General features: G+C 57.3%; 102 protein-coding genes and 1 tRNA gene (2 of these 103 cut by a window edge). 50 read left to right on the top strand and 53 right to left on the bottom strand.

What is annotated here, in order from left to right; all coding sequences use genetic code 11:
* Nucleotides 1-399 carry the beginning of a ketol-acid reductoisomerase gene (gene ilvC / locus OS189_RS01085; RefSeq protein WP_267165431.1) on the bottom strand. It extends 624 nt beyond the left edge of the window, so the window shows 399 of its 1,023 coding nt (coding positions 1-399); its start codon is at nucleotides 397-399; its stop codon lies off the left edge, out of view.
* Nucleotides 400-532: 133 nt separating this feature from the next.
* On the opposite strand from ilvC, the gene OS189_RS01090 reads away from it, so the two are divergent.
* From OS189_RS01090 to OS189_RS01105, 4 genes are all read left to right on the top strand, one after another.
* Nucleotides 533-988: an Lrp/AsnC family transcriptional regulator gene (locus OS189_RS01090; RefSeq protein ID WP_267166043.1), complete on the top strand. Its 456-nt coding sequence runs from the start codon at nucleotides 533-535 to the stop codon at nucleotides 986-988.
* Entirely contained in the window at nucleotides 985-1,440 is a 456-nt protein-coding gene (locus tag OS189_RS01095; RefSeq protein ID WP_267165432.1) for an Lrp/AsnC family transcriptional regulator, read from the top strand. The genes OS189_RS01090 and OS189_RS01095 overlap by 4 nt, the downstream gene beginning before the upstream one ends.
* A gap of 136 nt (nucleotides 1,441-1,576) precedes the next feature.
* Nucleotides 1,577-2,701 carry an aminotransferase class V-fold PLP-dependent enzyme gene (locus tag OS189_RS01100; RefSeq protein WP_267166044.1) on the top strand — a complete coding sequence of 375 codons (1,125 nt, stop codon included), beginning with the start codon at nucleotides 1,577-1,579 and terminating at the stop codon, nucleotides 2,699-2,701.
* A 160-nt stretch (nucleotides 2,702-2,861) separates the two neighbouring features.
* Complete coding sequence (locus tag OS189_RS01105) at nucleotides 2,862-3,764, top strand: glutaminase (protein WP_267165433.1); 903 nt, start codon at nucleotides 2,862-2,864, stop codon at nucleotides 3,762-3,764.
* A gap of 36 nt (nucleotides 3,765-3,800) precedes the next feature.
* On the opposite strand, the gene OS189_RS01110 is transcribed toward OS189_RS01105, so the two are convergent.
* Nucleotides 3,801-5,177, bottom strand: coding sequence for a M20/M25/M40 family metallo-hydrolase (locus OS189_RS01110; protein WP_267165434.1), 1,377 nt, complete (start codon nucleotides 5,175-5,177; stop codon nucleotides 3,801-3,803).
* A gap of 203 nt (nucleotides 5,178-5,380) precedes the next feature.
* On the opposite strand from OS189_RS01110, the gene hemA reads away from it, so the two are divergent.
* The 3 genes from hemA to ispG all read left to right on the top strand — a co-directional run bounded on the left by hemA (nucleotide 5,381) and on the right by ispG (nucleotide 9,245).
* Nucleotides 5,381-6,604 (top strand): 5-aminolevulinate synthase, encoded by a 1,224-nt coding sequence (gene hemA, locus OS189_RS01115; protein ID WP_267165435.1) that lies wholly within the window; start codon nucleotides 5,381-5,383, stop codon nucleotides 6,602-6,604.
* 123 nt (nucleotides 6,605-6,727) lie between these two features.
* Complete coding sequence (locus OS189_RS01120) at nucleotides 6,728-8,014, top strand: helix-turn-helix domain-containing protein (protein ID WP_267165436.1); 1,287 nt, start codon at nucleotides 6,728-6,730, stop codon at nucleotides 8,012-8,014.
* Between the two features lie 109 nt (nucleotides 8,015-8,123).
* Nucleotides 8,124-9,245, top strand: a complete 1,122-nt coding sequence (gene ispG, locus OS189_RS01125) for a flavodoxin-dependent (E)-4-hydroxy-3-methylbut-2-enyl-diphosphate synthase (RefSeq protein ID WP_267165437.1) — start codon at nucleotides 8,124-8,126, stop codon at nucleotides 9,243-9,245.
* Here the strand turns inward: ispG and OS189_RS01130 are convergent.
* A complete protein-coding gene (locus OS189_RS01130; protein WP_267165438.1) occupies nucleotides 9,242-10,438 on the bottom strand; it encodes a UbiH/UbiF family hydroxylase in 1,197 nt (398 codons plus the stop codon). The two genes, ispG and OS189_RS01130, sit on opposite strands and share 4 nt — an antisense overlap.
* Nucleotides 10,439-10,450: 12 nt before the next feature.
* A complete protein-coding gene (locus OS189_RS01135; RefSeq protein ID WP_267165439.1) occupies nucleotides 10,451-11,095 on the bottom strand; it encodes a pyrimidine 5'-nucleotidase in 645 nt (214 codons plus the stop codon).
* A 98-nt stretch (nucleotides 11,096-11,193) separates the two neighbouring features.
* On the opposite strand from OS189_RS01135, the gene OS189_RS01140 reads away from it, so the two are divergent.
* Nucleotides 11,194-11,859: a GntR family transcriptional regulator gene (locus OS189_RS01140; protein ID WP_267165440.1), complete on the top strand. Its 666-nt coding sequence runs from the start codon at nucleotides 11,194-11,196 to the stop codon at nucleotides 11,857-11,859.
* Here OS189_RS01140 and OS189_RS01145 read toward each other — a convergent pair.
* Both OS189_RS01145 and carA read right to left on the bottom strand, forming a co-directional pair.
* Nucleotides 11,856-13,733: a glycosyltransferase family 2 protein gene (locus tag OS189_RS01145; RefSeq protein WP_267165441.1), complete on the bottom strand. Its 1,878-nt coding sequence runs from the start codon at nucleotides 13,731-13,733 to the stop codon at nucleotides 11,856-11,858. The genes OS189_RS01140 and OS189_RS01145 overlap by 4 nt on opposite strands.
* A gap of 88 nt (nucleotides 13,734-13,821) precedes the next feature.
* The gene (gene carA, locus OS189_RS01150) at nucleotides 13,822-14,994 is read right to left on the bottom strand and encodes a glutamine-hydrolyzing carbamoyl-phosphate synthase small subunit (RefSeq protein ID WP_267165442.1); all 1,173 of its coding nucleotides are present in this window, start codon (nucleotides 14,992-14,994) and stop codon (nucleotides 13,822-13,824) included.
* Nucleotides 14,995-15,231: 237 nt separating this feature from the next.
* On the opposite strand from carA, the gene OS189_RS01155 reads away from it, so the two are divergent.
* Nucleotides 15,232-15,693 (top strand): GatB/YqeY domain-containing protein, encoded by a 462-nt coding sequence (locus tag OS189_RS01155; RefSeq protein ID WP_267165443.1) that lies wholly within the window; start codon nucleotides 15,232-15,234, stop codon nucleotides 15,691-15,693.
* An 11-nt stretch (nucleotides 15,694-15,704) separates the two neighbouring features.
* Here OS189_RS01155 and OS189_RS01160 read toward each other — a convergent pair whose 3' ends face one another.
* The 3 genes from OS189_RS01160 to ctaD all read right to left on the bottom strand — a co-directional run bounded on the left by OS189_RS01160 (nucleotide 15,705) and on the right by ctaD (nucleotide 18,535).
* Nucleotides 15,705-16,187, bottom strand: a complete 483-nt coding sequence (locus OS189_RS01160) for a DUF2244 domain-containing protein (RefSeq protein ID WP_267166045.1) — start codon at nucleotides 16,185-16,187, stop codon at nucleotides 15,705-15,707.
* A gap of 55 nt (nucleotides 16,188-16,242) precedes the next feature.
* On the bottom strand, nucleotides 16,243-16,653 hold the full coding sequence (locus OS189_RS01165; RefSeq protein ID WP_267165444.1) for a hypothetical protein: 411 nt from the start codon (nucleotides 16,651-16,653) through the stop codon (nucleotides 16,243-16,245).
* A 208-nt stretch (nucleotides 16,654-16,861) separates the two neighbouring features.
* On the bottom strand, nucleotides 16,862-18,535 hold the full coding sequence (ctaD, locus tag OS189_RS01170; RefSeq protein WP_267165445.1) for a cytochrome c oxidase subunit I: 1,674 nt from the start codon (nucleotides 18,533-18,535) through the stop codon (nucleotides 16,862-16,864).
* A gap of 289 nt (nucleotides 18,536-18,824) precedes the next feature.
* Between ctaD and OS189_RS01175 the strand changes: the two genes are divergently transcribed.
* Both OS189_RS01175 and OS189_RS01180 read left to right on the top strand, forming a co-directional pair.
* Nucleotides 18,825-20,111, top strand: a complete 1,287-nt coding sequence (locus OS189_RS01175) for a PAS domain-containing sensor histidine kinase (protein WP_267165446.1) — start codon at nucleotides 18,825-18,827, stop codon at nucleotides 20,109-20,111.
* Nucleotides 20,108-20,539: a response regulator gene (locus OS189_RS01180; RefSeq protein ID WP_267165447.1), complete on the top strand. Its 432-nt coding sequence runs from the start codon at nucleotides 20,108-20,110 to the stop codon at nucleotides 20,537-20,539. Before OS189_RS01175 ends, OS189_RS01180 begins: the two co-directional genes overlap by 4 nt.
* 9 nt (nucleotides 20,540-20,548) lie before the next feature.
* On the opposite strand, the gene lipB is transcribed toward OS189_RS01180, so the two are convergent.
* Entirely contained in the window at nucleotides 20,549-21,214 is a 666-nt protein-coding gene (gene lipB, locus OS189_RS01185) for a lipoyl(octanoyl) transferase LipB (RefSeq protein ID WP_267165448.1), read from the bottom strand.
* 28 nt (nucleotides 21,215-21,242) lie between these two features.
* Nucleotides 21,243-21,917, bottom strand: coding sequence for a DsbA family oxidoreductase (locus OS189_RS01190; protein ID WP_267165450.1), 675 nt, complete (start codon nucleotides 21,915-21,917; stop codon nucleotides 21,243-21,245).
* 195 nt (nucleotides 21,918-22,112) lie between these two features.
* Between OS189_RS01190 and OS189_RS01195 the strand changes: the two genes are divergently transcribed.
* Nucleotides 22,113-22,198 (top strand) — tRNA-Leu (locus OS189_RS01195).
* 442 nt (nucleotides 22,199-22,640) lie between these two features.
* The gene (locus OS189_RS01200; protein WP_267165451.1) at nucleotides 22,641-22,859 is read left to right on the top strand and encodes a hypothetical protein; all 219 of its coding nucleotides are present in this window, start codon (nucleotides 22,641-22,643) and stop codon (nucleotides 22,857-22,859) included.
* Between the two features lie 540 nt (nucleotides 22,860-23,399).
* Here the strand turns inward: OS189_RS01200 and OS189_RS01205 are convergent.
* Nucleotides 23,400-25,301 (bottom strand): calcium-binding protein, encoded by a 1,902-nt coding sequence (locus OS189_RS01205; RefSeq protein ID WP_267165452.1) that lies wholly within the window; start codon nucleotides 25,299-25,301, stop codon nucleotides 23,400-23,402.
* A 78-nt stretch (nucleotides 25,302-25,379) separates the two neighbouring features.
* Complete coding sequence (locus tag OS189_RS01210; RefSeq protein ID WP_267165453.1) at nucleotides 25,380-29,333, bottom strand: calcium-binding protein; 3,954 nt, start codon at nucleotides 29,331-29,333, stop codon at nucleotides 25,380-25,382.
* A 335-nt stretch (nucleotides 29,334-29,668) separates the two neighbouring features.
* Between OS189_RS01210 and OS189_RS01215 the strand changes: the two genes are divergently transcribed.
* The 4 genes from OS189_RS01215 to OS189_RS01230 all read left to right on the top strand — a co-directional run bounded on the left by OS189_RS01215 (nucleotide 29,669) and on the right by OS189_RS01230 (nucleotide 35,664).
* Nucleotides 29,669-29,908, top strand: a complete 240-nt coding sequence (locus OS189_RS01215) for a hypothetical protein (protein WP_267165454.1) — start codon at nucleotides 29,669-29,671, stop codon at nucleotides 29,906-29,908.
* 263 nt (nucleotides 29,909-30,171) lie between these two features.
* Nucleotides 30,172-30,897 (top strand): ImuA family protein, encoded by a 726-nt coding sequence (locus OS189_RS18750; RefSeq protein ID WP_267165455.1) that lies wholly within the window; start codon nucleotides 30,172-30,174, stop codon nucleotides 30,895-30,897.
* Nucleotides 30,788-32,332 carry a Y-family DNA polymerase gene (locus OS189_RS01225; RefSeq protein ID WP_267165456.1) on the top strand — a complete coding sequence of 515 codons (1,545 nt, stop codon included), beginning with the start codon at nucleotides 30,788-30,790 and terminating at the stop codon, nucleotides 32,330-32,332. Before OS189_RS18750 ends, OS189_RS01225 begins: the two co-directional genes overlap by 110 nt.
* Entirely contained in the window at nucleotides 32,332-35,664 is a 3,333-nt protein-coding gene (locus tag OS189_RS01230; RefSeq protein ID WP_267165457.1) for an error-prone DNA polymerase, read from the top strand. The genes OS189_RS01225 and OS189_RS01230 overlap by 1 nt, the downstream gene beginning before the upstream one ends.
* 154 nt (nucleotides 35,665-35,818) lie before the next feature.
* Here OS189_RS01230 and OS189_RS01235 read toward each other — a convergent pair whose 3' ends face one another.
* From OS189_RS01235 to OS189_RS01245, 3 genes are all read right to left on the bottom strand, one after another.
* A complete protein-coding gene (locus tag OS189_RS01235) occupies nucleotides 35,819-36,043 on the bottom strand; it encodes a hypothetical protein (protein ID WP_267165458.1) in 225 nt (74 codons plus the stop codon).
* Nucleotides 36,044-36,198: 155 nt separating this feature from the next.
* Nucleotides 36,199-37,476, bottom strand: coding sequence for a flavin-dependent oxidoreductase (locus OS189_RS01240; RefSeq protein WP_267165459.1), 1,278 nt, complete (start codon nucleotides 37,474-37,476; stop codon nucleotides 36,199-36,201).
* Nucleotides 37,477-37,538: 62 nt separating this feature from the next.
* Nucleotides 37,539-38,576, bottom strand: coding sequence for a TRAP transporter substrate-binding protein (locus tag OS189_RS01245; RefSeq protein WP_267165460.1), 1,038 nt, complete (start codon nucleotides 38,574-38,576; stop codon nucleotides 37,539-37,541).
* Between the two features lie 341 nt (nucleotides 38,577-38,917).
* Between OS189_RS01245 and OS189_RS01250 the strand changes: the two genes are divergently transcribed.
* Complete coding sequence (locus OS189_RS01250) at nucleotides 38,918-40,720, top strand: autotransporter assembly complex protein TamA (protein WP_267165461.1); 1,803 nt, start codon at nucleotides 38,918-38,920, stop codon at nucleotides 40,718-40,720.
* Complete coding sequence (locus OS189_RS01255) at nucleotides 40,720-44,874, top strand: translocation/assembly module TamB domain-containing protein (RefSeq protein ID WP_267165462.1); 4,155 nt, start codon at nucleotides 40,720-40,722, stop codon at nucleotides 44,872-44,874. Before OS189_RS01250 ends, OS189_RS01255 begins: the two co-directional genes overlap by 1 nt.
* A gap of 41 nt (nucleotides 44,875-44,915) precedes the next feature.
* Here OS189_RS01255 and OS189_RS01260 read toward each other — a convergent pair whose 3' ends face one another.
* The 4 genes from OS189_RS01260 to acs form a co-directional block, all read right to left on the bottom strand.
* Entirely contained in the window at nucleotides 44,916-45,446 is a 531-nt protein-coding gene (locus tag OS189_RS01260) for a flavin reductase family protein (protein ID WP_323380209.1), read from the bottom strand.
* Between the two features lie 86 nt (nucleotides 45,447-45,532).
* Complete coding sequence (locus OS189_RS01265; protein WP_267165463.1) at nucleotides 45,533-46,048, bottom strand: DUF421 domain-containing protein; 516 nt, start codon at nucleotides 46,046-46,048, stop codon at nucleotides 45,533-45,535.
* Between the two features lie 9 nt (nucleotides 46,049-46,057).
* Nucleotides 46,058-46,708: a DUF998 domain-containing protein gene (locus OS189_RS01270; protein WP_267165464.1), complete on the bottom strand. Its 651-nt coding sequence runs from the start codon at nucleotides 46,706-46,708 to the stop codon at nucleotides 46,058-46,060.
* A gap of 124 nt (nucleotides 46,709-46,832) precedes the next feature.
* Nucleotides 46,833-48,785, bottom strand: coding sequence for an acetate--CoA ligase (gene acs, locus OS189_RS01275; RefSeq protein ID WP_267165465.1), 1,953 nt, complete (start codon nucleotides 48,783-48,785; stop codon nucleotides 46,833-46,835).
* A gap of 276 nt (nucleotides 48,786-49,061) precedes the next feature.
* Here acs and OS189_RS01280 point away from each other — a divergent pair, with 276 nt between their 5' ends.
* The 3 genes from OS189_RS01280 to OS189_RS01290 all read left to right on the top strand — a co-directional run bounded on the left by OS189_RS01280 (nucleotide 49,062) and on the right by OS189_RS01290 (nucleotide 52,211).
* Complete coding sequence (locus OS189_RS01280; RefSeq protein ID WP_267165466.1) at nucleotides 49,062-50,078, top strand: C4-dicarboxylate TRAP transporter substrate-binding protein; 1,017 nt, start codon at nucleotides 49,062-49,064, stop codon at nucleotides 50,076-50,078.
* A gap of 103 nt (nucleotides 50,079-50,181) precedes the next feature.
* Complete coding sequence (locus OS189_RS01285) at nucleotides 50,182-50,811, top strand: TRAP transporter small permease (RefSeq protein WP_267165467.1); 630 nt, start codon at nucleotides 50,182-50,184, stop codon at nucleotides 50,809-50,811.
* Complete coding sequence (locus OS189_RS01290; protein WP_267165468.1) at nucleotides 50,811-52,211, top strand: TRAP transporter large permease; 1,401 nt, start codon at nucleotides 50,811-50,813, stop codon at nucleotides 52,209-52,211. Before OS189_RS01285 ends, OS189_RS01290 begins: the two co-directional genes overlap by 1 nt.
* Before the next feature lie 21 nt (nucleotides 52,212-52,232).
* On the opposite strand, the gene OS189_RS01295 is transcribed toward OS189_RS01290, so the two are convergent.
* A complete protein-coding gene (locus OS189_RS01295; RefSeq protein WP_267165469.1) occupies nucleotides 52,233-53,321 on the bottom strand; it encodes an AI-2E family transporter in 1,089 nt (362 codons plus the stop codon).
* A 180-nt stretch (nucleotides 53,322-53,501) separates the two neighbouring features.
* Here OS189_RS01295 and OS189_RS01300 point away from each other — a divergent pair, with 180 nt between their 5' ends.
* Genes OS189_RS01300 through OS189_RS01310 form a run of 3 tightly spaced genes read left to right on the top strand, consistent with a single transcriptional unit; the run spans nucleotide 53,502 to nucleotide 57,766 of the window.
* Entirely contained in the window at nucleotides 53,502-54,641 is a 1,140-nt protein-coding gene (locus OS189_RS01300; protein WP_267165470.1) for a metallophosphoesterase family protein, read from the top strand.
* Nucleotides 54,638-57,280 (top strand): AAA family ATPase, encoded by a 2,643-nt coding sequence (locus OS189_RS01305; protein ID WP_267165471.1) that lies wholly within the window; start codon nucleotides 54,638-54,640, stop codon nucleotides 57,278-57,280. Before OS189_RS01300 ends, OS189_RS01305 begins: the two co-directional genes overlap by 4 nt.
* 36 nt (nucleotides 57,281-57,316) lie before the next feature.
* Entirely contained in the window at nucleotides 57,317-57,766 is a 450-nt protein-coding gene (locus OS189_RS01310; RefSeq protein WP_267165472.1) for a lysozyme inhibitor LprI family protein, read from the top strand.
* Between the two features lie 61 nt (nucleotides 57,767-57,827).
* On the opposite strand, the gene OS189_RS01315 is transcribed toward OS189_RS01310, so the two are convergent.
* Complete coding sequence (locus OS189_RS01315) at nucleotides 57,828-58,802, bottom strand: NAD(P)H-binding protein (protein WP_267165473.1); 975 nt, start codon at nucleotides 58,800-58,802, stop codon at nucleotides 57,828-57,830.
* Between the two features lie 100 nt (nucleotides 58,803-58,902).
* A complete protein-coding gene (locus OS189_RS01320) occupies nucleotides 58,903-59,331 on the bottom strand; it encodes a YbaN family protein (protein ID WP_267165474.1) in 429 nt (142 codons plus the stop codon).
* Nucleotides 59,332-59,579: 248 nt separating this feature from the next.
* Between OS189_RS01320 and OS189_RS01325 the strand changes: the two genes are divergently transcribed.
* Together OS189_RS01325 and OS189_RS01330 are read left to right on the top strand one after the other, a co-directional pair.
* Entirely contained in the window at nucleotides 59,580-60,245 is a 666-nt protein-coding gene (locus OS189_RS01325) for a YoaK family protein (protein ID WP_267165475.1), read from the top strand.
* A 151-nt stretch (nucleotides 60,246-60,396) separates the two neighbouring features.
* Nucleotides 60,397-61,104, top strand: a complete 708-nt coding sequence (locus OS189_RS01330; protein WP_267165476.1) for a phosphatase PAP2 family protein — start codon at nucleotides 60,397-60,399, stop codon at nucleotides 61,102-61,104.
* A 34-nt stretch (nucleotides 61,105-61,138) separates the two neighbouring features.
* On the opposite strand, the gene OS189_RS01335 is transcribed toward OS189_RS01330, so the two are convergent.
* The 5 genes from OS189_RS01335 to OS189_RS01355 form a co-directional block, all read right to left on the bottom strand.
* Nucleotides 61,139-63,670: a cation:proton antiporter gene (locus tag OS189_RS01335; RefSeq protein ID WP_267165477.1), complete on the bottom strand. Its 2,532-nt coding sequence runs from the start codon at nucleotides 63,668-63,670 to the stop codon at nucleotides 61,139-61,141.
* Nucleotides 63,671-63,760: 90 nt separating this feature from the next.
* A complete protein-coding gene (locus OS189_RS01340) occupies nucleotides 63,761-64,897 on the bottom strand; it encodes an ABC transporter permease (RefSeq protein WP_267165478.1) in 1,137 nt (378 codons plus the stop codon).
* The gene (locus tag OS189_RS01345; protein ID WP_267165479.1) at nucleotides 64,894-66,087 is read right to left on the bottom strand and encodes an ABC transporter permease; all 1,194 of its coding nucleotides are present in this window, start codon (nucleotides 66,085-66,087) and stop codon (nucleotides 64,894-64,896) included. Before OS189_RS01345 ends, OS189_RS01340 begins: the two co-directional genes overlap by 4 nt.
* Before the next feature lie 5 nt (nucleotides 66,088-66,092).
* Nucleotides 66,093-67,091 carry an HlyD family secretion protein gene (locus OS189_RS01350; protein WP_267165480.1) on the bottom strand — a complete coding sequence of 333 codons (999 nt, stop codon included), beginning with the start codon at nucleotides 67,089-67,091 and terminating at the stop codon, nucleotides 66,093-66,095.
* A 125-nt stretch (nucleotides 67,092-67,216) separates the two neighbouring features.
* Entirely contained in the window at nucleotides 67,217-68,296 is a 1,080-nt protein-coding gene (locus OS189_RS01355; protein WP_267165481.1) for an AI-2E family transporter, read from the bottom strand.
* A 214-nt stretch (nucleotides 68,297-68,510) separates the two neighbouring features.
* On the opposite strand from OS189_RS01355, the gene OS189_RS01360 reads away from it, so the two are divergent.
* The 4 genes from OS189_RS01360 (at nucleotide 68,511) to OS189_RS01375 (ending at nucleotide 72,191) form a co-directional block, all read left to right on the top strand.
* Entirely contained in the window at nucleotides 68,511-68,945 is a 435-nt protein-coding gene (locus OS189_RS01360) for a hypothetical protein (protein ID WP_267165482.1), read from the top strand.
* Between the two features lie 236 nt (nucleotides 68,946-69,181).
* Nucleotides 69,182-69,949 carry a 7-alpha-hydroxysteroid dehydrogenase gene (gene hdhA / locus OS189_RS01365; protein WP_267165483.1) on the top strand — a complete coding sequence of 256 codons (768 nt, stop codon included), beginning with the start codon at nucleotides 69,182-69,184 and terminating at the stop codon, nucleotides 69,947-69,949.
* A 10-nt stretch (nucleotides 69,950-69,959) separates the two neighbouring features.
* Nucleotides 69,960-71,606, top strand: coding sequence for a serine hydrolase (locus OS189_RS01370; RefSeq protein WP_267165484.1), 1,647 nt, complete (start codon nucleotides 69,960-69,962; stop codon nucleotides 71,604-71,606).
* A gap of 21 nt (nucleotides 71,607-71,627) precedes the next feature.
* Nucleotides 71,628-72,191, top strand: a complete 564-nt coding sequence (locus tag OS189_RS01375; RefSeq protein ID WP_267165485.1) for an HdeD family acid-resistance protein — start codon at nucleotides 71,628-71,630, stop codon at nucleotides 72,189-72,191.
* Nucleotides 72,192-72,281: 90 nt separating this feature from the next.
* Here the strand turns inward: OS189_RS01375 and OS189_RS01380 are convergent, their stop codons facing one another.
* From OS189_RS01380 to hmgA, 17 genes are all read right to left on the bottom strand, one after another.
* On the bottom strand, nucleotides 72,282-72,638 hold the full coding sequence (locus tag OS189_RS01380; protein ID WP_267165486.1) for a DUF5368 domain-containing protein: 357 nt from the start codon (nucleotides 72,636-72,638) through the stop codon (nucleotides 72,282-72,284).
* 13 nt (nucleotides 72,639-72,651) lie between these two features.
* Complete coding sequence (locus tag OS189_RS01385) at nucleotides 72,652-73,683, bottom strand: NAD(P)/FAD-dependent oxidoreductase (RefSeq protein WP_323380210.1); 1,032 nt, start codon at nucleotides 73,681-73,683, stop codon at nucleotides 72,652-72,654.
* Nucleotides 73,565-73,960, bottom strand: a complete 396-nt coding sequence (locus tag OS189_RS18635) for an FAD-dependent oxidoreductase (RefSeq protein WP_323380211.1) — start codon at nucleotides 73,958-73,960, stop codon at nucleotides 73,565-73,567. Before OS189_RS18635 ends, OS189_RS01385 begins: the two co-directional genes overlap by 119 nt.
* Before the next feature lie 42 nt (nucleotides 73,961-74,002).
* Nucleotides 74,003-74,152, bottom strand: coding sequence for a cytochrome bd-I oxidase subunit CydX (gene cydX / locus OS189_RS01390; protein ID WP_267165487.1), 150 nt, complete (start codon nucleotides 74,150-74,152; stop codon nucleotides 74,003-74,005).
* Between the two features lie 15 nt (nucleotides 74,153-74,167).
* Complete coding sequence (gene cydB, locus OS189_RS01395) at nucleotides 74,168-75,328, bottom strand: cytochrome d ubiquinol oxidase subunit II (RefSeq protein WP_267165488.1); 1,161 nt, start codon at nucleotides 75,326-75,328, stop codon at nucleotides 74,168-74,170.
* A gap of 5 nt (nucleotides 75,329-75,333) precedes the next feature.
* On the bottom strand, nucleotides 75,334-76,947 hold the full coding sequence (locus OS189_RS01400) for a cytochrome ubiquinol oxidase subunit I (RefSeq protein ID WP_267165489.1): 1,614 nt from the start codon (nucleotides 76,945-76,947) through the stop codon (nucleotides 75,334-75,336).
* A gap of 113 nt (nucleotides 76,948-77,060) precedes the next feature.
* Nucleotides 77,061-78,665 carry an amino acid ABC transporter ATP-binding/permease protein gene (locus tag OS189_RS01405; protein WP_267165490.1) on the bottom strand — a complete coding sequence of 535 codons (1,605 nt, stop codon included), beginning with the start codon at nucleotides 78,663-78,665 and terminating at the stop codon, nucleotides 77,061-77,063.
* On the bottom strand, nucleotides 78,662-80,329 hold the full coding sequence (locus OS189_RS01410) for an ABC transporter ATP-binding protein/permease (RefSeq protein ID WP_267165491.1): 1,668 nt from the start codon (nucleotides 80,327-80,329) through the stop codon (nucleotides 78,662-78,664). Before OS189_RS01410 ends, OS189_RS01405 begins: the two co-directional genes overlap by 4 nt.
* A 418-nt stretch (nucleotides 80,330-80,747) precedes the next feature.
* Complete coding sequence (locus OS189_RS01415) at nucleotides 80,748-81,713, bottom strand: pirin family protein (RefSeq protein ID WP_267165492.1); 966 nt, start codon at nucleotides 81,711-81,713, stop codon at nucleotides 80,748-80,750.
* Nucleotides 81,714-81,803: 90 nt separating this feature from the next.
* On the bottom strand, nucleotides 81,804-82,103 hold the full coding sequence (locus tag OS189_RS01420) for a GNAT family N-acetyltransferase (protein WP_267165493.1): 300 nt from the start codon (nucleotides 82,101-82,103) through the stop codon (nucleotides 81,804-81,806).
* Nucleotides 82,104-82,147: 44 nt separating this feature from the next.
* On the bottom strand, nucleotides 82,148-82,843 hold the full coding sequence (locus OS189_RS01425) for a pirin family protein (protein ID WP_267165494.1): 696 nt from the start codon (nucleotides 82,841-82,843) through the stop codon (nucleotides 82,148-82,150).
* Between the two features lie 33 nt (nucleotides 82,844-82,876).
* Nucleotides 82,877-83,485, bottom strand: a complete 609-nt coding sequence (locus tag OS189_RS01430) for an alpha/beta hydrolase (RefSeq protein WP_267165495.1) — start codon at nucleotides 83,483-83,485, stop codon at nucleotides 82,877-82,879.
* Between the two features lie 10 nt (nucleotides 83,486-83,495).
* Nucleotides 83,496-84,428 carry a VOC family protein gene (locus OS189_RS01435; RefSeq protein WP_267165496.1) on the bottom strand — a complete coding sequence of 311 codons (933 nt, stop codon included), beginning with the start codon at nucleotides 84,426-84,428 and terminating at the stop codon, nucleotides 83,496-83,498.
* Nucleotides 84,429-84,882: 454 nt separating this feature from the next.
* Entirely contained in the window at nucleotides 84,883-86,133 is a 1,251-nt protein-coding gene (fahA, locus tag OS189_RS01440; RefSeq protein WP_267165497.1) for a fumarylacetoacetase, read from the bottom strand.
* A gap of 10 nt (nucleotides 86,134-86,143) precedes the next feature.
* Nucleotides 86,144-86,776 carry a maleylacetoacetate isomerase gene (gene maiA, locus OS189_RS01445; protein ID WP_267165498.1) on the bottom strand — a complete coding sequence of 211 codons (633 nt, stop codon included), beginning with the start codon at nucleotides 86,774-86,776 and terminating at the stop codon, nucleotides 86,144-86,146.
* Nucleotides 86,773-86,970 (bottom strand): hypothetical protein, encoded by a 198-nt coding sequence (locus tag OS189_RS01450; protein WP_267165499.1) that lies wholly within the window; start codon nucleotides 86,968-86,970, stop codon nucleotides 86,773-86,775. The genes maiA and OS189_RS01450 overlap by 4 nt, the downstream gene beginning before the upstream one ends.
* On the bottom strand, nucleotides 86,967-88,322 hold the full coding sequence (gene hmgA / locus OS189_RS01455; protein WP_267165500.1) for a homogentisate 1,2-dioxygenase: 1,356 nt from the start codon (nucleotides 88,320-88,322) through the stop codon (nucleotides 86,967-86,969). The genes OS189_RS01450 and hmgA overlap by 4 nt, the downstream gene beginning before the upstream one ends.
* A gap of 165 nt (nucleotides 88,323-88,487) precedes the next feature.
* Between hmgA and OS189_RS01460 the strand changes: the two genes are divergently transcribed.
* Nucleotides 88,488-88,988 carry a MarR family winged helix-turn-helix transcriptional regulator gene (locus tag OS189_RS01460; protein WP_267165501.1) on the top strand — a complete coding sequence of 167 codons (501 nt, stop codon included), beginning with the start codon at nucleotides 88,488-88,490 and terminating at the stop codon, nucleotides 88,986-88,988.
* Nucleotides 88,989-89,139: 151 nt separating this feature from the next.
* Here OS189_RS01460 and OS189_RS01465 read toward each other — a convergent pair whose 3' ends face one another.
* Nucleotides 89,140-90,000: an IclR family transcriptional regulator gene (locus tag OS189_RS01465; RefSeq protein WP_267165502.1), complete on the bottom strand. Its 861-nt coding sequence runs from the start codon at nucleotides 89,998-90,000 to the stop codon at nucleotides 89,140-89,142.
* A gap of 61 nt (nucleotides 90,001-90,061) precedes the next feature.
* On the opposite strand from OS189_RS01465, the gene OS189_RS01470 reads away from it, so the two are divergent.
* From OS189_RS01470 to OS189_RS01485, 4 genes are all read left to right on the top strand, one after another.
* A complete protein-coding gene (locus tag OS189_RS01470; protein WP_267165503.1) occupies nucleotides 90,062-91,921 on the top strand; it encodes a TRAP transporter permease in 1,860 nt (619 codons plus the stop codon).
* A 25-nt stretch (nucleotides 91,922-91,946) separates the two neighbouring features.
* Complete coding sequence (locus OS189_RS01475) at nucleotides 91,947-92,978, top strand: TAXI family TRAP transporter solute-binding subunit (RefSeq protein WP_267165504.1); 1,032 nt, start codon at nucleotides 91,947-91,949, stop codon at nucleotides 92,976-92,978.
* Between the two features lie 68 nt (nucleotides 92,979-93,046).
* Nucleotides 93,047-94,675, top strand: coding sequence for an alkaline phosphatase family protein (locus OS189_RS01480; RefSeq protein ID WP_267165505.1), 1,629 nt, complete (start codon nucleotides 93,047-93,049; stop codon nucleotides 94,673-94,675).
* Nucleotides 94,676-94,742: 67 nt separating this feature from the next.
* The gene (locus OS189_RS01485) at nucleotides 94,743-96,518 is read left to right on the top strand and encodes a SulP family inorganic anion transporter (RefSeq protein WP_267165506.1); all 1,776 of its coding nucleotides are present in this window, start codon (nucleotides 94,743-94,745) and stop codon (nucleotides 96,516-96,518) included.
* A gap of 92 nt (nucleotides 96,519-96,610) precedes the next feature.
* On the opposite strand, the gene wrbA is transcribed toward OS189_RS01485, so the two are convergent.
* Entirely contained in the window at nucleotides 96,611-97,201 is a 591-nt protein-coding gene (gene wrbA / locus OS189_RS01490; protein WP_267165507.1) for an NAD(P)H:quinone oxidoreductase type IV, read from the bottom strand.
* A gap of 749 nt (nucleotides 97,202-97,950) precedes the next feature.
* Between wrbA and dusA the strand changes: the two genes are divergently transcribed.
* The 4 genes from dusA (at nucleotide 97,951) to OS189_RS01510 (ending at nucleotide 101,074) form a co-directional block, all read left to right on the top strand.
* A complete protein-coding gene (dusA, locus tag OS189_RS01495) occupies nucleotides 97,951-98,967 on the top strand; it encodes a tRNA dihydrouridine(20/20a) synthase DusA (protein ID WP_267165508.1) in 1,017 nt (338 codons plus the stop codon).
* A gap of 30 nt (nucleotides 98,968-98,997) precedes the next feature.
* Nucleotides 98,998-99,822, top strand: coding sequence for a sulfite exporter TauE/SafE family protein (locus OS189_RS01500; protein WP_267165509.1), 825 nt, complete (start codon nucleotides 98,998-99,000; stop codon nucleotides 99,820-99,822).
* Nucleotides 99,823-99,874: 52 nt separating this feature from the next.
* Entirely contained in the window at nucleotides 99,875-100,723 is an 849-nt protein-coding gene (locus OS189_RS01505) for an EamA family transporter (protein WP_267165510.1), read from the top strand.
* Between the two features lie 120 nt (nucleotides 100,724-100,843).
* Nucleotides 100,844-101,074 carry a hypothetical protein gene (locus tag OS189_RS01510; protein ID WP_267165511.1) on the top strand — a complete coding sequence of 77 codons (231 nt, stop codon included), beginning with the start codon at nucleotides 100,844-100,846 and terminating at the stop codon, nucleotides 101,072-101,074.
* Between the two features lie 5 nt (nucleotides 101,075-101,079).
* Here OS189_RS01510 and OS189_RS01515 read toward each other — a convergent pair whose 3' ends face one another.
* Genes OS189_RS01515 through ccmI form a run of 3 tightly spaced genes read right to left on the bottom strand, consistent with a single transcriptional unit; the run spans nucleotide 101,080 to nucleotide 103,031 of the window.
* A complete protein-coding gene (locus OS189_RS01515; protein ID WP_267165512.1) occupies nucleotides 101,080-101,316 on the bottom strand; it encodes a DUF1289 domain-containing protein in 237 nt (78 codons plus the stop codon).
* A 3-nt stretch (nucleotides 101,317-101,319) separates the two neighbouring features.
* A complete protein-coding gene (gene ruvX, locus OS189_RS01520; RefSeq protein ID WP_267165513.1) occupies nucleotides 101,320-101,805 on the bottom strand; it encodes a Holliday junction resolvase RuvX in 486 nt (161 codons plus the stop codon).
* The gene (gene ccmI, locus OS189_RS01525; RefSeq protein WP_323380212.1) at nucleotides 101,802-103,031 is read right to left on the bottom strand and encodes a c-type cytochrome biogenesis protein CcmI; all 1,230 of its coding nucleotides are present in this window, start codon (nucleotides 103,029-103,031) and stop codon (nucleotides 101,802-101,804) included. Before ccmI ends, ruvX begins: the two co-directional genes overlap by 4 nt.
* Before the next feature lie 237 nt (nucleotides 103,032-103,268).
* Between ccmI and OS189_RS01530 the strand changes: the two genes are divergently transcribed.
* From OS189_RS01530 to OS189_RS01565, 8 genes are all read left to right on the top strand, one after another.
* Nucleotides 103,269-104,513 (top strand): sarcosine oxidase subunit beta family protein, encoded by a 1,245-nt coding sequence (locus tag OS189_RS01530; protein ID WP_267165514.1) that lies wholly within the window; start codon nucleotides 103,269-103,271, stop codon nucleotides 104,511-104,513.
* A 109-nt stretch (nucleotides 104,514-104,622) separates the two neighbouring features.
* Nucleotides 104,623-104,880, top strand: coding sequence for a hypothetical protein (locus OS189_RS01535; RefSeq protein ID WP_267165515.1), 258 nt, complete (start codon nucleotides 104,623-104,625; stop codon nucleotides 104,878-104,880).
* Between the two features lie 132 nt (nucleotides 104,881-105,012).
* On the top strand, nucleotides 105,013-105,336 hold the full coding sequence (locus OS189_RS01540; protein WP_267165516.1) for a sarcosine oxidase subunit delta: 324 nt from the start codon (nucleotides 105,013-105,015) through the stop codon (nucleotides 105,334-105,336).
* A 64-nt stretch (nucleotides 105,337-105,400) separates the two neighbouring features.
* Nucleotides 105,401-108,418 carry a sarcosine oxidase subunit alpha family protein gene (locus OS189_RS01545; RefSeq protein WP_267165517.1) on the top strand — a complete coding sequence of 1,006 codons (3,018 nt, stop codon included), beginning with the start codon at nucleotides 105,401-105,403 and terminating at the stop codon, nucleotides 108,416-108,418.
* Nucleotides 108,411-108,980, top strand: coding sequence for a sarcosine oxidase subunit gamma (locus OS189_RS01550; protein WP_267165518.1), 570 nt, complete (start codon nucleotides 108,411-108,413; stop codon nucleotides 108,978-108,980). The genes OS189_RS01545 and OS189_RS01550 overlap by 8 nt, the downstream gene beginning before the upstream one ends.
* 381 nt (nucleotides 108,981-109,361) lie before the next feature.
* Complete coding sequence (locus OS189_RS01555) at nucleotides 109,362-109,961, top strand: superoxide dismutase (RefSeq protein ID WP_267165519.1); 600 nt, start codon at nucleotides 109,362-109,364, stop codon at nucleotides 109,959-109,961.
* Between the two features lie 155 nt (nucleotides 109,962-110,116).
* The gene (locus tag OS189_RS01560; RefSeq protein WP_267165520.1) at nucleotides 110,117-110,245 is read left to right on the top strand and encodes a hypothetical protein; all 129 of its coding nucleotides are present in this window, start codon (nucleotides 110,117-110,119) and stop codon (nucleotides 110,243-110,245) included.
* The gene (locus tag OS189_RS01565) at nucleotides 110,242-110,697 is read left to right on the top strand and encodes a host attachment family protein (protein WP_267165521.1); all 456 of its coding nucleotides are present in this window, start codon (nucleotides 110,242-110,244) and stop codon (nucleotides 110,695-110,697) included. Before OS189_RS01560 ends, OS189_RS01565 begins: the two co-directional genes overlap by 4 nt.
* A gap of 21 nt (nucleotides 110,698-110,718) precedes the next feature.
* Here the strand turns inward: OS189_RS01565 and OS189_RS01570 are convergent, their stop codons facing one another.
* Complete coding sequence (locus OS189_RS01570) at nucleotides 110,719-111,288, bottom strand: LOG family protein (protein WP_267165522.1); 570 nt, start codon at nucleotides 111,286-111,288, stop codon at nucleotides 110,719-110,721.
* 122 nt (nucleotides 111,289-111,410) lie between these two features.
* Here OS189_RS01570 and OS189_RS01575 point away from each other — a divergent pair, with 122 nt between their 5' ends.
* Complete coding sequence (locus OS189_RS01575) at nucleotides 111,411-112,484, top strand: LysM peptidoglycan-binding domain-containing protein (protein ID WP_267165523.1); 1,074 nt, start codon at nucleotides 111,411-111,413, stop codon at nucleotides 112,482-112,484.
* A 56-nt stretch (nucleotides 112,485-112,540) separates the two neighbouring features.
* Nucleotides 112,541-114,403 (top strand): ABCB family ABC transporter ATP-binding protein/permease, encoded by a 1,863-nt coding sequence (locus OS189_RS01580; protein WP_323380213.1) that lies wholly within the window; start codon nucleotides 112,541-112,543, stop codon nucleotides 114,401-114,403.
* Nucleotides 114,404-114,450: 47 nt separating this feature from the next.
* On the opposite strand, the gene OS189_RS01585 is transcribed toward OS189_RS01580, so the two are convergent.
* Both OS189_RS01585 and OS189_RS01590 read right to left on the bottom strand, forming a co-directional pair.
* Complete coding sequence (locus OS189_RS01585) at nucleotides 114,451-114,906, bottom strand: DUF302 domain-containing protein (RefSeq protein ID WP_267165524.1); 456 nt, start codon at nucleotides 114,904-114,906, stop codon at nucleotides 114,451-114,453.
* A 96-nt stretch (nucleotides 114,907-115,002) separates the two neighbouring features.
* Nucleotides 115,003-115,343 carry the 3' portion of an efflux RND transporter permease subunit gene (locus OS189_RS01590; RefSeq protein ID WP_267165525.1) on the bottom strand. It continues 3,487 nt past the right edge of the window, so the window shows 341 of its 3,828 coding nt (coding positions 3,488-3,828); its start codon lies beyond the right edge, outside the window; its stop codon occupies nucleotides 115,003-115,005.

Consider the following 115,343-nt stretch of genomic DNA (forward strand, 5'->3'; position numbering starts at 1 on the left):
GGGGCCTTTGGGGGCCATCATGATCACGTCAACGCCTTCTTTTGGCTCGATCAGGCCAAAGTGGACGTTCAGACCGTGGGCAAACGCGATAGCGGCGCCTTCGCGGATGTTGTCATGGACATATTTTTTATATGTGTCTGCCTGAAGTTCGTCGGGCATCGTGAACATGATCACGTCAGCCCATGCTGCGGCTTCTGCGATGCCCATTACTTCCAGACCTTCGCCTTTGGCTTTTGCAGCAGAAGGCGAGCCTTCGCGCAGCGCTACGACGAGGTTTTTTGCACCTGAATCACGCAGGTTGAGGGCGTGGGCGTGACCCTGCGAGCCGTAGCCGAGGATCGCAACCTTGGCGTCCTTGATGAGGTTTACGTCGCAGTCACGGTCATAATATACGCGCATGGGTTTGTTCCTTTGATATGGGTTCTGTGGCGGACACTATCCGAAGTCAGGCGTGATTGAAGTGTAGTTACATGGATATTTACAGCCAAAAGAAAAAGAGTTATGCGTGAAATTCAATAACTTTGGAAAAATCATGCTTGATGACGATGATCGCCGCTTGTTGCGTTATTGGCAGGCCGAGCCGAGCCTTAGTCAGGGCGAGTTGGCGGAAAGGGCGGGGATGACCACTGGCCGTGCGACACGTCGTATCGCGCGGATGCAGGAACTGGGTGTGGTGAAAGGCGTCGGCGTTGTTATCGACTGGGCTGCGTTGGGCTATGCGGTCGAAGTGTCGTTGCGGGTCACTTTGGACAAAACCCAAGGCAACGCCTTTGATGCCTTCATGGCGCAGGCGCGCAACGTGCCGGAAGTGATAGAATTGCAGACGTTTCTGGGGCGCGTGGATGTGCGCCTGTCGATCATTGCCCGCGATATGGCGCATTATCAGGAAATCTACCGCAACCAGATTTTAATGCTGCCGCATATCTCCGAGATCGAGGCGTTGATGCATGTGGCGCGAATAAAGACCAGCCAGGGGGTGCCGCTGTGACCCGACTGGATGATACCGATGCAAGACTTCTGCGGGCGCTGGCGCGGGACGCAGGGCAAAGCACCGCCGCTTTGGGGCAGCGGTTCGGGTTAAGCCAGCCAGCGACCTGGCGGCGCATTCGGCGTCTGGAGGAAGCAGGGGTGATCCGTGGCCGTCATCTGAAGCTGGATGCGGAAAAGCTCGGCTTTGGCGTGACCGTCTTTCTGGGCGTAAAGCTGGCATTGCGGGGGCGCGTCAGCCTTGAGGATTTTGAACGCGCGGTGACCGCAATCCCCGAAGTGCAAACCGTCGAGCATGTGTTGGGCCTATATGATTATCGATTGCGTGTCGTGGCGCGCAACCTGCCCGATTTCGAGCGGGTGTTGCGGCGGCGGATAATGACGCTGCCGGGAGCGGGGGAGGTAGAGGCCAACGTGCTATTGAGCGAGGAACGACTGGCGGGGCCGCTGTAGCGTTCGCTAAAGGAAACTTTGTTCCGCAGTCGGGCGTGGAGTGGGCGGAATATGGTCACGGTACACCCAGATAGACTTTGCCTTGTATCTGCGCAGTTCCTATTCAGAAGACCAATTGTTGATGAAAGGTCTGAATATGGCGTTGCTTGATACGGTAGACCCGCAAGGGTTAGAGGAATTTTCGGTTGTTTTCACGGATCGCTCTCTCAATTCGATGAGCGGTACGTTCCAGCAGGTGATGCGCGACATTCACGCGATGCTGTGTGAAGTCTATGGCGCGCAATCGGCTGTGATCGTTCCGGGTGGCGGATCGTACGGGATGGAATCGGTGGCCCGCCAGTTCGCCCGCGGCGAAGAGGTACTTGTGGTGCGTAATGGCTGGTTTTCCTATCGTTGGAGCCAGATCATCGAGACCGGTGGATTGACCGGTAAAGCGACAGTGCTGAAAGCGCGTGCGCAGGGCAATGCCACCCCTGCACCCTATGCGCCTGCGCCGATTGAAGATGTGGTCGAGGCGATCCGGAAAGAAAAACCGAAAGTTGTTTTTGCCCCGCATGTAGAGACATCGGCGGGCGTGATCCTGCCCGATGACTATATCACCGCGATGGCGTCTGCGGCGCATGATGTTGGCGCATTGATGGTGCTGGATTGTATTGCCTCCGGTTGCGCATGGGTGGATATGAAGGCGCTTGGCGTTGATGTGCTGATCTCGGCCCCGCAAAAAGGGTGGAGTGCGCAGCCCTGTGCGGGTTTGGTGATGCTGTCAGAACGCGGCGTTGCGCGGCTGGGCGAAACGCAATCCGACAGTTTTGCGCTTGATCTGGCCAAGTGGCATGCGATCATGCAGGTCTATCTGGATGGCGGACACGCCTATCACGCTACAATGCCGACCGATGCGCTGCGCGTATTCCGCGACACCATGATCGAAACACAAGAATACGGTTTCGACCGCTTGAAAGAGGCGCAATGGAAGCTGGGGGATGGCGTGCGGATGATGATGGCCGAAAAGGGTATCACATCCGTCGCTGCCGACGGTTACGGCGCACCCGGTGTTGTCGTTTGTTATACAGATGATCCTGACGTGAAGTCGGGCAAGGCGTTTGCCGCTGAGGGCATGCAGATCGCTGCTGGTGTCCCGCTGCAAGTGGGAGAGCCTGACGGCTTCAGCACTTTCCGTCTCGGGTTGTTCGGGCTGGACAAGCTCTACGATGTCGATGCCACGCTGGGGCGGCTTAAGGCGGTTGTGGACAAGGTGTTGTAGGTAACGCAAGCAACGCGGCCGAGATCGGTGCGTTGCCATGACATCGCAGCGAGACACTTGGGCTTGTGCCGCTGATCCGGTACAAGCCATCTATTAGCCGGTTCTAGATGTCTGCGCGGCTCGCGCTGCGCCTGAGAATTATTTGCGCAGGGAGACTGACTTGGAAGAATTGCTCAAACCTATCGTGGCCGAGATTTTTGATCAGAACGATTGGGGGCAACCTGCGCAATACATCCCCGAACTTGCGGGCATTGACCCCAAACAGTTCGCAGTTAGCGTTTGTCTGGCTGACGGCCGCACGGTCAGCGCCGGATCGGCGAGCAAGCCGTTTTCGATCCAGAGTATTTCCAAGGTTTTCTCGCTGATGCTGGCGCTGGGGCGTGTTGGTGATCAACTCTGGAGCAGGGTGGGAAGAGAGCCTTCGGGAACTTCGTTTGACTCGGTTGTGTTGCTGGAAAAAGAGCGGGGGCGTCCGCGCAATCCGTTCATAAACGCCGGCGCGATTGTTACCACGGACGCGCTGCTGTCGGGGCGCGAACCGCGCACGGCACTTGCCGAGATACTTACCCTGGTCAAGGATATGTCGGGATCGGAGGACATCTATATCAATGAATCAGTTGCCGCGTCGGAGCAGGAAACGGGATCGCGCAATATGGCGCTGGCCTATTATCTGAAATCCCATGGCAACCTGTCATGTACTCCCGAGCAGACGCTGGGAACATATTATCACCAGTGCGCAATCGAAATGACAACCGAGCAACTGGCAATGGCGGGGCGGTCGCTGGCAGGATTTGACGGCGCACCGAAAATTATCTCGCACGAGCATATCCGGCGGGTGAATGCTTTGATGATGACCTGTGGCCATTATGACGGATCAGGTGATTTCGCCTTCAGGGTCGGCCTGCCGGGGAAAAGCGGTGTGGGCGGGGGGATATTGATCATCGCGCCCAATGTTGCGTCTATCGCGATCTGGTCACCGGGGTTGAACCATTACGGCAATTCAAATGCGGGAACGCGCGCGGCCGAGATGCTGTCGCGCGCGACCGACTGGTCGGTGTTCTGATTGCACGGCGTGGTTTTGCACGCCGTGCAGAGCGGGTCAGGTAATGGCGTCCAGTATCCGTGCCCAAGAGCGGATCCCTTTGTGGAAACTTTCCATATCATATTTTTCATTGGGAGAGTGGATTTGGTCGTCGTCCTTGCCAAAGCCGATGAGCACAGGAGGGGTGCCAAGAATTTCCTGAAACAGCCCCGCAATGGGAATTGATCCGCCACAGCCGATGTAGGCTGCGGGAACTTCCCATTCATCACTCAGCGCCTTGAGTGATTTGGCAAAAACCGGATCATCGGTCGGGGTGCTGGAGGCGCGTCCGGTGCCGTGATCAGTCCATTCAACGGTGCAATCAGGCGGCAGCATGTCGGCCACCATTTTGCGAAAATTCTTGCGGATCGCATGGGGGTCCTGATCGCCGACAAGGCGGAAGGAGATTTTCGCGCTGGCCTGCGAGGGTAGTACCGTTTTGAAACCGTCCCCCTGATAACCACCACCAATGCCGTTGACCTCGCAGGTGGGGCGCGACCAGATCATCTCAAGCGGGGTGCGGTCCTGCTCGCCTGCGGGAACGGACAGGTCAACATCGCCCAGGAATTTGGCATGATCGAATGCAAGCCCCTGCCACTGCGCCTCCAGCTCGTCCGACAGTTCCGGCACGCCGTCATAAAAACCCGGTATTGTGATGCGGCCTTGATCGTCGTGCAGGGCTGCGATGATGCGTGAAAGCACGCGGATCGGGTTCTGTGCGATGCCGCCGAACATGCCGCTGTGAAGATCTTTGTCCGGCGCGGTGATGGTCAGTTCCTCGCCCAACAATCCGCGCAGCATTGTCACAATCGAGGGCGTACGGCTTTGGAACATGCCGGTGTCGCAGATCATTGCAAAGTCGGCGCGCAATTCGTCGGCATGTTCCTTCATAAACGGAATCAATGAGGGCGAGCCTGATTCTTCTTCGCCCTCGAAAAAGAAGGTAATGCGGCAGGGCCAGTCGCCTTTTACATCTTTCCAAGCGCGAAAAGCTTCAAGAAACGTCATAAGCTGGCCTTTATCGTCCGCTGCGCCGCGGCCACGGATGACGGGGCCTGCATCTGTCTGCTCTACTGCAGGATCAAACGGGTCGCGATCCCATAGGTTTAGCGGATCAACAGGCTGCACATCATAATGGCCATAAAATAGCAGATGCGGCTTGCCGTTTTCCGGCCCCACATGCCCCACAACCATCGGATGGCCGGGTGTGGCGCGCTTTTGTGCATCAATCCCAAGGCTTTGCAGGTCTGCCACCAGCCAGTCGGCGGCCTCATCACAATCTTGTTTGAAGGCAGGATCGGTCGAGATCGATTTGATCCGCAGCAGGTCCAGCAGGCGTTCTGTAGCGGCGGGAAGATCTTCGTCAATTCTGGCAAGGACAGCGTCAAGCGACATTGGGTAGCTCCTGGAAAAAGGGAATTTGGGGCGACCCTAACAGGCGCGAATGTCTTGTCCAGTGGCGGGGTTTTCCGATGGGAAACATGGCCTGCGACACTAAGCGCGCCTTTGCGTATTGAAGCGCTTGGAACCATTCTATATTCGACACATATACCTGTTAGATGCCCGCGCGCGGCGCACTACAATGACGGAGATGCGCAATGACCTACTCGGAACAGCTTGATCGGGCACTGACCCGCCTTCACGATGAGGGGCGTTACCGCACGTTCATCGATATCGAGCGCCGCAATGGCAACTTCCCCCATGCTGTCTGGACCAAACCGGATGGCACCGAACAGGATATCACTGTCTGGTGTGGTAATGACTATCTGGGCATGGGCCAGCATCAGGTTGTGCGCGAGGCCATGCACGAGGCGATTGAGGCCACAGGTGCGGGTTCTGGCGGGACGCGCAACATCTCCGGAACCACAGTCTATCACAAGCGCCTTGAGGCCGAGCTGGCCGATTTGCACGGCAAGGAATCGGCGCTGCTGTTTACGTCTGCCTATATTGCAAACGATGCTACACTCTCAACGCTACCGAAGCTGTTTCCGGGGCTGATCATTTACTCGGACGAGCGTAACCACGCCTCCATGATCGAAGGGGTGCGCCGCAACGGCGGTGCCAAGCGTATTTTCCGCCACAACGATCTGGATCACCTGCGTGAGTTGCTGGAAGCGGACGACAGCGATTTGCCCAAGCTGATTGCGTTTGAATCAATCTATTCGATGGACGGTGATTTCGGCCCGATCGAGGAAATCTGCGATCTGGCGGATGAATTCGGCGCGCTGACCTACATTGATGAAGTGCATGCTGTTGGCATGTACGGCCCGCGCGGGGCAGGGGTGGCCGAACGGGACCGCCTGATGCACCGGCTGGACATCATCAACGGAACCCTGGCAAAGGCTTATGGCGTCATGGGCGGATATATCGCCGCATCGGAAAAGATGTGTGATGCGATCCGCTCCTATGCGCCGGGTTTCATTTTTACCACGTCCTTGCCGCCTGCGGTGGCAGCAGGTGCGGCGGCGTCGGTCGCCTATCTGAAGCGCGCGCCGGAACTGCGGGAAAAACACCAACAGCAAGCGAAAACGCTGAAACTTCGGCTTAAAGGGCTTGGTCTGCCGATCATCGATCACGGCAGCCATATTGTACCGGTTATCGTGGGCAATCCTGTCCATACCAAGCTGCTATCGGATATGTTGCTGGATGAATATGGCATCTACGTGCAGCCCATCAATTTTCCCACCGTGCCGCGCGGCACCGAGCGGCTGCGGTTTACACCGTCACCGGTTCACGGCCCAAGTGAAATGGATGCGCTGGTACAGGCGATGGACGGGTTGTGGGCGCACTGTGCGCTGAATCGCGCCGAACAAGCGGGATAAGTCGTCAATATCTCGCTAATTTATTTGCACTGTGTTACGTTTTGCCTAACAAAAGCCATGACGAATCATGTTATATGGTAGTTAAAGGGCATACAGGCACAAATAGTTGACTAGGGCATTGATATGATTGGACGTTGGGCCATCAAGACCGCCGAAACCGAAGCAGTCAAGCCTTCCGGGTTCGACGGGTTTGAACTGCGGCTTGGTGATTTGATGCGCGGAGAGCGTGCCACGCTCGGCAAGTCATTGCTTGATGTCCAACGCGAATTGCGGATCAAGGCATCCTATATCGCAGCGATTGAAAATGCCGATCCCGATGCTTTTGATACCCCCGGATTTATTGCAGGTTACGTGCGCTCCTATGCGCGCTATCTCAACATGGACCCTGACAAGGCGTTCGATGCGTTTTGTAATGAAAGCGGGTTCAGCGTGGCGCATGGCATGTCTGCCGAAGCCTCTGTTGTCAAAAAGCCCACACGCGAAGAACGGCTGAGCCGTCAGACCACAGAGCATGATATTTTTTCCCGTCCGGTGCTGCCTTTTGCACCAAACAGCGATGGTTTCTTTTCGCGGATCGAACCCGCGGCGATCGGTTCAACGCTAATCCTTGTTGCGCTGATTGGCGGCATCGGTTTCGGTGGCTGGTCGGTTTTGAAAGAAGTGCAGCGTGTGCAGGTATCGCCTGTGGATCAGACGCCTGTGGTTCTGTCCGATCTTGATCCTTTGCAAGCTGGTGCGTCCTCGCAACCTGCGCAGGATGGCAATATCGAAACACCAGCTGCGCTGGAGGATGCTCCGCGCGTGGAAGCGCTGGACCGATTGTACCGTCCTGCTGCCCTTGACGTGCCTGTGCTCGTTGCGCGCGATGCGCCCATAGCCTCGCTTGACCCGCGTACCAGTGGCTATTTTGATTCTCCTGTTGCACTGGCCGCTAATCAATCCGTGGACCGTGCTCCAACGTCATTTGCCAGCGCCGTGGACGGGGCGGTAAATGACGCAATGGAAACGCCCGTTGCCACGGCAGGTATGACCGTACCGCAAGTTCTGGAAGGCCCTGCGCCGGCAGTGCAGGTTGTCGCCACCGGTGAAACCTGGGTGCGCGTGACCGCAGCTGACGGAACCAACATTTTCGAAAAGGTCATGCAGAAGGGCGACACATTTGATGTGCCCGCGCTGGAAGAAGCCCCTGTGCTGCGCACAGGTCAAAGCGGCGCGGTGTATTTCGTGATGAACGGCGAATTTTTTGGTCCCGTTGGCGGGCGTGGTAGCGTGACCTCCAATGTCCCCCTGCAACAGCAGGCGTTGGCAGAACGGTACGAACCTGCCCAGCCCGGTCAGGACAGCGCGCTTGAAACGCTGGTCGCCGAATTGCGCGCAGGTGCTGCTGCATTACCCGAGCAGGGCCAGTAAAAGATCGCGGCACGAACGGTCACATCATCGTATTTTCCCCAGCTTCGCATTGCAGCTGCGTGTTCGCATAGCTAGGTAGAGCATGTCTGAACTGTCTAGTGAGGCTCACATGTCGCTCAATCATATCCGTCCATGGCGCAATATATATCGCCGCAAATCGCGTCAGATTATGGTGGGTAATGTGCCTGTTGGTGGCGATGCACCGATTACTGTGCAGACCATGACGAACACGCTCACCACTGATGCGCGCGCAACGATTGCACAAATTCAGGCCGCCGCCGATGCGGGTGCCGATATCGTGCGGGTTTCGGTCCCTGATGTGGACAGTTCCAAGGCGCTGAAAGAGATCGTGCGCGAAAGCCCTGTGCCCATCGTGGCCGACATCCATTTCCACTACAAGCGCGGGATCGAAGCCGCAGAGGCAGGCGCGGCGTGTTTGCGCATCAACCCCGGCAACATCGGGGATGAAAAGCGGGTTAAAGAAGTGATCAAGGCCGCGCGCGACAACAATTGTTCGATCCGTATCGGTGTGAATGCTGGTAGTCTGGAAAAGCACCTGCTCGACAAATACGGCGAGCCATGCCCCGATGCGATGGTTGAATCCGGTATGGATCACATAAAAATCCTGCAAGACAATGATTTCCACGAATTCAAGATCAGCTGCAAAGCCTCTGACGTGTTCATGGCCGCCGCCGCCTATCAGCAGCTTGCCGAAGCGACCGACGCGCCGATCCACCTTGGTATTACCGAGGCGGGGGGGCTGATATCGGGCACAGTGAAATCTGCCATTGGCATGGGCAATCTGCTGTGGATGGGCATTGGCGACACGATCCGCGTGTCTCTGTCTGCCGATCCGGTGGAAGAAGTGAAAATGGGTTTCGAAATCCTCAAATCGCTGGGGCTGCGGCATCGGGGCGTGAATATCATCTCTTGCCCGTCGTGTGCGCGGCAGGGGTTTGACGTGATCAAAACGGTTGAAACGCTGGAACAACGTCTGGAACACATCAAAACCCCGATGAGCCTGTCGATCATCGGCTGTGTCGTGAACGGCCCCGGCGAGGCGTTGATGACAGACGTGGGATTCACCGGCGGTGGCGCCGGTTCGGGTATGGTGTATCTGGCGGGCAAACAAAGCCACAAGATGGACAATGCGAAGATGATTGATCACATTGTCGAGCAGGTGGAAGCGCGCGCCGAATTGATCGAGGCAGAGAAGGCCAAAGAGGCCTAGCGCATTCCCAGCCCCATCTGCATCAGTAATCTGCGCACGGGCGCCGCGCCATAGAGCGCGCTCAGCCCCGCTGCACGGGCATCACGGGCGATTGTGCTGCTGGCCTGACTGGCGCGGTTCAACAGATCGATGCCGCGCACCCGTAGCGTAATATCGCCGTAACGGGCCTTGTGATACGCCTCCAGCATCTCGGCATCGCCCAAGCCGTCGGGGCGCTCCTGCGCAAGGTCCAGCAGGGTCGCGATATCATTAAGTGACATGTTCAGCCCTTGCGCGCCAATGGGGGGCATAACGTGTGCAGCCTCTGCAATCAGCGCGACACGCTCGGCGTTCAGCCGTTCGGCGTGTTGGGTGATGATGGGCCACGACTGGCGGCGGCTTACCAGTTTCAGGGCGCCGAAATGGTGACACGAACGCAGGGTCGCTGCTGCCTCGAACGCCTCGGTGTCCATATCCATACGGTCCTGCGCCAGACGCGCGTCATCCATCCAGACCACGGCCGAGCAGGGCAGCCCGTTGTGATCAGGTAGCGGGACCAGCGTAAACGGCCCACCGGTGCGGTGAATCTCGGTCGAGACGTTCTCATGCGGCACGGAATGGGTTGCGGCAAACACCAGCGCCCGTTGACCGTAGCGCTGGGTGTGCACGCCAATCCCAGCCGCCGTTCGCATCGCAGATGCGCGCCCGTCTGCCGCGATTACCAGTCGCGTGTCGATGCGCGCACCATCGCTGAGCGTGACCTTCGCGCCACCCACACGGGTAAACAGCCGTGCCGTGCCAATGCCTGCGCGAAAACTTACTGTTTCAAGCTGGTCGATGCGGGCCAGCATCTCGCGCCGCAACAGCCAGTTGGGGAAGTTCCAGCCGAACGGCTGGTCCGAAATCTCGGAAGCATCAAATTCGCGGATGACACGCGGTGCGGGCTCCGCGCCACCTGCATCAATGATCCGCATGATCTGAAGCGCGGCTGCGTGCGGTTCCAGCGCGTCCCAAAGCCCTGCACGTATCAGCAAATCCCGCGCCGGTTGCAGCATCGCAGTCGAGCGCAGATCGGCACCCTCGGCCCCGCCATCGGTAACGGGCGGTGTCGGATCGACGCAAATCACCTTGAACCCTGCGCTACCGAATGCAGCGGCTGCCGTAAGGCCTGCAATGCCGCCGCCGGAAATCAGAATGTCACAGGTATTACGCATCGCGTGCCTCGTTCAGGTCAGGGTGTCCAGAAACACAGATAGATCGTCGGTATGAAATTGCACATGCGGCGCGTGCGCACGGATGGGGGCTACATGTACGGTGCGCATGCCCAGATCGTGCGGCACTGCCAGATTGCGCGGATCGTCCTCGAACATTGCGGCACTTCGCGGGGTCAGCTTGTCTTGGGTAAAAATGGCGTCAAACGCGCCGCGCTCGGGCTTGGGCAGGAAACCTGCGTGTTCAACTCCGTAAATTGCATCAAACAGGCCCGACAATCCGCGCGCGGCCAGCACACGCTCGGCATATGGCGCGCAGCCGTTGGTATAGACAATGCGCCGTCCGGGTAGGGCGCGGATGCGCGCGGCCAGCAGCGGGTCCGGCGTGAGGCTGTCCATTGATATGTCATGCACATCGACAAGATAGGGGGCAGGGTCGACGTCATGCTCGCGCATCAGTCCGGCCAGTGTGGTGCCATGGGTGTGCCAGTAATGCACGCGCAGGCGGTCGGCCTCTGCACGGTCTACGCCCAGTGCGTCCATCACCCATGCGGTCATGCGCACCTCGATCAGATCGAACAACCGCGCCTCTGGCGGATAAAGCGTGTTATCCAGATCAAAGACCCAGGTATCTATATGGGAAAAAGCTTCTCGTGACATGGGGGCTGTGGTAGGCTGACCGGCGATGTTACGCAAGGGGTAGGCGCGCGGCGCGGCATTCGCTAGGGTGCCGGAAAATCAAGAGAAAGGGCTTTGTCATGCCCCCCGCAACTGCCAGCAGCCGCACGGGTAACACCGATGCTTATTCGATGATACTTGACGCGATAGATACCGGCGTCTATCGCCCCGGCGACCGGTTGGTCGAAAGCGAACTGGCCGACAGGTTCGGCGTGTCACGCACCCCGATCCGCGAAGCGTTGCAGCGTCTGGAAACACAATCCTTGCTTGCGCGGGACGGGCGCAGCCTGATCGTGGCCTCGCTGGATCATAACCAGATGGCGGAATTGTACGTTGTGCGCGGAGAGTTGGAAGGCCTTGCGGCCCGTCTGGCCGCCCGAAACGCCACCGAAGAAGAGGTGCGTTTGCTGCGCGAAATGGTAGAGGCCGATAACGCGCTGAAGGATCATCCGGCGGCGCTGGCGCGTGCAAACAGACGGTTTCACAAACAGATTCACCTCGCCTCGCATAACCGTTTTCTGGTTCAGCAGCTTGATCTTGTGCATCGCTCTATGGCGTTGATGGCGACAACATCGCTCGCGGTGCAGGGGCGGGGTGAAATCGCGCAGCGTGAACACGACAAGATCGTATCGGCGATCGAGGCGCGCGACGGCGATGCCGCAGATGCCGCATTGCGCGCGCATATCTCGGTGGCATTTACCACGCGCCTGAAGCAGGAGGCGGAGCAGCGCGAGGCCGAAAGTTAATCGGTATGAGAGGTGACACCGTGTTGGGTCTTGTCCCAATAAAACGGCGCGGCAACCATTTCTTTCAGCGCCTTGTAGGCTGACAGGGCGGCCATCGGGAAATAAAATGGCAGGGTGAGAACATAGCCCATTAGATGACGGTGCTCTGCGCGCGACACGGCGACCATTGAAATCAAAAGGTTTAAAACCGCCGAAAGCAAAAACACCCATGCCATGACATTGGCCGTCGGCGCACCCAGCGTGAGGGCAACTGGATGATTGAACCCCGCGAGCGTGATCCAGAACGACCACAGCAACGGGGCGCAGGCAAATTGTGCAAATGTTGCAAACAGCAACGTCTGAACCCCGAGGAAGCGCATAAACCCCAGATCACGTAACAGCGCACGGGGCGCGCGCATGTGAACAATCCACGTAATCAAAAACCCCTTCAACCAACGCGAGCGTTGTTTCACCCAAGGCCAGGCACGGCAGTTTGCCTCCTCGTAGGTGACTGTCGGGATCAATTCGGTCACATAGCCGTGGCGCGCCAGACGAACGCCCAGATCGGCATCTTCGGTGACGTTATGCGCATCCCATCCGCATAGCTTTTCCAGAATACTGCGGCGAAAAAACAGCGTTGTTCCGCCCAGCGGAATCACCAGACCCAATTGCGCAATGCCGGGCAGTATCATCCGCCACCATGTTGCATATTCTATGGCAAAACAACGCGATAGCCAGTTCGCCTTTGGGTTGTAATAATCGAGAACCCCTTGCAGACAGGCGACATTTTCAGGCGCGTCCTGAAACCGCGTGACAACTTTCTCAATTTGGTCCGGCTCCGGCGCGTCCTCTGCATCCCACACGCCGATGATCGAACCACGGCAGAAATCCAGCGCATAATTCAGCGCGCGCGGTTTTGTTGTAAGGTTGTTGGCGCTCGGCACTTCGATAACGCTCATCCAGTTGGGCATATCCGTGCGCGCGATGGTGTCGCGTGTGACGGTGTCATCTGCCTCCAGCACCAACACCACTTCAAGCAGGGATTTCGGATAGGTCAGACGGGTCAGGCGCTGGATCAGTTTTCCCGCGATCTCCTTTTCCTGTAAAAGGGGTACAAGCACGGAAACCTTTGGCAGGGGAAACGGCGGGCTCCTGCGGTCAACCGGTGCTGCGTCCACCTGCACCAATTTCGATATCTGCGCGATAAATGCGGCCAGTTTCAAAACGGTGCTGAAAACGAGTGTGGCGAATGCAAACAGCATCCCGATTGTGATGGTCCACAAAGGTGCGATAAACAGCGCTGCAAGCAATGCGCAGACCACAGCTACTGCCACCGGTTTGCGCAGGGGGGAGCTCGGGTTCCAACCGCGGCAGCTTTGGGCCGCAGGCACGCGCGTTGCTGCGCGCTGCGCCAGTTCTGCGCCGTATAACGTGCTGATATGGCTTCGGATCTCCAACTCGTCCACGAGCACAGGCAGCATCCGGCGGCCACGCTCTCCCATGCAGGCGCGCAGTCTGTTGAAATCAGCGGGGTGGTTTGTACCCACAAGCAGAACATCACCAATGCGCAGCCATGGAACACAACGATGTGCCAGACACAGGCTTGACGGCAGGCAGGCGCTTAATCTTGGATCGGGCGGGTCGGCTGTCAGATCGGCGACGGGGATATTGTGCTGCCGCGACAGCATTTGCAGCACGTCATCTGGGTCCGCCAAGCCTTCGGCGACAAGGATTTCGCCCAATGGCGCATCGATATGGCGCTGCAAATTCAATGCATGCTCCAGATCGCTTTGCGTAATGATACCTGCATTGACCATGACCCACCCCAGCGGCATCTGCTCCACTGGAGGAGTCGCTGCCATCGGGTCGGGCAGACGCAAGTAAAGGTCGCTCATCGCGGGCCTGCCTGAAATCGTTTCGAACCAGTTTGAACAATTTCAGATAAAACTTAACGATAAGTTAATTTAAAACGATATCAATTTCTTATGCGGGTTCCTTGGCACTGCGCTGCGCCATCGCATCGGCAAAGCGTTCGAACAGATAATAGCTGTCCTGCGGTCCGGGAGATGCCTCGGGGTGGTGCTGTACGGAATAGACCGGACGCCCCTCCATCCGGATGCCACAGTTTGATCCGTCAAAAAGCGAGCGGTGGGTTTCGAGCACACCATCGGGCAGAGACTGGCTGTCCACGGCAAATCCATGGTTCATCGAGGTGATTTCAACCTTGCCTGTGTCCATATCCTTTACCGGATGGTTGGCCCCGTGGTGGCCGTGGCTCATCTTGGTGGTTTTTGCGCCAAGGGCGAGGGCAAGCATCTGGTGCCCCAGACAAATCCCGAACACAGGCAGGTCGGTCTTTGCAATCACGTCCTTGATCATCGGTACGGCGTAGGCGCCCGTGGCCGCCGGATCGCCTGGACCATTGGACAGAAACACGCCATCGGGCTGATGCGCCATGATATCGTCATAAGTGGCCGTTGCAGGCAAAACGGTAACATCGCAACCCGCAGAGGCGAGACAGCGCAGAATGTTGCGCTTTGCACCATAGTCAATCGCAACAACCTTGTGCTGCGGTTCCGTCTGCTCGGCGTATCCGTCAGGCCATGCCCACCGCATTTCGTTCCAGCGGTAAGACTGCGCACAGGTGACATCCTTTGCCAGATCCATCCCTTCAAGTCCCGCAAACCCGCGCGCGGCAGCGACCAGAGCTTTCACGTCAAAGTTGCCATCAGGATCATGGACCAGCGCGGCATGGGGCGCGCCCTGCTGCCGGATCGCGCGGGTCAGGCGGCGTGTATCAATACCACCGATCGCGATACGTCCCCGCGCGGCCAACCACTCGGAAAGGTGCTGCGTTGCGCGCCAGTTGCTGGGGTCGGTCGGCATCCACTTCACGACCATTCCCGCCGCAACAGGATCGGCGGTCTCGTCATCTTCGGGGTTGGTGCCTGTATTGCCGATATGGGGGAAGGTAAACGTAACAATCTGCCCGGCATAGGACGGGTCTGTCATAATTTCCTGATAGCCTGTCATCGCGGTGTTAAAGCACAACTCGGCCACAGTCTGGCCGGTGGCACCAAAGCCCATCCCGTAAAAGACTGTTCCGTCACTGAGGGCAAGGCAGGCTGTAGGGTGGGCAGATGCAGCGGTGGCCATGATCAAATCCTTTGCGGGGGTGAGGGCCGCATTGCGGCCCGTGGACAAATAAAAACGTGACGCACGTCTTTTGGCAAACGACTGCAACCTATAGCGGCCACGGGGGAGGGTCAAGATTCGGAAATAATTGAATATCTATTCCAATCAGATACTTAACGTTCTTTGATCCGCATTGCATGTAGGGGGGCGATTGGGTAGTGTCCAAACTCTTGTGATGACCAAATGTAAGGGATCCCCATGGACCTTCGGACACGTATCAGTACCTCACTTAAACAGGCGATGAAAGACAAGGCGGCGGACAGATTGTCGACCCTGCGTCTGGTGAATGCGGCGATCAAAGACAAAGACATTGCTGCACGCGCCGAAGGCAATGAAGACGGCGTTGGTGATGATGAAGTGCTGGCGATCCTTGGCAAGATGGCCAAGCAGCGTGTCGAATCCGCGCGCGCCTACGAGGAGGGCGGGCGTCTTGATCTGGCAGAGCATGAATTGATGGAAATCAAGGTCATCGAGGAGTTTCTGCCCCGCCAGCTGGATGCAGACGAAACAAAAGCGGCAGTAGATGCTGCCCTTGCCGAAGTCGGTGCGACATCCATCCGCGACATGGGTAAGGTGATGGGCGTTTTGAAAGCCAAATACACCGGCCAGATGGATTTTGGCCGTGTAGGGCCAATGCTGAAAGATCGCCTGTCGAACTGACGGGAGGGCCCTTAGCGCCGTAGGGCGCGCTGCAAGTCGTCATAGAGCGCGATCCTCTCCTCCTCGCTGAGGAATGCGCCGATCTCCACTTCTCGGCCTTTGCCGCGCAGTGTGATGTAATGGGGAACGGGACCTTCGTCATCGTATTTGGTGACTTGGGTCCAGTAGCGGTCGCAATCCCATTCCTGCACGTCGCCTGTCGGGTTGGTGCGGGTCAGAGACGCCATCGTTTTCCCTAGCACCAGATGTTCATCAATCTGGCGGGCTTTGTGGTTGCGTTGCAGCGCCCAGTATATCCCCCAGACCGCCGCCAGCGTAAATGGCAACAGACCCCACAATAGGGGAGAGCCGAGAAGCGCCAGAACCGGAATCAAAATCATTGTGAAGGTGCTGAGCACAAAGGCCGCCATCCCGCGCGCGGGGAGTGAATTGTGCGGCCACAGATGCATGGTCTGTGGTGTGCTGTGGGGCGGGGAAGTCCATTCATACGGCATGATTGGATAATAACCCACCGCTGCGCGGGATCAATGCGACAAACTGCAATTGCATCTACGTCTGTCTGTCTCGATGCGCAAGCCGCCAGATCGCACAGACGAGCATTGCAAAGACGAAGCAACACGCTGTGCCTTCGACAAGATAGAAAGTTGAGTGCCTCATACTGCCCCAGATCGCGCCAGCGGTGGTTATGGCAAGACCTTGTGCGAGTATTATTTCGACCTGAAACTCGGCGTCTGGGTGGCAATGCTCCACCACCCAGAACAGCGGCATCACCAGAACAAGGCCGAACACCGCATAGCCAAGCGGCGCAATTTGTAGCGTATAGGTGACCATCTCTGCTGATACCGTGTCGTCTAGCGAATTATATCGTGTCCCCTCCGCATGCGGCAGTGGCAGGTTGCCAAAGGCACTGGACAAGATAAAGACGCTTACGGTGCACAGGCTGAACAGCAGCAATGTCAAATGCGCAGCTGGTCTGCATCTGCGAGAGTGTGCGACCAGTTGTGGTAGCAACAATAGCCCAAGAACAAAAAAAGACGACATAGGGTGCGTATCCTGAGGGGGGTGAGTAGCAGCTACACTGTGGGGCTGACCGCTGCCATTGGTAGAATGTAAAAAGGGCCCCAACCGCCGTTGGAGCCCTTTTCTTGTTTCTTATATGGTCAGGCGGTTAGTGGCCTGGCTGTTTGTCCCAATCCGACTGCTTTGGAAGCTGCTCGAACGTATGCTCGGGCGGCGGGGAGGGCAGGGTCCATTCCAGTGTGTCCGCAAATTCGTTCCACGGGTTGTTCGCTGTCGCGCGCGCGCCGCGTGTCAGTGTCCAAGCCATTACACCAAAGAAGAAGATGAACGAACCAAAGGACAGGAATGCGCCGAGGCTGGACCACCAGTTCCAGTATGCAAATGCATCCGGATAGTCGATGTAACGACGTGGCATGCCCTGACGGCCAAGGAAGTGCTGTGGGAAGAATGTCAGGTTTGCACCGATGAACATCGCCCAGAAGTGCAGCTTGCCAGCCCATTCAGGGTACATGCGGCCTGTCATCTTGGGCAGGTAGAAGTAGATACCGGCAAAGATGGCAAACACAGCGCCCAGCGACATCACATAGTGGAAGTGTGCAACAACGTAGTATGTGTCATGGTAGTAACGGTCTACTGCAGCCTGTGACAGAACGATACCTGTAACGCCACCAACGGTGAACAGGAACAGGAAGCCGAACGCCCAGAGCATCGGAGTCTTGAACTCAACAGAGCCGCCCCACATTGTGGCGATCCAGCTAAACACCTTCACACCTGTCGGAACCGCGATAACCATCGTTGCCAGCATGAAATATGCCTGCTGGTTGAGCGACATGCCCACAGTGTACATGTGGTGTGCCCAGACGACAAAACCCAACGCGCCGATTGCAATAATCGCCCAGACCATCGGCAGATAGCCAAAGATCGGTTTGCGCGCGAAGGTTGCAATCACGTGGGAGATGATACCAAAGCCCGGAAGGATGATGATGTACACTTCGGGGTGACCGAAGAACCACAAGATGTGCTGGTAGAGAACCGGATCACCACCGCCAGCGGGGTCAAAGAACGCAAACCCGAAGTTACGGTCCATCAGCAGCATGGTGATTGCACCCGCCAGAACAGGCAGGGACAGAAGGATCAACCATGCGGTTACAAAGATCGACCACGAGAACAGCGGCACTTTGAACAAGGTCATGCCGGGGGCACGCATGTTCAGGAACGTTGTGATCATGTTGATCGCGCCGAGGATTGAGGATGCACCGGACACGTGAACCGCGAAAATCGCGAAATCCATGGACATGCCGCCCTCTTTTACCGAAAGCGGCGGGTACAGAACCCAACCTACGCCCGATCCGGACTGTCCATTACCACCAGGCAGCAAAACAGAGCAGATCGCCAGCGATGTACCGGCAATGTACAACCAGAAGGACAGGTTGTTCATCCGCGGGAACGCCATATCCGGCGCGCCGATTTGGAGTGGCATGAAATAGTTGCCAAAACCGCCGAACAGGGCAGGAATAACAACGAAGAACATCATCAGAATACCGTGACCGGTGATGAGGACGTTCCACAGGTGACCGTTTGGCGTACAGGTGGCCGAGGAATCAGCGATAAAGCGTGCGCCTTCCATACACATGTACTGGACACCAGGGTTCATCAATTCAAGGCGCATATAGATGGTGAATGCGACCGAAATGAATCCGACAAAGGCGGAAACGATCAGGTACAGAATACCGATGTCTTTATGGTTTGTGGACATAAACCAGCGCGTGAAAAAACCGCGCTCGTCTTCGTGATCATGCCCGTTAATGGCTGCGTCTGCCATGCGGTGCCTCCTTGGCTTGGATTAAAATGCAGGCGCGTCTGTTGGCAAAACGCACTGCGGACTGCTGTTGCTTCTAAAAGTAAGTCGCGCACAGGGCAATGGGCACGATGGTCGCAGGAGCAAGTATTTTCAAGAGCCTTGATCATAATTGCCCGTGTCGGTGTGCTGCGGCGGCGTTGGCGCTGTTATGGCAAATTTGAACTATCGGCTGTCTTGCGGGGCCGTGGAAATTAACACTCTGGTAAACCTCTTTCGCAATCATAGCACGCGAACAGTCAGGTAATACTTTGTGTCAGATTCAATGCGGCTTTCCCAATCCGACGATATTGAAAAGACGCCGCGTGGTGCGGCGGACTGGGTTGGCCCCGTGCCCTCTATTGATCGCATAATGAGCCTGATGCCGGGATTTGTATATGTTTTCAATCACCTGACTTACGCGAATGACTATACGAACCAGTCCGTCGGTGAGCACTTGGGCTATTCCTCCGAAGAAATACGCGACTTCGGCGCGCAAATGTTGAGCGAGGTTATCCATCCCGACGATCATCCTCTGCTTGGCGCACACATGGGGCGGATAGCCCGGCTTGCGGACGGCCGCAGTGTTGCGCTGGAATATCGGGTGATGACCAAATCAGGCGAGCAGCGCTGGCTAAGCTCGGTTGATACAGTGTTTGATCGCTGCGCTGACGGTCGCGTCCTGCGACACATTGGCTGCGCAAGCGACATCACCGAACAAAAGCAGGCGGAACTTGGCCTTGCGGAACTGAACGCGCAGCTTGAAGAAAAAGTCGCCGCGCGTACCCAAGACCTCGCTGATCTGAACGCCACGCTTGAGGATAACATTCGTGCACGCACTGCCCAGTTGCAGGATGCTGTGGACGAGTTGGAGCAACTTACCTACATCGCGACACATGATTTGAAGGTTCCGGTAAACAATCTGAACAGGTTGGGCGTGATGCTGAAGGCTGGTGCGCACACACTTTCTGCACAACAAGAAGAACAGATTCAATGGGTTAGTGAGTGTGCGGAGCAGCTGAGTGCTAAGATTCAGGGGCTGGTACTGGTAGCGCAAATCAGGCTGGGCGAAGGACCGCCACCGGACGCGCTGAACCTGCATCAGATTGTCTTCGATGCAATTGACAAAATTCACCTGATTCAGGGGCAGGCGGCACTGTCGGTTTGTCTTGATGTGCCAGAAAACCTGACCGTGCAGTTTGACCGATTCGAGCTTGATACAATTCTGGGATCTCTACTCGATAATGCGATCAAATACGCAGACTCGTCGCGCCCGTTGCGGGTAACCATTTGCGGGAGTCACAAAGCAAATCAGGTCCGGCTGTCGGTTGCAGATAATGGTACAGGACTGAACGCAGGAAACGCGCACAACCCCCATGATGCTGCAAAAGCATTTGGACTATTCCAGCGCGCCCATAAAACACCAGCCGGAAACGGAATTTCGCTCTATTGCGCGCGCGGTATGCTTGCCCGACGCGGCGGCAGCTTGGGGGTAGAAGGGACGCGTGGCCAAGGTGCCAGATTTACAATTTCATTTGCGCCTGAGGAGGATCAAAAATGAAACCGTTGAAACGTATATTGCTGGTAGATGATGATACTGTAACGAATATGATGCATCGCCGTGTGATCGAACGCTCCGGTCGTGTTCGCGCAATTGATGTGGCTACGGACGGGCAAGAGGCGCTGGATATCTTGCATGCAGATCTGGCTGCAGGGCGTCCTCTGCCTGAACTCATATTTTTGGATATCAATATGCCTGGGATGGGCGGGTTTGAATTTCTGGAGCATTACGCAAAGCTGCAGATCAATAGCGACGCGCAACTTATCATCGTGATGCTGTCAACCTCCTTGCTGGAGGCTGACCACCGGCGTGCCGAGGCTGATCCGAACGTACACTGCTTTTGCGATAAACCCCTGCGTCTGGAAAAGTTGCTCGAATTGGTAGAGGAATTTCAGAAGCGGGATGATGGCCACCGCTCAGTTGCATGAGGCGTCCTTCTATTGCGGGTGGGGGGCCTCTCCGAAAATTCCGGCAAAGCTTTGCAGCAGCGCGGTATCGGCATCCTCCATTGTAACTGGCAAGCCCAGATCAACCAGACTGGTTACGCCGAATTCCGATATACCACACGGCACGATGCCTTCGAAATGCGACAGGTCAGGCTCGACGTTCAGGGATATGCCGTGAAAGCTGACCCATTTTCGCAGGCGAATTCCGATTGCGGCGATTTTGTCTTCGGCCGGCTGGCCTGTGATCGTCGGGGGCTTTTCCGGTCGGGTAACCCATACACCGACACGGCCTTCGCGAATATCGGCGGTAATATTGAATTGCGCTAAGCTGGCAATCACCCAAGCTTCTAGTTGCTGCACAAACTGACGCACGTCGCGTCCACGTGCGCCGACATCCAGCAACACATAGGCCACCCGCTGTCCCGGGCCGTGATAAGTATATTGTCCGCCCCTTTTGGTTGGAAAGACATCAAACCTCTCCGGCTCCCTTAGATCGTTCGGCTTTGCGGACGTGCCGGCAGTGTATAGCGGCGGATGTTCTACCAGCCAGATACATTCCGGCGCGGATCCGTCCAGAATAGCGGCCACACGGGCCTCCATCCATGCTTCAGCTTCCCGAAAGCCGGTCAGTCCGGATGAGGTAATCCATTCAATCATACGATCTGTCTAATTGGGTTCTGCAATCTTAACCAGCGGATGTTTGCGAGCGCTCTGCAAGAATTTTTTCCAACATTTGCGCATAGCCCTGCACACCTTGCGCCCCGCTCAGCAGATATTTGCCTTCAAATACCATCGCCGGAACACTGGATATACCATGTCCGGTCCAGAATTTTTGACGCTCTCGGGTCTGTTGGGCATGGGTTTCTTGTTGCAGAACTTCGCGCGCTTCATCTGCATCAAGACCAACGCTGACGGCAATATCAACAAGTGTATCATGCTGGGAAACGTCACGCTTTTGAGTGAAATGCGCGTCAAAAAGTGCAAGTTTCAGAGGGTGTTGCAGATTCTTGCTCTGCGCCCAGTCAAGCAGTTGATGGGCAGCAAAAGTATTGACGATACGGCTGTCTTCTTCAAAGCGGAAATCAATACCCAGATCCGCACCCAAATTCTTCATTTGCGCTCGGTTCTGCGCGCTCTGTTCTGGCGTGGCACCGTATTTTTCCGTGATGTGTTCGCCCAAATTTTGCCCTTCAGGCGGCATAGCGGGGTTCAGTTCAAAGGGGTGCCACCTGATATATGCTCCTGCGCCTGTTGTGCCGAGCGCCTGTTCCAGTTGACGAAAGCCTATAATACACCACGGGCACATGACATCCGATACGATATCAATCTGGATCGGCGCGAATTGGTCTGAATCTGCCATGAAGTTTGCTCCTACGTCCTTGCGTTAAAATTAAAATCGGGTTTCTGGCGTCGTTTTACAAGGCAAACGGCCACACCCATAAGAACGTCAACGGGAATCTGGACCGATCGAAGCATTATTCAGCCTCTCGTGCTGCAATTTGTCTCTTGAGGTATTCCGCAACCCGCGCTATTGCACCTCCACCATCCATGGCGTGCGGTCGTGGCGGAATGGTAGACGCGCAGCGTTGAGGTCGCTGTGGGGTAACACCCGTGAGAGTTCGAGTCTCTCCGACCGCACCATATATACCCCTGAGATTTCAGATTTTTCTGATATACCATGGCGATGACGTCTTCCCCGAGACACATTTCGGGACACTTCGGGGACATAAGCAACAGCCGTGATGATCAGACACAACCACATTGACGAGCTATCTGGAGGTCCGTAACGATTCCGCCGCCTCTATCCCAAGGCGGTCGCAAAGGCGCTAGGAATTTTTTTGTTCAGGTGCCGATGACCGCGCGCGAAAGTGCTGTTCTGGTCGTTGATTTCGGAAAAATTTTTAGAAAGTCGCAAGACGGCATCGGGCGGGGTTTTCTCAGAGGGCGTTGACGAGAGGTTCTTGCAGATGATCTGCACCGTTGAAGAGCAGACCGTATGCTTTTCAGAGCCGTCGCTGCGCCATAATCGGAAGAACCATCAGTGAGCCTTCTAGACGGTAAAGAGATGTAGGTTAGGGCGGCCATGAATTTTGCGAAAGGGCTCGATCAAAGAAACCGTTTAGCTGGGCTGTCGGCCATAGAGCGCGCGTTAGGGCCGTGGACAAACGTCCGCTGGTGGTTCAAGAGGGAGCGCTCGCGCACGCGCAGGAACCACATGCTGCAAGCGGTTGTCTCCAGCATCAGTGCGCCGGGAAATGGACATGATATCAGCTATGACGAAGCGGGCGATCACTGGATTTGACGCGAGAGGGCAGGTGATAAATCAAATTAAAGGCTTGTCAGTCGACGCTGTAGGTAAAGTGCCGCAGACGGAGCGGGAACGGCGCGACCTTTTGCCCGCGTCGGTTTTATCTGAAATGCGTAAACGATCAAATGAGAAGGTTAAGGCCCCCTGAACTTGGTCTGATATGGCGCGTACTTGAAAGAACGGGGTGTCGCGGCCTGGTGTGCCTCAGCGCCACGAAAACCGCATCTTAGGCCATGCAATGGGCGGACTTGGTGTTTGGCGGAAACAGTGGTGCAGAGGCGCGATTGAAGACGGTATACGAGGCAATGGAGAGGGCACTCGGAGGGACGCCTTGAGGGGTTTCGGATGGATTTTAGGCGAATTTCCCGATTGAGTGTATTTCCCGGTCGAATTGACAACTTGCGCGGTCCCAAATGCTGGCTGGACTGCGTGTCTAACAAGGCTTTCGTGTCATCATTGCCGGTACATTGACAGAATGTCTGATCCGCCAATAAAAAATCGCGAGAGGATCAGTTAAAGCACCTTAACTCGGGATTAACCAAGCAAATCAAACAGATCACTTGCTCCTGCAAACTGGATGTTGATCTGATCTTGACCGCTGCCATCTACAAGCGCCCAGATGATCTGGCCTGTCGGTTGATAAACCACAAACGCTTCTTCGACGGCATCATCGCCTGAACGCTCTCCGTTCGCAGCCTCTGTGTGGGCGGTGCGGACCACAAACTGGTCTACGGTTGCATCAGGATTGCCGAACAAAAGGACGTCACCCTCTGCCGTGTCAAAATCCTGCAACCAGTCGGACCCATGGCCTTGGGTGCCGTTGTGAAAGAATTTGTCAGCGCCTGCGCCTCCGTTCACGAGGTCATACCCGAAGCCACCATTCAGGAAGTCATCACCGTCACCGCCGAAGATCATATCCGCCAAAGCGCCACCGTTGATTGTGTCGTTTCCATTCTGTCCATGCAGTTCATCCGCGCCAAAGCCGCCTGCAATCTGGTCATCACCGTCCATGCCGAACACCAGATCGTTCCCGTACCCTGCAAACACGGTATCGTCACCAGCACCGGCATAGATGACATCGCGCAAGTCAGCGGGACCGCCACCGCCATAAATAAGATTGTCACCGTCACCCCCGTTAAGGGTGTCAGCGCCGTTGCCGCCGTTCAGCGTGTCGTCACCATCCCGCGCAAGAAGGCGGTCATTTCCGGCCAAGCCATTAAGAACATCGCCGCCATCCATGCCTGTCAAAACGTCATCACCGTCCGTGCCCTCGAAGGTCAGTGTGTACTGAATGGTTTGAAGGGTTACTTCGGCTCCTTTAAGCGACGCGATCAGCCGTTGGTTGCCAAGATATGCCATGTTATCTGTAGAAGCGAGAGGGCGAAGCTCTTGTTCTTCGCTGAAATCAATTCCACCCTTTGCTGTAATATTTCCAGCGCTATCCACAAGAACGCCAGAATAGCCCCAGAAAGTTTCATCTAAAAATAGCGCGCCGGTTTCGGTCGTAAATGCGTGTTGTTCTTCCCAAAACGTGATGTAGAAGGTGTCTTCGGTTTCAGTGATGTATGTGCCATCCGCATCATAACGGCGAATTTTGCCATCAAAGCCCCAAAGCAGTAACCCGTCGTCAGTCAGGCGTGTCACCCGAGGTACATCGCCTTGGATATGGTCGTCGTCGTTCAACTGCTCGTCGACGAGTAAATTACCCACGACAGAACCGTCGGAATCGACTATCTGTACCCGAGTATGTGTTGCGACTTCACCAAAAGGAAGCTGCAACTCCTCGTCCCAGCTAACAGCGTATTGCCCGTGACCGATGGATTCGACCAATAGGTCAGTTATTGGAGCGCTGTTATTTTCTACGTTCGTTGACCTAAGCGGCTTCGGTTCTCCCAATGTTTGCCCATTTTCATCATAGACTTGAACGAAGATGGTATATTGGCTTGCGGACTCGGTATGAGTGGTTGCTTCAACATAGACACGAACAAAAGTCCCGTCGGCGTTCGTCGCGACCTTAGCAGGCTCTCGGGAACTTGCTGCTCCGCCAATGTTGGCAGACATAGTGAAATCTGTCTCGACAATCGGGCCTGCGATGCCTTCGGAATCGTATGACCTCGTTTGATTTTCAGACCAGAGAACCTGAAAGCCACCGTTCTCTTTCGCCCAGACTTGCGGCGAACTATGTGTTTCACCATCAATACTATCATCCATCCCTGAACTAATCAGAAACTGCTCTCCAATTTTATTTCCCCCGACAGCCGTGCGCTGTCCGTAGATTTCCTGATGCGACCCCTCTTCATTGAAAGATCGCCACACGACGATCAGGTCACCATTCGAGAGGATCGCAAATGAACTTTGATCCTGTGGACCAGTCTCGAAGGTGTTGACTTGAATGGGGTCACCGATCTTATTAAAGGCGAAAGATGTTGTCGTCATGTCCGTGTTTATTTCTCGTTAGGCTTGCGTTTTTTGTTAAATCGCCACCGCACCTTTGCGGGCAACTTGGGCTAACCGTTAGAAGGTTAGATCGAAAACATCGCCGCCTATTTGTAGGTTGATCATGTCTTGTTCGGCTCCATCTACCAAGGCCCACAATATCTGCCCTGTTGGTTTGAATGTGATAAACGCCTCAGCCGCGGTGGCAGCACCTGCGTTTTGGGTCACAGCGGTGGTCAGGTGGAACTGGTCCGCAGTGACATCATTCCTTCCAAACACCAGTAGATCACCTTGCGCAGCGCTATAGTCTTGAATCCAGTCAGAGCCGTGGCCCAAAACGCCCAGATGAAAGAAGCTGTCAGCGCCTGTGCCACCATTCACACGATCGGCACCAAAGCCGCCGTTGATAAAGTCATCACCCGCATTGCCAAACAGGAAGTCACCGAACGCCGAACCGGTCAATAGATCATCACCGGCGTTACCGATCAGTGTATCGGAGCCGAACCCGCCCGCGATAGTGTCATTCCCCTGACCACCGTATACCTTATCATTGCCGTAGCCTGCATTGATGTCGTCATGTCCAGCGCCGCCTATAATCACATCGCGCAGATCATCTGCAGATGCACCTCCGATGATCGTATCATCGCCGTCACCTCCGTTTAGAATGTCAGCTCCGTCGCGTCCGTTGAGTAGATCATCGCCCGTTCCACCGATTATCCGGTCATCACCGTGAGAACCAATCAGAATATCATCACCGGCAAACCCTTCTAGCCGTCCCGCTTCGTCAAGCTTGCCAATATCCGCTAGCTGCGTGAAACTGCTGGGCGCGTATGTCGCGCGATCGTCTGCCGTACCCAATCCGAATGTTGCCGTATCATCTGTCGGATCTGCATCAAAACCGCCATGTGAAACAGCAGCTGTGATCTCTCCGTATTCATGGGCATCCGGTATCAACAGTGTGATATCAAAGCTGACGCTTTGCCCCACAGCCAGCTCCGCAATTGCAACACTTCCCACCCCCTCATCAAACAAGGCCGTTCGGCTGTTGGGAGTAAACTCGACCACATCCGCCTCGGGTATGGTCAGATCAACAACGATGTCTTTTGCTGAAGCGGTCCCGTCGTTTGTGACGTTGATGGTGTAGTTATGCTGCGCTGTCCGGCTGTTATAACCTTCCAATATGTCGACGGCGACATTGGCATATCCAGCAACATCAACGGCTGTCCCGAATGTCGTGACAGGAGCGATATTGTCGCCGCGCGCCACCGCATACAGGTAGTACGTTCCGGGGGCGAAAGCGGTCAGATCAATCTCCTGTGAAATCTCCTGCCCCGTTACCTCGATTGGGGTTTCAGTGATCAATTGACCGTTTTTATTGTCGGTGTCCGTATCGATATAAAATTCGACTGTTGCGTCCGCATCAGGGCTTTGTACGATGACAGATGCAACCGCCGATGCCGTTTCGTCGGCAATAACTGTTGTCCAATCCAAAAATTCGGGCAATTTGATGCCGTTGCTTGCTTCATAGGTCACCTCGCCGTAATCCGCATCGCCAGCAACTTCGATATCCCAAATGCCCGACGCAGGTGTTGCCACGGCAACCGAACGGCTAAAGCCGGATGACAGATCCTCAACGATCTCAATATCGTCCCGTAATTCAATGTCAGCCTCGGTTAAACGATCGCCGTCTGGCGTGATAACAATCAGCGCGCCGCTTTCTGTTTCGTTTTCCCAATCGGCCGTCATAATGGCCCATTCCATTGTCGGCTCCAGCTGCCAGCTGCCAATCAGCGGAATCTCATCTTTACCAATCCAGCTGAACTCATAGGCACCGTTGATTTCAAAACCGTAAGCGGCTTCGGTGTTGAACACGTCGAACTTCGTCCAGATTTTCAGGTGATCGTTTCGGGGGAGCATGTCAGAAATGATCTGAAGCTCAAGACCTGCTGCAAACAGCTCTTTACCGCCGATTACGGCTAATGATTTCGGGGCCACAAATCGGCCTTCACCATTCACAAGAAACTTTGATGCGCCATTATTCGCCGTCGAGAACTCCATCGAACCCGCGCCTTGAAAGGTTTCGTAGAGGCTTTTGAACTCTACTTCAAACTTGGTCGTCCCGTCGTCTTTGTGCGTTCCACTTCCTTCGACTTCAAACAGCTTGGTGTCCAGAAATGCGTCCAGATCCAGCCCCAACCGTTTTTCGACCATCTCTGCGGCATCGCTAAGAACATTTGCGCTCTTTGAGAACCAGTCCTTTGCCTTGGATTCCGCCTTGATCGACAGCTTGGTTTCTTCCTTGGTGTTCTCGACTCCTATGGATGCTGTGACAAATTTGGTGGCGGGAGAACCCCAATATCCACCCACTTCGCCTTCGACGACCAAGCCGTCTTTGGTAGAACCGTCGATATCATCAACCCCCAGAGAACCCGAGTTGAAATAAAGGCCTGTCGGCCCAAGCGGTACATCCAGATTGTCAAAGCCGATTTTCAGCTTGTCCAATGCAAAGGGTGACCATTCAAATCCGACCTCGGTTGAAAGGGTGCTTTTCAGAAACGGTATGCGGACCTCTGTACTGCCTACAAAAACATCGTTCCAGGTATCAATCTCGGCTGTGAACTCGCGCAGGCCCAGACTGTCCTGGGCGCTGATTGTGGAACCGTACTTGGGATTGAAGCGATAGCTCCCTTCCATCGAAATATCATAATCTCGCTCGCCGTCACCATCCACATCACCGATGCGGATATAGCGGCCGCCGGGCTCGAACAGGTTGCTGAACACGGATCCCGGTCCGGCCAGATCAACCTCGAATACATGCCGGCCACTGCCAAATTCAACCTTCGCTTCGCCAGACAGGAACAGGCTGTTGTAATATTCCGAATAGCTCATCGAAAGCTGGTCCAGATCAATGGACACGTTGCGCCCGCCGAACGGAAGTGTGAATGTCTTTTTGGTCAGGTCGATCGAAGACGAGCCGAGATTTGCAATGCCAAAAGACACGCCGGATTGGTCAAATGTACCCGTTATCCCCTTGTCACCAAATCCGAAATTCTGGTTGGCATCCACCAGCATATTGCCCAGCGATTTGACGGCATTTGTTTGCAGCCGGATTTCAGCAACTGCAAAATCATCAACCAATGCAGGCTGAAACATCTTTGCAGAGGTTGATTTTTCGGTCAGCTTTGTTGTTTCCAGCGTGCCAAGATCCAGATCAAAATCACCCGCGAACAATGCATCTTCGGTGCCCGAGACCTCGGCGTAGACGTCAGCGTATTTAACGTGAAGTCCCGAACTATCTATGGTGATTTCATCGGCATTTTCAATGCGTAAAAGGCGTTCTACGCCATTGGCGTGGCCTAGATACACAGGGCCGCTAGCGGGGGCGAGCGTGTATGTTTCAACGCCATCAACCATCGATACAGCCCACGTGCCTTGGGTCGTGATCAGCAGATCCCCTGTCTCTGGTAAGGGAGGTAAAATTTCCCAAAAAATACCAGTGCCCACGCTGTTTCCGTTGTTATCATCAACAGAGAACGATGCGGCATATGTGCCAACTTCTTCGGTAATACTGCCGGTGATCCGCCCTGATTGCGGGTCGACCGACAGACCGCCAGGCAAGTCAAAGTTAAAGCTGAGTGCGTCACCGTCGGGGTCAATATACAAATCTGACAGCGCCAGATCGATTTTCGTTCCCTGCGGTGTAGCAAAATCTGATCCGCCGCCAAACATCCCACCCGTGGATTTCCCGTAACGGCCATCATACACCCATTCAGGTGCTTGGTTGTCGGGGTCAAAGCGGCCAATGGACTGGCCGCCGCCTGTACCGCCACCCCCGACATCTCCACCTCCTCCTACGCCGGGTCCCGCCACGCCGCCAGGTCCGCTCGCGGCCGGATCACCGACCGTAGCGCCACCAATCACTTCAACACCCGATTCTTCGTCGCCCTCACCGATCTGGCCGCCGGTGCTTATACCCGCGCCCCCTCCGATGCCGTCAGGGTAAATCGGATCAGCATCAAAAGGAGGGGGCATAGAGAATAACCTTACGTGTTAAGAAAATGATCAAGTTGATGAGAACGTATTCAATAAAAATCCATCAACGCAATCTTCCATCCCGCTGCATTTGAACAACATTAATATAGTTACCCAAACGCAACCATCTGCCCTTGGCCTATGGTTCGCGATCCTGTTGCGATAGGAATTGTGAGTAGTTGCGACATGCGTTTCAACATAGCACCACATCTGTTGAACGCGCGGGGCTACGTTCAACACCGGCCCGATTGTCGGGATCGCCTGATAGAACGGCCATACCGATATTTCCGTAGGGTGATACCTTGGAAATGTGCGATATAATCCTGCTGACACGTATGGATTTCGCGGCTCAGCAGCTCATCCGGTACAGGAATATTGTTTTCATCGTTCAGATTAAATCTGCGCAAATCAAGGTTGGAGAAGCCAATCAGGTTGACCGTGTCATCAACGTTTGGGGTTTGGGTATGTCACCGACCTTGGGTGAATTCATCAATCACACACCCAGTCCCGACAAGCCTGTAATAAAAGCTGTGACTGGCTGCGGCCACAATTTTGCTGTCGTCAACCATAGGTAAATCAGCGTAATGGCATCGCTGCGTTTGATTGCCCCGCATAGGGTATCCATCACAGTTGCATCAGGTACAAAATACGGTGTCGAATTGTTAACCTCTGATCGGGCATTCGCAAGCAAGGTCGAAAAATGCTGCGATGTCGCGCAATGCCGGCCGGATGGCCATGGCGGGACAAACCGCTCCGGTTTGCTTGACAACACTACATCACATCGTCCTTTAATTTAGCATTCAAAAAGAGAACAAAGTGTGAACATATAGGGGTGTGTATGATAAACGATTCTACATACGGGCAGGTCTTGCACTTGCCAAAGCGCAAGGCGCTTGCACTGCCGGACATGGATGTTCTGGCATCAAAACCTGTTTTGAGCGATGTTTTTACCACTGGAGCAACCGATCCGGCTGCGGTCGGGTTTGTGTTGTCGTTGCTACCTGTGGCGTCGGGGCCGGTTCTGTGGGTGCAGGATTACATGTCGCGGCGCGAAAACGGGCATCTCTATACCCCCGCCCTGAAATCTTTTGGTGTTGCGCAAGACATCTTGCAGGTCAGGGTCAGCCATCCGCGCGATGTTCTCTGGGCGATGGAGGAGGGCGCGGGCTGTGCCAGTCTTTCCGCGGTCATCGGCGAAATCCACGGCGGGCCAGCGGTGCTGGATTTTACGGCAACCAAACGGCTTTCCATGCGCGCACAGGTGAGTGGCGTGCCTGTCTATCTGATCCGCAGCGGCGATCCTGGCGGGTTAAGTGCGGCGCGGATGCGCTGGCGTGCGGGGTCTTTGCCGTCTTTGGCACATCCATACGACAGCCACTCTCCGGGGCGGCCACAATGGGATGTAAACCTTTTTCGCGCGCGCGGCTATCCGCCGGGGCGCTGGGTGGCACGGTATGACCCTGACGCGGCCCGAACAGCAGATCGTCTCGGTCTGGTTCCCCGATCTGGCGATGGAGCGCTGGATACGGGTGATCAGCCAGTATCGAACCGTACCGCCACATGATGCGGCAATTATATTGTCCCGTGACGGCCCGCACGGTCCTGTTGTTCACAGTCTGAACAAAACCGCACAGCAGCGCGGGATCAGTGCAGACAGCAGGGTGGTGGATGTGCAGGCGATCTATCCCGATCTGCATGTGGAAGCTGCCGATATCGACGGGGATCATGCGCTGGTGCGGCGGCTTGTGCATTGGGCGCGGCGGTGGTGCCCCTGGACTGCGCAGGATGTGGACAACGGGCTTGTACTGGATGTGACGGGCTGCGCGCATCTGTTTGGTGGCAAGGCTGCATTGCTGCGCGACATATGCCAGCGGTTCGCCATGCAGGGGCTGACGGCGCGGGTGGCGATGGCCCCGACACGTGGCGCGGCGCAGGCACTGGCGCGCTATGCTCCGGCGCACACCGTTTGCACCACACAAGACCTTGCCGGACGGCTGGCGCCTTTGCCGGTTGTCGCCCTGCGGCTGGATATGCAGACTGCGCGCCTGCTGGACCGTCTGGGCCTGAAAACCATCGGCGCTTTGGCGGGGGTTCCCCGTGCTGCGATGATGCGGCGGTTTGCCAATATGAAAGCAGATCAGAACCCCCTGATCCTGATGGACAGGGCGCTGGGCAAAACAGCCGATCCGCTGAACGCGCCGCCGGATCACCAAACCTTTATGGCGCGCACACGGTTGCCCGAACCGGTGATTGATCCTGTGCCGCATCTAAAAAGCCTTGCGGATGATCTGTGCGAAACACTTGCCGCATCCGAGCAGGGCGCACGGCAGTTGCGCTTTACGATCTACCGGATTGACGGCGAGTACCGCACAGTAGGGTTTGCCACCGCCCGCGCCAGCCGTGATCCCGCGCATATCCTGCGCTTGTTCGACCGCAAGCTTGATAAAATCGATCCCGGTTTCGGGTTTGACCTTCTGACGCTTGAGGCGACAAGAACCGAACCCCTGTCAAGGGTGCAGGAACGGCTTGACGGCAAGCGCGATGCCAGTGCGGATATTGCCGGATTGCTGGACCGGCTGACAGCACGGCTGGGGCCGGATAAAATCACATGGTCCACATGGACGCAAAGCCACAAACCCGAACGTATAGAGGGGCGTATGCCTGCACTGCAAGGCGCGCCATCGCCCGCGCCCGCATTGATGCGTGAACGCCCCCTGCGCATACTGGACCCGGCCGAAGAGGTGCGCGTGATCTATGCTGTTCCCGAAGGCCCGCCTTCGCAATTTCGCTGGCGGCGTCTGGTTTATAAATCCGTTCGCCACACAGGGCCGGAACGGATTGCACCTGAATGGTGGACAGACCGCCCCGGTACGCGCCTGCGCGACTATTACAAGGTCGAGGTGCAGGACGGACGGCGGTTCTGGTTGTACCGCGAAGGTGTTGTCCATGACGGGCGCGGGGGGGAGCCGCGCTGGTTTTTGCACGGGTTCTTTGCCTGATGCCGTTACAGGAAGGGCATAAACGCCGCACGCTGGGCGAAGACGGTGGGTTCCGCTGGCATGATCCCTGTGCCTATGTGGAATTCGGGCTCGCCAGTTGTTTCTCGTTTCTGCGCGCGGCGTCGGATGCATGTGATTTGACGGCAACCGCAAACAGGCTGGGCTATGACCGGATCGGAATTGCCGATCATAATACGCTTGCAGGGGTGGTGCGTGTCCACACCGAAGCGGCCAAGGCCTGTGTACATCCGTTGATCGGTGCGCGACTGGTGCTGATGTGCGGCACACAGCTGCTTGCCTACCCCCAAGACCGTGACGCCTATGCGCGCCTGTCGATGTTACTCTCCAAGGGCAAGATGCAAACCGCCGAAGGCAAATGGCAGGACAAGGGTGAAACCCACCTGACACTTGAAATGCTGTCGGCTTATGCCGCAGGGCTGCACCTGATTGTTATGCCGCCGGATAATCTGGATGTGTTTGCTGCGGGGCTGCCGCGTCTGGTGAAAGCCTTGCCGCAGATGCGCTATATCGGGGCGACGTTTCTGTATCGCGGCGATGACAGGGCACGGATCAACCGGCTGGATGCGCTTGCCCACGCGCACGGGCTGGCCATTTTCGCAACCAACGACGTGCTGTATCACGCGCCGGAACGCCGCCCGTTGCAGGACGTTATGGTTGCCATTCGCAAAGGTGTCACTGTTTCTGCCGCGGGGTTTCTGCTGCACGCCAATGCCGAACGGCATCTCAAATCCCCTGACGAGATGTGCCGCCTGTTTGCCGACTGGCCACACGCCATTGCCGCCACACGGGCCCTGGCGGACAGGATCGAATTCAGCCTGAGCGATTTGAAATACGAATATCCCCATGAAATTGTGCCCGATGGCACAACTCCCATGCAGGAACTTGCCCGCCTGACGTGGGAGGGGGCAAGGGGGCGGTATCCTGATGGTGTGCCCGATCATGTGGTGCAAACCATCCACAAGGAATTCGCCCTGATCGAAAGCAAGAAAATCGCGCGGTATTTCCTGACCATTCACGATATTGTCCGCTTTGCGCGCGAAGAGGCTAGGCCACCGATCCTGTGTCAGGGGCGCGGTTCTGCGGCGAACTCGGCTGTGTGTTTCTGCCTTGGCATCACGTCGGTTGATCCCAACGAACACAATCTTCTATTTGAACGCTTCCTGAGCGAGGAACGTGACGAGCCGCCCGACATTGATGTGGATTTCGAGCATGAGCGGCGCGAGGAAGTCATCCAGTACATGTACCGCAAATACGGTCGCCACCGCGCGGGCCTGTGCGCAACTGTCATTCATTACCGCCCGCGCTCGGCCATTCGCGAGGTGGGCAAGGCAATGGGGCTGTCAGAGGACATAACCTCGAAACTTGCCGGGACCATGTGGGGCAGTTTTGAAGGCCAGATAGATGATGCACGTGCAAAAGAGGCGGGGCTGGATCTGACCGCCCCTTATCTGCGCATGGTGTTGACGCTGACGAAACAGATGATCGGTATGCCGCGCCATCTGTCACAGCATGTCGGCGGCTTCATCTTGACGGAGCGGCCCCTGAGCGAAATAGTCCCGATAGGAAACGGCGCCATGCCCGAGCGCAGTTTCATCGAATGGGACAAGGATGACATTGACGCATTGCAGATTTTCAAGGTCGATGTGCTGGCGCTTGGTATGCTGACCTGCATTGCCAAATGTTTTGATCTGCTGGAGGCGCATTACGACCGGCGGCTGGAACTGGCAACAGTTCCGGTTGAAGATCACGAAGACGATGCAACAGGGCGCCCGACCTATGATATGCTGTGTAAGGGTGACAGTCTGGGCGTGTTTCAGGTGGAAAGCCGCGCGCAGATGGCGATGTTGCCCAAACTGCGGCCGCGCGTGTTCTATGATCTGGTGATCGAAGTTGCCATTGTACGCCCCGGACCCATTCAGGGCGATATGGTGCATCCCTATCTTCGCCGCAGGCAGGGACTGGAAAGTGTGGTCTATCCCGCGCCGGGGCCGGCGCACCCCCAAGACGAGCTTTTCAAAATTCTGGGCCGTACCTTGGGGGTTCCGATCTTTCAGGAACAGGCGATGAAAATCGCCATGGATGCCGCCAAATTCACACCCGCACAGTCAAATGAATTGCGCAAGGCGATGGCGACATTCCGCTCGCGTGGCACCATCGAAAAACTGCAATCGCAGATGGTCGGCAATATGATAAAGCGGGGCTATGATCCGGTATTTGCGCAGCGCTGTTTTGACCAGATCAAAGGGTTCGGTGAATACGGCTTTCCCGAAAGCCACGCGGCCAGTTTCGCCAAGCTTGTTTATGTTTCAAGCTGGATGAAGTGCCATTATCCGGCGGCCTTTGCCTGTGCCTTGCTCAATTCCCAGCCGATGGGGTTTTATGCCCCCGCCCAGATCGTACGCGATGCGCGCGATCACGGTGTCGAAATCCGCAATGTCGATGTGAATTACTCCGATTGGGATTGCACGCTGGAGCCCTGTGCAAAGGGGTTTGCCCTGCGGCTGGGGATGCGTTTGGTGGGGGGGCTGCAAAAATCTGCAGGTCTGTCCGTGATGGCGCACCGCACAACACCCTATGATAATGTCGATGATCTGAAATCACGTGCGATGCTGGATGCGAAGGCGGTGAAAAACCTTGCGGCCGCGGACACGATGCGCAGCATGGGCTTCGATCGTAGACAGGCGCTTTGGCAGACGCAGGCGTTGAAAGACGCGCCTGCCTTGCCGATTTTCGATCATGCAAACACCACATCTTACGGGGCAGAGCCACAGGTCAGCCTGCCTGCAATGCCCAAGGCCGAACATGTTGTCGCTGATTATCAGACCTTGCGGTTGTCGCTCAAGGCGCACCCGATGGGTTTTTACCGCAACAGCCTGCGCGCACAGGGGTTTGCCGCTGCCGGTGATCTGGCCCGCATGGGGCACGGGCAGCGCGTATCACTTGCCGGACTGGTGTTGGTGCGGCAAAAACCGGGCAGTGCCAAAGGCGTGTGCTTTATCACGTTGGAGGATGAAACAGGCGTCGCCAACCTTGTGATCTGGCCCAAGATGTTCAAATCCTATCGTCCGGTCATCATGTCCGCGCGTCTGATGGTGGTGCATGGGCAGGTGCAGACCGATGGCCGTGTGATTCATATTGTTGCAAATGATATACAAGACCGCAGCGACAGGCTTACAGGGCTTTCAGACACGCGCCTGCCTGCAATCACCACGCGCGGCGATCACCCGACACATCCGCTTCCTTCTCAGGTCGGGGGGCATGGCCACCCGCGCAATGTGCGCATCATTCCCAAGTCACGCGATTTTCATTGAAGATGGCCCGATCCGCGAACTGCCTGCGCGGGCAGGTCAACGCGCAATCGGCCCAGCCGCCAACGCACCGGGGGAAAAACTGTCGATGTGAGGAAGAGGTGCTGAAAGCTGCAAAGCAGCATCTGTGACAGCCAGTGGCGCGACTTGCAGCCGGTTATCCTGAAAGCAAATGACGGGTATGACGCCAGACGCCGAATGCATCTGCAACAACCAGTGCGAACGCGCCTGCAGGCGCGTCTGCGGGTGGCAGGTTTTCAACCCACTCGACCGCATCGGTCAAATCGCGGGTATGGTGAAACCCGATATGATCACCGCCGTCATACAGGGCGTAGATCGTTACTGTGTCAAAATCCGGTTCAGTGTCAGGGGGCCATGTCATCCGGGTTCTCCGCTCGCTAATTCTTCAAACAGAAGCAAGACTTACCAGCGAAATTTGGCGTTTCAAGATGTCGGAGTTACCTTCCGCGGCGGAAATCGTGGCGCTTTGTAATTGCGGTTCAAGATCCCCTTGCACGAACGCGCGGTTCCTGTAGATCAAACGTTGTTTGTAAAACGCGCGTCTGCCGCGATCAGGGCCGGCCGGTTGTTTGTCTCGGCAATGCCGTACCCCGCTGCACGTTTGTAGGTTGCAGCATGTTCGGCCATTTCCTCATGCGGGATGACATCTTCGATCCTGTCAAACTGACCACCGCTGCGCTGCTCGATAATATCCAGAATTTTATCCGGCCCTGCGGTGCGGTTCATCAGGATGATCTTTGAGGTCACCGGCAGCATTTCACCCTCATAGGCATGAAGTGCCGCTTCGCCCAGACCGTGATCCAGAAAGGCCGAGACCAGTTTGCGTGCATCGGTAATACCCGCACCCGCACCGTTGGAACCGACAGGATAGGCCGCGTGCGCCGCATCCCCCATCAATGTGGCGCGCCCCACGGTCCAACTGTCCAGAGGGTCACGGTCAACCATCGGGTATTCGAAAATCTCGTCGGCATCGCGGATCAGGGCAGGGGCATCGATCCAGTCAAAGCGGATCCCCTCGAAGGCATGCAGGAAATCGTCTGTATTGGCGGCGCGGCTGTAGTCTTCCTTGCGGAAGGTTTGGGCGGGATCGAATTGCAGATTGCAAATCCAGTTGATTGTCGCCAGCCCTGTGTCTGGATCGGGTTGCGAGATGGGATAGCTGACAAACCGCAACCCGTCATGGCCGATCAGCACCATCGATGCACCACTCAGGAACGGTTTGGCCTGTGTTGTTCCGCGCCACAACATCGCACCGCCCCATTGCGGATCATCCTCATGGGGTTGCATCTGGCGGCGGATTGCCGAATGGATGCCGTCGGCCCCCACAAGGATCGCACCCTTTGCGGTTTGCGTGCGCCCGTTGCGGTCCTCCAGCAACAGCGTCACGTGATCGCCGTGATTTTCAAAACCCGTGGCACGCAGCCCCGTTTTCACGGCATGCGGACCGGCACGGCGGATCACTTCGTCATATAGCAGCATGTGAAGGCGTCCGCGATGCACCGAGTATGATGGCCAGTGATATCCTGCATCAAGACCGCGCGGCTCTGTCCAGACATGCAATCCTTTCTTAGTGTAAAGTCCGTAGTCCTTGAGCCGGATACCCACCTCGTCCAGCCGCTCCGCAAGGCCCATATCAAACAGCTCGCGCACGGCGGAGGGCTGCAAATTGATGCCCACCCCCAAAGGCCGCAAAGCCGCGGTGGATTCAAATACCTGAAAAGGGATGCCAACCTGATGACAACTCAGCGCGAGAGCCAGACCGGAAATCCCGCCACCTGCAATCAATACTGTCATCCATGCCTCCTGAAATGGTGTAATGTAGCGGCAGAGTACCTGCCCGTCGCGGCCTTCGCGGATTAACCGCCATGTTTGTGGATCAATGCACGGGCCTGATCGATCAATGCCTGACCGTCGATCCCTTTTTCCCCCATATCTGCCTTCCAGCGCTCAATCACCGGCTGCGCGGCCTGTTTCCACCGCGCGACCTCGGCATCGTCCAAGGTGATGATATTGTTTCCCGCATCTTGTGCGATCGCAAGACCGGGGGCATCGGCTTCTTCCATACGCGCTGCAGCAATCTCGGTCAGGGCCATACCAGTGGATGCATCCAGAATGGCGCGCAGATCATCGGGCAGGCTGTCGTATCTGGCTTTGTTCATCACCATGACAATCGCCGCAGTGTATAGCGCTTCCTCGCCCGAAAAAACCGTATGGTTGGTGACCAGTTCCGACAGGCGAATGGACGGTGTCACTTCCCACGGGATCACGGTTGCATCAATTGCCTTTCTTGATAGCGCTTCGGGGATCGAAGGTAGGGGCATGCCCACGGGGGAGGCGCCCAATTCGTTCAGCAAATCAACAATGACCCGCGTTGGTCCGCGTACCTTCAGGCCTGCCATATCCTCTAGCGTGTTCACAGGTGTGGCAGAGTGGATTACGCCCGGCCCGTGGACCCAAGCCGCCAACACTTTCACATCCTTGAATTCGTCGACCTGCAAATCGTTCTCGATCATTTCCATAAACGCTTTCGACGTTGCAACAGACCCGACCATCATAAACGGCAGTTCGAAAACCTCGCTTTTCGGAAAACGACCGGGCGTGTAGCCGACAAGGGTCATGGTGATATCAGCAACCCCTTCAACCGCTTGATCCATCAATCCTGTCGGACGGCCACCCAAGGCCATAGCGTCAAAGTGCTCGATCTTGATGCGTCCTCCTGAAGCGTCTTCCAACGCACTGCCCCATGGTTTGAGAACCTCTGAAGGGACAGTAGCAGGGGCAGGCAGAAACTGATGCAAGCGCAGCGTGATATTCTGCGCAAAGACGGCTGATGACGATATTGAAAAGAGTAAAGCCGCCGAAGCCATACCGCCAAGCAGAGTACGTTTACGCATTGAGCTGTTTCCCGATGGTTTCGCAACAAGGCGACTATGCAAACGCTGTCTCAAGCTTGTCAATTCTGGATAAGTTCAATGCTGCAGTTAAACAGCAATGAGGAAAACGCCGCCGCGAGGGTGGAAAACCGAAATTGGGTGTTCAAATTCGGCGGGAAACCGCCGATCAGGCGGCTGTGTTGTAACCGAACTGTCGCTTGATACATCATGGAACAAAGCCGTTTGCGCCTGCGTTATAATATAATGTAGATATATTTGAAAAATAGGTGTCAACGTCGTCGGCTGAAGAGTGCGCAGGAAAGCGGACCTCGGTGCATCGGCACGAGTTTGAGGGTTTGAGCGTGGAATTTACAGCTCCGAAAGTACGGCGCATTGCCGCGACTGCAATATTTTGTCTCGCTGCTGTTAGTGGACATGCGGCAGAAGTCGCAATCAACACCTCGGCCGATGAAGATCTGAAAGATGCGCTGCGCGGTGGATCGTTGTTGATCGAACAGACCATGCTTGAAGAAAATCCGCCAACCACGGCAGAAATTCTTGCAGCGGCGCAGGCTGATTATAAACGTCTGCTGGCAGTGCTTTATGATAACGGTCATTTCGGCGGCGCGATTGCAATTATGGTGGATGGCCGCGAGGCCGCGTCGATACCGCCAGTGCAGCCACCAAACAGCATTTCACGCGTCCAGATCAATGTCGATCCTGGGCCGAAATTCCGCTTTGGCCGCACCCGCATTGCACCACTGGCGCCCGAAACTGAAATCCCCGAAGGATTTGCCGAAGGGCAGACCGCCAGTCTCGGTGTGTTGAAAAATACTGTCAGTGCCGGAATTGATGGATGGCGCGCGCAGGGCCATGCTAAAGCGGCCCTTACCGCCCAAGATCTGACCGCAGATCACCCCGCGCGGCGTATCCACGCGCAAATGAAGCTTGATCCGGGGCCGCGCCTGCGGTTCGGGCCTTTGGTGATCTCCGGTGAAAGTGACGTGCGCCGCCAGCGCATAATCGACATCGCGGGACTACCAGAGGGCAAAGTATTCTCGTCTGAGGAAATCCGCCTTTCAACCGAGCGGCTGCGCCGCACAGGGGCGTTTAGCGCGGTTGCGCTGACCGAAGGAGAAGAGATCGGTCCGAATGACACCTTGCCGATAAACGCCCAGATCACCGATGCCCCCAAGCGCCGGCTTGGGTATGGCGCCGAATTGTCAACGTTGGAAGGGCTGACGCTAAGTGCCTTCTGGTTGCACCGTAACCTTTTGGGCGGGGCAGAGCGGTTGCGCTTTGACGCGAAGGTAAGCGGGATCGGCGGTAATTCGGGGGGGACGGATTACAGGCTCGGCGTGCGTTTCGAGCGGCCCGCTACCTTCAACGAAGATACCGATTTCTACGCACTCGCGTTGCTGGAACAGCTAGACGAAGTGTCTTATTTTTCACAGCAATTCGATCTGGAGGCAGGGATCAAGCGGATTGCCTCGCCCGAGCGGACCTATACACTGGGCCTTGGTTTGCGTACGGCCAAAACGCGTGACGCATTTGGCGAAAACAAATACACGCTGTTAACCTTGCCGCTCAGCGCGGAATTCGACTACCGCGACAATCGCTTAAATGCGCGTGACGGCTTCTATTTCAAAGCAAATGCGATGCCGTTCGTGGCTGTTTCGGGTTCCGATAACGGCATCCGCACCTTTGTTGATGCGCGCGGCTACAAAACCTTCGGTGAAGCACGTCCTGTTACATTTGCGCTGCGCGGGCAGTTCGGCTCTGTCTATGGCCCCGATCTATCAAAAGCACCTGCCGACTACCTGTTTTATTCAGGGGGCGGTGGCACGGTGCGCGGTCAGGAGTATCAATCCCTTGGTGTGCCTGTGGGCACTGACACAACTGGCGGGCGCAGCTTTGTCGGCCTGTCTGCCGAATTGCGTGTAGGTGTGACAGACAGCATCGGCATCGTCGGTTTTGCCGATGCAGGATATGTGGGTGAGGAAGAATTCTACGATGGCTCCGGTACTTGGCATTCCGGTGCGGGCCTCGGACTGCGATACAACACTGCAATCGGTCCTGTGCGGCTTGATGTGGCGGTGCCTACATCAGGGCCGGACACAGACGAGGATTTCCAAGTTTACATCGGTATAGGGCAGTCTTTCTAATGCGTATGATCCGTTTTTTCCTGATGGTGCTGGCGCTGCTGGTTGCCGTGCCTGCCATCGCGCAGGAAGAAGAAGATAAAGGCTTTCTGACCCGTAAAATTCAGGATTTGCTGAGTGGTGCCGGCCGTGAGGTGAGTATTTCGGGGTTTAGGGGCGCGCTGAGTTCTGCCGCTTCGTTTGACCGGATGACAATATCCGACGCTGAAGGCATCTGGCTGACGCTTGAGGATGTGGTGCTGGATTGGAACCGCTCGGCGCTTCTGCGCGGACGACTTGAGGTTGAGGAACTGAGCGCCGCGCGTATCGACATCCCCCGCCTGCCAAAAAGCGAAGAAACGACATTACCCGACGCGGAAGCTAAGCCTTTCACCCTGCCCAAGCTGCCCGATCTGCCTGTAGCGGTGAACATCGACGCAGTGAACATTGCGCAGGTCACCCTGGGCGAGCCTGTGGTGGGTCAAAGCGTGCAATTGCAGATGAACGCGCAGGCAACCCTGAACGATGACGGTCTGGATATGGTGGTGAACGCCAGCCGGACCGATGGCAAACGCGGCGTTTTCGACATCACGGCAAAGCTGGAGCGGGGCGATGATGTGATTGACGCGCTGCTTAAACTAAGCGAGCAGGAAGACGGTATCGCTGCAAACCTTCTCAATATCCCCGACAAGCCATCGGTCGACCTGACTGTAAACACGACAGGCACACTGGATGACATGGTGACCGATCTGTTGATCGACACGGACGGAGAGGAACGGCTGGCCGGAGAGATTACCCTGATCACCCAAGGCAACCCGGCCGATCCCGATCGCCGCATCGTGGCAGATATCGGCGGCGATATCACAGCTGTAATCCTGCCCGAATATCGAGACTTTTTCGGCCCTCAGGTCAGTCTGACCGCCGATGCTCTGATCGAAGCAAGCGGTGCAGTGGCGGTTGACGCTTTCACCCTCAAGGCAGCAGCGGCGGATCTCACGGGGCAGGTGCGCCTGTCGGATGAAAAATGGCCGGCCCTGATTGATGTGCAGGGCACGGTCGCGCGTGCAGACGGTGCGCCGGTGCTGTTGCCCGGCGGTGGTGGCACAACCACCGTGCAGCGCATTGTCCTGAACGTCGATTATGATGTCCAGAAGGGTGAGGCCTACGAGGCGGTTTTTGATATTTCGGGACTGGAGACAGAAGCAGCCAGCGTCGCACAGACGACGGTTCGCGCGTCCGGTACGTTGACTGGCGCATCGGGCAATATCGGACAGTTGCTTGGTACGGTCGAGTTCGCAGCGCAAGGCGTGGCGCTGATGGATGCGGCGCTGTCAGAAGCGCTGGGCCAACAGATTAGCGGTACGACCGAAATCAACTATCTGACAGACCAGCCCTTCCGGATCAGTAATCTTGATCTGCAAGGCACCGATTACACCCTGAAAGGCGATGTTGCGATAGATGGGCTGGCGAGTGGCTTCCAGACCACGCTTGACGCGAAGCTGACGGCGAGCGATCTGAGCCGTTTTTCTGCGCTTGCAGGGCGTGAACTGGACGGCGCGACCTCGCTGGCGCTTAAAGGGTCAGTGACACCGCTTAGCGGTGAGTTCGACATGCAGGCAAACGGCACCGCCGATGATATAAAGACAGGTATCGCACAGGCTGACGCGCTGCTTGCAGGGCGTACCGATCTCAATGTTGCTGCCATTCGCAACCAGAACGGCATCTTTCTGCGTGAACTTGAACTGAACAATCCTGCAATGCGTCTCACGGGTTCCGCAGAGCTTGCATCGTCTTCCAGCCGCGTGGACGGTGAGGTGGTACTACGCGATATCGCCACCGTGCTGCCGCAGTACTCGGGCGCGGTGACACTGAAAGGGAACGCCGTCCAAAACGATATCGGCTGGCGTGTCGATGTCGATGCAGACGGGCCTTACGAGACATCCTTTGCGCTTGACGGATTGGCAACTGGACCGGACGCCGCGCTGGAATTTGCGGCCCGCGTTCCGGAGCTTTCCAAATTCGCTGAAGGGGTCGAGGGGCCGCTGAACGCGGAAGGCACCGTGCGTCAGACGCCGCAAGGCTGGCTGCTGCAGACCGATGCGGACGGACCATATGACGTAACCGCGCGGGTAAACGGCCTTGTCACCCCTTCGGTTGATATCGGTTTTGAACTTGCGCTGCCGGAACTGTCTGCGGTTGCGCCACAGGTCACCGGCCCGTTGCGCGCAACGGGGCGCTTACGCCAGACCGATAGCGGTTTCCGGATCGAAACAGAGGCCTCCGGCCCCTATAGCGCCGATGTGTCGGTGACAGGCGCGCTGACCCCTGCGGTGGACGTGCAATTTGATCTGTCGGTGCCGAACGTGCAGCCGTTGGTGCCACAAGTGAACGGACCTTTGCGCGCCACAGGCCAGTTACGTCAGATGGACGAAGGATTTTTTGTCGATGTGTCGGCCAGTGGTCCTTATGGTGCGCGCGCGCTGGTTGAAGGGTTGGCCACAGGGCCGGATATGTCGCTCGATTATGACGTACGCGTGCCCAATGTCGCTCCGCTGGCCCCTGGAATAAACGGCCCGTTGGCAGCAAAGGGCAACTTGCGCCAGACGCCGCGCGGCATATCTGTCAGCACAGATGCTACGGGTCCGTATCGCAGCCGGGCCACAGTGCGCGGTGTTGTAACGGGCCCCGATGCAGCGGTGACATTTAATTTTGCCATGCCTGACATTGGGGCGATTGTGCCAAAGCTGAACGGCCAGTTGATTGTGAACGGCAACGCCGGAAAGACCCTGCAAGGTTGGGACATTGATACCTCCATGCGCGGCCCTGCAGGCACGCAAGCCACGGTTGCGGGACTGGTGGGCAACGATGGTCGTCTGAACATGGAAATTGAGGGCAACGCGCCTTTGGGTCTTGCAGCGCCATTTATCGCGCCGCGCAGTCTGCAAGGGCAGACACGATTTGATTTGCGCCTTGACGGGCCTGCAGGACTCGATGCGCTTAGCGGCACTATCCAGACTTCCGGTGCGACCCTGACAGCGCCAAACCTGCGCACAGGGCTGGAAGGGATCAACGCCGATATCCGTCTGGCTAACAACCGCGCAACACTTGATATCACGGCCAGCCCGTCAGGCGGCGGGCGTCTGGCGATCAATGGCGGCATCGGTCTGACCGGCGCGCTTCCAGCGGATGTGAACATCGCGCTGGAGCAGGTTGTGCTGGTGGACCCCCGCCTGTACCGCACTTCCCTCAGCGGTGGTTTGCGCCTGTCCGGCCCCCTGACGGGCGGCGCAGGTATCAGTGGCAACATCACGATAGGTGAAACCAACATCACGGTGCCCTCTACCGGATTGACCAGCATCGGTGATATCCCGGTGATCGACCATATCGGCGCGCCTGCCGACAACGTGGCAACCCGCCGCCGCGCCGGTCTGCTCGAGGAAGGCGGCGCCAGCGATCCGGTTGAACGGGGGGCATCCACCCAAGGATTTGGCCTGAACATTTCTGTCAACGCGCCGGGACGTATATTTGTGCGCGGCCGCGGGCTTGATGCGGAACTGGGTGGCAGCTTGCAAATTACCGGTGACACCAACAACATTATCTCCGCCGGCCGTTTTGAACTGGCACGCGGGCGGTTGGATATTCTGGGTAAACGGTTCAATCTCGAAGAAGGCAGCGCAGAGTTTCAGGGCGATCTGATCCCCTACATCCGTTTTGTATCAACCACGTCCACGCAGGCCGGTACAGCCAGCGTAATCGTAGAGGGCCCAGCAGACGCACCCGAAGTCACTTTTGAAAGCAACCCTGCAGGACCGCAAGACGAAGTCCTCGCGCAGCTATTATTCGGGCGCAACCTATCCGAAATCTCGGCGTTTCAGGCGCTGCAACTTGCCAATGCCGTAGCAGTGCTTGCAGGGCGTGGCGGCAACGGAATGATGGGCAATCTGCGGGATCGTTTCGGCTTGGATGATCTGGATGTTACCACGACCGACAGCGGTGAAACCGCGTTGCGCGTTGGCAAATATCTGACCGATAACGTTTACACGGATGTCACCGCTGCCTCTGACGGGACGGGCGAAGTTTCCCTCAACATCGACATCACGCCAAACCTTAAAGGCAAGGCAACGCTTGGTTCGGACGGGGATTCCTCTATCGGGGTGTTTTTCGAAAAAGACTACTGAGAACCCGTCAGGTGCCAGCCCTTGTGGCTGACATCTGAGCGTCAATCGTCTGGCGTGAAGCGCCCGAAGGATCCGCGCTTGAACAATAGTCCGTCGCTTTCTTCGGGCTGGATAGCAGCCGACGTGATCTGCCCCAGAATGATCGAATGATCGCCAGCGGCATGCACGGCATAAGTATCGCAGTGAAAGGTCGCCAGACAGCCATGCAGGGTCGGCGCGCCGTTCGGACCTGTCTCCCAAGGATAGGGCGAGAAATCGTGCCCCTGTCTGGCGAAATGTTTTGCAACATCCATCTGCTGCGCGCTGAGTACGTGAATGCAGAACGCGACGCCTTGCGTAAAACTATCATGGCGTTTGGATGCGCGTGCGGCTGACCAGAGCACAAGTGGCGGATCAAGCGAGACCGACGAGAAAGAATTTGCCGTCATCCCCAACGGCCCTTGCGGTGTTTGCGCCGTGATCAAGGCCACGCCAGTGCCGAATTGCCCTAACGCGCGGCGCAGGTCAGTGGTGCTGGCGGGATCCGGCACAAAGCTATGCATGTTGTTCTCCATAATCGGCAGCGGTGCCACGAGGCGCGCGGTTTGTCCAGTGTGCAGCGTGACCGCGATTGGACATGTAGGGCGGTGTTTGTAAATATCCCGAAGGTTTTGCCAACCTACAGACGTTTTACACCTTCCAGCAGCTTTTCCTGCAACTGCGATCCGTGCAGCACGGATATATCGCCGGTTGTCTCGAGGATGACCGCGCGGACTTGCGACATGTCCAGCACGTTGGCCTCGCGCAGCTTGGCAATCACGTCGCCTTCGGTGACCCGCGTTGCGCCAAGCGCTTTTTCGTGAAACGCGCCGTCCGACATTAATAAAACCGGCTCGTTCTGGACAAAATCCTCGAATCCGCCCGACCGCCGCCGCAGCATCGCAACCAGATATTGCACTCCCAGCAGGGCAGCGATGGATAGTATCGCCTGCAAAAAGCCTGTCCACGCGCTTGCCTGTCCGGCCCCCGCCAGAAGTGAGCCGATGGCGACCGTCACGACGAAATCGAATGCTGTCATCTTGGAAAATGCGCGCAGGCCCACAACGCGTACAACAAATACGACCCAACAAACCGCCAGCGACGACAGGAAAAGTGCCCGTATGATGGTGTCGAGCGGCTCAACGGAAACAAACATATAGTTATCCTAATTCGAGGAGGGGGCGCTGCGCGATCTCTCGCGCGAAATGAACATCCAAGCGAGCGTGATGACAGTCGCAACCGAGATCAGGCCGAGGTAGCGTTCGTAGATCCCGTCAACTGAATCCGGCATGAAGAAAAAGAACGGTGCGCTAACGGTCCACAGTACGGCGTAGCCTAACAGCAGCTTTTGATAGATCGCAGCAGCGCGCGCGGCACCGCCGGCCAGTGCGAGGGGCAATACCGTCATCAGAACACCCAGCGCATAAACAAGATAGATGTGGATCACCACGCCTTCGCTGTCACTGTCGCCATACTCGTTGCGCGCGCCGACCAGAAACACGATCAAGCCCAGCAGTGCAAAGCCGACTGTCCCGACACTCCAGTATGTGCCGCCTAAATGCACATGCGCGCACAGCAGCGCAATCGAGATCAGCGATGCGGCGTAGGCGTAAAGACCGATATCAACAACGAATTCGTACTTGCCCGCCCCCAGGTCGCTGATTGTATCGGCAATCCAGTCGTGTTCGGGAACGATAGAATCTGCGATGAGAATGGAGATACCGAAAACCGCACAGCCCGCAATTGCGTAATACGCAAGGGCGAGGATCATACCGGATTGCTCCTGAACCTTCGCCTGCTGGTTCTGTTCCGCCATCCGCTCTCTCCCCATCCCGCCACAATGATGTATCAACGCGGCGGATCACGCGGGAGTTCCGGATTGATTTGCAGGGGGCAACAGGCGCCCCGAATCTTCGGAGCGCCTGAAAGGGGATGACCGCCTATTTGTTCATGCGATTTTCTATCAGATCATTCACAACAGACGGGTCGGCCAATGTTGATGTGTCGCCCAAGGTGCTGTGATCGTTCTCTGCGATTTTGCGCAAAATGCGGCGCATGATCTTGCCCGAACGGGTTTTCGGCAGGCCCGGTGCCCACTGGATCAGGTCGGGCGAGGCGATCGGGCCGATTTCGGTGCGTACCCAGTTGCGTAGTTCCGTGCGCAAATCGTCCGATGGTTCCTCGCCGCCCATCAGGGTCACATAACAATAGATGCCCTGGCCCTTTACGTCGTGGGGATATCCCACAACCGCCGCTTCAGCGACCTTGCCGTGCGCAACCAGAGCCGATTCAACCTCTGCTGTGCCCATGCGATGGCCCGATACGTTTATTACGTCATCCACTCGGCCCGTGATCCAGTAGTCACCGTCTTCATCTCGCTTGCACCCGTCGCCGGTGAAATAATAGCCGGGGTAGTCGGAGAAATAGGTCTTCTCGAACCGCTCGTGATCGCCCCAGACCGTGCGCATCTGGCCGGGCCAGCTGTTTGCGATGCACAGCACACCTTCTACCGGATTGCCTTCCAGCACTTCGGCGGTGGTCGGTTCCAGCACAACGGGCTTGATTCCGAAAAACGGCTTCATCGCCGATCCGGGTTTAGTGGCGTGCGCACCGGGCAGCGGGGTCATCAGGTGACCGCCGGTTTCAGTCTGCCACCACGTATCCACAATCGGGCATCGACCACCGCCAACAACTTCGTTGTACCAGTTCCACGCCTCGGGGTTGATCGGCTCGCCCACAGTACCGAGAATGCGCAGACTACTCAGGTCAGCCTTCTTCACAAAATCATCACCTTGCCCCATTAGCGCGCGAATGGCGGTGGGGGCGGTGTAAAACTGGTTAACGCTGTGCTTCTCACAGACCTGCCAGAACCGCGATGCATCCGGGTAGGTCGGTACGCCTTCAAACATCAGCGTTGTCGCGCCATTGGCAAGCGGACCATAAACGATATAGCTGTGTCCCGTGACCCAACCCACGTCGGCAGTACACCAAAAGATGTCGCCTTCTTTGTAATCAAACGTGGCTTCGTGGGTCATCGCGGCGTAAACCAGATAACCGCCCGTGGTATGCACCACGCCCTTCGGTTGCCCTGTCGAGCCCGACGTATAGAGGATGAACAGCGGATCTTCGGCGTTCATCGCTACGGGCTCGCAGGTGTCGGCGGCGTCTTGAGCCAGCGCATTATAATCGTAATCGCGGTCTTGCACCCATGTGGTCTGCTTGCCTGTGCGTTTAACCACCAGACATTTTACGCTGTCTTTGCAGCGCAGCAGCGCTTGATCGGCATTGGTCTTCAGTGCGGTCGCCTTGCCGCCACGCGGAGCGTGATCGGCGGTGATCAGAACCTTGGCGTCACAGCCGTTAATCCGTGCAGACAAAGCATCGGGCGAAAACCCGGCAAAAACGATGGAATGAATAGCGCCGATACGCGCGCAGGCCAGCATGGCATAGGCGGCCTCGGGGATCATTGGCAGATAAATGACCACGCGGTCGCCACGGGTTACGCCCAGATCTTTCAGGATGTTTGCCATTTTACAGGTTTCGGCGTGCAGTTCCCTGTAGGTGATGTGCCGGGCCTGCTCATCGGGGCTGTCCGGCTCCCAAATAATGGCGGTCTGGTCGCCGCGGGTCTCCAGATGGCGGTCGATGCAGTTTGCGGCAACGTTCAGTTGCCCGTCAGCATACCAGTTGATCTTGACCGACCCCAACGTAAAATCCACGTCCTGCACTTGGCTAAACGGCTTGATCCAGTCGACACGCGCGCCTTGTTCTTTCCAGAATGTGTCAGGATCGGCCAGCGAAGCCTTGTACATCGCATCATATTTTTCAGCGTTTACATGTGCGGAAGCGGCCGTATCGGCACTGGGGGGATAGGTGGTTGCGGTCTGTGACATGAGTGTGTCTCCTCCAATGGGCGGCTTGCATCTTTTGCGCGCAATTCTGCCGGTGTTTTGCGACAGCTTAGGCACAGTGGCGCGGTAATGGAATGTTGAACTCACTTTTCTACGCGTCCTTGTGTAAAGTAATTTCCTGAAATTAGTAAATTTTGTAAAATTGATAACCCGTGAGGGCCAGCAGGAAAAGATCAGGGGCTTGGCAGGGGCGGGGAGTCGGGTTAGCGTGGAACACAAGCGCGCCGCTCAAAGGTGCGCACCTAACGGGAGAAACCAATGAACAGATTTTTGAGTGGCGCAGCCGTCTGCGCCCTGAGCTTTGCCTTTGTGTCACAAGCCGCTGCAACAGAATGGAACGTATCCGTCTGGGGCAAGCGCCGCGCGTTCACCGAGCATGTCGAGAAGTTGGCCGAGCTGGTATCGGAAAAGACCAACGGCGAATTTACCATGAACGTCAGCTATGGCGGTCTGTCAAAGAACCGTGAAAACCTCGATGGTATCTCCATCGGTGCGTTCGAAATGGCGCAGTTCTGCGCCGGCTATCACCGCGACAAAAACCGCGTTGTCACGGTACTGGAACTGCCGTTCCTTGGTGTAGAGAACCTGGAGCAGGAGCTTGCCGTTTCGAAAGCTGTCTACGCCCACCCCGCCGCGGCGGAGGAGATGGAGCAGTGGAATGCAAAGCTGCTGATGACCTCGCCAATGCCGCAGTACAACATTGTCGGCACAGGTGATCCGCGTAAAACGCTGGCCGAATTTGAAGGTATGCGTGTACGTGCAACCGGCGGCATCGGTGAAGCATTTTCTGCTGTTGGCGCTGTGCCTACATCCGTGACCGCAACGGAAGCATTTCAGGCCATGGAATCGGGGGTCGTTGACACTGTCGCATTTGCCCAGCACGCACACCTCAGTTTTGGCACCATCAACGAGGCCGACTGGTGGACAGCAAACCTGAACCCCGGAACTGTCAACTGCCCCGTTGTGGTGAACATCGATGCCTACGAATCCCTGTCTGACGCGGAGCGTGAGGCGCTGGACAGTTCGGTTGACGAAGCGCTGGCACACTACCTCAGCAATTATGCCGAATTGTTGAAGCGTTGGGATGCTGTTCTGGAAGAAAAGGGCGTTGAGAAAGTTGAACTGGCGCCCGAGGTGATTGCCGAGTTCCGCGAAAAAGCCGCCGATCCGATCCGTGCCAAATGGATTGCGGATATGGAATCCCAAGGCATTCCGGGCCAGGAATTGTATGATCTTGTTGTCAAAACGCTGGCCGAAGCAAAAAGCGGCGGTTGATAGTGGGGCGGGGGTGCAACACGCATCTTTGACCACCTGATTGAAGGCTGCGCGCACCCCGCGCAGCCTTTTTGCACTTAAGTCAAAAAAAGGGGGAGTGGCGATGGCAGGTTCAGCCGCTGTGCTGGAAGATTCCAGCCTACTGAGCAGACTCGACCGCATGTTGTTACCAATTGAGCGTTTTGGCGCATTGCTGAGCGGTCTTGCGATATTTTCGCTGATGTTTCTGGCAGCCTATTCCGTCACGGCACGCAAGTTCTTTGGCAGCCCGTTGCTGGGCTATGTCGATTATATCGAAGCGGCGATGCCGATCATTGCGATCATGGGCATTTCCTATGTGGCACGGGACGGCACGCATATCCGTATGGATATGCTGGTCAACGCGCTGAGTGGCCGCATCCTGTGGCTATTTGAACTGATTTCAGTGCTGTTAATGCTGTTGCTGATTGTGGGCCTGACCTATGGCGCTTGGGAGCATTTCGACCGGTCGTTTGATTGCGCGCGTCCGTGGTGTTCGCGCGACAGCTCGATTGATATAAGCCTGCCGATCTGGCCCAGCAAGCTGGTGGTGCCAATTGCCTTCGGTATCCTGACGCTGCGACTGTTGTTGCAGGCGTGGGGTTTTGGCCGCGCATTGGTACTGGGGCTTGAAAATCCGGTGGCCGTTCCGCTGTCGCTGACGGTTGCCGAACAGGTCATGGCCGAAGCCAAGATACTGGAAGGGGCGGACTGATGGAGCCTATTGAAATCGGTATTTACGTTTCTGCGGGTATGCTGGTGATGGTCCTGCTGGGAATGCGCGTGGCCTTTGCTGCGGGCCTCGCCGGATATGTCGGTCTGGTCTGGCTGCGCTGGAACGGGTTTGACTACGACCCCGAGCGTTTTTGGAAAGCTGTCGAGATCAGCACCAAGATCGCCGGACTGACGCCCCACTCCAAGGTATCTGCCCAGGTGCTTAGCCTGATCCCCGTGTTCATCATGATCGGCTATCTGGCTTATCACGCAAAGCTGACCACTGCGCTGTTCGAGGCCTGCAAGCGCTGGGTCGCATGGGTGCCCGGCGGCCTGGCCGTGTCGACCGTTTTTGCCACAGCGGGCTTTGCCGCTGTTTCCGGTGCCTCTGTGGCAACTGCAGCTGTTTTTGCACGCATAGCGATCCCCGAAATGCTCAAGGTCGGGTATAACAAGCAGTTTGCGGCAGGTGTTGTGGCGGCTGGCGGCACGCTTGCCTCGCTGATCCCGCCGTCGGCGATCCTTGTGATCTATGCGATCATCGTCGAACAGGATGTCGGCATGTTGCTGCTTGCCGGATTTATCCCCGGTGTGTTTTCTGCCATCGTCTATGCCGCGCTGATCATCGGCATTGCCGTGATCTGGAAAAACGTCGGCCCTCCGGTCACCGGATTTACGTGGAAAGAACGCTTCGAAAGCCTGCCGCCGGCTTTGCCGATTGTGGCGGTGGTCGTGATCATCATCTTCTTCGTCTACAACCCCTTTGGCGATGCATGGGGCACCCCCACCGAGGGCGGGGCGGTCGGGGCGTTCATCATCTTTCTGATGGCGCTTTACCGCGGAATGCGCTGGCCCAAGTTGAAAGAGGCGCTGCTGGAAACGGCCAAGCTGACTGTGATGATCTTTACCATCATCTGGGGGGTACTGATCTATGTGCGCTTTCTTGGCTTTGCCGAGTTGCCCGATGCGTTTTCGGAATGGATTACCTCGCTCGATCTGGCGCCGATCACCATTCTGATCTGTATCCTGCTGGCCTATGCGGTGCTGGGCATGTTCATGGACGCTATCGGAATGTTGCTGTTGACGCTGCCGGTGGTCTATCCTGCGGTCATGGCGCTGAACGGTGGTGAAACTGTCGCCGCCGCCGATGCAGCCTTTGGAATGTCCGGCCAGATGTGCGCCATCTGGTTCGGTATCCTTGTGGTGAAAATGGCCGAGTTCTGTCTGATCACTCCGCCCATCGGGCTCAACTGCTTTGTTGTGGCAGGTGTCCGCGATGATCTGACGGTTCAGGATGTGTTCAAAGGCGTGATGCCGTTTTTCGTGGCAGACGCTGTGACCATCGGCTTGCTGGTTGCGTTTCCCGCAATTGTGTTGTGGCTTCCCTCACTGGCAAGCTAGCACCCTAACACGCGCTGCTGTTCAGGTGGCGCGTGTTTCCTCGGTCATGTCGTCATTCAGTGGCTCTGTCCGGTTATCAAGGAAGTTGCTGAAGATCTGCAACGCAGTGACGTTTTCACAGACGACCTTGAACACCACCAGAAACGGCACGGCAATCAGCGCACCCGGAATGCCCCACAACCAGCCCCATAGAACCACGGTCAGAAATACCGCAACAGTATTCAGTTCCAACCGCTTGCCGACCAGCCACGGCGTTACGACCTGACCTTCAACGCCGGTTAATATCTGGTAGCCCAGAGGCGCAAGAAGGGCATAGCCAACGCTGTCAAAGGTGATCAGCGCATACGCTCCCACAATGACGGCGCCGATAACCCCGCCAATATAGGGCAGAAAGTTCAGCAAAAATGCCGCCACGCCAAAGATATGGGCCGCCGGCAATCCCAGTACCCAAAGAAAACTGCCCACGCACACGCCGAGACATGCGTTGATAATTGTAATGGTCAGCAAATATCGCGACACGCGCTGTTCGACATCATAAACAGCCGCCAAAGCGCGCTTTTTACCCGTAAGGGTTTGAAACGATTGAACCAGTTTTACGTAGAACATATTCCCCGACGCGAGTAGAAACATCGCAAGGATCAGCGTCACAGCCAGCGTACCGCCAATTTTGACGCCTGTGCTCATGGCGTTGTCAATCAGGCCCGGCTGCTTCACAACAACCTCTTCGGGTGAACCCTCGGGCTTGCTGATTTTCTCAACCTCTTCCGTGGCCCGCCGAACTGTTTCGACAGTATCCGTGACGCCAGCCAGTTTGGCCTGTATCTGGTTGCGCATTTGCGGCAGCTCATCGGACCAGAGCGCAACCGTACCTGCAGAGCCGCCGATAACGATCAAGGCGGCAAACCCCGTCATACCCACCAGCAGGACCGCCGATACCGTGCTCGGGATGCCCATCCGCCCCATTGTACGCGCCAGCGGGCTGAGGGTAAGCGCCAGAAGAACCCCCATCAATACGGGTAAAACCAGATCTTTGGCAAAATATGCTGTAACAAATATCGAGATCAAGCATAACAATTGCAATGATCTGCGGATCGATGTGAGATCGTCCAAAACCGGAATTCCTTTATTGGTGCGCTGAAACTTAACGCACCAAAGTCCGATTGGTTCACCCTGATCGCAATTTTATCGCTGAACCCGCTGTAACGTTGACATTTTCGACATTCAAAGCTTGACCCCCGCCAGTGCGGGCGGCCACATTGGCAAGCCAATCCAATCGACAGAAAGCTTGCAATGTTCCGTTTCCTGCACACATCAGATTTACATCTGGGCAAACCGTTCGGACGCCACAGCGAAGACGTGCGCGGACGTTTGCGTCAGGCGCGCCACGGTGCGCTTGACCGTTTGGCAGCAGCGGCGCGCGCAGGGGGTGCTGCAACAGTCTTGCTGGCGGGCGATACGTTTGATCAGGAAACACCCGCGCCCACAGTGACCCGACAGGCGCTGAACGCTATGGCGCAGGCCGATGATATAACGTGGGTTCTTATGGCGGGAAACCATGACAGCCTTGCGGCCAGCGAATTGTGGCAGACCATCACGCGTGACAAGCCCGATAACGTGATGCTTGCCCTCACACCGCAACCGCTTGCGCTGCAAAGCGGCGCGCACCTGCTGCCAGCGCCCTGTACTGCGCGCAATCCGGGCCGTGATTTGACGGTCGACATGGCCCAGGCCACGCCTGAGGGGGCGATCCGTATTGGGCTGGGCCATGGCGGTATCCATGATTTTGCAAGCCTTGGATCAGTCGCAGCCGAAGGCCCCAGCGGTACCATCGCGCCGGATCGCGCCACGCAGGCGGGGCTTGATTATCTGGGCTTGGGGGACTGGCATGGCCAGATCAAGGTAAGCGGCAACACCTGGTATTCCGGCACGCCGGAGCCGGACAGTTTCAAGCATCCGCACAGCGGCACTGCGCTGTTGGTGGCCCTTGACGGGGCGGGTGCCACGCCGGAGGTGAGGCCGGTCAACACCGGTGAAATCGCGTGGCAACGCGCACCGCTTGACCTGACCCCGCAAGACGATATCGATACGGTGATCGCCTCCGTTCTTCCACCCCTTGCCGTGCGCCGCGATACCTTGTTGCAGTTGGTTGCCCGTGGTCGGGTCGGTGTGCAGCAAATGCAGGCGCTCGGCACGGCCTTGGAGGCGGTAACGCCCGATTTTCTGAGCCTGACACGTGATATGGACGGCGTGACGCTTGCCCATGAGGTCGCCGACCTTGAGGCGATTGATCCCTCCGGCGGGGCACTACGACAAGCGGCTGATGCACTGGCCGCCCAAGCGCAAGACCCCGATCTGTCGGCGGCTGATCGCAACATTGCCGCAACAGCGTTGTCGCAGCTATTTTCGTTTGTGGCGGAGGATGCGCCATGAAGCTGCGCAGTCTCACCCTTGGCAACGTGCGAAAATTTGCAGGACAGACGGCCACGATCAGCGGCATCGGGGATGGCGTGACGGTGGTGTCAGAGGCCAACGAATTCGGAAAATCCACATTTTTCGATGCCCTGCACGCGTTGTTTTTTCTGAAATACGGTGCAGCCACCCGTGAGGTGAAATCACTTCAGCCGCGCGCTGGAGGGCCGGTGCGTGTCAGCGCGCAGATCGAGCTTCCTTCGGGAAACTTCACTATCGAAAAGACGTTTCTGGCACAAAAACGGGCAGCGGTGCGCGATGCCGCGGGCGAATTGGTTGCCCTCGATGACGAGGCTGAAAGCTGGATCGCGCGCCTGATGGGCAGCGGGCTGGACGGGCCGGCGGGGCTGCTTTGGGTGCGTCAAGGCATCACCGCGCTGGAACCTGCGGGCAACGCAGGCGCGGATAAAACCGAAAAAGAGCGGCTGTTGGGCGCGCGGCGCAATCTGTTGTCATCGGTCGCTGGCGAAATCGACATGGTGACAGGCGGCCGCCGGATGGACCGCGTGATAGAGGCGGCAACACAAGCGCTGGGCAAGCTTGCCACGGCAACAGGGCAGCCCAAGGCGAACGGCCCGTGGAAGGAAGCCGAGCAGGAGGCGCAGACCCACGCGCAGCGGCACGATGAACTGGATGCGCGCTGTCGCGAATTGTCCCAAGCGCTTGAGCGGCGGCGCGAGGTGGCGGCGCGTCTGAAAGTGCTGGAGCAGCCCGCGTTGCAGACCGCCCGCAACGCGGCATTGGAAAAAGCGCAAGCTGCGTATAGCACCGCGCTTGCCCACGCCGACAAGCTGGCGCAGGCAAAAGGGCAGGCCGACCTGCGCGAACTGGAACTGGAGGGCGCGCAGACGCGGTTGGACGGATTGATTGCCGCAGCAGATCAATACACCGCAGCGTGCGCACAGTTTGAACTGGATAATGCGGCGCTTGAAAAAGCAATTGCAGAGGTGAAAGCCGCAGAGGAGTCAACGGAACAGGCGCAAACTGCACTGACACAGGCGAGCGCAAAATTGCGCGATGCGGTGCAGGCCAAAGAGGCCGCCCAGCAAGACGCATTGCGCCAGAACGCAGCAGAGCAATACGCGCGCCTGCAAAAACAACTGGCGCAAGTGGGTGAGAAACGCTCCGCGCTGGAGGACGCAAACGCCGCCCTTGCCACGATGCCGGTGACCGCAGCCGCGCTGGCCAGTATCGAGCAGAAACACACCGCCCTGACCGCCGCGCAAGCCGAGATTGCAACCGGTGGCGTGCAGATGCATCTGAGTTATGATGGCGATGCCGTGGTGAGCTCATCGGAGGGTCCGCTGACCGCAGGCACCCATCATCTGGCCAGGCGGCAAACATTCGATCTGCCCGGAATTGGCCGGATGACCCTTGATCCTGGTGCGGCGGCTGCGGATATGGCGGCGGTGAGTGCTGCACAGGCACAGCTGAAAGACGCGCTTGATGCAGTGGGGGTGGCCGATATTGCTGCTGCGCGTCAGGCTGCAAGCGCGCGGAAAGAAAAGGCAGACGAGGTTTTCCTGCTCAGAAACATGTTGGAAATGCTCGCCCCTGAAGGAGTGGAGCGCATGCAGGCCGAGTGTGCAAAAGCCAAGGCCACACTGGATGCGCTAAGCAAACCGGTACAGGCCGCGCCGGTTGATCCCGCCGAACTGGCTGCGCAAGCGGATGCGGCGCGATTGGCCGAAGAACAGACCCGCGATCGGTTCGAGCGGGCACGCGATGCCCGTGATGCAGCGCGCACCATGGCCGCGCGGTTGCAGGTGCTGCGTGACGCGGCACAAACCGCTATGGATACCGCCGCGCGTGTTTTTGGTGATCCGGACACATTTGAAGAGCGAAAAACACAGGCCGCGCGCGCCCATTCGCTTGCGCAACTCGCCGCGCAGGATGCACGCGCCGCCGCGGCCGCACTGGCTGCAAAAGCGCCTGATCTGGCAACTGCAAAGGCCGATCTGAACCGTGCAACCTCTGCCGTTGAAAACGCCCGCGAGGAAACGGCACAACTGCGCACGCAAAGTGCTGATCTGAGCGCGACGATCCGTGCGCGCGCCGAAGACGGCGTAGAGGAAAAGCGGGACGAGGCAGAGGGGCTGATGATACGGGCGCAGGAACGCGCAGCGCGGTTTGCCCATGAAGTTGCAGGTCTGACCCTGCTGGTTGAGGCTTTGCGTGCCAAACGCGGTGCAGCGCAAGAGGCGTACTTCGGTCCCGTCCAGCAGGAGCTTGCACCGCTGCTTGCCTTGCTGCACGCCGATGCCGCGCTGAGTTTTGATCCCGCATCGCTGTTGCCACAGGCCATCGCGCGCGGTGGAACAGATGAACCGATGGAAATGCTGAGCGGTGGCACACAGGAACAGATTGCCATTCTGACCCGTCTGGCATTCGCCCGCCTGTTTGCACGACAGGGCAAACCGATGCCGGTTATTCTGGACGACGCGCTGGTCTATTCCGATGACAGCCGGATTACGGCAATGTTTACCGCATTGCACCGCGTTGCTGACAACCAGCAGGTGATTGTGTTCTCTTGCCGTCAGATGGCGTTTGCCGGGCTGGGTGGTACCCGCCCGAATGTCGAGATTAAGCAGGATCACTAAAAGGCCAAACCAAAGGATTTCAGGGGGGTGAAAAAGATGGGCAGAACGAATTCAGACGGATCAGAGGGGCGACTGTTCTGTCAGGCGCTATCACGCGCGTCCACGCGAATTAATGTCATGGCTGCCTTGGTCGTGGCCGGCGCAGCATGGTCTGCCCCTACAGCAGCACAGGCACAAACAGCAGCGCAATGTATTGCGCCACAAACGCAGCAGTTGATGAATGCCTGCGCCGCCAAAGAATACGCACAGGCCGATGCCGCGTTAAATGCCGCCTGGAAACCTGCAAAGGCGTTTGCCGATGCTATTGGAAAGGGCAGCGCGCTTCTGGAGGCGCAGCGCGCGTGGATCGCGTATCGTGATATCGCTTGCGATGCCCACGCCAGCCCGTTTGAAGGGGGATCAATGCAGCCATTGATCCGCGCCACCTGCCTGAGCGAGTTGACAGCCGCGCGCACACGGATGCTGCTGGAGTTTCACGCGTATTGATCTAGACGGTCCGGTTTCTCACCGTTGCTTTTTTTCTGCGCCAACCTATCCGGCCAGTTGCCTAGATTTTGGCTGCATCCTTCATGGCATCGGCCCCTTTTTTCCACAAGTTACCCTGCCACAATTCCTCCAGACCTGTTTCACCGCTGGCGCCTTCGGTTATGAGGTAATCATAATAGGAGGTCGGTTTGTGACCTGTCAGGTTGTAAAAATCGGGGCTGCAACGGGTGTAAAATCCGTTTGTCAGATATTCAAAGAATTCGGCCCGCGTTGCCCCGAAATCCGCTTCGAAATCAATCATCGACTGGGCGCGGTATTCGATGTCTTTTCCCATGGCGCGGCCCAGATCGGCGGCGATTTCTGCCATCGATTGCGGGGCAGGGCCGGTGATGTCGTAAAATTTGTCAGCGTGTTTTTCCGGCCCCTCGCTCAGAATAATGGCCGCTGCTTCTGCGATGTCGCGGGTTGCCACAAATGAATTTCGCATGTTGCCCAAGGGGTTTGAAAACCAGCCCTCGTTGCCGATCGTTTCGCAGTCGGTTTTCAACAGATGGTTCATGAAAAAGTTGTTGCGCAGGGCGGTCACTTTTAGCCCTTCGTCAATCAGCGCCTTTTCGCCCCACCAGTAATGTTGCAGCATCAACGGGATGCCCGCGCCCGCGCGCGAGGCATGTTGATCGGGATCATAGGACGCGGTGTTGGTATCAGCGCCCATGCAACTGATCCGCACCACATGATCGATCTGGTCGCGCCGCTCGCCCAAAGCGCGTGAAAACGCGAGGTGGTGTTGCAACATCGGATCAAGAGACGCGGAATAGACCGACGTGACACCATCAAGCGCCGCGTCCCAGGTGGTGGGTTCGGTGAGATCGAGTTTAACCACCTCGTCTGCGCCCAGCTCCTTTAGACTGTCAGCCTTGTCGTCGCTGAAATAGCAGGCGCGCACAGTTATTGTGTCATCGGTAGCCAGACGCGCCACCAGTTCCTTGCCGATGCGACCGGTTGCAGAGGTGATGAGAACAGTTTTCCGCGCCATTTCGATCCCTTTCGTGAATGGTGTTTTCACAACCTGACTGGGTTACCACGCAAAGGCAACCAACCCCCGCCAAATCTCTTATCAAAGGAGTGAGGCCGTTTCAGCTTGGGCGGCTGAGGACATAGGTTGCAGCGCCAGTCAGGCAGATCGCTTGAACTACCAGCACACCGGTGGGAACAGCCATCGCAACGCTTAGCACAAAGGTGGCCGCCATCATCGCGGTCGCCATTAGCTTGTAACGCGGTGCTATTGCACCATTTGCACGCCAGTCCGCAATGATTGGACCGAATGTCCGGTTGCGGTTCAAACGCTCCGCCAGTGCGGGAGAAGACTTTGCAAACAAAAACGCGGCGAGGATCACAAACGGCGTCGTGGGAAGCACCGGCAGCACGATGCCGATTATACCAAGAACAAGTGATAGCGCGCCCAGAGTTATCCAGACTCCTTTCAGCGCAGACCCCGCCAAGGAGGTACGCACCACAGGCGCATCATTTCGGGGCGTCTGCTGTTCCGGAGGGTGATTTTCCATTCGCTCGAACCTGTTTTGTTGCGCGCCTTATATCCGTAATGGCACTCTTGAAAACCTAATTCCGGTTTGCGCAATTTCCAGATGTGGCGGCCTGTCCGGCAGCGGGCCAGTGACACGCCAAAGATTGCTTCCGATATTGTAACCAGCTAACCCAGTGAGGTGAGCAGAAAAAGGGCAAGTTGACTTCGCCGTGTACTATGGGGGCGGCGGCGGCCAAAGTGCAGAAAGATAAAGCGCGAGGTTACAGATTGATTACCAAACTGCCCGGCTGGATCGAACTCGCCGCCCTGCTGCTGGCGTTTATCGCAGGTTTTATGAATGTTGTTGGCCTGTTGGGATTTGACCGGCTGGCCATTTCGCATGTGTCGGGAAATGCGTCGATGTTGGGGGCGACGATGGCTGATGCGTCGTTTCCGGCGGTGGGGCAATTGATCGGTATCCTGATTGCGTTTGTGCTGGGCGCTGCCATTTCCGGTGGCCTTTTGCGGCGCGGCGCATTGGTTGCAGATAGCCGTTACACAATTGCGCTGATCATAGAGGCGGCTCTGATATTTGTGGCCTACGGTCTGCTGAAAAACGGTATTGCCCAAGGCTATTTTGCGGTCGCAGCTGCGTGCGGGGCGCAGAACGCGCTGGCAACAACCTACAGCGGCGGGATCGTGCGCACGACCCACCTGACGGGTATCTTCACCGATCTGGGGCTGATGTTGGGCACGCGCATACGTGGCGGCAATGTTGATGGGCGCAAGGCAGCCTTGTTTCTGCTCATCACTGCGGGCTTTTTGTCGGGCGGGATGTTGGGGGCCTTATTATATCCGAAATTTGCATTCGCCGCGCTCTTCCTGCCTATGATTGTCTGTCTGGCAATGGCACTTGCTTTCTGGATCGGACTGAAACGCTCCGCACGCGATTAGGAGCGATTGGGAGATGATTTGCACAACGGCAGCGCAAAAAAACTGCCTGCGGTTTGAACATGCAGCGGTATTGGGCTAGCTGGTATTCGATATTATCAACAGACGCGGGGCAGATACGTTGGACAGCGACAAACGAAAGCGTGTATCGGATATGCTCGCCGCTACCAGACGCTGGTTGGCCAGCGGACCCGGTATCATCCTGATCGCCCTGATGGCGATGGCATCGCTGATCTGGGCTTTTTTTGAAATTGCCGATGCTGTAGGCGAGAACGAAACCGACCGGTTCGACAGGCTGGTCATGCAAGCCCTGCGCAATCCCGCAGATATGGACGACCCCCTCGGCCCGGTATGGGTACAGGAACTTGCCCGTGACATAACGGCGCTGGGCGGGGTTGGTGTGCTTACATTCTTTGTGGTGGCGGCTGCGGGGTATTTGTGGTTGGCGCGTGATCGCGGGCTTTCAGTTTTCCTGCTCGCTTCGGTCTCGACAGGTGTGCTGCTCAGCCAGGGGTTGAAAACGGTCTTCGATCGCGCGCGGCCTGATATCGTTTCGCTAGAAACCGCAGTTTACACCGCGAGTTTTCCCAGCGGTCATTCGCTGATGGCTGCCGTTGTGTACCTGACACTGGCGGTTTTGCTGGCGCGCAAACTGGACCGCAAGGTAATCAAAACCTATATTCTCGGGCTGGCGATGTTTTTGGTGATCACGATCGGGTTAAGCCGGATCTATCTGGGCGTGCATTGGCCGACCGATGTGCTGGCGGGGTGGGTCATGGGGGCGGCATGGGCGCTGTTGTGCGGATTGTTCGCCAGATGGCTGGCCGGCCGTGGCAGTGTCGGGCGCGAAACCGCGACGTGATTTCACGGGGGCAGGGCAGCGGCTCAGTGTCGCGCTACTGTTCTTTCAGCGCCTTTCGTGGCTTGGATAACCCTTCGGCCAGTTTTTCGAGCGGGATGCCCCGCCTGAGCGCGCTTTCCTGAACAGCACCCTGAATGACCTTGCTGCGTCTAAGCAGACGCAGGAATTTGGTCTCGTCCAGTACCAATAAAGTTGTCGGCGCGATCGCGCGTACTTTCGCGCGTTGAGGGCGGCGCATGAGCAAGCTCATCTGGCCGAACATCTCACCACGTCCAAGCCGCCATTTCTGTCCTGCAACATCCAGCTCAACAGCGCCTGAAGCGACAAAGAAGACACGGCGCTGGGCACTGTCGCGGTGCAAGATATCCTCTCCCGGATTGATGTATCGGGTGACGAGTGAGCGCGCCAGACGTTTCAACACGGCGTCGTCCATGCCGGAAAACAGCGGGAATTGGCGGACAAGTTCGGCTTTTTGCAGGGTCAGGTCCAGCAGCGGCGCCGCCTCGGCGCGGTTGCGGCGTGCAGTGATATCGAGGTTCAGCGCGCTGTGGACTTCCTCGCCGATCAGCCCGTCCTCAAGCAGGCTGTCGTATTCGCGCTCTTCCAGACGCAGGGCCGTGCGGCGGATAAACCGCCGCTCCATTTCTTCGGCATAGCCGGGGTACTGCAACCGCAATCCCTCCAGAGCCTGCTCAACCGTTTCAATCCGCCGGTCCAACATTCCGTGCAGCAATTCCGCCACGCGGCGGCCATGAATGCGGCGGATGCGCCCGTCGATAAATCCGTGCAGATCACGCAGGATCAGCCGCTGTGCCAGCAATAGACCAAAGCGGGTCGCCGTGATCCGCGCCAGGGGAAGTGAAAACCGCAGGCGGTTATGAAGAAAAATCGCTGCTCTGAGCCCGCGGTTATAGCCAAGACTGCGCGCCGCTGCCTTTTTGTAACCGCTGCGCCCGTCAAAACGCGAACCTTCAATCAGTGCATCCGCATCCGACAGCAGCTGTTCGGACAGCGCGGATGAAATGGTACGATCACGGAAGCGCGCGATGATTGAATCCCGCTCCGCACTGGCCAGCGCGATCAGCCCCAGCGTGATCCGGTCACGGTCCAGCACGTCAACGCTTTCGTCGGCCGATTTGACCGCAACATCCAGACGTTCGCCAAATTCGATCGCTTCGGCGCGCACGGTTTCCTTGCTCAGTTCATAGTTTCCCGTAACCTTGGCTAGATCCTCGCGCACGGTCTGCAAGGCAACGGCGATGACCTGATTGTACAGGGCATTGTCCAGTGGTGACAGTTTGTCGAGCCCGAGCCAGCCGATCACCATGCGCAGGGTGGTTCCCTGTATCAACAGCGTGAACAGGGTGAACCCGGTGGCCAGTATGGCAACCTGCTGCTTGATCTCGACTGAAATCGCCGCGCTTTCGGTGACGGCAAGGGCCAGCGACAGGGTGACCGCCCCGCGTAGACCACCCCACATGATCGCCACGCGGTAGGGGCGCTCGACCACAGGCGAAAGGCCAAGCCGCGTCAGCAATGGCAGCAGCCCGTAAAGGATCAGCGCGCGTGCGACGATAGCTGCGAGGACAACAACCATGATCAGGCCGATATCCTTGAGCTGGATTGTCTCCAGCATCCGCGGGATCAGAAGGGCGGCGAGAATAAAGATCAGCGCACCCGCCCAATGGGCCAGCAAATCCCAGACTTCGCGCAGGTTCTGCCATGTTGCGGGGGGCAGCCGGCGCGGACCGGCCAGTTGCAATGTCATCGCGGCGACAACCACGGCAATGACACCCGACGCACCAACAGATTGTTCAGCCACGATATAGGCAAGATAGGGCAGGGCGATGGATATGGAGATTACCGCCAGTTCGAACTGGCTGAACAGCGCCATCACCCAGATGGCAATGCGTGCGGCAATCCAGCCCACCAGAACACCACCCACCAGCAAAACGGGAAACCGCGCCAGTGCAGCCTGCACCGACGGATCAGGCACGCCGGCCATTACAAATTCCATAAACAGACCTGCCAGCGCAATCGCGGCGGCGTCATTCAGCAGGCTTTCCCCTTCGATGATCCGCGCAAGGCGGCGCGGCGCCGAGATCGAGCGGAAAATGCTGACCACTGCCGATGGATCTGTGGTGGATACAATTGCACCCACCAGCAGGGCCGCCGACAGCGACAGTGTGCTGACAAACGCCAGCGAATACCCGACTACAAAAGTGGCCACAAAAACCGCTACAACCGCCAGCACAAGGATCGGCACCCAGTCGTCAGCCATGCGCCGCAGGTTCAGCCCCAGCGTAACCTGAAACACCAGCGTAGGCAGAAAGACATACAAGAAGACATTGGACTTGATCGGCAGAGCAAGGATGGCCACCGCAACCGGATTAAGCGCATCCGTCAGATCGGTGCGCAGAAAGAACGTGGCCGCCACCCCGACAAAAATGCCAAGGCAGGCGATGATCACCGCATAGGGCAGGCGCAGGTAATGGGCCAGCGGCTCGGCTGCGCCGATCAGCAGGAACAGGGATGCGATGATTGTGGTGACCAGAATAATATCCATACCGCAAAACCTACCAGATTTTCAGGCATAAAAAAGCGCCGCCTGGCGGGCGGGTTTTCGATGGTAGGGCTGGCGACAGCGTGGCGGTTTTCATTTGCCTGCCTGCTGGCGCGGGGGGCTGGACAACTGGTAAATGGCCACTGCCAGCGCCGTATATCCAATGGCGAGGATGATCTGTAGCTGCACCGTACCGGCAATGTCCTGCGGTGAGGCACCCATCTGGTTTACCGCCACAAACGCCGAAATCGCGCTGGAGGAAGGCACCAGCAGGGACAGGATATGCAAATGCTGGGGGATCGATTCAATCGGCCACGCAATGCCCGACAGAAAAAACAGCGGCAGCCCCATCACCACCAGAAAGAACACCACGCCCTCGCGCCACGGGATCAATAGCGCAATGGCAAACCCCATCGCAGTGCAGGCACAGATGAACGGCAGCGCGACCAGCAAAAGCGTGCTGAAATCTCCGGTGCGTGGAATGCCGTAAAAAAGCGGCAGTAAAAGCTGCGTAAACGCAACCCAGACCACATACAGGCCAATATAGGCCACCGGCGTGGCCCACATCCGCAATCCTGTAGGCATTCTGCGCCCGGCATGAAGCAGGCCGATCCCCATCATCAGGGTTTGCTGTAAAATCAGCACAAACGAGGCAGGCACCACATAGCTGGCATAGCCGCCCTGCGGGTTGAATACCTTGATGTTTGTTACGCTCACAGGAGAGAGCGATGCGCGCGCCTGAACATCGTCCATACCCGTGGCCGTCAGCCGCTCGAAATTGACCTCGGCACCGACGGCGCGCGCAACTGTCGTGACGGCTTCCATGATGTTGGAATAGACCAGCAGGTAACTGCCGTCGCCGAATGCGGCGATCGGGGCAGGAACTTGTGCCAGAATATCCTTTTCAAATCCCGCAGGAATGATGACGATGCCATAGGCTTCACGGCGGAAAAACGCATCGCGGGCGGCGTCCATGTTGGGCATGGCGGACACGATTTCAACCTGATCGCTGGCGTCGATCCGGCGCAGGAAGCTGCGGCTTGCGGCGGAATTGTCCTGATCAATCGCCACAATCGGCACATCGCGAACGACCTCGCCCACAAACGGCTGCGGATAGAGCACACTGTAAATCAGAATGCCTGCGATCATCGTCATCCGCGCATTTGGATCGCCCAGCAGGGTGCGCAAGGCGGCAGTAACCTCGGACAGAAAAAGCCGCAGCGAAATCATGTGTTCACCCCGACCGTCTGAGGGGCGCGCCGTGATGCGCGGTATATCATCGCCCACAACAGGGCGGTGAAGGCGACAAGCAGCGCAAACAGCCACAGCATTGCAGGCAGGGAGTATTCCAGCGGCGCGCCGCGCAGGGTTTGATCTGTGCGCAGTTGCAGATAGGGAGTGAGCGGAATGATAGATCCCCACGCCTGCGCGAAGTCAGACATTCCGAAACGCGGAAAGCTGACACCGGCAAAGCCGAAGGCGGGCGCAACGATAACGGCCATCATGCCCAAGGCGCCGGTGGTGTCGCGCGCGATCATCGCCACACATGCGCCAAGCATTTGACAGGCCAGAATGAACAGCAATCCGTTCAGGAAAAACACCGCAACATTGCCACGAAAATCCGCACCGAAGAAGATAAACAATAAAACGTCCCCCAACAGAAGGACCAGCGTACCCAGCACGGTATAGGGCAGCAGTTTGCCCAATATTGCCTGCGCGGGCGTTTTGGACAGATGCATCAGCCGCGCAATTCCGCCTGCCGAATGACGCTCGCGCGAGAATGACAGCACAGCGGCGGCACAGATGAAAATCTGCATCACGGTCGGTATGATCGCCGACAGCAGGAACTGGATGTAATCCAGCGACGGGTTGAACAGCGGGCTTTGTTGCACGGGGATCGGGGTGATCAGCTCTGCCGCGCGGTCAGGTCCGACGCCGTTACTTTCCAGCAGGCGCAGCGACACACCGGCAGAAAATGTCAGCGCGGTGGTAAGCATACTGCGCGCAGCCGTACCACCAGCGGCGAGAAACTGGTTATTGGAAAAAATCACGATTTCCGGGCTCTGGCCCAGTTGCAGGTTGCGCTCCATCTGTGGCGGGATCATCAGGATTGCGTATACCTCGTGGGCGACCAGTGCCTGACGCGCTTGGGCAAGGGAGGGAACCTGCCGCGCGACAGCGACATCGGATGCACCGTCAACCATGCGCACCACCTGCCGAGACAGGGTTGAGCCGTCAAGATCCACGACCGCCACAGGCAGATCGCGCGGCAGACCCGGCGCAAAAACCGCCGCCAACGCGATAAAGATGATCAGCGGCATCGGGGCCAGCATAAAGGCCAGCGCCGGACGCGCCGCGATCTGGCGCAATTCGCGACCCAGAATGTGACGAAAGCCGAAAAGGGATGCCCGGGCGGTCACGGGATTTACCCGCCGCTGCGGGTGGTTGCAGGCCAGTCGACCAGCGCGCTCATCCCGGGACGCAGGTTATGCACCTGTTCAACCGGCTCTGCACGCACCGAGAACGTTCGCAGATCGAAATCACCCGTCGCTTTGGTGGCGCGCCAGTTGGCATAGCTGCCTTCTACGTTGATCGCTGTGATCGTGGCGGGAATTGACCCGTGATCAGGCCCCAGTGCAGGCACACGCACCTCAAGCGGTTGGCCAACCTCCAGCCCTTCCAACAGGTCTTCGCGCAAATTGAAGGTGAACCATGCGTGATCCACATCGACAACCGAAATCAGCGGCGCGCCCGCACTGAACAGCTTGCCCACTTCGGCGGTGCGGGTCGTTACCTCTCCGTCGATGGGGGACACGACGGTCAGTTCGTCCACATTCGCCTTTAGCTGGGCGCGATTGGCTTCTGCCTGCTTTACCTGTGCTACAGCCACAGCCTTTTGTTCCTCGCTGGTGCCATTGCGGGCCTGATCCAGATTTGCCTGCGCCGCGGCCTGCGCCTGAATGGCGGCGTTAAGCGTATTGGTGATCTGGTCAAGATTTGCCTGCGACACGACAGAATTTTCGCGCAGCTTGATGATCCGGTCATAGTTGCTCTGCGCGAGTGTCACATCAGCCACGGCCTTGCTTAACTGCGCCTCATAAACCGCAATTGTTTCGGGACGGGTTGAAAAGGCAAGATCGCGGTTTGCTTCGGCCACCGCAATGGCCGCCTGCGCTGTAGCCAGTTGCGCCATCAGTTGGGGGCTTTGCAGTTGCACAACGACATCGCCTGCGCTGACCCGATCGCCAAACCCGACAGGTGTTTCCGACACCCGTGCCGTAATTTGTGCGGACAGGTCAATCCGCGTGGCTTCAACCTCGCCCTGCACCAGATAAGTTGCAGGCTGGCGCACCGACCACATCAAAAGGGCGGCCACCGCCACAACAGCCAATACGGCCAGAATTGCAGTTCTACTTGTCTTCATGTCGGCTGACCTCGGGCTTGGCAGGTGAACGTGGGCAAGCGGTGATTGCATCGCCGCGCATCTTGAACAGGCAAGCTACATACCGCGGTGACGACCCACAAGGGCAGGCGGGCTGTGACGCTGTGTTACCGCTCGCCGTCTGTGACCAGATCGGGGTCATCGGACAGCAAAATAGCAATCGGGCGTGTTGCATCGAAATGGCTCAGCACAATGGCAAGGATCGCGGTCATCGGAATCGCCAAAATACTGCCTGCAATCCCCCAGAGGGAGGTCCACACCGACAGGGAGACGAGAACAATAAAGGGCGACAGGTTGACCTTTTTTCCGATCATCCGCGGTTCAAGAAAATTGCCCACCCACATTTGTGCAGAGGTCAGCAGGACCAGCACATAAACAGTGGTCTGCAACGTGCCGAACTGCGCCATCGTCAGCGCCACGGGAAACAGCACTCCGATCAGCGATCCGAAATAAGGAATGTAATTAAGCAGGCCGATCATAATCGCCCAGAACAACGCGAAATCAACGCCAAATAACCACATCACCCCAAAAGAGATGGTCGCGAGGATGGCATTGATCAGTGTCTTTACCGCAAGGTAGTTTCCGATACTTGCGTTGATGCTGGCGATGATGTCCTGTGACTGCCGCCCGCTTTCACCGGGCAGTGCGAGCGAGATTTTGTGGGCAAATCCGCCGCGCTCTCCCATTAGAAACATCGCGTATATCACCACCAGAAAAACCACACCGGCAAGTGATCCGACACGTCCCACCGCCACGCCTGCAACGCTTTGCACATTGATGCGCCCGATTGTGCTGTCCCAGACGACGTTCCAGTCTGTCGGCACGTCGATGCCGAACCGTGACAGCAGGCTGTCGGCAAGTGTGTCGAGGTTTTGTTGATACACCGGCACCTTGGCTACAATCTGCCCTGCGGTAGATATGATCACCCCCGTCAGAACAGCAATGGCAAGGATAAACGCCAACAACACGATCACACGCCGCGCAATCAGCGGAAGAAACCGCGTCACTGGCTGTATGCCTAGCCAGTTGCTTGCGCTGACTAGGATATAAACAGAGATGACTGCCACAAAGATTGGCACAAGCAGCGACCTGCCGATCACCAGCAAATATCCCGCCAGAATGACCAGCAGAACGGAATAGACGAGGTTCTGGAGCCGTGAAGGCTGGTTTGGTCCGTGAATATCCATGAAACGGCCCTTTGTCGGATTCATCCCTGTGATCGGGTTGCTGCGTGAACAGCTACTTCGACCCTCTGGGCAAGATTTCGTCAAGAGCGGACGTTAAGGATTGAACAGATAGACATTATTGCCCCCTATAGGGGCACCCGAACCTGCTGCGTGACGTCATTCCCCATTTTGGGCAACGATTGTGCGGCATTCATTAACCCCAGCGGAGGCCGGAATGCCCGATGCCAGCAATCACACGATCAAGAATTTTTCGAGCGTGTTTCCGACCTATCTGGATGCGCTCACCGGCTTGTTGATCGAGTTGCGCCGCGCCTTTGACGGTGATCTCGATAAGGCGTTGATCATGGCCGTTGTGGGCGAGCGCCACTTTGCAAACCGCGTGTCTGTCGACACCCCTACGCTGGATACGCTGGGCGCTACACCAGTCACGGATGGGCCAAGCATAAACGTACTGTCTGTCGCGCAATACACTGATATCCCTAGGGAAACAGTGCGCCGAAAAGTTGCCGCGCTGATCAAGCGGGGGTGGATCAGCTGTGACGCGCAAGGCAATCTATCGCCAACTGCGGCGGCCGCATCGGATCTGCAAAACCGGACCGATGCAACCGTAAAATTCATCGACAGGATAGCGCGCGCCAGTCGCGGCTGAGGTGTTATGGAAGGGGTCGCAGGCGTTGTGCGTAGCCCTTGCCCAAGCGCCGCTATTGTGACGCGGATCAATCCTGCCGCGCCAGTGCATCACATCAAAAACGGCACCATACCGCCTCCGCGCAGGGATTGCTTTGCCCACCCGTTGACATACCTGATGTGCTGATACGCCAAAAGCAGCCGGAAACGCGCAAACCGGTGAAAAATTCGGTTTTCAGGTCGGAAAGGAGAGTGGAAATGTATGATCAGAACCATTTCAGGGTCGAGGGCGACGTTGCCCTTGTGACAGGTGCAGGCGCGGGGATCGGGCGCGCCATCGCTTTGACACTTGGAGCGGCTGGCGCTGCTGTCATGGTCAGCGATCTTGAACGCGCCACCGCGCAGACTGTGGCAGATGAAATTACCAAATCCGGCGGACGTGCTGCGGCAACCGTTTGCAACATCACCAAAGAGGACGACCTGACAGCCGTTGTAAGCGACACAGTCAAAGAGTTTGGCAAGCTGACCATTCTGGTGAGCAACGCAGGCGGAGGCGGGCCAAAGCCGTTTGACATGCCGATGGGTGATTTTAAACGCGCCTATGAGCTGAACGTGTTTTCATTGTCCCGACTTGCGCAACTGGCCGCACCTGAAATGGAAAAAGCAGGCGGTGGCGCGATGCTGGCGATCACGTCCATGGCTGGTGAGAACAAGAACCGCGAAATGGCGTCTTACGGATCGTCCAAGGCCGCTACAAACCACCTGATCCGCAACATCGCGTTTGATCTCGGGCCCAAGGGAATCCGCGTGAACGGCATCGCCCCCGGTGCCACGCGGACTGGTGCGCTGAACTCGGTCCTTAACGACGAGATCGAAAAAACGATGTTGCAACATACCCCGATCCATCGGTTGGGCGAGCCACAGGATATGGCGAATGCCGCTTTGTTTTTATGTTCGCAAGCGGCGTCCTGGGTATCGGGGCAGGTTCTGACAGTGTCAGGCGGCGGCGTGCAGGAATTGAATTAGGGAAATGATGATGAACAAGTTGATTACAGCGGCAGTGGCCGCAACAGTTACAATTGCAGGAGCCGCCATGGCGCAAGAAAAACCGCTGGATGCCAAGGCATCCAACCCTGTCACGCTGGGATGGATGCAGGGGTTTCCGCCGCCCCCTGACAAGACAATCCGCTATACCGATCCTGATTTCTTTGCCTTTCCCAAACTCCGCTGGACGGTTTGCAACTTCAGACAGCTGATGCCCAATGTTGCGGTGCCGAATGCTGCCGGATCGGTCAGCACGCTGCCGGCTGATCCGGATGCCGGTATAGACGCGGTTGAATTCAACGTTCTGAACAGTGACGAGGTGATGACATTCGATGCCGCCTTTAACGCAAATTACACCGATGGCCTGCTGATTCTGCATCACGGACGAATTGTGTATGAACGATATGACGGGTGCCTGGACGAAAACACATTGCACGGCGCAATGTCTGTCACGAAAAGCATCACGGGGCTGATGGCCGAAGTTCTGGTCGCCGAAGGGCGTCTGGATGAAACCGCCCTGATGGCTGACATTATTCCCGAACTGGAAGGCAGCGCCTTTGCCGATGCAACTGTCGCACAGGTATTGGAGATGACAACCGCGCTGGATTATTCGGAAGATTACAGCGATCCCGATGCCGAGGTCTGGACCTATTCCCAAGCGGGCAGCACATTGCCCAAGCCCGAAGGCTATGACGGTCCGCGCAGCTATTTCGACTATCTGGCCACGGTGCAGAAAAACGGGGATAAACACGGCGAGGCCTTCGGCTACAAGACAGTGAACGCGGACGCAGCTGGCTGGCTGGTTGCGCGCACGGCGGGCAAATCTGCCGCGCAGTATCTGTCTGACCGCATCTGGAGCCGGATCGGCACCGAGCGGGAGGCGTTTTATACTGTCGATTCCATCGGCACGCCGTTTTCCGGTGGAGGTTTCAATGCAACGCTGCGCGACATGGGGCGGCTGGGGCAGTTGATTTTGCAGAACGGTGAATGGAATGGCGAGCAGGTGATCCCCGCCGCAGCGATCGAGCGTATCCGCCAAGGTGGCAATCCGGCTGCATTTGCCAAAGCAGGCTATGATCTGCTGCCGGACTGGTCCTATAGCGGTCTGTGGTGGGTCAGCCACAATGACCACGGCGCATTTGCCGCGCGCGGTGTTCACGGCCAGACAATCTGGGTCGATCCGACTGCCGATATGGTGATCGTGCGCTTTGCTTCAAATCCGGTGGCAGGCAATGCCGCAAGCGATCCGACGTCCTTGCCGGCCTATCAGGCGGTTGCGGAATATCTGATGGAACAGGACGCAACGCCGCAACTGGCAGGGCGTGAATGGCTGATCGAGGATATCGCAGGCAAAGGCGTGATTGACAGAAGCCCCGCCAGCCTGCAATTTTTACCAGACGGATCGCTTGCCGGAAACACTACCTGCAACCGGCTGATCGGCACGTATGAGCAGACGGAAGAGGGGCTGTCATTGAACCTGACAGGCACCACCATGATGGCCTGCCCACCGGCAATGGCCAATCAGGAACAGCACCTGACGCAATTGTTGCCCAAGGTTGTTTCCGCAGCTTTCGATGAAAACGCAACGCTCACCCTGACAACCTCCGATGGCGAGACGATCATTGCCCGCCGCCGCTGATATCAAAAGACTGGAAAGAAAATGAACACTTCTACCGATATGGAAAATGCGATGAATTTTTTGACCCGCAACTGGTGGCTTTTGCTGCTGCGCGGGATTGCGGCGATTTTATTCGGTCTGGCGACCTTTGTCTGGCCCGGCCTGACGATTTCGGTCCTGATCATCATGTTCGGTGCCTACATCCTGCTGGACGGGATAATCGGCGTGGTGGATGCGCTGCGCTACCGCGAGGGCGTCGATAACTGGTGGTTCTGGCTGTTTGAAAGCATTTTGGGCATTGTCGTGGGCCTGCTGACCCTGTTCATGCCGGGCATCACCGCACTGGTTTTGCTGATGTTTGTCGCAGCTTGGTCAATACTGGGCGGGGTGTTGCGAATTGTGGCCGCGATCCAGTTGCGCAAGAAAATCGAAGGCGAATGGATCATGGTGCTCAGCGGAGTGCTGTCTATCGTGTTCGGAGTTGCAATCATTGCGCTGCCGCATGCTGGATTGGTGTCGATTGCGTGGCTGATCGGGTTCTGGGCAATTGCATTCGGCATCCTGTTTATCATGCTGGCGTTCCGGCTGCGCAAAGCCGGCGGATAAAACAATGCCCAAGCCCCTTGGCGGGGGCTTGGGCACACAGGCGAAACAGGGCAAAGGTCAGCCCCGAAATAAAGCGGTATTGTGCAGCGGCTACGTCGGATCCTGTTTTCCCCGGATCAGTGATTGCGCGGTGTAAACCAGTATCGCGATCCCGATGGCCCCTGCGGCGGCAATCCCCAAAAGAACGAATGCGTCAATCGGCCCGCCAATATCGCGAAACCCTGAAACAGTGACAGCCTGTACAAAAATCACAGCGCCGATTGCCCCAACAGGCATGGACAGTTGCGCCAACAGGAACTTGCTCCAGTTTACAGTCCGGTCACGGATCAGAACATAAAAATACGCCAGTGTGACCACGCCAGCGATGGCAACAATTGCCCAGAACAGACCACGGCCGAATATTTCTTCCAGCACCGCGATGATTGTTCCAAATTTCATGTCGTTCATCGCCTAACCCTCCTCAGGCGCGCCCGCGCAGCATTGCGTTGTATGTCGCCTTCAGCGCGACTTCCTTCATCAACCACGAGATCCACAATTCCTCCAGCGGGGCGATAATACCGGGGAAAGAGGGGACCAGATTGTTGTTATAATCAAATTCAACCAGCATCGCCCGACCGATACGGGTGATCATCGGACAGGATGTATAGCCGTTGTATACCTCTGCGCCTGCACGCCCCTCAATCGCCGAGACGAGGTGGTCGACGACAACGGGCACCTGAAATTTTACGCTGGCGGCGGTTTTTCCCTTGGGAACACCCGCAACGTCACCCAGTGCGAAAATCTCCGGATAGCGAAGGTGGCGCAGGTTCTGCTGGTCCACTTCAACCCAGCCCTGATCTGTCCACTTATCTGCCCAGCTGAGGCCGGATTGGCGGATGAAGTCGGGCGCGCGCTGTGGTGGTACAACGTGCAGGTAGTCATATTCCATCTGCTGCTCACCCGCCGGTGTGGTGAAGGTTGCAAGCTTGCGCTCCGCGTCCACAGACTTCAGCACATGATTGTAAACGGGAGAGATGCCACGATCCCGAAACAACATTCGCACCTTTTCGGACACAATGGGAACGCCGAACAGCGCGTTGTCGTGGGCGGCATAGATGATCTCGGTTTTGCCGGCGTTCCCTGCGCGCCGCGCAATGTCATCGATCAAAAACGTATGTTTCAGCGGCGCACCTGCGCATTTCATCTCGGTTGCGGGGCGTGTGAACACACCGCGCCCGCCCGTGTGAGTGAACTGATCTGCCGCAGTCCATGTCTTTGCCGCATATTCCGGCCCAGCATAAAGCGCGCCGATACCGTTTTGGCCAACCATATCCAGCGAGAAGCCTTCAATGGCATCGTGATCCAGCACCAGCCCCGGCGCCAGCAAAAGGTAATCATAACTGAGGGTCTGCCCGCCTTCGGTCGATACCGTTCGGGTTTCGGGGTCCAGCGCAGCAACAGCATCGGGGATAAGGGTTGCATCCTTGGGCAGCCAGTCGGTAGTTTTTGACACAACGTAACCCGCAGGTTTCAGCCCCGGCGGCCACCAGCGACGGACCGGGCTGGTAGAGATGGTTGTGACGGGGATCAATCAGGGTGATTTTTGCGCCAAGGAGCCTGCGTGCGAGCTGGTTTGCCAGCGCCGCACCGGCAGCACCCGCACCGACGATTACGATGCTGGCACTGGTTTTAACCGGCGTGGGCGCGGACTGCGCGGCTTTGCGGGTTGCGAGCGCGCCGGCGCCGCTGAGCGCGGCGAGAGAAAGAAACCTTCTTCGATCCAGCATCATGTACCTCCTTGATCCGATTTTCCGAGTCGTGGCGACCGATTTTTAGGTGTCAGAGTGGCGTTGGCCGGTGTCCACACCCGGATCATCTTCTTCCCAAAGGGCGCGGTCCCCCTGCATTTCAAGCCACATCGCGTTGACGACAGCAAAGACCGCAGCCAACGGCAGCCCGAGCATCCAAGCGAAATACCACATAACGTTTTCCTTTCCTTAGTAGGCTGAACCGGAGTCGGTCACGTCCGCTTCGGTGACCTTGCCCCAGAGCACTTTGTAAACCCACGCGGTGTAAGCGAGGATGATGGGCATGAAGAACGCGGTCGCGATCAGCATCACAAACAGCGTTTGATGGGACGACGATGCGTCCCAGACGGTGAGCGAAGAGCGCGGATCAATCGATGAAGGCAGAATGAAGGGGAACATCGTCAGGCCAACGGATGAAATTGCGCCGAATATCCCCAGCTTGGACCACAGCAAGGTTGACCCCTCACGCCCCGCGCGCAGGCCTAATACGGCCATGACCATCCCGACAAGTCCCAACACCGGAGCTAGGGTAATCCACGGCCGTATCGCGTAGGCCGCCAGCCAACTGTCGGTGCGCACCACCTCGGAATAAAGCGGATTTGACGGCCCGTTCACCGCGGCTTCGGCGGCAAGGGCATAACCTTCCATGCCCACGGCCAGCCAGATACCGGCCAGCAAATACCCGATAATCGTAATTGAACCCGACCACATACCAATGACACGCGCGCGCGCCGCCACCGCCCCTTCGGCCTTTAGCGAGAGCCAAGCGGCCCCGTGTGTAGTCAGCATCGCAAAGGATACAGCGCCCGCCAGCAAGGCAAAAGGATTCAAAAGGCCCGCGAACTTGGCGTAAAACGCCCCCTCGTACCGGCTAAACAAATCATCGGTCAGCTCGAACGGGACGCCTTGTAGGACGTTGCCCACAGCAATGCCAAACACCAGCGCAGGCACCGCACCACCGGCAAACAGCGCCCAGTCCCATGCGCTGCGCCAGCGTGGATCATCGCGTTTGGAGCGGTATTTGAACGCGACGGGGCGCACGATCAGCGCCGCAAGGATTACGAACATCGCAAGGTAGAACCCCGAAAAGCTGACAGCATAAAGTGGCGGCCAAGCGGCGAAGATCGCGCCGCCCCCAAGGATCAGCCAGACCTGGTTTCCCTCCCAGACCGGACCAACTGTATTGATCGCGATGCGGCGTTCCATGTCGGTCTTGCCAACAAAGGGCAGCAATACGCCAACCCCCATGTCGAACCCGTCCGTCAGGGCAAATCCGATCAGCAGAACCCCCAGCAGCAGCCACCAGATTACGCGCAAGACATCGTAAGAGATCAGTTCATAAAGGATCATGGCGCTTACTCCGCAGGTGTTTTAGAAAAGGGGTCTTTGCCGTCCGTGGTGCGCAGGCGGTGATTGTGCCGTGCCCTCCAGATTTCGGTTTCTTCTACGTCTTCGACGGGGCCGCGCCGGATGTATTTCAGCATCAGCCGTACTTCGACGATAAACAGGATGGTGTAGAAAACCATGAACCCCGCAAGCGTCAGCAAGACATCTGATATCGATAGGTGGCTGACCGACAGGGCGGTCGGCAATACGCCATCCACCGTCCATGGCTGGCGGCCATATTCAGCTACGATCCAGCCCAGTTCGGCCGCGATCCACGGCGCGGGGATGATGATGACCGCCCCCCAAAGCGCCCAGCGTGGATAGACCTGACCGCGAAAACTGGAGCGCCAGAAGAAATAGGCCATTACCGCAATAAATCCGAAGCCGAGCCCGACCATGATGCGGAACGCCCAGAACAGCGGCCAGACATTCGGCACCGTATCATCGGCAGCCTGTTTGATCTGCGCCTCGGTGGCGTCACGCGGATCGTCCACGTAACGCTTGAGCAGATAGGCATAGCCCAGGTTGCCGCCGTGTTCTTCAAATGTCTGGCGCACGTCTGCCGGTGTTTCTGCCCGCTGCGCGCGAATTGTCATCAACGCATCATAGGCGATCATCCCCGAGCGTATGCGCTCTTCGGACTCAGCGACCAGATCGTTGATGCCGGGGATTTCTTCGGTCAGGGTGCGGGTGCCGATCAGGCCCATCATCCACGGAATTTTGATTGCGTAATGGGTTTCACGCGCTTCCATGTCGGGAAAACCGATCAGGTTGAAAGGGGCTGGGGCGGGTTCTGTCTCCCACATGCCTTCAATCGCAGCCATTTTCATCTGCTGGTTGTGCGACACATCATAGCCGGACTCATCACCCAGCAGAACCACCGACAGGGCAGAGGCAAGCCCGAAGGACGCCGCCACCGTGATCGAACGGCGCGCCAGTTCAAGATGCCTCCCCTGAAGCATATACCACGCCGATACGCCCAGCACAAAAATCGCCGCAGTGACATAACCTGCTGAAACCGTGTGCACAAATTTCGCTTGCGCCACCGAGTTGAACATCACTTCGAAAAAGCTGGTGAGTTCCATCCGCATCGTTTCGGGGTTGAATTCAGCCCCGACAGGGTTTTGCATCCAGCCATTCGCAATAAGAATCCACAGCGCGGAAAAGTTCGAGCCGATCGCAACCAGCCACGCAACAATCAGGTGCGCAACCTTGCTCAGCTTGTCCCAACCAAAGAAGAACAGGCCCACAAATGTCGCCTCAAGGAAAAAGGCCATCAACCCTTCAAGGGCAAGGGGGGCGCCGAAAATATCGCCGACGTAATGGCTGAAGTATGACCAGTTCATCCCGAACTGGAATTCCATCGTGATGCCCGTGGCCACCCCCAATGCAAAGTTGATGCCAAACAGCATGCCCCAGAATTTGGTCATCTGTCGCCAGATCGGACGGCCTGTCATCACATAGACTGTCTCCATAATCGCCACGATCACAGAAAGGCCCAAGGTCAGCGGCACAAAGAGAAAGTGGTACATGACCGTAGCGGCAAATTGCAGACGGGACAGTTCGACGATGTCGAGATCCATTTCGCGTATCCTTTTTTCGCGGGGCGGGTGCGCGGTGGCTTGCCCGTACCACGGTTCCCGCTTCCGATGTTGTTCCGACTACATTATGGCAACTTAGCCGGATGGTGACATTATCACCGAGCAAGAGATATCTTTCGGTCGAACACCCGATGATCGGCGCTGCGGTGCAAAACCGCAATGATTGCTGCCTCTGGCAAGGCGCTGCGAATGCCCGACAGAACGTGATCTGCGGTTTCTGCATCCAACCCCTCGGTAGGTTCATCCAAAAGCAGAAGGCGTGGCGATTTAAGAAGCGCACGGGCCAGCGCCAGGCGTTTTGCCTGCCCTCCTGACAGGCCCGCACCCGCTTCACCAAGGCGCACGTCCAGACCGCCGCGCGCCGCGATGTCATCATCAAGCGCGACCGCAGCCAGAGCGCGCCACATCGCATCGTCGTCCGCCTGTGCGCCAAGCGCAAGGTTGTCGCGGATGGTGCCTGCAATCAGAGCACTGCGTTGCGGCACCATCGTCACGATCCCGCGCAGTGCGGTATCGGGCCAGCGATCGGGCCGCTGCCCGAAAATTGCGACACCGCCACCATCGGCAAGTCCGGCAATTTGCATCAGCAGACTGGTCTTGCCGCAGCCACTGGGTCCGGTGAGGGCGAGGGCCTCGGCACCGTCCATATCGAAATTAATCAAGGGACTGTGTACTGACAGTAACGGTGCTTCCGTAATGTTCGGGGCATTGGCCTGCCCGGGGCGCGGTGGAGTATTACAAGGGTTCCCGATCCGCTTTGCGGCCCCGGCCATTCTGCCATACTCCGCTACACCCCGCCTGAGCGGCGCCAGCGTTTCGGCCAACGCAAGCGCTACAAAAACCCCGATCGCGGCTACTGCTGGCCCCGCATGGCCATGTTGCACAATCCACCCGCCTGCGGTCAGGGCAAGCCCGACGACCACCGCAACCAGGGCCGACACCGCCGCGCCTGCGTTGCGTTCGGCGAGATCAAGTGCGCGCGCGGCGATGCGGGTGCTGGTATCAAGCGCTTCCAGTTCCGCTTCGCGCCTGCCAAGCCCCGCCCCGAGGATCAGCGCCTGACGGTTGCGGATCATGTCGATAATTCCCTGACGCAGCTTTTGATCCTGTGCCTCGACCGTGTCGGAAGGATGCACACCGCGCCGCGCCAGTTGCCAGAACACCAGTACCGCCAGCGGCAGGTAGCCCGCGAGAACCGTCCACGCCACCAGCCAGCCTGCCAGCCAGCCAAGGGCACAGAACGCGATCACGTGGGTGACCAGCGCGCCCATTCCCGGCAGCACGAGGCGCAGCATCAAGCCGTCCAGCGCATCCACATCCGATATAATCCGCGTCAGCACAGCCTCGCTGCGCAGATGTGAAAGCTGTCGATGATCCAGATGACCCTGTCTGCGCAACAGCGTCACGCGAAGCGCTGCCAATGCGCGCAAGGTTGCATCGTGGGTCAGCAGGCGTTCGCCGTAGCGTGCAGCCGTGCGCCCAAGCGCGAGAAACCGCACACCGGCGGATGGGCGGAATACATCGAACGCGATGCCCACGCCCGCAATTCCCGCGATCCCTGTTGCGGTGATGAACCATCCCGAAAGGCCCAGCAAGGCCGCGCCCATCAGCAGTACAACCACTGTCAGGGCAGCGCCCCGTGCCATTGCCCAAGGGGCCGCAGACACAAGCAACCGCATAAATGGTAAAAGAACTTTCATACTCCCACCTCGACCGAACGATCCATCGCAGCCACCAGCACAGGATCATGGGTTGCGACGATCAGGCTGTGGCCGCTTTCTTTCAACCGGAGCAGCGCGCGGATAACCTGCGCCGCCGTGGCAGGGTCCAGATCGGCTGTCGGCTCGTCCGCGAGGATCAACTCGCGACCGCCGAGAAAGGTGCGCGCAATCATCAGCCGCCGCGCTTCGCCGCCCGAAACACCGCCACCCGTTTCCCCCAGCCGCGTCGCGAGACCCTGCGGCAGGCGGTGCACGATACCGGCTGCTTCGGCCTGCTCCAGCGCGGGCCACGGATCGGCGCCGCGCGCATCCGGATCAAGCCATTCGCGCAGTTCCTGATCAGGAAAATGCAGCGTTTGGGGCACAAGCGCGATGCGCGCGCGCCAGGCATCGGCGGTGCTATCGTCCAGCACGACACCACAGACAGTGATGCATCCCGCAGACAGGGGTACCAGCCCTGCAATCGCGGCAAGGGCCGTGCTTTTTCCTGCCCCGCTAGAGCCTGTCAGGGCCAGAGCCTCGCCCGCTTTTAACTTGAAGTCGGGCAGTGGCACGTTTCGCTCCGGCAGGGCCGCTACCGCTCCTGTCAGGACCAACGACAGCGCACCTTTCAGGGCAGGGGCGGGATGTGCGTTTCCGACAATTTCCACCCGCGCGGCGGCGTCCAGCGCATCCAGATCAGCCACAACAGACAATCCCGCAGCGCGATCATGCCACGCCGCAGCGAGATCCCTGAAGGGCTGAAAAAACTCGGGCGTGATCAGCAGCAAAAACAATCCTTCAGCCAACCCCAGTGGTGTGCCCCAACTGCCAAACTGAAGCGCCCCCAAAAGGGTGAAGCCGACAAAAACCGCCACCATGGCCACGCCAATTGCACTGAACAGTTCCAGCACGGTCGAGGAGAGGAACGCCACGCGCAGGACGGACATGGTGCGCACCCGAAGCGCGTCGGCGCGGGCGGTGAAATCGGCGGTGCTGCGCTCTGTCGCGCCCAGTAACCGGATGTCGAGCATGGCCGAAAGACGGTCCATCAGCATCGCGTTCATCGAACCGATCTCGTCCATCTGGCGGCGCGATGCCTGTTCGGCGGTGATCCCGACAAGCGCCATGAAAACCGGAATAAGCGGCCCCGCGACCAGCATCGTTAGTCCGACTGCCCAGGAGAACCAGAACGCCATAACCAGCAAAACCAGCGGCAGCACCATCACCCGCACCATCGCCACGTAATAGCGTGTGATCCAGGGTTGCAGCAGCGGCAGCTTTTGCACAACCAGTGCTGCAATTTCGGCCGATCCAGCATCTGCGCGCGCGCGCGCCTCGCGGCGGATCAGGGCGGTTCGTTCGCGGGTGATCGTTTGGTCTGCTGCCTCGAAAAGACGCTTTTGCGCGCGATGATCTAGGGCCGCCCGCAGCAGGCCGCCCAGCACAAAAACCATCGCCGCCACGCCAGTGCGGCCGGTATCGCCAGACACCCAGCCGGAAATGGCCCACGCCAGGGCCGCCGCCTGAATCGGCCAGACCAAACCGGAGATCACAGAAAGCACGCCCGCCACCCGCAGGGACTGCGACACAGGCGCAATAATGCGCGCATCCGCCCGCTTCTTGGCAGATGGCTTTTCGTGTATATCGGATGTGTTGGTCATATCGGCTTCGCCTTACACGATCCTGCAAGGCTGTTCGAGCGGACAAAACCGCACCCTTTGCCAGTGTGCAAACGTCCAAAGCAGAAACTCTAACGCAAGTATGATAGCAGTTCGCTGCTTCAACAAGAATAAGTCGCGTTAATGATTTATTCTGAAAGGCTTTGCCAACCTAAAAATGCCCTACTGTCCCGTATATGAACGGGTGCGCAGCTCCGGGAAGGTACGGGTACATCCGCAGGGTAATCAACTACGAGCCTGCCTACAAACGCGCCCGCTGAGGCTTTGCTGCTGAAAGTATCGCGCGCAAATAGCAATGTTGGTCACATCGAATTCATGCGCGACACACAGACATAAAGAATTGAGCGCCGCAGAGGCAATTGTCTTTGCAACCAGATCGCTGCGCTTTTCCGTAGCGTGGCTATTTCGGCTCTTTCGGGCGTGTGCGGGCGAGATCGGCGGTGATCGGAATGAATTCATCATCATCGCCGGGGGGCAGCTTGAAAGGGCCGTTTTCCCAATCGCCGGCCCGCCACGCTTCCTTGGCGTGTTCGATCTTGTCTTTGGACGAAGACACGAAATTCCACCAAATGTAGCGCTTTTCGTTCAGCGTTGCGCCGCCGAGAGCCATCACGCGCGCGCCGCGCGGACCTGCCTTGACCGTCATCTTGTCACCGGGGCGGAATACCATCATGCGACCGGCTTCGAATGTATCCCCCGCGACCTCGATGCTGCCTTCGGTGACATAGATACCGCGATCTTCGTGGTTGTCTGGCAGGGGGAAAGATTTACCCGCCTCCAGTGTCACATCCAGATAAAAGGTTTCCGACTGTGTGGTGACGGGGCTTGTCTCGCCATAGGCAGAGCCGAGGATCAACCGCGCAGAGAGACCGTTTTCGGTGATCAACGGCAATGCGCCTTCCTTGTGGTGTTCAAATTCCGGCTCCATGTCCTCGCGGTGTTCGGGCAGGGCGATCCATGTCTGGATACCGAACAACTTACTGTTGCGCGCGCGGGTTTCCTCGCTCGTACGTTCCGAATGGGTGACGCCTTTGCCCGCAGTCATCCAGTTTACTTCGCCGGGGTAAATCATCTGGTGCGTGCCAAGGCTGTCGCGGTGTTCGAATTCGCCTTCATACAAATAGGTAACCGTGCCAAGCCCGATGTGGGGGTGGGGGCGCACGTCGATGCCACCTTCGTCGATAAATTCGGCGGGGCCCATCTGGTCGAAAAAGATGAACGGACCAACCATCTGGCGTTCCGGCGATGGCAGGGCGCGGCGCACATCAAATCCGCCAAGATCGCGCGCACGGGGGATGATGAGAGTTTCGATCGAGTTGCTATCTGCATTCGGACAATCGGGGTCTTGGGTGGGAATCCAGCTCATATTTATTCTCCTGTCGGCGGCGCTAAGGTTTCACTTTAGGCCGATTTGGGGTTTCATCATTCGTGTCTCAGAAAGGGTTGATACCCGTTGTCACCACTGGAAAGCATCGGAGACTTCGGCCGCGTGTTTCTGAGCATAAGCGCGTACGTAAGGGCAGAATGCCACGATGCGTTGCCCCTTTTCGCGGGCGTCTGCGATCAGCCGCTCCACCAGCGCGCGGGCGACACCGTGTCCTGCCATGGTTTCTGGCACCTCTGTGTGATCCGCGATGATCAGGGTGGGCGTGACCTTTTTGACGATCAATTCACCCGCGCCTTCAATACCTTTGATGGTCGCGCGGTAGCGGCCCTTGAATTCGGTTTCGACATATTTAATCGTGAGATCAGGCATGGAGTTCTCCGTTGTTTTGCAAGCTGGAAACTAGAGGGCATCACTTATTTTTTTTCGCGCGGCATCGTGAAAATTAGTGCCGCGCCGTCACTGGCCCAGTCGAGCGTTGTCTCTTCGCCCGCTGGCACTTGTAAACCGTCACCTGCGCTCAGGTGTTCGCCCTCGGCGAAGGCGAGCCCGTCGATGATATGTAGGAAACGCAAAGTGTCCGGGTCGGCGACTGGGGTACGATCGCCGTCTTTCACACGGATCAACTCCACGGTCGTAGCCGAATTGAGAGTCAGCAGCGGTTGAGAGGTTTCGGGACCTGCGATTAGAACGTTTCCGGCTTGCGGCACAGCGCGTTGGGCATAGGTGGGCTTGCCACCTGTTGTATCAGGGATCAGCCATATCTGGAACAGATGCGCCGTCTCGGTATCCGAGGCATTGCGTTCGGAATGGGTGACACCGCTGCCCGCCGACATCAGCTGCGCTTCACCTGCGTTGATCAGTGAAACGTTTCCCTGATCATCCTCATGGCGCAGCTGGCCTTTGATCACGTAGGTGAGGATGTCCATATCCGCATGGGGGTGGCTGGCAAATCCCGAACCAGGAATGATTGTATCTTCGTTCAACACACGCAAGTTGCCAAAACCCATCCGCTTGGGGTCCTGAAACGAGCCAAAGGAGAATGTGTGATAACTGTCGAGCCAGCCGCCACGGGTATGGCCGCGTACGGCTTTCTGATGGATTGTGATCATCACATAACTCCTTTGAATTAGAATCCGAGCGGCTTAGGGCGCCACCAGAAGGGATTGCAGGGCGACAAGTTCACTCTGGCGCAGATCATGGCCACCTTCGTGGATTTCGGTTGTGACGTCGGCGCCTTGTGCCTCGAACCAGTCAATCAGCCGTGCGCTTTCGGGCCACGGACAGATCGGATCGCGCTGGCCCGCTGTGATCAGGATGCGCTTGCCGGACAGGGCAGGCACCGCATCGGGCGACCATGGGATCAGCGGATGCAACAGCCCGATGCGGTCAAACAGATCGGGATGGTTCATCGCGACGGACGCAAGGATGTTTGCGCCGTTGGAGTAGCCAAAGCCATAGACCGGCGTTTCGGGGTGCGCTGCTTTGTGCGCCGCGATGAACCGGGCCATGGTTTCCGTGCGCTTGGCCAGATCGTCCATATCATAGACGCCCTCGCCGGTGCGCCGGAAAAACCGCGCTGCGCCGCCCTCTGATACATCACCGCGCGGGGATACAATGCCCGCCTGCGGTGCAATCTGCTCGGCAAGGCCGAAGAACTGGTTTTCATCCCCGCCCGTGCCGTGAAAGGCAAAGATCAGCGGAGCGCCCGTGGCGGGGGCTTTGGTCTTGGCGTAATAGGTGTCTGTCGACATATCAGCCTCCTCAAGAAGAAAGTTTAGGCAACAGCGCCTCGATCTGGGCGCGATGGGGTTCATAGCGATCCGGCAGTTTCAGCGCCTCACCGAGGTGCTTGGTATCTTCGTCACGATCAAACCCCGGTTCGTTGGTCGCCACCTCGAACAGGATACCGCCCGGCGTGCGGAAATAGATCGCCCAGAAATAATCACGGTCGATCACGGGGGTGACCTGATATCCGGTGTCCATCAGCGCCTTTCGCACCTCAAGCTGTGTTGCACGGTCATCAACGGCAAAGGCGATATGATGTACCGATCCGGCACCTTGGCCCGCTGTATGCGCGGACGGTAGTTCTTCCAGATCAATAGTATCGGCGCCGTTTCCGTTTTCCATCCGGTAGCGTATCACGTTGCCGTCCGCTTCGTCCCTTTGATACCCCATGAAACCCAGAAGTTCGCCGGTGGCCGCAGCATCACGCAGGGCAAAGCGCGCCCCGTGAAAGCCGAGAATGCCTGCATCTTCGGGCACGTCGGTGCCTGTCCACGGTGTACGCCCCTTTGTATCCGCTTCCACCAGTGCAAAGCCGTCACCGTCAGGCCCATCAAATTGCAGACGGTTTTCACCAAGGAATGATGTCTTGTTCAGGCCGGTAACGCCGCGGTTGCCCAGCCGGTCCTGCCAGAACGCCAGCGCGCCCTTGGGGACGGCAAATTCTGTGGTAGCTACTTCACCTGTGCCACGACGGCCCTTGGACATATTGGCAAACGGAAAATATGTCATCACCGAGCCGGGAGTGCCGACTTCGTCGCCATAATAAAGGTGGTACGTTTCCGGTGAATCAAAATTCACCGTCTTTTTCACACGGCGCAAGCCAAGTGTATCAGTGAAAAATGTATTGTTTTCTGCTGCATCGCCCGCCATCGACGTGACGTGGTGCAGACCGCTAATATCTTTGATCATGGTAAAACCTTTCCATTTCGCTGTTGCTGACAAGGTAGGCCGCTATCAGAGGATACAGAATAGAAACGATGTTGCATTCACTATTATCGGTAATGCAACAATAAGCCATGCAAGATATCAAACCACTCTGCGTGCTCTGGAAAGTAGCAGAGTTTTGCCGCAGCAGCGCATGTTCTTAAGATGCTATTTGCTTCTTTCACCCGCATAGTCGCCAAACCCGACGCGGATCTCGGCGAGTGGGTATCGGGGCGCAAGGTATCGCTGACCAATGCGGGGCGCTGATTGAAGAATTGCACCGTGTGAAGAAAAACTGCTGCGCGGGCGGTTCCACGACGCGTCTAACTAGAGATGCAACATGTCCGAAGGGCCAAATCGGTTTATGTGGTGGCAGGCTGGCCGAGTTTGTCTGTCTGATTGGGGTGACCCGCCGCGCTTGCACGGCGGGTCATAAGGTTTAATCCAAAGCGGGCGCAGGCGCGAGTTTGCCCGAGCATTCACCAAACCCGATACGGTAACCGTCGCCCTGTGCGGCGCCGCGCAGGGTCAGGGTATCGCCATCTTCAAGGAAGGTACGGGTTTCGCCGGTATCAAGCGTCAAAGGCTCCTTACCGCCCCAGCTAAGCTCCAGCAGACTGCCGCGATTTTCCTTTTCCGGACCGGAGATCGTACCGGAACCGAGCAGATCACCCACCCGCATCGGGCAGCCGCTGGTGGTATGGTGCGTCAGTTGCTGGGCCGCTGAATAATACATCACGTTGTAGTTGGTGTGCGACAGGATCGTTTCGGCCTTCCCCTCGGGCGCGAGTCCGACTTCCAGATCAATGTCATACAGCATCGGACCGGGTTCGCTCAGATAGGGCAGCAGTTCCTTTTCGCGTGGCGGGGTCGAGGTGCGGAAGGGTTCAAGCGCGGCTTTGGTCACGATCCACGGGCTGATTGTCGTTGCGGTGGCCTTGGCTTGGAACGGTCCAAGCGGCACATATTCCCACGCCTGAATGTCGCGCGCGGACCAGTCGTTCAGCAGCACATAGCCGAAAATCATGTCATCGGCTTCCTGTACGCTGACACGGCCCTTGGACGGCTTGCCGACGATGGCCCCCATCTCAAGCTCAAGGTCAAACCGCTTGGATGCCTCGAACACGGGCATGTCCATATCCGGTGCTTTCAGCTGGCCGTTGGGGCGGGTGATTTCCGTGCCGCTGACAACAACAGACGATGCGCGCCCGTTATACCCGATTGGAATGTGCAACCAGTTGGGGGGCAGGGCATTCGCAGGATCGCGGAAAAGACTTCCGACATTGAAGGCGTGATGACGACCTGCATAAAAATCGGTGAACTCGGTAACCGTGAACGGCATTTCCAGCGTTGCATCGGAGATCGCCACAAGATGCTTTTCGAGGTCTGATTGTTGTGCAGCGCCTTCGCTTAACGCGTCGGTCAAAAACGTGCGGAAACTTTCCCAGACATCAGCGCCTAGCGCCATGAAATCATTCCATGTGCCGCGGCTGAATACGCCCGTTTCGGGCAGGTCCAGCAGGCCGGCATTTTCCAGTGCTGTAACGTCAAGAATGTGGTCGCCAATGGCAACACCCGCGCGCAAGGTTCCGTCACCGGTGTGAAACGCTCCGTACGGCAAGTTATTGAGCGGAAAACCGGTTTCTGATGAATTGGCCGTTTCGACCCAAGAGCGGCGTAGCTGTGTCATAGTATATCCTTCAAGAAGCGTCGGGTTGGTTTTCGGGCCGCGCGGCGTCAAATGCCGGCAGCTTCAAGGCGTGATTTTCAATTTCAAGCAAGCGCGCAAAGGGTGACATATCGACCCCCCAGCGGTGCGCATTATAGAGCTGCGCCACAAGGCAGATGTCGCAAAGCAATGGTGTGTCCGAAAAGCTGTATGTGGTCCCTTGGGGTAAAAGTGCCTGATATGCATGGAAGCCTTCGCTCATCCAGTGGCGTATCCACTCTGTGCCTTCGTCGGCACTCAACCCGTGTTCGGATTTCAGGCGGCTGACAACCTTCAGATTGTTTACCGGATGAATATCCATTGCAATAATCTGGGCTGCTGCCTGTACCTTGGCCCGCAGCACCGGATCATCGGGTAATAAGGCGGGCTCGGGTGCGATGTGATCCAGATATTCAAGGATCGCCAGCGATTGGGTCAGCACTGTGCCGTCGTCAAGCTCCAGTGTGGGAACGCCTTTGATCGGATTGCGGGCGATATACTCAGGCGCACGCTGCGCACCGGCGACAAGATCAACGGGGATCGTGTCAAATGCCAGACCCTTGAGGTGCAGCGCCACCCGCACGCGGTAGGAGGTGGTCGAGCGCCAATAGCTATAAAGTTTCATATAAAATCCTTGTTTTCCGGAAACCGACGCAGGCAGAGATTGTCTGCCGACACCATCGCTGCACCGGATGCGCCGGGCGGCTGGTCGGGCTGGCGGTGCCAGCCCTTTCCGTCATTGCCTTGCGGCGCGCCGGGTAACGCGGCGCCGCAGGACAATGGTTTGTAAGGCAGGGAAAAGGCGCGATCCGCGCTCATTTCTTGCCCGGTGTGCCGTCGAACTTTTTCTCCAAATCGGTCCAGCAGTCGATGTAATTGTCCTGCAAGGGGGCCTCTTTACCTGCAAACTCTGTCAGGTGCTGGGGGAAGCGGGTTTCGAACATGAACGACATGGTGTTGTCCAGCTTTTCGGGTTTCAGGTCCGCGTTGGACGCCCCTTCAAAGGCCGCCTTGTCCGGACCGTGCGGCAACATCATGTTGTGCAGGCTGACGCTTCCGGGGGCAAAGCCGTCGGGCTTGGCGTCATACTGGCCGTAAATGTTGCCCATCAACTCGGACATCACGTTCTTGTGGTACCATGGCGGACGGAACGTATCTTCCATCGTCATCCAGCGTTCGCGGAACAGAACGAAGTCGATGTTTGCCGTTCCTTCAACGCCGGAGGGGGCCGTGAGCACGGTAAAAATCGACGGATCGGGGTGGTCAAACAGGATCGCGCCGATGGGACAATAATCACTCAGATCATATTTGCAGGGCGCGTAATTGCCGTGCCACGCCACCACATCCAGCGGCGAATGCCCTATTTTCGTTTCATGGAATTGGCCACACCACTTTATCGTCAATGTCGAAGGCACTTCGCGATCTTCATATGCTGCGACAGGTGTTTTGAAATCACGACGGTTTGCCATGCAGTTGGCACCAATCGGACCACGGCCGGGCAGTTCATATTTCTGGCCGTAGTTTTCGCAGATAAAGCCGCGCGCCGGTCCTTCGAGTACTTCGACACGATACACCAGACCACGGGGCAGAATGGCGATTTCCTTGGGCGCAAGATCAATGATCCCCAGTTCGGTGCAGAACCGCAGGCGGCCTTCCTGCGGAACCACCAGCAATTCGCTGTCCGCAGAATAGAAGTAACTGTCGACCATGCTTTCAGTCACAAGGTAAATATGACTGGCCATGCCCACCTGCGTATTCACGTCACCGGCAGTGGTCATTGTGCGCATACCTGTCAGCCAAGTGAGCGGCGCGTCGGTGTGGGGCACGGGGTTCCAGCGGTATTGTCCAAGGCTGGTCACGTCCTCTACGACGTTGGGGGCGGTTTTCCAGTAGGGCAGATCGATTTTTTCATAACGGTGGGAATGTTTTACGGACGGGCGGATGCGATAGCACCACGTGCGCTCGTTCTGGTGGCTGGGCGCGGTAAACGCTGTGCCGGAGAGTTGTTCGCCGTACAGACCATAGTTGCATTTCTGCGGGCTGTTCATCCCTTGGGGCAGGGCGCCGGGAAGCGCTTCTGTTTCGAAGTCATTGCCAAATCCGGGCATGTATCCGGGTGTCGTTGTCTTGCCATCCGCTTGTACCAGCGGGCTGATATCTCCGTCTTTCATTGTCGTTCTCCTACCAAAAATACCGTCGAATTCTGATGCTGCGTCAATATGGCAACGGTCGAGCCGTCAGGCCTCTAATTCGTTTCACTTGCAACGAATACCATTTCGTGGGAAGTTGTGTCAATATCGTTTCATATGAAATGAAAATCCCAAGGCGGCCTGACCATGACGACCGACGACTTCAATCTGGATGACTTTCTTCCTTACCAAATATCAATGCTTTCTGCGCGAATGAACGGGCTGCTGTCTGCGACGTATGTGGAGGGGTACAATCTTTCGAACTCCGAATGGCGTGTTCTGGTCCATGTGGCACGGCGTGAAAAGATGTCGGTACGTGATATCCACAAATGCGTGAATCTTGAAAAACCTGCCGTAAGCCGTGCGGTAACCAGATTGGAAAACAACGGTCTGTTGGTTAAAATGACAAGCGAACAGGATCACCGGCTGGTGGAGATTCAACTAACTGATGCCGGAATTGATGTCCTCAACGATATCACGCCGAAGGCGCTCGCATTCGAAAAAAAGCTCCTTCAAGCTTTTTCGGCGGAGGATGGCGCGCTTTTCTATACCTTGATGGAGCGGCTGCATAACCAATTGGACAAAGACCCAAACGCAACGCCGCGTAAACCCCGTGCCGATGGCCGCCCCAGATGCTTGCCGGACTGACGCAGCCTTTCAGCGCCAAATCCGGGTCCGTGGATGTCTGCCTTTGGCATAAGTTTTGTCAGTCGGAAAAGCGTCGATGTTGTGCTCCACCAGAGAGCGCATCGTTTTTGGCATGAATGAGAGGTCGGGAAAAAATGCACACAGCGCCCTGCTATTCAATCTCGCCTTCGGGTAGGATCAGCGATGCACCGATGGCTTGTGCCGTTTTGTTCAACTTTTCCAAATGCTCGTTGGCGACAGACGCAACATTTCGCTGTTCGGCGAGCCAGACGAGGCTAATTGATCCCACGGGCTGGTCACCTGATTTGATGGCGACGCTGATCGCATTGGGGACTCCGCCGTAATCTACAGCACGGCCCCAATACTCTTCTTCCCGTGCGGCAAATCCTTTTGCTTTGATTTCCCGCAATCTTTCCGGAAAGGTCAACGCGGCCTTGTGATCTTTTCCCCGGCTGCTCGCGACCAGCTTGGAAATGTAAGTTGCGCGTTTTTCAGGATTCACAGCTGCCAGAAAAGCGCTGCCCAATGCAGACCGGAAAGGCGAGGGGCGATAGCCGATGGTATCCGGGTAAATGCCGTGTTGGGCAAAGCGCCGTGTGGTATCGATGATTTCCACTCGCCCTAAACCGATCGTAACCGCAAGGTCCACGCCAAGACCGGTCGCATTGGATAGAGCGACGATTTCATCTGTTCCTGCAGTGATAATCGCATCAACCGAATCGGCGGTTGCCGTCAGCCGTGGAAACCTTGGTCCAATCCGGTAACGACCGTCAATTCGGCTTCGGGTCAGCCAGTTCTGGTTTACCAGCGTTGCACAAATTCTAAGGACTGTCGGTTTCGGCAGGCCCGTCTGATCCGCCAAAAAAGCAAGTGATGTCACACCACTACCAGAGACCACTTCGATTATTTTCATGCTCCGTTCGACAGAGCGATTTAATTTTGACATTATCGTTCCACCTGGTGAAATCAAGGTTCGACCAACTTCTTTATATTGTCTAGCCTTTTTCTCCACCACGTCGGGTAGGAGGACAGCGCGCCAGCTGTTCCGACTTTGGGGAAATTGGGGAGATACAATGCACAACATGCTGTCACAGACCACGCGCGGATTAAGCCTGGCCCTGTCGGGCCTAATCGTGGCCGTTGTCTTTTACGTTTCGGTTTTCGGGGTTTTTAGTGAATCCTATCTGCGGGTCGGAATGCTTCTTGTTGGGGGGCTTTTGATTTTGCTCAGCCAGATTGAAGGAACTGACAGTTCGGTTGGCAAGCTGCTATCGTTGATAACGGCTGCAGGCCTGAGTGTTGCGGTCTATCAGTATTTCAAGGCAGCAGCAGAGATTGAAACAGGATTATATTTTCTGACATCGGCTGACATCTGGCTGGGTCTGCTGGGCTTGATCGCGGTTATCGAACTCACACGCCGCTCCGTCGGGATGGTGATGGCAGGCGTAGCTGCATTTGTGTTGATCTATGGCGCATTTGGCCAGTACGCGCCGGGCTTCATGCGGCACGCGGGCATGACATCCGAGGAGCTTATACAGGTTCTGTGGTTCTCGTTTGATGGCGTGTTCGGACGGCCGATGGCAACGGTTGTCTCCACCATTCTTATTTTCATTATCTTCGGTGCGTTTCTGGAATTTCTCACAATCGACAGGGTGCTGGTGAAACTTGCCCTTGCTGCGACGGGGCGTGTGCGTTCCGGCCCTGCCGCCGCTGCCACAATTGCAAGCGGGCTATTTGGGACAATCTCGGGCAGCGCGGTTGCCAATGTGGTTGGCACCGGTGTTATCACCATACCACTGATCAAAAAACGCGGGTTCAAGCCGCATTTCGCTGGCGCGGTGGAGGCGGCCGCCTCTAGTGGTGGGCAAATCACGCCACCGATCATGGGCGCTGTTGCCTTTATCATGGCCGATGTCACCGGCCAGCCTTACCTTACGATCTGCCTCGCGGCTGTGGTGCCTGCGCTGCTCTATTACGCCGGTTTGTTTATGGCGATTTCCAGCGCGGCGCGGGACATGGATATCGAAGAGGTGGAGCAGCCAAAGCTGAATTTCGCCTGGCGTGAAGTCGCACAGATCATTGTTTTCATGCTTTCGCTGACAGCGATCGTTGTGGCCATGGTTGGCGGTTCTTCCCCTGCCTACGCCGGTTTCATCGGGGTTGCGTTTGCTGTGGTTCTGGGGTTCGCCCTGAAACCCGGCCTGTTGACTGATCGCGTGTCATGGATAACGTTCATCCGTTCGGCTGGTATGATATCGGCGCAGTTGATCGTAATCGTCGGTGCGGTTGGCATTATCATCGGCATTTTGAACCTGACAGGCGTTGGACTTCGTTTCGCGTCGCTGGTGGCAAGCTATGCAGATGGGCAACTGGTTATCTCGCTTTTGTTGATGGCGCTTGCATGTTTGCTGCTGGGCATGGGCATGCCGACTGTGCCTGCCTATTTGATCATCGTACTGGTGATGGGGCCTGCGTTGCAGAAACTGGGCGTGCCGATCATTCACACGCATATGTTTGTGTTGTATTTCGGGGTGCTGTCCGCTGTGACACCGCCGGTTGCACTTGCCGCTTTTGCAGCGGCGCCGATTGCGGGGGCGGGGGCCATGCGCACCGCAGTTGAGGCATCGCGTCTTGCCCTGCCGGGCTTTGTGATCCCGTTTGCGTTCATCTACCAGCCGGCAATGCTGCTTGGCACGGGATACAGCCTGCTGGCGTCAGCGCAGTCGATCCTGTTTGTGACACTTGCGGTGCTGTTGATCTCGCGGGCCTGTTACCCCGCCAAAGGCAAGGCGATCTTTGCGCCAATCGGAATCGTAATCGCGTTCGCACTGCTTTTCTTCGGACCACTGGTTTCGTGGATCGCGGTTGCCGCCGCTGTTATGCTGTTGTCGTCCGTGAGGTTCGGCAAATTCTTGATTTCTGACAATTCATAAAACCAACCCCTGAGGAGGAACAACCATGAGTAACTCAACCCTGACACGTCGCGGGCTTCTTGCCAGCACGGCCGCCGCTGCCGCGATCGCTGCATTGCCACACAAGGCATTTGCGAAAGAACTGCTTCGCATGTCCACACTGGGCCCGGGCACCAGCCCGAACCTTGTGATGACAACCTTCACCAACATCGTGAACCAGGCGCTGCCGGATTATGAAATCCAGTTGAACGCAACAGGTGCCGCAACGCGCCACGTGCTCGAAGTCGCCATGGGCCGCAGTGATTTCTGCATGTCGTCACCTGTTATCCATGCGCTGATGCGCAGAAAAGCGGCAATGTTTGAAAAGATCGAACAGGCGCCGGAACTGGTCAAGCAGTTGCGCACTGTTCTGAACTTTCCGATGGGTGTTTACCACATCGCTGTTTATGAATCCTCGGGCATCACTTCCATGGACCAGATCCGCGGCAAACGCGTGTTCCTCGGCCCCCCTGGCGGTGCGGCCTACACCACAATGCAGCGTCTGTTCAAAGCGGTCGCCGGTTTGGAAGCAGGCACGGATTATGAAGCGGTCAGCCTTGGATGGGACGCGGCAGCAGCGGCGTTTCAGGACGGAAACCTTGACGTGTATTGCAACCCGACCAACGCACCCAGCCCCGCACTGACCCAGATCGCAGTGACCAATGAAATCCGCTTCCTGGGTATTCCGGCAGACAAGCTGGAAACCGAAGGTGTGCAGAAACTTGTCGGGCGTCCGGGCTTTGGCGCGGCAACGTTGCCAGCCGGAGTTTACGGCGATAACCAAACCAATGACGAAGACGTAACAACCCTGAGCGTTACTGTCGGGATCGTCTGTAATGAAAAAGCAGATGAAGACATGATCTATCAGATGACAAAAGCGTTCTTTGCCGGAGTTGAAGAGGCGGGGGATAGTTCACCCTGGCTTAAGGCGATCACACCGGAGGCGGCAGTGCAGGACATCAACCTGCCGCTGCATCCCGGTGCCTTGCGCGCCCTGACGGAGCTTGGCGTTGAAATCCCAGAGGCGGCCCGCGCCTGATAAACGATGTGGTCGGGGCCGTGTGGCCCCGACTATTCCCCAAGATGTTGCAGGACCAAGGAATTGTCATGCCCAAGAATGTGCTTTTCATCATGTGTGATCAACTAAGGTGGGATTATTTGTCTTGTGCCGGCCATCCGCATCTGGAAACGCCTCATATTGATGCTTTGGCACAGCGGGGCGTGCGGTTTGAGCGCGCCTATGTACAGTCAACAATCTGCGGCCCCTCGCGGATGTCTTTTTACACGGGGCGCTATGTCAGCTCTCACGGGTCCACATGGAACGGCATCCCGTTGAAGGTAGGAGAGATGACCTTGGGCGATCATCTGCGCCCTCTCGGTGTGCGCACAGCGCTGTGTGGCAAAACCCACATGGCTGCGGATGTAGAGGGCATGAAGCGCCTTGGCCTTGCACCGGACAGCCAGATTGGCGCGTTAGTCTCCGAATGCGGGTTCGAACCCTACGAGCGTGACGACGGCTTGCACCCCGATACCAACTACGGCAAGCGCAACAAGAATTATGACGCCTACATGAAAGAGCGCGGATGGGAGGAAGAGAACCCGTGGGATTCCGTGGCCAACAGCGGTGAGGACGATGATGGCAATATCCTCAGCGGCTGGTTTCTGGACAATTCCGATATCGCCGCGCGCGCTGCCGAAGAAGAAAGCGAAACACCCTACATCACCCGCCGCGCTATGGATTTCATCAAGGAAGCAGGCGACACCCCTTGGTGCCTGCACCTGAGCTATATCAAGCCGCACTGGCCGTATATCGTGCCCGCACCCTATCACGATATGTATCCCCCCGAGACACATACGCCCGTGGTGCGCAGCGAGACAGAGCAGGACAATCCCCATCCTGTGTACGGTGCCTTTATGGAGGAGCGCGTCTCGAAGGCGTTTACCAACGAGACAACCCGCACAAAGGTTATCGGGGCCTACATGGGCCTGATCAAGCAGATCGACGACCAGATGGGCGAGCTGATGGCCTTTCTCGATGCGCAGGGTCTGACAGACGATACGATGATCGTGTTTACATCCGATCACGGCGATTATCTGGGCGATCACTGGCTGGGTGAAAAGGAACTGTTCCACGACCAGTCCGCCCGCATCCCGCTGATTGTGGTCGATCCCGACCGCGCGGCAGATGTCACACGTGGAACGGTGTCCGACGCGCTGGTCGAGGCGATTGATGTCGTACCCACCATCCTTGAGTATTTTGGCGGTGAAGCTGTGGATCACATCATCGAAGGTCGCTCGCTATTGCCAATGATGCGCGGGGCCACGACCTCGCTCAGGGAATTCGCCGTTTCGGAATATGACTACTCGTTCCGGCAGGTGCGCCGCCGTCTGGGCGTCAGCGTGCGGGAGGCAAAACTTACCATGCTGTTTGATGGCCGCTGGAAATACATCTTTGCCGAAGGTTTCAGGCCGATGCTGTATGACCTCGAGAACGATCCGCAGGAGTTCAACGATCTGGGGGATGACCCCGAGCACGCCGGCGAATGTGACCGCCTTAAAACCCTGTTTTTCCAATGGGCGCGGCGTACCAGCCAACGCACCACCATGTCGGATGCGAAGATCGAAGCGCGTGGCGTTGATCTGGCGGAAGCCAAGTCAGGCATCATCATCGGTTTTGCCAAGGAAGAAGACCTTGCCGCGGCATTGGCCGAGGCAGAGGCCGTAGAAAAGAAATAGGTTTCATGGTCGGCGCTTCATTCGCCGTGAGGCCGCTGAAAAGATAGCAAACGCGCAGGATTCCTGAATGCATCATCGGCTGAACGCCCTCTTTTCCTCGCTGAACCCGATCCGCCCCTGGTTTGGGCGGGTCACATCCTCCACGATCAAAGCGGATGCGATTGCAGGGCTGACCAATGCGGCAATCGTTTTGCCTCAGGGGGTGGCGTTCGCGATCATCGCAGGGTTACCGCCCGAGTTCGGCTTGTTCACAGCGGTTGTTGTCGCGCTGATCGCGGGGCTGTGGGGATCGTCGATGATCATGGTGTCCGGCCCCACCACAGCGATTTCGGCGGTGATCCTCGCCTCAATGTCGCAATTCGCCACGCCCGGAAGCGAAACCTACATCGCTATGGTATTCACCCTGACGCTGATGGTGGGCATTATCCAGATCATCGCGGGTTTTTTTAAACTTGGCGGCCTGATTTCGTTCATCTCGCATTCGGTTCTGATCGGGTTTACCGCCGCTGCGGCGTTTCTGATCGCCGCCAGCCAGCTTGGCGGTGCATTGGGGATTGAAAAAGGTGAGGGGGGCGGCGTTTTTGAACGTGTCAGCCATGTGGTTGGCCATATCTCGCAGATCAACACAACGGCGGTGATCATTTCCGGCGTTACAATTGTCACGCTGATTGTGCTGTCAAAGTTCAGCAAAAAGATACCGTCCTATATCATTGCGCTCGGGCTTGGTGCGGGGGTTGCTTATGTGCTGGATGCGCCTGCACAGGGTGTCGCGATGTTTGCGCCGTTGCAATCCATCATTCCGGCGGTCAGCGCGCCCGAGTTGTCGTTCTCGCTGATCGCCGAGCTTTTGCCGGTTGCGGCGACCGTGGCTTTCGTTGGATTGCTTGAGGCGATTTCGATCGGGCGTTCCTTTGCACTGCGCCGCGACGAGGAATATGACTCAAGTCAGGAGATGGTGGGGCAGGGGCTGTCCAATACGGTGGGGTCGTTTTTTCAGTGCTATGCCGGGTCGGGGTCTTTCACACGCTCGGGTTTGAATGCGGATGCAGGCGCACAAACACCTGTATCAACTGTGTTTGCCGCCGCATTTCTGGTGATGCTGCTGATTGCGCTGGCCCCCTACCTGCAATATGTGCCGGTTCCTGCGATGGCAGGTGTCATTCTCTTTGTATCTTACAGATTGATCAATTTCGCCGAAATCAAGCACGTCCTGCACTCCAACAAGAGCGAAACCGCGATACTGGCGGCAACTTTTCTGACAGGCATTTTCACCGAACTGGACCTTGCAATTGTTGTCGGCGTAATCGTGTCGCTTTGCGTGTTTCTGTACTCCAGCGCGCATCCGGTTGTCGCGGTCGGCGCGCCGACCGATGTAAATGGCAGGCGCGTGTTCAAAAACGCATCCCGTTACGGTCTGCCCGAATGTCCACAGATTTCTGTTATTCGTGTGGATGGTCCGCTGTTTTTTGCGTCTGTCGAAAATGTCGAGCAGCAGTTCAGACGCATCGAAAACGCGTGCAGCCTGCCACAAATTAAATTGATGGGCCTGAAGGGTTTGTGGAAAATTGATATGTCGGGCGCGGGGCTGCTTCTGAAAGAAATCAGGCGGGCGCGCAAAGCGGGCGCCGATTTTCATCTCTTTACCACCAACGCATCCAGCTTTTCCGTCTTGCGTCGTTTGGGTGTGCTTTCGGAGTTGGGCGAGAGTAACCTGCACAACAACAAGGCCGAAGCGATAGCCAAAGCGGTTGAAAGTGCGGATGATGATATTTGCAGGCGGTGCGAATTACGTGTTTTTCTGGAATGTGCGCAAAAGCCCCATGATCCGCCGAAAAAGGGCTGATGGGGACCATGCGCACCTTGGTATACTTGGAATAAAAAGCCCCGCCGGTCGAAGTGTTCGACCGGCGGGGCTTGGCAGCGTCCGCGCTTGGCTCAGGCCAGCTTGGCAGCTGTTTCAACAAGGCGGCGTGCCTGATGGCTGATCGCGGATTTCACCTCATCCGTAAATTCGGCCCCCTGCGTGTGGCTATATCCATAAGGGTTTCCGCCGGTTTTGAAGATCACTTCATCAGTGTAGCCTGGCGCAACAACAAAACCGCCCCAGTGCATCACGGTTGTGTAAAATGATTGCAGAGTTGTTTCCTGTCCTCCATGCGCATTTTGCGCCGACGTCATGGCCGTCACCGGTTTGTTTGCCAGTCCGCCTTTGCCCCAGACACCGCCCAGCGTATCAATAAATGCGCGCATCTGGCTTGCCATAACGCCAAAACGTGTCCCTGCGGAAATGATGTAGGCATTCGCCCATTCCATATCCTCGGCCGTGGCCTCGGGGATGTCCTTGGTCGCTTCCGCATGGGCTTTCCATGCGTCCTGACTGTTCACCGCCGCATCTGGAGCGGTCTCAGCCGCTTTTAAAAGACGTACTTCCGCACCGGCAGCTTTCGCTGCTTCTGCGGCAATTGTCGCCATCTTATAATTGGTTCCGTAGCTTGAATAATACACGATTGCGAGTTTGACAGTCATTTAGATATCCCCACTTAAATTTTCACCCGAAGGTCAGGTCATTGTTAAACGTTCTCATTCGTGAACGGGTTCCGCATTACAGCAAATTTCGACGGGCTTTGTTCTGCGGTACGACGTAGTCGGGAACGTACACTCAAGCGATCGCGGTGCCATACGATTCCAGCAAATCATCACGTGGGCCTTGGGTATTGCGTGCCTCGCTGCTGTCGATATGCATCCCGATCCGGTTGCAATTCCGATGTGCCCGGTGGCGTAACGAGTTGTGTTCACATGGGGAAAAACCACCGAAGTACCGACACTGACTGCGCGCAACAACGGCGGGGGAGGATCTGCGATGGATAGATATTCTGCCAGCGACCCACGCAGTATAAGTCGATACCAACCACAATGTATTGAAATTGGTCCTCGCGAACCTGATCGCGATGTAAATTTCCCGATGCATCGGTTTTCAGATCAGATGCGCAACGAGAACTGATGTAACTGAATTAAGAAGAGGGGAGATCTCAGTTTCAAGACCAGAAACTTTCAAATGAAACCTGTTGGACGATCTGGCCGTAAGAACATATGATATCCGTGCTGGTAGTTGACCTGCGCTTCCTTGCGTTTAGCTTCTGCGATTGATGCGTTGCCGGTCGTTCTCGGCATAGCTATGGACGTTTGGGAATAAACGATGGAGATGTTCCTGGTCTGGCGGACCGAAATCGTTCAGGATACCTTCCGTTGAAGTATGAGGGATATGGAAATTTGTAATGAATAGAGCGGCTTGCAGCGCTGCGCGCCTGAGCGTCGCACCGATGATGGATTGGACGGATCGCCATTGTCGCTACCTCCACCGGCAAATGAGTAAACGCGCACTGCTTTATACAGAGATGGTGACCGCGCCGGCATTGGTGCGAGGGCGTGCGATGCATCTATTGGACCATGACCCGTCAGAGCATCCCGTCGCCTTACAATTGGGCGGTTCCGATCCGGCAGAGCTGGCAGAAGCGGCTTATCTGGGGGCGCAAGCGGGGTATGACGAGATTAACCTGAACGTCGGTTGCCCTTCGGATCGGGTGCAATCGGGGGCTTTTGGCGCTGTATTGATGAAAGACGCCGCACTGGTTGCGCGTTGTATTGCCGCCATGCGCCGCGCGGTGGATGTGGACGTTACGGTGAAATGTCGCATCGGCGTGGATGACCAGACCCCCGAAGAAGTCCTGCCCGAATTTCTAAGTAGGATGGTCGGGGCAGGGGTAGAGCGGGTGACAGTCCATGCGCGCAAGGCGTGGCTGGACGGGCTGAGCCCCAAGGAAAACCGCGACATTCCCCCGCTTGATTATCCGCTGGTCCACCGAATGAAAGAACTGTTTCCGAATCTGCACATTTCGCTCAATGGCGGCATTAACACACTTGGTGCGGCGCAGGCGGCGCTGGATGCGGGGCTTGACGGTGTGATGATCGGGCGTGCAGCCTATCACCAACCCAGCGAGATCCTTTGTCAGGCCGACAGGCGTATATTCGGGGCAGGTAGCGACACCACACCCGAAACCGTGGTTTTGGCGATGCTGCCCTACATCGAGGCGCATCTGGAGGCAGGCGGCAAGCTGGCGCAGGTGACGCGGCATATGCTGGGCCTGTTCGCGGGCCGTCCGGGGGCACGGCTGTGGCGGCGTGTTCTTTCTGAAGGGGCGCATCATACCGGTGCGGGCACTGAGCTTGTACAGGATGCGCTGGAACAGACCATGACGCAAAGTACGCTGGCAGCCCAAGCGTGCGCAGTGTAGCACATACCTAAACTTCAGGAGTATTCCCCCATGCCCGAAACTGTATTGCTGATCCAGATGGCTGTGCTTTTGCTGGTCATCGGCGCATTTGCCGGTGTGCTTGCAGGTTTGCTGGGCGTTGGCGGCGGCATCGTTTTGGTCCCCGCCTTTTTCTACACATTCCAGACTCTTGGCTATGGAAGTGACCAGTTGATGCAGGTGTGTCTGGCGACATCGCTGGCCACGATCATTGTAACGTCCGTGCGCTCGGTCCTGTCGCACAACAAGAAGGGCGCGGTTGATTGGGGCATCCTCAAAACATGGGCGCCGGGAATTGTAATCGGCGCAGTCATCGGGATGCTGGTGGTTTCCGGCCTGCGCTCGTCCACATTGCAAGGCATCTTTGGTGTTCTGGCGCTGGTGGTAGGATTGTACATGGGATTTGGCCGCGCGGAATGGCGGCTGGGGCAGGCGATGCCGCGTGGCGTCACCCGAGCAGCCCTTTCGCCTGCGGTTGGCTTCTTGTCTGTTTTGATGGGCATTGGCGGTGGCAGCTTCGGCGTCCCGTTGATGAGCCTGTATAACACGCCCATTCATCGCGCAGTTGCAACTGCAGCAGGGTTCGGCGTGCTGATTGCCGTGCCGTCTGTCATCGGATTCTTGCTGGTGCCGCTTGATGCGGCCACACGTCCGCCGTTTACGATTGGGGCAGTCAATCTGGTGGCCTTTGTGCTGGTCATCGCGATGACCCTGATTACAGCGCCGATCGGCGCGCGGCTGGCCCATTCGATGAACCCAAAACCGCTGAAGCGGGTGTTTGCTGTCTTTTTGGTATTGGTGGCGCTGAACATGCTGCGCAAGGCCCTCATCGGATGACCAAGACCGAGCGGACGGCACCTTCACCTCTGGACACGGGGCTGGCGGCGCTATGACAGGAACTGTCTTTCTGGCTGTGCTGGCGGCTGCGTTTTTACATGCTGCATGGAACGCTTTGGTGAAAGGGGGCGCTGACAAACGCGTCACCATGGCCGCTGTTATGCTGGGCCACATGCCCCCCGCGATCGTTGCCTTTGTGGTGGTACCAGCCCCTGCGTGGGACAGCTGGCCCTGGATGGTGGCAGGGATGCTGGCCCATCTGGGATACCAGATTTTCCTGCTGGGAGCGTATACAAAAGGCGACCTGAGCCAAGTCTACCCGATTGCGCGCGGTCTTGCGCCGCTGGTGGTCACGTTCGTTTCGTTCGCCCTGCTGGGCGAGCGCCTGTCGCAGCCGGAATTTCTGGCGGTCGGGCTGATCGGAATCGGATTGATGAGCATGGCACTGCTGCGCGGCAGCGATGGCGCGCGCAATATGGAAGCCGTACGGTTGGCCCTGATGACCGGCTGCTTCATCGCCTCCTATTCACTAATTGATGGCTACGGCGCGCGGGCGTCGGGCAGCCCCATAGGTTTTTATGCGTGGTCCGGAACGGGCAACGCCGCGCTATTTGCGCTGTATCTGCGGTTTCGCCATCCGGGTGTGCTGCGCACGACATTTACCAGCGCGTGGCGACTGTTTTTCATTGGCGGCACTGCATCTTTTACAGCCTACGGCATTGTTATCTGGGCCTTTACCCAAGCCCCGATTGCCTTGGTCACAGCGTTGCGGGAAACAAGTATTGTTTTTGCGGTGCTGATCGGCGTGGTGGTGTTCAAGGAACGGCTGGACCGCATCAAAATTATTGCGGTTGCGGCCACGTTGCTGGGCGCGGGGCTTTTGCGGCTGGCCCAACTGTAACCGTTTCGCCGCGGCATACAATTATCTTATGTTTGCCATATTGTTGCCTGGGGCAATTGCGAAGTAGGCTCGTAATAACACGCCCCCGCAAGAGGGGCAGAGCAGGGGAAGGGGCAGCTAATGACACAGATAATCACAGGACCATTCGGCCGGATGGCCTATTACGACGGGCATGCAACAACTGGCGGTCAGTATCCGGCGCTGGACCTTCCGGATACGACTTTTGCGCGCGGAGAATCGCTGACTGCGGCAAATGACAGTGTCGCGCTGCAGGTTATTCAACTTCCGCGCCAGATGCGCAGCCGCGCGGCACTGGCGATGTTCGGCACCCCGGCCAAACGCGAGAACTGAATTCTTTAAAGCTTGCGTTTCAGGCGCGCAGCCCGTCCGCCGCGCCGCTTTGAGAGCACACCCGCGCGGGTTGGCAGCTCTGCCATAATGGCATTGCGCGCTTCGATGCTCATCCGCGACCATGCGCTTATTTCGTCAATCGAGCGCAGGCATCCCGTACACAGACGGCTTTCGGGATGGATCACACAGATATTTATACAGGGGCTTTGCACCTCGTCCCGCTTCCAGACTTCGTCGCTCATGCCCTACGCCTCCTGCGCCGCGCGCAAAAAGCGCAGCCTGTCCAACACGCCTTGCAGGATATAGCTGGCGGCGACATGGTCAATCACCTCGGCGCGCCGCTTTCGCGATGTATCCGCTTCTAGCAGGGCACGCTCTGCGGCAACGGTTGACAGGCGCTCGTCCCAGAATCCGATAGGTAATTCGGGGTGCAGCCGGTCAAGGTTGCGCGCGAAGGCCCGCGTCGACTGGCATCGCGGCCCCTCCGAGCCATCCATGTTGAGTGGCAGCCCCAGGATCAGACCCCCGATGTTGCGCTTGTCCATGATCTCTTTCAGGCGGGCTGCATCAACGCCGAACTTCTTCCGCCGTACGGTTTCCAGCGGCGTGGCTACAGATAAAAAGCTGTCGGTGACCGCAACGCCGATGGTTTTTTCGCCCAGATCAAGCCCGATCAGCGCGCGCATGTCGGGCAGGGCGGTGGCAAGTTCTTCTATCCGCTCGTGAATCACTCCGCCACCCCCGCTTTGCGGCCTGCGGCATTGATCAACTCCAGCGCATCCTTGTCATCGGCAAAGACCTCCACAGCGTTTGCATGGATCGCCGCAGCGCGCTCCCATTGGCCCAGCACTCCAAGCGAGGAGATAAGTCGCGCCCAATCGCTGGCAGGGCCGCCTTGGGTCGCCAGACGTTCCGACAGGCCGCTGACCATCCCGCCAATCATTTCCATGCGTTCGGCGGGTGACATATCCATCGCGCTGTCAACATCCTCTGCTGATGGGCCGCGTTCAGCGCTGCTGCCGATTTCGGGCAGGGAGTAGCGCACGCCAGCCAGCGCGGCGAGTTCTTCGATCTGTGCAACAATCGGTTCGATCCACGGAGCGTCTTCCGGTCCGGCGCGCAGCAGTCCGTCCCAGATGCGGAATGCCTGATCGGGGCGTCCTGTCTGAACCAGCATCAGGCCGATGTAATAGCGTGCCGTGCCGTTGCCGGCGTCTTGGGCCAGTGCGGCGCGCAGGCTCATCTCGGCCTCGGGTGATACGTATCCACCGGCCGCCAGAACCTGCAATTCGCCCAGATCGGCCAGATCCTGCGCGCCGACATCGCCGCCCTTGAGGGTCAGTAGCTGCTTTTGCGCAACTTTCGCTGCGTTGAAATTGCCGATCCGGCGCTCTTGCTGCACCAACAGGGCGTGTCCCTCAATATCATCGGGGCGTCTGGCGACGGTTACGCGCAACTGATCCAACAGACCCTTATAGCGTTCCGACATATCTTCGGGGGCGACAAACGGCGGCAGGGAACGTTCCGCAACCTCTTGGGCGGGGCGCGATTTGCGAACCTCTTCGGCAAAAGCGATGCGTTCTTTCAACCCCATATCGCCGTATCCCGGCGCGCCCAGCCACCAATAGCTCGCGACACTGCCCAGCAGGCCCACGACAATCATCGCCAGCGCAATGCCGGACGGCGCTTTGCCACTTGTGGTGCTTTCGCCTGATTGTGCCTTGTCGGCCGCAATCAGGCGGCGGGCGATTTCCGCATGTACGCGCTCGGCATCGGCTTTGCCAATCACGCCGCGCGCTACATCGCGTTCAACCTCGCCCAACTGCGCGCGATATACTTCGACATCCGATGCGGCACGCGATTCAATCGCTTGATCCGCACCCGTCAGAACAGCGCGGACCAGTATCAGACCTACCATAAACGTGATCATCGCGGCAACGATCCAGAAACTCAGCATTCGGCCAGCCCTCCTTGGTTGTTCACCGTGTAATACGCACAGTCGCCCGACAAAAGAGCGCATTGCACCGACCGCGACGAATCGCCCGAGTAAGCACCTCACCGCTTGCGGGTAATGTCGCAAAAAGGATATAATGTGCCGCGCGGAGTATCCTCTTTTCCAGCGACTCCCCCATGAAGAACCAGCGAGCCAGACCGGCTCCGAATCCAATCCTTATCTGCGTCAGGGACACCAGCGATGAAAAAATACTCCGTATTTGCCGTGGCACGCGAAGCGATGCGCCACCACACCGGCTGGACACGCGCATGGCGCGACGCCGCCCCGAAAAAGCGTTATGACGCAATTATCATCGGCGCAGGCGGTCACGGGCTGGCGACAGCCTATTACCTTGGCAAGAATTTCGGCATCACCAATGTTGCCATTTTGGAAAAGGGCTGGCTGGGTGGCGGCAATACGGGCCGTAACACAACGATCATCCGCTCCAATTATTTGCAGGATGCCTCGGCTGCGATCTATGAAAAGTCGCGCTCGCTCTACGAAACGATGTCGCAGGATCTCAACTATAACGTGATGTTTTCCCCACGCGGGGTGATAATGCTTGCACAAACCGAACATGAGGTGCGCGGATACAAGCGCACAGCCCATGCGAACATGCTGCAAGGCGTGACCACCGAATTCATCGGGCCCGAAAAGGTGAAACAGCTGGTGCCGATCATCAATCTCGATGGTCCACGTTATCCGGTGTTGGGGGGACTGTGGCAGGCCCGTGGCGGCACCGCGCGCCACGATGCGGTCGCTTGGGGCTATGCGCGTGCCTGCTCCGATATGGGGATGGATGTGATCCAGCGCTGCGAAGTGACGGGCATCCGCTCGGAAGGGGGCAAGGTTACCGGCGTAAGTACAACGCGCGGCGATATCGCTTGCGACAAACTGGGGATGGTCGTTGCTGGACACTCCGGCCATCTGGCGGACATGGCAGGCTTTCGTATGCCGATTGAGTCGGTCGCGCTTCAGGCGCTGGTGTCAGAGCCGATCAAACCCTGCATGGATGTCGTGGTCATGGCGAATACAGTTCACGGCTATATGAGTCAGTCCGACAAAGGCGAAATGGTGATCGGCGGCGGCACGGACGGCTACAACAACTATACCCAGCGCGGCAGCTTCCATCATATAGAAGAAACGGTGCGCGCCCTGATCGAAACATTCCCGATGGTGTCGCGCCTGAAAATGCTGCGTCAATGGGGCGGGATTGTTGATGTGACGGGGGACCGCTCGCCCATTCTCAGCAAAACCCCTGTTGACGGCATCTTTATCAACTGCGGTTGGGGAACAGGTGGTTTCAAGGCAATCCCCGGTTCTGGCTGGGCCATGGCCGAACTGATGGCCAAGGGCCGCTCCCCACTGACAGACGCATTCGGGCTGGAGCGGTTTACCGAAGGCCGCTTCATTGATGAATCAGTAGCCGCAGGGGTGGCGCACTGATGGCTATGTTACGAACATCGACGTCCCGAAGCTTTCTGACGGCACACCGGAACCAATCCGGATTGCCGAACGTTGACAGTGCAGGAATTAGAGCAAAGGATCTAGCATCATGGCACAGGAGCATAAAAAGCCTGTCGAACGTCACAACACGACTACCACCACGACCACTGGCGGCGGTAACGCAGGTATGGGGATCGTCGTCGGCGCACTCGTTGTTGTCGTCGCGCTACTCGCGTATTTCGTCTTCGGTGGCGGGTTTGAAGGATCGGAAACAGGGGATGTCAATATCTCCGTGGACGGTGCGACAGAACCGGTTGAAGGCGCAGCAGATGCAGTCGAAGATGCGGCAGAATCCGCAACTGACTGACACGAAAAATAATTTTGAACTGACCGGACGGGCTGCCTCTTATGCAAGGGGCAGCCTTTTTGCATTCGTTTTCACCGGCGCCACTTATGTCCGTCACGCTATCCTACGCACCCATTCCTTCGAGGTTCGCCCATGCTGATCGTTTCCTGCCCCTGCTGCGGTATCACCGCAGAAGAAACCGAATTTCACGCCCACGGTGAGGCGCACATTACACGTCACACGGTCGGCAGCACGGACGATCAGATGGAGACCTATCTGTTCATGCGCAAGAACCCCAAAGGTGTGCATTTCGAACGCTGGCGACATCAGAACGGGTGCGGCAAATGGTTCCACATGGCCCGCGACACCATGACGCTTGAGGTGTTTGGCACCTACAGCGCGCAGACCTATGAGCCACCCGAAAAACTGCTGGCCGAAATCGACGCAAAACGCCCCGGATGGCGCGATACCGCCTGATGCCGCATCTTCACTTTTCCCTTAAACTCGTCCCGCACTCTCAAACCGCGTTGGAGCCAAGATTATGAGCACCCGTCTCGCCACAGGCGGCCGCCTGTTGAACAAATCAAAACCGGTCACGTTCCAGTTTAACGGCAAACAGATGAGCGGCTTTGAAGGTGATACGCTTGCCTCGGCGTTGCTTGCCAATGACCAGATGCTTGTCGGCCGTTCCTTCAAGTATCACCGCCCGCGCGGGATCGTCGCAGCAGGCCCCGAAGAGCCGAACGGTCTTGTTAATCTTGGTGATGATGGCAAGTTCGAACCCAATGCGCGTGTCACAACAACCGAGTTGTTCGACGGCCTGAGCGCGCAGAGCCAGAACCACTGGCCCAGCCTCGAATTCGATGTTGGCGCGATTAACAAACACCTCAGCCGGTTTTTGCCAGCGGGCTTTTATTACAAGATGTTCATCCATCCGCGCCCGTTCTGGAAGTATGTTTACGAGCCGATCATCCGTCATTCTGCCGGTCTGGGCCGCGCGCCAAAGACGCGTGACCAGGACACCTACGAGCATTTCTACGCCTTTTGCGATGTGCTTGTCATCGGTGGTGGCGTTGCGGGGCTCGAGGCTGCGCGCTCTGCCGCCCTGTCGGGGGCGCGTGTCACCGTAATCGAACAGACGGCGCATTGGGGTGGACGCACGCCTGTTGACGGCGGCGAGATCAATGGCGCTCCGGCGCAAGACTGGATTGATGCAACTCTCGCAGAGCTGCAAGGCATGGAAAACGTCACTCTGCGCACCCGCACTATGGGTGCTGGCGTCTACGACCATGGGTATGTGCTGGGCTATGAACAACTTAGCGATCATGCACCGCACAAAGCGGGGCCGCGCCATCGCTTGTGGCGTATTCGTGCTGGCCACATCATCACGGCGACAGGCGCAATCGAACGCCCCCTCAGCTTTGCCGGAAACGATATTCCGGGCGTGATGCTGGCCGCATCTGTGCGCGATTACGTGGTCAACTACGGTGTTTCTGTGGGGGATCGTACGGTTGTTGTCACCAACAACGATGATGCCTACCTGACTGCAATTGCGCTCAAGCACGCGGGGCTTGATGTGCCCGTTATTCTGGACGCGCGCGTTCTGGCCCTGGACAGCGATGCCATGGCACAGGCCAAGGCGCTGGGCATCCGCGTGTTAATGGGCCACGCCATTTCATCTGTCAAAGGCGGCAAGCGCGTGACGGGCGTCGAAGTCTGCTCGCAGGCAGGCGAGGGCGCGGTGCTGGAGGAAATCAGTTGCGATGCGGTCGCGATGTCCGGCGGTTGGTCGCCGGTTGTTCACCTGTGGTCGCACTGCGGTGGCAAGCTGGTGTGGAATACGGCAAACGCCTGTTTCAACCCTGATCCCGACCACGCCCCGAAAGGTGCTGACGGCAGCCAGTTTGTCACCACGGCAGGGGCGGCGTCAGGTTCTTTCCAACTGGACGATCTGCTGAATGATGCATTCGCGGCGGCCGATGGCGTGCTGCGCTGTCTGGGAATGAAACTGCCCAAAGGGGCAAAATCATCCAAGGGCGAGCGGCGCGAGGAAGCGCCAATGGCTCCCGTCTGGCTGATGCCCCAGGGCGCAAGCGTCAAACTGCGCGAAAAAGCGTGGCTGGACTATCAAAACGATGTGAAGGTGTCCGATGTCCGGCTGGCGGCGCAGGAAGGGTTTGTAAGCGTTGAACATGCCAAGCGTTACACGACACTCGGCATGGCTACAGATCAGGGTAAACTAAGCAATATCAATGGATTGGCGACCTTAGCTGGTGCATTGGGTGAAGACATACCTGCAGTGGGTACAACCACTTTCCGCCCACCGTACCACCCCATTTCGATGGCCTCCATCGGGGGCGAGGCGCGCGGCGTGGCGTTCCAGCCGATCCGCCGCACGCCAATGCACGATTGGCACGAGGCCAATGGCGCGCAGTGGGAACCGGTCGGCCAGTGGCGCCGCCCCTATGCCTACCGCCAAGGCGACGAAAGCACCCATGATGCGGTCATGCGCGAAGTAACAAACACCCGCGAGAAGATGGGTTTGCTGGATGCATCTACCTTGGGTAAGCTGGTGGTGAAGGGGCCTGATGCGGGTAAATTCCTCGACATGCTCTATACCAATATGATGAGCACGCTGAAGATCGGCAAGTGCCGCTACGGCCTGATGTGCAGCGACAATGGATTCCTGATTGATGACGGTGTTGTTGCGCGCATCGACGAGGACACATGGCTTTGCCACACCACCACTGGCGGTGCCGAAAGCATTCATGCCCACATGGAAGAATGGCTGCAAACCGAATGGTGGGACTGGAAAGTCTATGTCGCCAACGTGACCGAGCAATATGCGCAAATCGCCGTGGTCGGACCGAATGCGCGTAAGGCGCTGGAGAAACTGGGCGGCATGGATGTGAGCAAGGACGCGCTGGCGTTTATGGAATGGACAGACGGCGAGCTGGGGGGCTTTAAGTGCCGCGTTTACCGTATTTCATTCTCGGGCGAGCTGTCTTACGAAATCGCGGTTGATGCCAATCACGGACAGGCGTTCTGGGACGCGTTGATGGTTGCTGGTAACGATTTGGGTGTGATGCCCTACGGTACTGAATGTCTGCACATTCTTCGCGCCGAAAAGGGCTTTATTATGATCGGAGACGAAAGTGATGGCACGGTAATTCCCCAAGACCTCAATCTTCATTGGGCGCTGTCCAAGAAGAAAGAAGATTATCTGGGCAAACGGGCGCACCAGCGTAGTCACATGGCTGACCCGAACCGCTGGAAGCTGGTGGGGCTTGAAACTACGGATGGTTCCGTGCTGCCCGATGGTGCGTATGCCGTAGGCGAGGGCACAAATGAAAACGGCCAACGCAATATGATCGGGCGTGTGACCTCTAGCTATCATTCGCCGACTTTGGGCAAAGGAATTGCCATGGGTCTTGTGCACAACGGCCCTGACCGGATGGGCGAGGTTCTGGAATTCCCCGGAACGGATGGAAAAACCTACAGCGCGCGGATTGTCGATCCGGTGTTCTACGACAAAGAAGGGGAGAAGCAGAATGTCTGATCCGGTATCCGCATTGAAGAACGCCGCGTACAACGCTGGTATTGCAGAGATTTCCGAGCTGGGCGCGGTTGGTATGATCACCCTGCGCGGTGATCTGTCTGCCAAAGTGTTGCAAAAGGCGGCGGTGGCCGCAGCAGGTGTCAACGTTCCCGACCAGCGCCAGATCCTGACCGAAGGCCAGGGCGGGATGGCATGGATGTCGCCAGATGAATTGCTGATCATGTGCGCCTATGAAGATGCCAACGCAAAACTTGCCGACCTGCAAGAGAAGCTGGCCAAGACGCACGCGCTGGCGGTCAATGTATCTGACGCGCGTGCCGTATTCGAGGTGCGCGGTCCCGATGCCCGCGAAGTGATGGCAAAGTTGGCGCCCGTAGATCTGGCACCTGATCAGTTTACAACTGGCATGTTCCGCCGCAGCCGTCTGGCTCAGGTGCCTACCGCCTTCTGGATGCCGCAGGAAGACACGTTCCGCCTGATCTGTTTCCGATCGGTAGCGCAGTATGTGTTTGACGTCCTGTGCGCGGCGGCGCAGCCGGGCAGTGAAGTTGAGTATTTCTGACGTAGGGCAACCGACCTGAAATATCCTTGTCTGTACCAAACTTCTGCACTGTTTCAGCATCAGGTCAGCGGGAGCAGAGCGGGGAGCGTGGTATGGCAGAGAAAACGGATACGGCTTGTTGGCGGTATCTGTCCTCACGATTTTTGTGAATCCGCTGGCCTATATCCGGATCGGGCTGACTTGGTGAGGTATGCCGACTTTCGTGGGCGCCTTGGTCACAACGCCATATGATGCGGACGGGCCAATGTAAGGCTCGAAATACTAGGCAGAAATTCGAAACCGTTTGAGGTTGGTGCTGGCAAGTTTGCGCGTCGGCCCTTGACGGGAGGACATTGCGCACTTCATGTAAGGCATACCCTTTTCAAATCAAAGGAGGCCCACATGGCTTTTCAACTTCCCGATCTTCCCTATTCCCACGACGCCCTCGCATCCAAAGGCATGAGCGCCGAGACGCTGGAATACCACCACGACAAACACCACAACGCCTATGTGACCAACGGGAACAAGGCGATTGAGGGCACCAAGTGGGAGGGCAAATCCCTCGAAGAGATCATCAAAGGCACCTATGATCCCGATGCCGTCGCGCAGAGCGGTATCTTCAACAACATCAGCCAGTTGTGGAACCATAACCAGTTCTGGGAGATGATGGGGCCGGATTCAACTGCCATGCCGGGCGAGCTTGAGAAAGCGATCAAGGAAAGCTTTGGTTCTGTGGACAAGTTCAAGGACGAGTTCAAAGCGGCAGGCGGGGGTCAGTTCGGCTCAGGTTGGGCGTGGCTGGTCAAAGATACCGATGGCGGCCTGAAAGTGACCAGCACTGAAAACGGCGTTAACCCTGTTTGCTTCGGTCAGACGGCGCTGTTGGGCTGCGATGTTTGGGAGCATTCCTATTACATCGATTTCCGCAATGCGCGCCCTGACTATTTGACCAATTTCCTTGATAACCTTGTGAACTGGGAAAACGTCGCATCGCGCATGTGACCATCAACAGTTTTCGACCGCCGACCTGACGGGCGAAAACTGACTTACTTTCACGCCCTGTTGCCTCACCGGCGGCAGGGCGTTTTGCTTTGGAACCAGCAGCGTGATTGGCGCGTTGTAGTTGTAAGCATTCACAGAGATGGAGAGGACGTTCCATGACCGAACGACTGATTTCCACCGCTACCAATGCCGCAGGTGGGGAACTGTTCGCGCAGGAGTTGTCGGCAGTCTCGCAAGATGGGTCTGCAATGAAATTTATCCTAGATTACGGAGAGTTATCATGAGTGTATTAACCAACGGCACTTGGGTTCTGGTGGCAGATAGCGAAAAGGCTCTTTTCCTTCGCAACGAGACAGACGCGGAAGATCCTCATCTTGTTGTCGTAAGACAGGAATCCCAGGAAAACCCTCCGGATCGCGAGCAATCTGCCAACCGGCCCGGTAGAAAAAGTGATGGTCCGCAGGGGCATTATTCCGCCGTAGATGATACTGACTGGCACGAACTCGCCAAGGAGCGTTTTGCCGCCGATCTGGCTGATATCTTGTATAAGAAAGCCTTCCGCGGCGACTTCAAGCGGCTGGTGATTGTCGCAGACCCCGGCACGCTAGGTGTTCTGCGGGACGAATTGCACATGGAGGTTTCCGATAAAATTGTCGGCGAAGTGCCCAAGACCCTGACAAACCATCCACTGGATGAGGTCGAAAAGATTGTCAAAGAGTCGTTGAAAGACAGTTGAATGATACGGGGTCGGCGGTGGCTATGTTTCCGCCAACCCCACACGCAGCGCTTCCAGCGCGCCTGCCGCATCGGGCACCCACGTCAGAAAATCCAGCAGGCTTTCATCGGCGAACTTCTGATCTGCGACATGGTTCATCAGGTACTTTAAGGGATCCCAGTATCCCTTTGTATTTACTATAAAAATTGGCTTTTCGTGCAGCCCTAGCTGGCGCCACGTCAGAACTTCGAATAGCTCATCCAGTGATCCCGCGCCGCCGGGCAAAACCACCACAGCATCGCAGTTCATAAACATCACCTTCTTACGCTCGTGCATGGTTTCGGTGACGATATAGCGAGTGAGGTCGGCTTTGCCGACTTCCCAAGCGACTAGATGCGCAGGGATCACACCGAAGGTATCACCGCCGGCATCTTGGGCCGCGCGCGCAACGCTGCCCATTAGCCCGACATCTCCTGCGCCATACACCAACCGCCAGCCATTGGCGGCGATGCCCGCACCCATCGCCTCGGCGTCATTGGTAAAGGCGGGGTCATCGCCACAACGTGACCCGCAGAAAACGCAGACGGATTTGTAAGTAGTTTGTGTCGGCATCAAAGCTCCTGCATCACTTTTCTAAAATAAAACCGGTTTCGCATTGTAATTTTGACCCTTGATAGCGGGTCAGGTACAAAGGCTCAACGCGCACAGTCACAGTACAAAGGGGGCGTTTCTACATGAGCAAGATGTCGGCGGGCCTTGGCGGCGAAGCAGGTGCGTTTGTCGCCGGTGGTGCGATGGTTGTCGCGCTGGCGCTTGGCGCCTACATCGCGTTCGGTCGCGGCGCTGATAGGCTGTCGGATGTGCCTGCGCCGGAGGGGCAGACGAACGCGCCAGCTCTTTCTGAAAATGCGGCAATAGAAAAACCCGGCGCCGTTATTTCCCCGGCCGCGCCACGGTTTGACGAGTTGCGCCGCGAAACTGACGGGACCACCATAATTGCAGGTCGTGCCGCCCCGCTGAGTGACGTAAAAATTATGGTTGATGGCGCGGAAATTGCCTCAACCACCGCAGACAGCACCGGCGGGTTTGCGACCATTGCCAAGCTGCCGCAAAGGGATGCTGCGCAGGTGGTTACTTTGTCAGCCCGAAATGCGCAAACGGGTGGCAGTGCGGCACAATCGCTGGATGAGATAATTCTGGCACCCACCAAACCGGTTCAACAAGACACCGCGCCAATGCCTGCCGAAACAGCAGCACCTGAACGGATGGATGAGCCTGCCTCCGTTGCGGTATTGAAATCCGATGCAGAGGGCGTGCGCCTGCTGAACCCTGCGCAGACGCGTGCCATGACATCTGTTGCGCTTGATACGATCGGCTATACCGATCAGGGTGATGTGCAATTAACGGGGCGCGCACAACCCGACACTGCCAAGGTACGCGTGTATCTGGACAACCGTTCAGTCATCAGCCTGCCGGTTGATGCAAGCGGGCGCTGGCAGGGGGATCTGCCGGACGTTGACGAAGGCGTTTATACATTGCGAGTGGATGAGGTGACCGCGTCAGGCACCGTCAGCAGCCGTGTCGAAACGCCATTCAAACGCGAATCCGCCGCCACGCTTGCGCAGGCTTCGGCAACAGACGGGCCGGTCAGTTCCGTTACCGTTCAAACGGGCGCAACTCTTTGGGCGATTGCGCGCGAGCGCTATGGCGACGGCACACTCTACGTGCGCGTGTTCGAGGCCAATCAGGCCAGCATCCGTAATCCCGATCTGATTTACCCCGGACAGGTGTTTGATTTGCCGAACTGAGGTGGTCCTTGGCGGTTGTTCATCCTATGTAGTCGGTTGACTGAATAGGAATAGACATGTCCGCCGATAAAACCGCTGCCAGAGCAAAGGACGACGATCAAAACCCGTCGCATATCTCCCCGATGACCGAGGCCGAAGTTGCCGCCGATCAGGAGCGCAAATCATCCGTGCGGGTGCTGCGCAAGGTCGCGCCGTATCTGTGGCCCAAAGACATGCCTTGGGTGCGCAAGCGTGTGGTCTGGGCGATGATCGTGCTGTTTGTCTCGAAACTGGTTACGGTGGCCACGCCGGTATTTTACCGTGATGCGGTTGATGCCCTGGCCGGAGAGGGCGCGCCGCTGTTCGCGCTGGGTGCAATCAGCCTGACCATCGCCTATGGTATGGCGCGTCTGATGGGCGTTGGCTTCCAGCAGTTGCGCGATGTTATTTTCACCCGCGTGGCACAGCGTGCGCTGCGGATGCTGGCGTTGGAAACGTTCAATCACATCCACCATCTGTCGATGCGCTATCATATCACCCGCAAAACGGGCGGGCTAAGCCGGATCATTGAACGAGGTGTGAAAGGTGTGGAATTCCTGTTGCGGTTCTTGCTGTTCAGCATCGGCCCGCTGATACTGGAATTGTTGATGGTCGGCATAATCCTCACGGTTCTTTTTGATGTCAGCTATCTGCTTGTGGTGGCGGTCACGATCGCGTTTTACGTCTGGTTTACCTTTGCGGTGACCGAATGGCGGGTGAAACTGCGCCGCCAGATGAACGATCAGGACACGGACGCCAACCAAAAGGCGATCGACAGTCTGCTGAACTATGAAACGGTCAAGTATTTCGGCGCAGAGCAGCGCGAGGCGGGGCGCTATGATGCCGCGATGGAAGGCTATGAAGAGGCTGCGATCAAAACCAACTATTCGCTCGCATTCCTGAACTTTGGTCAGTCGGTGATCATCACCGCAGGTCTGGTGGGCGTGATGGTTATGGCGGCAATCGGTGTGCAGAACGGCACGCTGACCGTGGGTGACTTTGTCATGGTGAATGCCTACATGATCCAGATCACCGTACCGCTGAATTTTCTCGGGACAGTGTACCGCGAAATCCGGCAGGCGCTGGTTGATATGGGCCAGATGTTTGATCTGCTGGAGCAACCCGCCGAAATCACCGACAAGCCCGATGCGCCGGAGTTGAAGGTCACAGGCGGGCAGATCAAGCTCGACCATGTGCGTTTTGGCTATAACCCCGACCGTGAAATCCTGAAAGGTGTCAGCCTGACCGCCGAACCGGGAGAGATGGTGGCGATTGTCGGATCGACGGGTTCAGGTAAATCGACGATCGGGCGGCTGTTGTTCCGGTTTTACGATGTACAAGGCGGCAGCCTGACCATTGATGGGCAGGATGTGCGCGACGTGACTCAGGATTCGCTTCACCGTCAGATCGGCGTGGTGCCGCAGGATACGGTGCTGTTCAATGACACCATCGGCTATAACATCGCCTATGGCCGCGACGGCGCGACACAGGCAGACGTGGAAGCGGCCGCAAAAGCCGCGCAAATCCATGATTTCATCATGGCGCTGCCGGACGGCTATGAAACATCTGTGGGCGAGCGCGGATTGAAACTGTCCGGCGGAGAGAAGCAGCGTGTGGGCATCGCGCGCACACTGTTGAAAGATCCGCCGATCCTGCTGCTCGACGAAGCCACCAGCGCGCTGGACAGCGAGACAGAGCATGAAATTCAGGATGCGCTGCGCCGCGCGGGTAGGGGCCGCACCGTGCTGACCATTGCCCACCGTCTCAGCACCGTTGCCGAAGCGGATCGCATCATCGTGTTGGAAAAGGGTGAAGTGGTAGAGCAGGGCACACATGATGAACTGCTGGTGCAGGATGGGCGCTATGCCCAACTGTGGCATCGTCAGCAAAACGAGGAATAATCAAGCGGCCTTGGTGCCACCTGCGCGGTTACGCAGGTGGCTTCGCGTTATTCTGTTGCCGTCGCTTTGGCAGTCAACTTGTCCAGCGCGCCGGTCATCATGGTGATGTATTTGGCATCTCGGGGCAAATCATGCGTTTCCGCCAGAGTGTCGGGCGCGTGATAGCTGACATGCACCATGCCGTTTTCATCGGCATAGGCCAGCACCCGTAACGGCAGATCCAACCCTGCGGTTTGCGCATCCAGCATCGCCGGTGTGCCCAGCTTCGGGTTGCCGAAGATCAGCAGTTGTGTGGGGCGAAGGTCCATATCGACATTCTGCGCGCCTGCCGCATGATCCACGCGGGCAAACACCGTTGCTCCTGCGGCTGTTACTGCGGCCTCCAGCCGGTCGACGGTTTCAGCCACCGAATGGGGGCTGGTTTTTGTGACCATGTCCGCCTGTGCAGTTGCAGCCCAGCCAAACGTGAGAGCGGCCGCCATTCCTAGTAGTGTGCGCGTCATAAAAGCATCCTTTCAGATCATATCCGTCCCCCTGAATCATAAGGCCCCCCGCAGATGATGCGAGGGGCCTTGAAATCACAATGGGGTGATGCGGCGTTACTCTGCCGGTGTCCGGTGCTGCGCGTCCAGCATCTCGTCGCTCCAGATCAATTCGGCAGTGGCGTTGCGGCGCGCATCGCGCACCAGCGCCCAATCACGTGCGGCGCGGCTGGCGCGACCCATCGACATACGCGCCAGCAGGCGCGCAACCCATTGGGCATATGTGCTGGCCCAGACGCGGATCGCCAGCAGCGAAGGCGTCACCACAAGGGTCAGCACCGTCGCAATACCAAGCCCGAATACCACGGCAGTCGCCAGTTGTTTCCACCACAGCGATGTCGGGCTGTCGATGGTGTAGCCACCGTTGGCGAAATCCAGCGACAGGCCGAACATCATCG

Origin of the sequence: Sulfitobacter sp. F26169L (assembly GCF_026410285.1) — a bacterium.
Taxonomy (GTDB): domain Bacteria; phylum Pseudomonadota; class Alphaproteobacteria; order Rhodobacterales; family Rhodobacteraceae; genus Sulfitobacter.

Excerpts from the sequence above, each read along its gene's own strand:
- OS189_RS01200 (WP_267165451.1), top strand. The coding sequence starts at position 22,641 with ATGAATTTTGCGAAAGGGCTCGATCAAAGAAACCGTTTAGCTGGGCTG.
- OS189_RS01575 (WP_267165523.1), top strand. The coding sequence starts at position 111,411 with ATGAGCAAGATGTCGGCGGGCCTTGGCGGCGAAGCAGGTGCGTTTGTC.
- OS189_RS01460 (WP_267165501.1), top strand. The coding sequence starts at position 88,488 with ATGACGACCGACGACTTCAATCTGGATGACTTTCTTCCTTACCAAATA.
- hemA (WP_267165435.1), top strand. The coding sequence starts at position 5,381 with ATGACCTACTCGGAACAGCTTGATCGGGCACTGACCCGCCTTCACGAT.
- wrbA (WP_267165507.1), bottom strand. The coding sequence starts at position 97,201 with ATGACTGTCAAACTCGCAATCGTGTATTATTCAAGCTACGGAACCAAT.
- OS189_RS01300 (WP_267165470.1), top strand. The coding sequence starts at position 53,502 with ATGTTCCGTTTCCTGCACACATCAGATTTACATCTGGGCAAACCGTTC.
- OS189_RS01270 (WP_267165464.1), bottom strand. The coding sequence starts at position 46,708 with ATGGCGGAACAGAACCAGCAGGCGAAGGTTCAGGAGCAATCCGGTATG.
- OS189_RS01160 (WP_267166045.1), bottom strand. The coding sequence starts at position 16,187 with ATGCCGTATGAATGGACTTCCCCGCCCCACAGCACACCACAGACCATG.
- OS189_RS01110 (WP_267165434.1), bottom strand. The coding sequence starts at position 5,177 with ATGTCGCTTGACGCTGTCCTTGCCAGAATTGACGAAGATCTTCCCGCC.
- OS189_RS01355 (WP_267165481.1), bottom strand. The coding sequence starts at position 68,296 with ATGGATATTCACGGACCAAACCAGCCTTCACGGCTCCAGAACCTCGTC.
- OS189_RS01140 (WP_267165440.1), top strand. The coding sequence starts at position 11,194 with ATGCCCCCCGCAACTGCCAGCAGCCGCACGGGTAACACCGATGCTTAT.
- OS189_RS01145 (WP_267165441.1), bottom strand. The coding sequence starts at position 13,733 with ATGAGCGACCTTTACTTGCGTCTGCCCGACCCGATGGCAGCGACTCCT.
- OS189_RS01305 (WP_267165471.1), top strand. The coding sequence starts at position 54,638 with ATGAAGCTGCGCAGTCTCACCCTTGGCAACGTGCGAAAATTTGCAGGA.
- OS189_RS01370 (WP_267165484.1), top strand. The coding sequence starts at position 69,960 with ATGAACAAGTTGATTACAGCGGCAGTGGCCGCAACAGTTACAATTGCA.
- OS189_RS18635 (WP_323380211.1), bottom strand. The coding sequence starts at position 73,960 with ATGATGCTGGATCGAAGAAGGTTTCTTTCTCTCGCCGCGCTCAGCGGC.
- OS189_RS01180 (WP_267165447.1), top strand. The coding sequence starts at position 20,108 with ATGAAACCGTTGAAACGTATATTGCTGGTAGATGATGATACTGTAACG.
- OS189_RS01240 (WP_267165459.1), bottom strand. The coding sequence starts at position 37,476 with ATGACAGTATTGATTGCAGGTGGCGGGATTTCCGGTCTGGCTCTCGCG.
- OS189_RS01155 (WP_267165443.1), top strand. The coding sequence starts at position 15,232 with ATGGACCTTCGGACACGTATCAGTACCTCACTTAAACAGGCGATGAAA.
- OS189_RS01405 (WP_267165490.1), bottom strand. The coding sequence starts at position 78,665 with ATGAAAGTTCTTTTACCATTTATGCGGTTGCTTGTGTCTGCGGCCCCT.
- hmgA (WP_267165500.1), bottom strand. The coding sequence starts at position 88,322 with ATGAAAGACGGAGATATCAGCCCGCTGGTACAAGCGGATGGCAAGACA.
- OS189_RS01555 (WP_267165519.1), top strand. The coding sequence starts at position 109,362 with ATGGCTTTTCAACTTCCCGATCTTCCCTATTCCCACGACGCCCTCGCA.
- OS189_RS01330 (WP_267165476.1), top strand. The coding sequence starts at position 60,397 with ATGCTCGCCGCTACCAGACGCTGGTTGGCCAGCGGACCCGGTATCATC.
- OS189_RS01100 (WP_267166044.1), top strand. The coding sequence starts at position 1,577 with ATGGCGTTGCTTGATACGGTAGACCCGCAAGGGTTAGAGGAATTTTCG.
- OS189_RS01505 (WP_267165510.1), top strand. The coding sequence starts at position 99,875 with ATGACAGGAACTGTCTTTCTGGCTGTGCTGGCGGCTGCGTTTTTACAT.
- OS189_RS01470 (WP_267165503.1), top strand. The coding sequence starts at position 90,062 with ATGCACAACATGCTGTCACAGACCACGCGCGGATTAAGCCTGGCCCTG.
- OS189_RS18750 (WP_267165455.1), top strand. The coding sequence starts at position 30,172 with ATGATAAACGATTCTACATACGGGCAGGTCTTGCACTTGCCAAAGCGC.
- OS189_RS01255 (WP_267165462.1), top strand. The coding sequence starts at position 40,720 with ATGCGTATGATCCGTTTTTTCCTGATGGTGCTGGCGCTGCTGGTTGCC.
- OS189_RS01310 (WP_267165472.1), top strand. The coding sequence starts at position 57,317 with ATGGGCAGAACGAATTCAGACGGATCAGAGGGGCGACTGTTCTGTCAG.
- OS189_RS01265 (WP_267165463.1), bottom strand. The coding sequence starts at position 46,048 with ATGTTTGTTTCCGTTGAGCCGCTCGACACCATCATACGGGCACTTTTC.
- OS189_RS01225 (WP_267165456.1), top strand. The coding sequence starts at position 30,788 with ATGACCCTGACGCGGCCCGAACAGCAGATCGTCTCGGTCTGGTTCCCC.
- OS189_RS01190 (WP_267165450.1), bottom strand. The coding sequence starts at position 21,917 with ATGGCAGATTCAGACCAATTCGCGCCGATCCAGATTGATATCGTATCG.
- OS189_RS01210 (WP_267165453.1), bottom strand. The coding sequence starts at position 29,333 with ATGCCCCCTCCTTTTGATGCTGATCCGATTTACCCTGACGGCATCGGA.
- OS189_RS01380 (WP_267165486.1), bottom strand. The coding sequence starts at position 72,638 with ATGAACGACATGAAATTTGGAACAATCATCGCGGTGCTGGAAGAAATA.
- OS189_RS01545 (WP_267165517.1), top strand. The coding sequence starts at position 105,401 with ATGAGCACCCGTCTCGCCACAGGCGGCCGCCTGTTGAACAAATCAAAA.
- OS189_RS01340 (WP_267165478.1), bottom strand. The coding sequence starts at position 64,897 with ATGATTTCGCTGCGGCTTTTTCTGTCCGAGGTTACTGCCGCCTTGCGC.
- OS189_RS01135 (WP_267165439.1), bottom strand. The coding sequence starts at position 11,095 with ATGTCACGAGAAGCTTTTTCCCATATAGATACCTGGGTCTTTGATCTG.
- OS189_RS01320 (WP_267165474.1), bottom strand. The coding sequence starts at position 59,331 with ATGGAAAATCACCCTCCGGAACAGCAGACGCCCCGAAATGATGCGCCT.
- OS189_RS01560 (WP_267165520.1), top strand. The coding sequence starts at position 110,117 with ATGACCGAACGACTGATTTCCACCGCTACCAATGCCGCAGGTGGGGAA.
- OS189_RS01400 (WP_267165489.1), bottom strand. The coding sequence starts at position 76,947 with ATGGATCTCGACATCGTCGAACTGTCCCGTCTGCAATTTGCCGCTACG.
- ispG (WP_267165437.1), top strand. The coding sequence starts at position 8,124 with ATGTCGCTCAATCATATCCGTCCATGGCGCAATATATATCGCCGCAAA.
- OS189_RS01315 (WP_267165473.1), bottom strand. The coding sequence starts at position 58,802 with ATGGCGCGGAAAACTGTTCTCATCACCTCTGCAACCGGTCGCATCGGC.
- OS189_RS01120 (WP_267165436.1), top strand. The coding sequence starts at position 6,728 with ATGATTGGACGTTGGGCCATCAAGACCGCCGAAACCGAAGCAGTCAAG.
- OS189_RS01475 (WP_267165504.1), top strand. The coding sequence starts at position 91,947 with ATGAGTAACTCAACCCTGACACGTCGCGGGCTTCTTGCCAGCACGGCC.
- OS189_RS01450 (WP_267165499.1), bottom strand. The coding sequence starts at position 86,970 with ATGAGCGCGGATCGCGCCTTTTCCCTGCCTTACAAACCATTGTCCTGC.
- OS189_RS01235 (WP_267165458.1), bottom strand. The coding sequence starts at position 36,043 with ATGACATGGCCCCCTGACACTGAACCGGATTTTGACACAGTAACGATC.
- cydX (WP_267165487.1), bottom strand. The coding sequence starts at position 74,152 with ATGTGGTATTTCGCTTGGATGCTCGGGCTGCCGTTGGCTGCGGTCTTT.
- OS189_RS01280 (WP_267165466.1), top strand. The coding sequence starts at position 49,062 with ATGAACAGATTTTTGAGTGGCGCAGCCGTCTGCGCCCTGAGCTTTGCC.
- OS189_RS01360 (WP_267165482.1), top strand. The coding sequence starts at position 68,511 with ATGCCCGATGCCAGCAATCACACGATCAAGAATTTTTCGAGCGTGTTT.
- OS189_RS01515 (WP_267165512.1), bottom strand. The coding sequence starts at position 101,316 with ATGAGCGACGAAGTCTGGAAGCGGGACGAGGTGCAAAGCCCCTGTATA.
- ctaD (WP_267165445.1), bottom strand. The coding sequence starts at position 18,535 with ATGGCAGACGCAGCCATTAACGGGCATGATCACGAAGACGAGCGCGGT.
- OS189_RS01430 (WP_267165495.1), bottom strand. The coding sequence starts at position 83,485 with ATGTCGACAGACACCTATTACGCCAAGACCAAAGCCCCCGCCACGGGC.
- OS189_RS01570 (WP_267165522.1), bottom strand. The coding sequence starts at position 111,288 with ATGCCGACACAAACTACTTACAAATCCGTCTGCGTTTTCTGCGGGTCA.
- OS189_RS01290 (WP_267165468.1), top strand. The coding sequence starts at position 50,811 with ATGGAGCCTATTGAAATCGGTATTTACGTTTCTGCGGGTATGCTGGTG.
- OS189_RS01130 (WP_267165438.1), bottom strand. The coding sequence starts at position 10,438 with ATGCGTAATACCTGTGACATTCTGATTTCCGGCGGCGGCATTGCAGGC.
- OS189_RS01415 (WP_267165492.1), bottom strand. The coding sequence starts at position 81,713 with ATGAGCTGGATTCCCACCCAAGACCCCGATTGTCCGAATGCAGATAGC.
- hdhA (WP_267165483.1), top strand. The coding sequence starts at position 69,182 with ATGTATGATCAGAACCATTTCAGGGTCGAGGGCGACGTTGCCCTTGTG.
- OS189_RS01350 (WP_267165480.1), bottom strand. The coding sequence starts at position 67,091 with ATGAAGACAAGTAGAACTGCAATTCTGGCCGTATTGGCTGTTGTGGCG.
- OS189_RS01285 (WP_267165467.1), top strand. The coding sequence starts at position 50,182 with ATGGCAGGTTCAGCCGCTGTGCTGGAAGATTCCAGCCTACTGAGCAGA.
- OS189_RS01410 (WP_267165491.1), bottom strand. The coding sequence starts at position 80,329 with ATGACCAACACATCCGATATACACGAAAAGCCATCTGCCAAGAAGCGG.
- OS189_RS01090 (WP_267166043.1), top strand. The coding sequence starts at position 533 with ATGCTTGATGACGATGATCGCCGCTTGTTGCGTTATTGGCAGGCCGAG.
- OS189_RS01375 (WP_267165485.1), top strand. The coding sequence starts at position 71,628 with ATGAACACTTCTACCGATATGGAAAATGCGATGAATTTTTTGACCCGC.
- OS189_RS01215 (WP_267165454.1), top strand. The coding sequence starts at position 29,669 with ATGGATTTCGCGGCTCAGCAGCTCATCCGGTACAGGAATATTGTTTTC.
- OS189_RS01535 (WP_267165515.1), top strand. The coding sequence starts at position 104,623 with ATGGCACAGGAGCATAAAAAGCCTGTCGAACGTCACAACACGACTACC.
- lipB (WP_267165448.1), bottom strand. The coding sequence starts at position 21,214 with ATGATTGAATGGATTACCTCATCCGGACTGACCGGCTTTCGGGAAGCT.
- maiA (WP_267165498.1), bottom strand. The coding sequence starts at position 86,776 with ATGAAACTTTATAGCTATTGGCGCTCGACCACCTCCTACCGCGTGCGG.
- OS189_RS01580 (WP_323380213.1), top strand. The coding sequence starts at position 112,541 with ATGTCCGCCGATAAAACCGCTGCCAGAGCAAAGGACGACGATCAAAAC.
- OS189_RS01485 (WP_267165506.1), top strand. The coding sequence starts at position 94,743 with ATGCATCATCGGCTGAACGCCCTCTTTTCCTCGCTGAACCCGATCCGC.
- OS189_RS01480 (WP_267165505.1), top strand. The coding sequence starts at position 93,047 with ATGCCCAAGAATGTGCTTTTCATCATGTGTGATCAACTAAGGTGGGAT.
- OS189_RS01420 (WP_267165493.1), bottom strand. The coding sequence starts at position 82,103 with ATGCCTGATCTCACGATTAAATATGTCGAAACCGAATTCAAGGGCCGC.
- carA (WP_267165442.1), bottom strand. The coding sequence starts at position 14,994 with ATGGCCACCGCTGCATCTGCCCACCCTACAGCCTGCCTTGCCCTCAGT.
- dusA (WP_267165508.1), top strand. The coding sequence starts at position 97,951 with ATGAATAGAGCGGCTTGCAGCGCTGCGCGCCTGAGCGTCGCACCGATG.
- OS189_RS01510 (WP_267165511.1), top strand. The coding sequence starts at position 100,844 with ATGACACAGATAATCACAGGACCATTCGGCCGGATGGCCTATTACGAC.
- ccmI (WP_323380212.1), bottom strand. The coding sequence starts at position 103,031 with ATGCTGAGTTTCTGGATCGTTGCCGCGATGATCACGTTTATGGTAGGT.
- OS189_RS01230 (WP_267165457.1), top strand. The coding sequence starts at position 32,332 with ATGCCGTTACAGGAAGGGCATAAACGCCGCACGCTGGGCGAAGACGGT.
- OS189_RS01245 (WP_267165460.1), bottom strand. The coding sequence starts at position 38,576 with ATGCGTAAACGTACTCTGCTTGGCGGTATGGCTTCGGCGGCTTTACTC.
- fahA (WP_267165497.1), bottom strand. The coding sequence starts at position 86,133 with ATGACACAGCTACGCCGCTCTTGGGTCGAAACGGCCAATTCATCAGAA.
- OS189_RS01565 (WP_267165521.1), top strand. The coding sequence starts at position 110,242 with ATGAGTGTATTAACCAACGGCACTTGGGTTCTGGTGGCAGATAGCGAA.
- OS189_RS01425 (WP_267165494.1), bottom strand. The coding sequence starts at position 82,843 with ATGATCACAATCCATCAGAAAGCCGTACGCGGCCATACCCGTGGCGGC.
- OS189_RS01585 (WP_267165524.1), bottom strand. The coding sequence starts at position 114,906 with ATGACGCGCACACTACTAGGAATGGCGGCCGCTCTCACGTTTGGCTGG.
- OS189_RS01500 (WP_267165509.1), top strand. The coding sequence starts at position 98,998 with ATGCCCGAAACTGTATTGCTGATCCAGATGGCTGTGCTTTTGCTGGTC.
- OS189_RS01550 (WP_267165518.1), top strand. The coding sequence starts at position 108,411 with ATGTCTGATCCGGTATCCGCATTGAAGAACGCCGCGTACAACGCTGGT.
- OS189_RS01540 (WP_267165516.1), top strand. The coding sequence starts at position 105,013 with ATGCTGATCGTTTCCTGCCCCTGCTGCGGTATCACCGCAGAAGAAACC.
- OS189_RS01335 (WP_267165477.1), bottom strand. The coding sequence starts at position 63,670 with ATGGATATTATTCTGGTCACCACAATCATCGCATCCCTGTTCCTGCTG.
- OS189_RS01530 (WP_267165514.1), top strand. The coding sequence starts at position 103,269 with ATGAAAAAATACTCCGTATTTGCCGTGGCACGCGAAGCGATGCGCCAC.
- OS189_RS01435 (WP_267165496.1), bottom strand. The coding sequence starts at position 84,428 with ATGATCAAAGATATTAGCGGTCTGCACCACGTCACGTCGATGGCGGGC.
- cydB (WP_267165488.1), bottom strand. The coding sequence starts at position 75,328 with ATGATCCTTTATGAACTGATCTCTTACGATGTCTTGCGCGTAATCTGG.
- acs (WP_267165465.1), bottom strand. The coding sequence starts at position 48,785 with ATGTCACAGACCGCAACCACCTATCCCCCCAGTGCCGATACGGCCGCT.
- OS189_RS01205 (WP_267165452.1), bottom strand. The coding sequence starts at position 25,301 with ATGACGACAACATCTTTCGCCTTTAATAAGATCGGTGACCCCATTCAA.